Source organism: Betaproteobacteria bacterium (assembly GCA_016709965.1).
GTDB lineage: Bacteria > Pseudomonadota > Gammaproteobacteria > Burkholderiales > Rhodocyclaceae > Azonexus > Azonexus amarohabitans.
On the sequence record JADJLT010000001.1, the window covers coordinates 1 to 113,489 of the forward strand.

The 113,489-nt window shown below is 57.4% G+C and carries 107 protein-coding genes, 2 tRNA genes and 7 pseudogenes (1 of these 116 running past the window's edge); 61 read left to right on the forward strand and 55 right to left on the reverse strand.

All coding sequences use genetic code 11. The features are described from left to right. Together IPJ12_00005 and IPJ12_00010 are read left to right on the forward strand one after the other, a co-directional pair. Positions 1–121 (forward strand): IS1595 family transposase (locus IPJ12_00005; GenBank protein ID MBK7645602.1); only part of this gene is annotated, 121 nt, incomplete at its 5' end. Between the two features lie 557 nt (positions 122–678). Beyond that, positions 679–867, forward strand: coding sequence for a hypothetical protein (locus tag IPJ12_00010; protein ID MBK7645603.1), 189 nt, complete (start codon positions 679–681; stop codon positions 865–867). A gap of 942 nt (positions 868–1,809) precedes the next feature. Here the strand turns inward: IPJ12_00010 and IPJ12_00015 are convergent. Both IPJ12_00015 and IPJ12_00020 read right to left on the reverse strand, forming a co-directional pair. Next, positions 1,810–2,262 (reverse strand): annotated as a pseudogene (locus IPJ12_00015) (rhodanese-like domain-containing protein). Positions 2,263–2,289: 27 nt separating this feature from the next. After that, positions 2,290–2,816, reverse strand: a pseudogene (locus IPJ12_00020) (DUF3617 family protein). Between the two features lie 91 nt (positions 2,817–2,907). Between IPJ12_00020 and IPJ12_00025 the strand changes: the two are divergent. Next, positions 2,908–3,462: pseudogene (locus IPJ12_00025) on the forward strand (YaeQ family protein). 52 nt (positions 3,463–3,514) lie between these two features. Further along, a pseudogene (locus IPJ12_00030) lies at positions 3,515–3,987 on the forward strand (OmpA family protein). Between the two features lie 49 nt (positions 3,988–4,036). Here the strand turns inward: IPJ12_00030 and IPJ12_00035 are convergent. From IPJ12_00035 to IPJ12_00045, 3 genes and pseudogenes are all read right to left on the reverse strand, one after another. Beyond that, positions 4,037–4,716: pseudogene (locus IPJ12_00035) on the reverse strand (zf-TFIIB domain-containing protein). A 51-nt stretch (positions 4,717–4,767) separates the two neighbouring features. After that, positions 4,768–6,657, reverse strand: a pseudogene (locus IPJ12_00040) (U32 family peptidase). Between the two features lie 6 nt (positions 6,658–6,663). Then, positions 6,664–7,497 (reverse strand): SAM-dependent methyltransferase, encoded by an 834-nt coding sequence (locus tag IPJ12_00045; protein ID MBK7645604.1) that lies wholly within the window; start codon positions 7,495–7,497, stop codon positions 6,664–6,666. 112 nt (positions 7,498–7,609) lie between these two features. Between IPJ12_00045 and IPJ12_00050 the strand changes: the two genes are divergently transcribed. After that, positions 7,610–7,888: a hypothetical protein gene (locus IPJ12_00050; protein ID MBK7645605.1), complete on the forward strand. Its 279-nt coding sequence runs from the start codon at positions 7,610–7,612 to the stop codon at positions 7,886–7,888. Positions 7,889–8,067: 179 nt separating this feature from the next. On the opposite strand, the gene ettA is transcribed toward IPJ12_00050, so the two are convergent. The 3 genes from ettA to IPJ12_00065 form a co-directional block, all read right to left on the reverse strand. Then, positions 8,068–9,732 carry an energy-dependent translational throttle protein EttA gene (gene ettA / locus IPJ12_00055; GenBank protein MBK7645606.1) on the reverse strand — a complete coding sequence of 555 codons (1,665 nt, stop codon included), beginning with the start codon at positions 9,730–9,732 and terminating at the stop codon, positions 8,068–8,070. 113 nt (positions 9,733–9,845) lie between these two features. Beyond that, the gene (locus tag IPJ12_00060) at positions 9,846–10,433 is read right to left on the reverse strand and encodes an N-acetyltransferase (protein MBK7645607.1); all 588 of its coding nucleotides are present in this window, start codon (positions 10,431–10,433) and stop codon (positions 9,846–9,848) included. Positions 10,434–10,510: 77 nt separating this feature from the next. Then, positions 10,511–11,068, reverse strand: a complete 558-nt coding sequence (locus tag IPJ12_00065; GenBank protein ID MBK7645608.1) for a polymer-forming cytoskeletal protein — start codon at positions 11,066–11,068, stop codon at positions 10,511–10,513. Positions 11,069–11,424: 356 nt separating this feature from the next. Here IPJ12_00065 and IPJ12_00070 point away from each other — a divergent pair, with 356 nt between their 5' ends. The 4 genes from IPJ12_00070 (at position 11,425) to IPJ12_00085 (ending at position 15,309) form a co-directional block, all read left to right on the forward strand. Beyond that, the gene (locus IPJ12_00070) at positions 11,425–12,828 is read left to right on the forward strand and encodes a HAMP domain-containing protein (protein MBK7645609.1); all 1,404 of its coding nucleotides are present in this window, start codon (positions 11,425–11,427) and stop codon (positions 12,826–12,828) included. Positions 12,829–12,841: 13 nt separating this feature from the next. Continuing rightward, entirely contained in the window at positions 12,842–13,387 is a 546-nt protein-coding gene (locus IPJ12_00075; protein MBK7645610.1) for a permease, read from the forward strand. Beyond that, positions 13,384–14,799: a sigma 54-interacting transcriptional regulator gene (locus IPJ12_00080; protein ID MBK7645611.1), complete on the forward strand. Its 1,416-nt coding sequence runs from the start codon at positions 13,384–13,386 to the stop codon at positions 14,797–14,799. The genes IPJ12_00075 and IPJ12_00080 overlap by 4 nt, the downstream gene beginning before the upstream one ends. A gap of 168 nt (positions 14,800–14,967) precedes the next feature. Beyond that, complete coding sequence (locus IPJ12_00085) at positions 14,968–15,309, forward strand: BON domain-containing protein (protein ID MBK7645612.1); 342 nt, start codon at positions 14,968–14,970, stop codon at positions 15,307–15,309. A gap of 33 nt (positions 15,310–15,342) precedes the next feature. Here IPJ12_00085 and IPJ12_00090 read toward each other — a convergent pair whose 3' ends face one another. Continuing rightward, entirely contained in the window at positions 15,343–15,609 is a 267-nt protein-coding gene (locus IPJ12_00090; protein ID MBK7645613.1) for a biotin/lipoyl-binding protein, read from the reverse strand. A 65-nt stretch (positions 15,610–15,674) separates the two neighbouring features. Here IPJ12_00090 and IPJ12_00095 point away from each other — a divergent pair. The 3 genes from IPJ12_00095 (at position 15,675) to IPJ12_00105 (ending at position 18,619) form a co-directional block, all read left to right on the forward strand. After that, positions 15,675–15,751: transfer RNA gene (locus tag IPJ12_00095), tRNA-Arg, on the forward strand. Positions 15,752–15,812: 61 nt separating this feature from the next. Continuing rightward, positions 15,813–15,889 (forward strand) — tRNA-Arg (locus IPJ12_00100). 165 nt (positions 15,890–16,054) lie between these two features. Next, positions 16,055–18,619, forward strand: a complete 2,565-nt coding sequence (locus tag IPJ12_00105) for an ATP-binding protein (GenBank protein MBK7645614.1) — start codon at positions 16,055–16,057, stop codon at positions 18,617–18,619. 250 nt (positions 18,620–18,869) lie between these two features. Here the strand turns inward: IPJ12_00105 and IPJ12_00110 are convergent, their stop codons facing one another. From IPJ12_00110 to trmA, 3 genes are all read right to left on the reverse strand, one after another. Beyond that, complete coding sequence (locus IPJ12_00110; GenBank protein ID MBK7645615.1) at positions 18,870–20,222, reverse strand: DEAD/DEAH box helicase; 1,353 nt, start codon at positions 20,220–20,222, stop codon at positions 18,870–18,872. An 80-nt stretch (positions 20,223–20,302) separates the two neighbouring features. Further along, a complete protein-coding gene (locus tag IPJ12_00115) occupies positions 20,303–20,572 on the reverse strand; it encodes a hypothetical protein (protein ID MBK7645616.1) in 270 nt (89 codons plus the stop codon). Between the two features lie 183 nt (positions 20,573–20,755). Further along, positions 20,756–21,862, reverse strand: a complete 1,107-nt coding sequence (gene trmA, locus IPJ12_00120) for a tRNA (uridine(54)-C5)-methyltransferase TrmA (GenBank protein MBK7645617.1) — start codon at positions 21,860–21,862, stop codon at positions 20,756–20,758. A 236-nt stretch (positions 21,863–22,098) separates the two neighbouring features. Between trmA and IPJ12_00125 the strand changes: the two genes are divergently transcribed. The 4 genes from IPJ12_00125 to IPJ12_00140 all read left to right on the forward strand — a co-directional run bounded on the left by IPJ12_00125 (position 22,099) and on the right by IPJ12_00140 (position 24,312). Beyond that, positions 22,099–22,503 carry a flagellar basal body-associated FliL family protein gene (locus IPJ12_00125; protein ID MBK7645618.1) on the forward strand — a complete coding sequence of 135 codons (405 nt, stop codon included), beginning with the start codon at positions 22,099–22,101 and terminating at the stop codon, positions 22,501–22,503. A gap of 17 nt (positions 22,504–22,520) precedes the next feature. Then, on the forward strand, positions 22,521–23,318 hold the full coding sequence (locus tag IPJ12_00130; protein MBK7645619.1) for an NAD-dependent deacylase: 798 nt from the start codon (positions 22,521–22,523) through the stop codon (positions 23,316–23,318). A 148-nt stretch (positions 23,319–23,466) separates the two neighbouring features. Further along, the gene (locus IPJ12_00135; protein MBK7645620.1) at positions 23,467–24,021 is read left to right on the forward strand and encodes a phasin family protein; all 555 of its coding nucleotides are present in this window, start codon (positions 23,467–23,469) and stop codon (positions 24,019–24,021) included. 108 nt (positions 24,022–24,129) lie between these two features. Then, on the forward strand, positions 24,130–24,312 hold the full coding sequence (locus IPJ12_00140) for a hypothetical protein (GenBank protein MBK7645621.1): 183 nt from the start codon (positions 24,130–24,132) through the stop codon (positions 24,310–24,312). Between the two features lie 92 nt (positions 24,313–24,404). Here the strand turns inward: IPJ12_00140 and parC are convergent, their stop codons facing one another. Further along, complete coding sequence (parC, locus tag IPJ12_00145) at positions 24,405–26,807, reverse strand: DNA topoisomerase IV subunit A (GenBank protein MBK7645622.1); 2,403 nt, start codon at positions 26,805–26,807, stop codon at positions 24,405–24,407. 279 nt (positions 26,808–27,086) lie between these two features. Here parC and IPJ12_00150 point away from each other — a divergent pair, with 279 nt between their 5' ends. Next, positions 27,087–27,674: a sel1 repeat family protein gene (locus IPJ12_00150; GenBank protein MBK7645623.1), complete on the forward strand. Its 588-nt coding sequence runs from the start codon at positions 27,087–27,089 to the stop codon at positions 27,672–27,674. Positions 27,675–27,709: 35 nt separating this feature from the next. Next, on the forward strand, positions 27,710–28,528 hold the full coding sequence (locus IPJ12_00155; protein ID MBK7645624.1) for a hypothetical protein: 819 nt from the start codon (positions 27,710–27,712) through the stop codon (positions 28,526–28,528). A 201-nt stretch (positions 28,529–28,729) separates the two neighbouring features. On the opposite strand, the gene IPJ12_00160 is transcribed toward IPJ12_00155, so the two are convergent. Continuing rightward, the gene (locus IPJ12_00160; protein ID MBK7645625.1) at positions 28,730–29,647 is read right to left on the reverse strand and encodes a LysR family transcriptional regulator; all 918 of its coding nucleotides are present in this window, start codon (positions 29,645–29,647) and stop codon (positions 28,730–28,732) included. An 87-nt stretch (positions 29,648–29,734) separates the two neighbouring features. On the opposite strand from IPJ12_00160, the gene IPJ12_00165 reads away from it, so the two are divergent. From IPJ12_00165 to IPJ12_00175, 3 genes are all read left to right on the forward strand, one after another. Continuing rightward, on the forward strand, positions 29,735–30,148 hold the full coding sequence (locus tag IPJ12_00165) for a 4-oxalocrotonate tautomerase (GenBank protein MBK7645626.1): 414 nt from the start codon (positions 29,735–29,737) through the stop codon (positions 30,146–30,148). Continuing rightward, complete coding sequence (locus tag IPJ12_00170) at positions 30,145–30,768, forward strand: cysteine hydrolase (GenBank protein ID MBK7645627.1); 624 nt, start codon at positions 30,145–30,147, stop codon at positions 30,766–30,768. Before IPJ12_00165 ends, IPJ12_00170 begins: the two co-directional genes overlap by 4 nt. A gap of 188 nt (positions 30,769–30,956) precedes the next feature. Beyond that, positions 30,957–31,343 (forward strand): DUF3597 domain-containing protein, encoded by a 387-nt coding sequence (locus IPJ12_00175; GenBank protein MBK7645628.1) that lies wholly within the window; start codon positions 30,957–30,959, stop codon positions 31,341–31,343. Positions 31,344–31,410: 67 nt separating this feature from the next. Here IPJ12_00175 and IPJ12_00180 read toward each other — a convergent pair whose 3' ends face one another. Then, positions 31,411–31,785 (reverse strand): hypothetical protein, encoded by a 375-nt coding sequence (locus tag IPJ12_00180; GenBank protein MBK7645629.1) that lies wholly within the window; start codon positions 31,783–31,785, stop codon positions 31,411–31,413. A 69-nt stretch (positions 31,786–31,854) separates the two neighbouring features. Here IPJ12_00180 and IPJ12_00185 point away from each other — a divergent pair, with 69 nt between their 5' ends. Beyond that, positions 31,855–33,186 carry a serine/threonine-protein kinase gene (locus tag IPJ12_00185; protein ID MBK7645630.1) on the forward strand — a complete coding sequence of 444 codons (1,332 nt, stop codon included), beginning with the start codon at positions 31,855–31,857 and terminating at the stop codon, positions 33,184–33,186. A gap of 30 nt (positions 33,187–33,216) precedes the next feature. Here the strand turns inward: IPJ12_00185 and IPJ12_00190 are convergent, their stop codons facing one another. Further along, entirely contained in the window at positions 33,217–34,542 is a 1,326-nt protein-coding gene (locus IPJ12_00190; GenBank protein MBK7645631.1) for a sigma-54-dependent Fis family transcriptional regulator, read from the reverse strand. Between the two features lie 265 nt (positions 34,543–34,807). On the opposite strand from IPJ12_00190, the gene IPJ12_00195 reads away from it, so the two are divergent. The 7 genes from IPJ12_00195 (at position 34,808) to IPJ12_00225 (ending at position 39,955) form a co-directional block, all read left to right on the forward strand. Then, the gene (locus IPJ12_00195) at positions 34,808–35,002 is read left to right on the forward strand and encodes a hypothetical protein (GenBank protein ID MBK7645632.1); all 195 of its coding nucleotides are present in this window, start codon (positions 34,808–34,810) and stop codon (positions 35,000–35,002) included. Continuing rightward, positions 34,992–36,548, forward strand: coding sequence for a cytochrome ubiquinol oxidase subunit I (locus tag IPJ12_00200; protein MBK7645633.1), 1,557 nt, complete (start codon positions 34,992–34,994; stop codon positions 36,546–36,548). The genes IPJ12_00195 and IPJ12_00200 overlap by 11 nt, the downstream gene beginning before the upstream one ends. 9 nt (positions 36,549–36,557) lie before the next feature. Beyond that, on the forward strand, positions 36,558–37,700 hold the full coding sequence (gene cydB / locus IPJ12_00205) for a cytochrome d ubiquinol oxidase subunit II (GenBank protein ID MBK7645634.1): 1,143 nt from the start codon (positions 36,558–36,560) through the stop codon (positions 37,698–37,700). Positions 37,701–37,799: 99 nt separating this feature from the next. Next, on the forward strand, positions 37,800–37,922 hold the full coding sequence (gene cydX, locus IPJ12_00210; protein ID MBK7645635.1) for a cytochrome bd-I oxidase subunit CydX: 123 nt from the start codon (positions 37,800–37,802) through the stop codon (positions 37,920–37,922). Further along, positions 37,912–38,238, forward strand: a complete 327-nt coding sequence (locus IPJ12_00215; GenBank protein ID MBK7645636.1) for a hypothetical protein — start codon at positions 37,912–37,914, stop codon at positions 38,236–38,238. The genes cydX and IPJ12_00215 overlap by 11 nt, the downstream gene beginning before the upstream one ends. Positions 38,239–38,257: 19 nt before the next feature. After that, positions 38,258–38,620: a nitrogen fixation protein gene (locus tag IPJ12_00220; GenBank protein ID MBK7645637.1), complete on the forward strand. Its 363-nt coding sequence runs from the start codon at positions 38,258–38,260 to the stop codon at positions 38,618–38,620. A gap of 195 nt (positions 38,621–38,815) precedes the next feature. Next, on the forward strand, positions 38,816–39,955 hold the full coding sequence (locus tag IPJ12_00225; GenBank protein ID MBK7645638.1) for an FAD-dependent oxidoreductase: 1,140 nt from the start codon (positions 38,816–38,818) through the stop codon (positions 39,953–39,955). A gap of 87 nt (positions 39,956–40,042) precedes the next feature. On the opposite strand, the gene IPJ12_00230 is transcribed toward IPJ12_00225, so the two are convergent. From IPJ12_00230 to IPJ12_00260, 7 genes are all read right to left on the reverse strand, one after another. Then, positions 40,043–42,034, reverse strand: a complete 1,992-nt coding sequence (locus IPJ12_00230; protein MBK7645639.1) for a radical SAM protein — start codon at positions 42,032–42,034, stop codon at positions 40,043–40,045. Between the two features lie 85 nt (positions 42,035–42,119). After that, positions 42,120–42,962, reverse strand: coding sequence for a patatin-like phospholipase family protein (locus IPJ12_00235; GenBank protein ID MBK7645640.1), 843 nt, complete (start codon positions 42,960–42,962; stop codon positions 42,120–42,122). Between the two features lie 109 nt (positions 42,963–43,071). Then, entirely contained in the window at positions 43,072–43,908 is an 837-nt protein-coding gene (locus IPJ12_00240; protein MBK7645641.1) for a serine protein kinase RIO, read from the reverse strand. Between the two features lie 98 nt (positions 43,909–44,006). Further along, positions 44,007–44,513, reverse strand: a complete 507-nt coding sequence (locus IPJ12_00245) for a hypothetical protein (protein MBK7645642.1) — start codon at positions 44,511–44,513, stop codon at positions 44,007–44,009. Between the two features lie 35 nt (positions 44,514–44,548). Further along, the gene (locus tag IPJ12_00250) at positions 44,549–45,040 is read right to left on the reverse strand and encodes a LapA family protein (protein MBK7645643.1); all 492 of its coding nucleotides are present in this window, start codon (positions 45,038–45,040) and stop codon (positions 44,549–44,551) included. A 311-nt stretch (positions 45,041–45,351) separates the two neighbouring features. Continuing rightward, on the reverse strand, positions 45,352–47,301 hold the full coding sequence (gene parE, locus IPJ12_00255; GenBank protein ID MBK7645644.1) for a DNA topoisomerase IV subunit B: 1,950 nt from the start codon (positions 47,299–47,301) through the stop codon (positions 45,352–45,354). Positions 47,302–47,538: 237 nt separating this feature from the next. Then, the gene (locus IPJ12_00260; protein MBK7645645.1) at positions 47,539–48,945 is read right to left on the reverse strand and encodes a porin family protein; all 1,407 of its coding nucleotides are present in this window, start codon (positions 48,943–48,945) and stop codon (positions 47,539–47,541) included. Positions 48,946–49,256: 311 nt separating this feature from the next. Between IPJ12_00260 and IPJ12_00265 the strand changes: the two genes are divergently transcribed. From IPJ12_00265 to IPJ12_00275, 3 genes are read left to right on the forward strand one after another with little or no spacing between them, the layout of a single operon-like run. Then, on the forward strand, positions 49,257–49,472 hold the full coding sequence (locus tag IPJ12_00265; protein MBK7645646.1) for a hypothetical protein: 216 nt from the start codon (positions 49,257–49,259) through the stop codon (positions 49,470–49,472). Between the two features lies 1 nt (position 49,473). Continuing rightward, positions 49,474–50,397, forward strand: a complete 924-nt coding sequence (locus IPJ12_00270; GenBank protein ID MBK7645647.1) for a DUF808 domain-containing protein — start codon at positions 49,474–49,476, stop codon at positions 50,395–50,397. Beyond that, positions 50,394–51,437 carry a serine endopeptidase gene (locus IPJ12_00275; protein MBK7645648.1) on the forward strand — a complete coding sequence of 348 codons (1,044 nt, stop codon included), beginning with the start codon at positions 50,394–50,396 and terminating at the stop codon, positions 51,435–51,437. Before IPJ12_00270 ends, IPJ12_00275 begins: the two co-directional genes overlap by 4 nt. Before the next feature lie 15 nt (positions 51,438–51,452). On the opposite strand, the gene IPJ12_00280 is transcribed toward IPJ12_00275, so the two are convergent. The 5 genes from IPJ12_00280 to IPJ12_00300 form a co-directional block, all read right to left on the reverse strand. Then, positions 51,453–51,659: a hypothetical protein gene (locus tag IPJ12_00280; protein MBK7645649.1), complete on the reverse strand. Its 207-nt coding sequence runs from the start codon at positions 51,657–51,659 to the stop codon at positions 51,453–51,455. 64 nt (positions 51,660–51,723) lie between these two features. Then, the gene (locus tag IPJ12_00285; protein MBK7645650.1) at positions 51,724–52,110 is read right to left on the reverse strand and encodes a hypothetical protein; all 387 of its coding nucleotides are present in this window, start codon (positions 52,108–52,110) and stop codon (positions 51,724–51,726) included. A gap of 340 nt (positions 52,111–52,450) precedes the next feature. After that, entirely contained in the window at positions 52,451–52,864 is a 414-nt protein-coding gene (locus IPJ12_00290; GenBank protein ID MBK7645651.1) for a YjbQ family protein, read from the reverse strand. Positions 52,865–52,872: 8 nt separating this feature from the next. Next, positions 52,873–53,235: an HNH nuclease family protein gene (locus IPJ12_00295; GenBank protein ID MBK7645652.1), complete on the reverse strand. Its 363-nt coding sequence runs from the start codon at positions 53,233–53,235 to the stop codon at positions 52,873–52,875. A 63-nt stretch (positions 53,236–53,298) separates the two neighbouring features. Further along, on the reverse strand, positions 53,299–55,629 hold the full coding sequence (locus IPJ12_00300; protein MBK7645653.1) for a PBP1A family penicillin-binding protein: 2,331 nt from the start codon (positions 55,627–55,629) through the stop codon (positions 53,299–53,301). 176 nt (positions 55,630–55,805) lie between these two features. Between IPJ12_00300 and IPJ12_00305 the strand changes: the two genes are divergently transcribed. Both IPJ12_00305 and IPJ12_00310 read left to right on the forward strand, forming a co-directional pair. Further along, complete coding sequence (locus IPJ12_00305; GenBank protein ID MBK7645654.1) at positions 55,806–56,231, forward strand: acyl-CoA thioesterase; 426 nt, start codon at positions 55,806–55,808, stop codon at positions 56,229–56,231. A gap of 3 nt (positions 56,232–56,234) precedes the next feature. Then, on the forward strand, positions 56,235–57,125 hold the full coding sequence (locus IPJ12_00310) for a radical SAM protein (GenBank protein MBK7645655.1): 891 nt from the start codon (positions 56,235–56,237) through the stop codon (positions 57,123–57,125). 111 nt (positions 57,126–57,236) lie between these two features. Here the strand turns inward: IPJ12_00310 and IPJ12_00315 are convergent, their stop codons facing one another. After that, positions 57,237–58,445: an MFS transporter gene (locus IPJ12_00315; GenBank protein ID MBK7645656.1), complete on the reverse strand. Its 1,209-nt coding sequence runs from the start codon at positions 58,443–58,445 to the stop codon at positions 57,237–57,239. A gap of 86 nt (positions 58,446–58,531) precedes the next feature. On the opposite strand from IPJ12_00315, the gene IPJ12_00320 reads away from it, so the two are divergent. Continuing rightward, on the forward strand, positions 58,532–59,383 hold the full coding sequence (locus IPJ12_00320) for a helix-turn-helix transcriptional regulator (protein ID MBK7645657.1): 852 nt from the start codon (positions 58,532–58,534) through the stop codon (positions 59,381–59,383). Here IPJ12_00320 and msrB read toward each other — a convergent pair. Both msrB and IPJ12_00330 read right to left on the reverse strand, forming a co-directional pair. Next, a complete protein-coding gene (gene msrB / locus IPJ12_00325) occupies positions 59,338–59,733 on the reverse strand; it encodes a peptide-methionine (R)-S-oxide reductase MsrB (GenBank protein MBK7645658.1) in 396 nt (131 codons plus the stop codon). The two genes, IPJ12_00320 and msrB, sit on opposite strands and share 46 nt — an antisense overlap. 70 nt (positions 59,734–59,803) lie before the next feature. Beyond that, positions 59,804–60,757 (reverse strand): AraC family transcriptional regulator, encoded by a 954-nt coding sequence (locus IPJ12_00330; GenBank protein ID MBK7645659.1) that lies wholly within the window; start codon positions 60,755–60,757, stop codon positions 59,804–59,806. A gap of 179 nt (positions 60,758–60,936) precedes the next feature. On the opposite strand from IPJ12_00330, the gene IPJ12_00335 reads away from it, so the two are divergent. From IPJ12_00335 to IPJ12_00355, 5 genes are all read left to right on the forward strand, one after another. Then, positions 60,937–61,395 (forward strand): (2Fe-2S)-binding protein, encoded by a 459-nt coding sequence (locus IPJ12_00335; GenBank protein MBK7645660.1) that lies wholly within the window; start codon positions 60,937–60,939, stop codon positions 61,393–61,395. Between the two features lie 11 nt (positions 61,396–61,406). After that, the gene (locus IPJ12_00340) at positions 61,407–63,605 is read left to right on the forward strand and encodes a xanthine dehydrogenase family protein molybdopterin-binding subunit (GenBank protein MBK7645661.1); all 2,199 of its coding nucleotides are present in this window, start codon (positions 61,407–61,409) and stop codon (positions 63,603–63,605) included. 1 nt (position 63,606) lies between these two features. Continuing rightward, positions 63,607–64,602, forward strand: coding sequence for an XdhC family protein (locus tag IPJ12_00345; protein ID MBK7645662.1), 996 nt, complete (start codon positions 63,607–63,609; stop codon positions 64,600–64,602). Further along, positions 64,599–65,189, forward strand: a complete 591-nt coding sequence (locus tag IPJ12_00350) for a nucleotidyltransferase family protein (GenBank protein ID MBK7645663.1) — start codon at positions 64,599–64,601, stop codon at positions 65,187–65,189. The genes IPJ12_00345 and IPJ12_00350 overlap by 4 nt, the downstream gene beginning before the upstream one ends. An 81-nt stretch (positions 65,190–65,270) precedes the next feature. Further along, positions 65,271–65,966 carry a UPF0149 family protein gene (locus IPJ12_00355; protein MBK7645664.1) on the forward strand — a complete coding sequence of 232 codons (696 nt, stop codon included), beginning with the start codon at positions 65,271–65,273 and terminating at the stop codon, positions 65,964–65,966. A gap of 54 nt (positions 65,967–66,020) precedes the next feature. On the opposite strand, the gene IPJ12_00360 is transcribed toward IPJ12_00355, so the two are convergent. Both IPJ12_00360 and IPJ12_00365 read right to left on the reverse strand, forming a co-directional pair. Next, entirely contained in the window at positions 66,021–67,487 is a 1,467-nt protein-coding gene (locus tag IPJ12_00360) for a DegQ family serine endoprotease (GenBank protein ID MBK7645665.1), read from the reverse strand. 36 nt (positions 67,488–67,523) lie between these two features. Then, positions 67,524–67,841 (reverse strand): hypothetical protein, encoded by a 318-nt coding sequence (locus IPJ12_00365; GenBank protein MBK7645666.1) that lies wholly within the window; start codon positions 67,839–67,841, stop codon positions 67,524–67,526. 244 nt (positions 67,842–68,085) lie between these two features. Between IPJ12_00365 and IPJ12_00370 the strand changes: the two genes are divergently transcribed. Then, positions 68,086–69,327, forward strand: coding sequence for a BtaA family protein (locus IPJ12_00370; protein ID MBK7645667.1), 1,242 nt, complete (start codon positions 68,086–68,088; stop codon positions 69,325–69,327). After that, a complete protein-coding gene (locus IPJ12_00375; protein ID MBK7645668.1) occupies positions 69,314–70,114 on the forward strand; it encodes a methyltransferase domain-containing protein in 801 nt (266 codons plus the stop codon). Before IPJ12_00370 ends, IPJ12_00375 begins: the two co-directional genes overlap by 14 nt. Here IPJ12_00375 and IPJ12_00380 read toward each other — a convergent pair. The 4 genes from IPJ12_00380 to IPJ12_00395 are packed head-to-tail and all read right to left on the reverse strand — an operon-like array spanning position 70,111 to position 73,410. Then, complete coding sequence (locus tag IPJ12_00380; protein ID MBK7645669.1) at positions 70,111–70,476, reverse strand: cupin domain-containing protein; 366 nt, start codon at positions 70,474–70,476, stop codon at positions 70,111–70,113. The genes IPJ12_00375 and IPJ12_00380 overlap by 4 nt on opposite strands. A 5-nt stretch (positions 70,477–70,481) precedes the next feature. Next, positions 70,482–70,961 carry a CreA family protein gene (locus IPJ12_00385; GenBank protein ID MBK7645670.1) on the reverse strand — a complete coding sequence of 160 codons (480 nt, stop codon included), beginning with the start codon at positions 70,959–70,961 and terminating at the stop codon, positions 70,482–70,484. Next, positions 70,958–71,977 (reverse strand): patatin-like phospholipase family protein, encoded by a 1,020-nt coding sequence (locus IPJ12_00390; protein ID MBK7645671.1) that lies wholly within the window; start codon positions 71,975–71,977, stop codon positions 70,958–70,960. Before IPJ12_00390 ends, IPJ12_00385 begins: the two co-directional genes overlap by 4 nt. A 44-nt stretch (positions 71,978–72,021) precedes the next feature. Beyond that, positions 72,022–73,410 carry a 3'-5' exoribonuclease gene (locus tag IPJ12_00395; protein ID MBK7645672.1) on the reverse strand — a complete coding sequence of 463 codons (1,389 nt, stop codon included), beginning with the start codon at positions 73,408–73,410 and terminating at the stop codon, positions 72,022–72,024. 172 nt (positions 73,411–73,582) lie between these two features. Between IPJ12_00395 and IPJ12_00400 the strand changes: the two genes are divergently transcribed. Beyond that, the gene (locus IPJ12_00400; GenBank protein ID MBK7645673.1) at positions 73,583–73,918 is read left to right on the forward strand and encodes a hypothetical protein; all 336 of its coding nucleotides are present in this window, start codon (positions 73,583–73,585) and stop codon (positions 73,916–73,918) included. 16 nt (positions 73,919–73,934) lie between these two features. On the opposite strand, the gene IPJ12_00405 is transcribed toward IPJ12_00400, so the two are convergent. The 5 genes from IPJ12_00405 to IPJ12_00425 all read right to left on the reverse strand — a co-directional run bounded on the left by IPJ12_00405 (position 73,935) and on the right by IPJ12_00425 (position 78,695). Continuing rightward, a complete protein-coding gene (locus IPJ12_00405) occupies positions 73,935–76,454 on the reverse strand; it encodes a cation-translocating P-type ATPase (protein MBK7645674.1) in 2,520 nt (839 codons plus the stop codon). A gap of 10 nt (positions 76,455–76,464) precedes the next feature. Beyond that, positions 76,465–77,043 (reverse strand): cytochrome b, encoded by a 579-nt coding sequence (locus tag IPJ12_00410; protein MBK7645675.1) that lies wholly within the window; start codon positions 77,041–77,043, stop codon positions 76,465–76,467. Between the two features lie 208 nt (positions 77,044–77,251). After that, complete coding sequence (locus IPJ12_00415; GenBank protein ID MBK7645676.1) at positions 77,252–77,698, reverse strand: hypothetical protein; 447 nt, start codon at positions 77,696–77,698, stop codon at positions 77,252–77,254. A 269-nt stretch (positions 77,699–77,967) separates the two neighbouring features. Then, positions 77,968–78,123: a hypothetical protein gene (locus tag IPJ12_00420; GenBank protein ID MBK7645677.1), complete on the reverse strand. Its 156-nt coding sequence runs from the start codon at positions 78,121–78,123 to the stop codon at positions 77,968–77,970. A gap of 41 nt (positions 78,124–78,164) precedes the next feature. Continuing rightward, positions 78,165–78,695, reverse strand: coding sequence for a hypothetical protein (locus tag IPJ12_00425; protein MBK7645678.1), 531 nt, complete (start codon positions 78,693–78,695; stop codon positions 78,165–78,167). A 341-nt stretch (positions 78,696–79,036) separates the two neighbouring features. Here IPJ12_00425 and IPJ12_00430 point away from each other — a divergent pair, with 341 nt between their 5' ends. Genes IPJ12_00430 through IPJ12_00440 form a run of 3 tightly spaced genes read left to right on the forward strand, consistent with a single transcriptional unit; the run spans position 79,037 to position 80,369 of the window. Further along, positions 79,037–79,375, forward strand: coding sequence for a thiosulfate sulfurtransferase GlpE (locus tag IPJ12_00430; protein ID MBK7645679.1), 339 nt, complete (start codon positions 79,037–79,039; stop codon positions 79,373–79,375). Beyond that, positions 79,372–79,740, forward strand: coding sequence for a hypothetical protein (locus tag IPJ12_00435; GenBank protein ID MBK7645680.1), 369 nt, complete (start codon positions 79,372–79,374; stop codon positions 79,738–79,740). The genes IPJ12_00430 and IPJ12_00435 overlap by 4 nt, the downstream gene beginning before the upstream one ends. A gap of 2 nt (positions 79,741–79,742) precedes the next feature. Beyond that, on the forward strand, positions 79,743–80,369 hold the full coding sequence (locus IPJ12_00440) for a glutathione S-transferase N-terminal domain-containing protein (protein ID MBK7645681.1): 627 nt from the start codon (positions 79,743–79,745) through the stop codon (positions 80,367–80,369). Between the two features lie 57 nt (positions 80,370–80,426). Here IPJ12_00440 and IPJ12_00445 read toward each other — a convergent pair whose 3' ends face one another. The 3 genes from IPJ12_00445 to sbcD form a co-directional block, all read right to left on the reverse strand. Continuing rightward, the gene (locus IPJ12_00445) at positions 80,427–80,813 is read right to left on the reverse strand and encodes a rhodanese-like domain-containing protein (protein MBK7645682.1); all 387 of its coding nucleotides are present in this window, start codon (positions 80,811–80,813) and stop codon (positions 80,427–80,429) included. 102 nt (positions 80,814–80,915) lie between these two features. Next, on the reverse strand, positions 80,916–84,425 hold the full coding sequence (locus IPJ12_00450) for an AAA family ATPase (protein MBK7645683.1): 3,510 nt from the start codon (positions 84,423–84,425) through the stop codon (positions 80,916–80,918). Beyond that, positions 84,422–85,654, reverse strand: a complete 1,233-nt coding sequence (gene sbcD, locus IPJ12_00455; protein ID MBK7645684.1) for an exonuclease subunit SbcD — start codon at positions 85,652–85,654, stop codon at positions 84,422–84,424. Before sbcD ends, IPJ12_00450 begins: the two co-directional genes overlap by 4 nt. A gap of 245 nt (positions 85,655–85,899) precedes the next feature. On the opposite strand from sbcD, the gene IPJ12_00460 reads away from it, so the two are divergent. The 5 genes from IPJ12_00460 to IPJ12_00480 all read left to right on the forward strand — a co-directional run bounded on the left by IPJ12_00460 (position 85,900) and on the right by IPJ12_00480 (position 91,330). Then, positions 85,900–86,640: a 3-ketoacyl-ACP reductase gene (locus tag IPJ12_00460; protein ID MBK7645685.1), complete on the forward strand. Its 741-nt coding sequence runs from the start codon at positions 85,900–85,902 to the stop codon at positions 86,638–86,640. Between the two features lie 94 nt (positions 86,641–86,734). Continuing rightward, a complete protein-coding gene (locus tag IPJ12_00465) occupies positions 86,735–87,334 on the forward strand; it encodes a DUF4202 domain-containing protein (GenBank protein ID MBK7645686.1) in 600 nt (199 codons plus the stop codon). A 643-nt stretch (positions 87,335–87,977) separates the two neighbouring features. After that, on the forward strand, positions 87,978–88,760 hold the full coding sequence (locus IPJ12_00470) for a type 1 glutamine amidotransferase (GenBank protein MBK7645687.1): 783 nt from the start codon (positions 87,978–87,980) through the stop codon (positions 88,758–88,760). 234 nt (positions 88,761–88,994) lie between these two features. Beyond that, positions 88,995–90,182 carry a cation:proton antiporter gene (locus tag IPJ12_00475; GenBank protein ID MBK7645688.1) on the forward strand — a complete coding sequence of 396 codons (1,188 nt, stop codon included), beginning with the start codon at positions 88,995–88,997 and terminating at the stop codon, positions 90,180–90,182. Beyond that, the gene (locus tag IPJ12_00480) at positions 90,179–91,330 is read left to right on the forward strand and encodes a glutamate--cysteine ligase (GenBank protein MBK7645689.1); all 1,152 of its coding nucleotides are present in this window, start codon (positions 90,179–90,181) and stop codon (positions 91,328–91,330) included. The genes IPJ12_00475 and IPJ12_00480 overlap by 4 nt, the downstream gene beginning before the upstream one ends. A 5-nt stretch (positions 91,331–91,335) precedes the next feature. Here the strand turns inward: IPJ12_00480 and IPJ12_00485 are convergent, their stop codons facing one another. The 4 genes from IPJ12_00485 to IPJ12_00500 form a co-directional block, all read right to left on the reverse strand. Continuing rightward, the gene (locus IPJ12_00485) at positions 91,336–92,664 is read right to left on the reverse strand and encodes an APC family permease (protein MBK7645690.1); all 1,329 of its coding nucleotides are present in this window, start codon (positions 92,662–92,664) and stop codon (positions 91,336–91,338) included. A gap of 234 nt (positions 92,665–92,898) precedes the next feature. Continuing rightward, a complete protein-coding gene (locus IPJ12_00490; GenBank protein MBK7645691.1) occupies positions 92,899–94,467 on the reverse strand; it encodes a glycerol-3-phosphate dehydrogenase/oxidase in 1,569 nt (522 codons plus the stop codon). Further along, positions 94,464–95,972 carry a glycerol kinase GlpK gene (gene glpK / locus IPJ12_00495; protein ID MBK7645692.1) on the reverse strand — a complete coding sequence of 503 codons (1,509 nt, stop codon included), beginning with the start codon at positions 95,970–95,972 and terminating at the stop codon, positions 94,464–94,466. The genes IPJ12_00490 and glpK overlap by 4 nt, the downstream gene beginning before the upstream one ends. Before the next feature lie 131 nt (positions 95,973–96,103). After that, positions 96,104–96,397 carry a hypothetical protein gene (locus IPJ12_00500; protein MBK7645693.1) on the reverse strand — a complete coding sequence of 98 codons (294 nt, stop codon included), beginning with the start codon at positions 96,395–96,397 and terminating at the stop codon, positions 96,104–96,106. Between the two features lie 63 nt (positions 96,398–96,460). On the opposite strand from IPJ12_00500, the gene IPJ12_00505 reads away from it, so the two are divergent. Both IPJ12_00505 and IPJ12_00510 read left to right on the forward strand, forming a co-directional pair. Next, positions 96,461–96,733, forward strand: a complete 273-nt coding sequence (locus tag IPJ12_00505) for a DUF2164 domain-containing protein (GenBank protein MBK7645694.1) — start codon at positions 96,461–96,463, stop codon at positions 96,731–96,733. A gap of 188 nt (positions 96,734–96,921) precedes the next feature. Continuing rightward, a complete protein-coding gene (locus IPJ12_00510; protein MBK7645695.1) occupies positions 96,922–97,008 on the forward strand; it encodes a hypothetical protein in 87 nt (28 codons plus the stop codon). On the opposite strand, the gene IPJ12_00515 is transcribed toward IPJ12_00510, so the two are convergent. Then, complete coding sequence (locus tag IPJ12_00515) at positions 96,976–97,773, reverse strand: transcriptional regulator EpsA (protein MBK7645696.1); 798 nt, start codon at positions 97,771–97,773, stop codon at positions 96,976–96,978. The two genes, IPJ12_00510 and IPJ12_00515, sit on opposite strands and share 33 nt — an antisense overlap. Positions 97,774–98,160: 387 nt before the next feature. On the opposite strand from IPJ12_00515, the pseudogene purL reads away from it, so the two are divergent. Next, positions 98,161–102,091, forward strand: a pseudogene (purL, locus tag IPJ12_00520) (phosphoribosylformylglycinamidine synthase). A 146-nt stretch (positions 102,092–102,237) separates the two neighbouring features. Here purL and IPJ12_00525 read toward each other — a convergent pair. Continuing rightward, a complete protein-coding gene (locus IPJ12_00525; GenBank protein MBK7645697.1) occupies positions 102,238–102,582 on the reverse strand; it encodes a CZB domain-containing protein in 345 nt (114 codons plus the stop codon). 179 nt (positions 102,583–102,761) lie between these two features. Further along, positions 102,762–102,926: a hypothetical protein gene (locus IPJ12_00530; protein MBK7645698.1), complete on the reverse strand. Its 165-nt coding sequence runs from the start codon at positions 102,924–102,926 to the stop codon at positions 102,762–102,764. A gap of 154 nt (positions 102,927–103,080) precedes the next feature. Here IPJ12_00530 and IPJ12_00535 point away from each other — a divergent pair, with 154 nt between their 5' ends. Beyond that, positions 103,081–103,293, forward strand: coding sequence for a hypothetical protein (locus tag IPJ12_00535; GenBank protein MBK7645699.1), 213 nt, complete (start codon positions 103,081–103,083; stop codon positions 103,291–103,293). Here the strand turns inward: IPJ12_00535 and IPJ12_00540 are convergent. Then, positions 103,247–103,612 carry a DUF2917 domain-containing protein gene (locus IPJ12_00540; protein ID MBK7645700.1) on the reverse strand — a complete coding sequence of 122 codons (366 nt, stop codon included), beginning with the start codon at positions 103,610–103,612 and terminating at the stop codon, positions 103,247–103,249. The genes IPJ12_00535 and IPJ12_00540 overlap by 47 nt on opposite strands. 144 nt (positions 103,613–103,756) lie before the next feature. Here IPJ12_00540 and IPJ12_00545 point away from each other — a divergent pair, with 144 nt between their 5' ends. Next, the gene (locus tag IPJ12_00545; protein MBK7645701.1) at positions 103,757–105,178 is read left to right on the forward strand and encodes a PLP-dependent aminotransferase family protein; all 1,422 of its coding nucleotides are present in this window, start codon (positions 103,757–103,759) and stop codon (positions 105,176–105,178) included. 92 nt (positions 105,179–105,270) lie between these two features. Beyond that, positions 105,271–107,157: a SurA N-terminal domain-containing protein gene (locus IPJ12_00550; protein ID MBK7645702.1), complete on the forward strand. Its 1,887-nt coding sequence runs from the start codon at positions 105,271–105,273 to the stop codon at positions 107,155–107,157. Between the two features lie 218 nt (positions 107,158–107,375). On the opposite strand, the gene fabI is transcribed toward IPJ12_00550, so the two are convergent. Beyond that, on the reverse strand, positions 107,376–108,173 hold the full coding sequence (gene fabI, locus IPJ12_00555) for an enoyl-ACP reductase FabI (protein ID MBK7645703.1): 798 nt from the start codon (positions 108,171–108,173) through the stop codon (positions 107,376–107,378). A gap of 88 nt (positions 108,174–108,261) precedes the next feature. After that, positions 108,262–109,908, reverse strand: coding sequence for an electron transfer flavoprotein-ubiquinone oxidoreductase (locus tag IPJ12_00560; protein MBK7645704.1), 1,647 nt, complete (start codon positions 109,906–109,908; stop codon positions 108,262–108,264). A gap of 87 nt (positions 109,909–109,995) precedes the next feature. Between IPJ12_00560 and IPJ12_00565 the strand changes: the two genes are divergently transcribed. The 4 genes from IPJ12_00565 to lexA all read left to right on the forward strand — a co-directional run. Further along, entirely contained in the window at positions 109,996–110,406 is a 411-nt protein-coding gene (locus IPJ12_00565) for an acyl-CoA thioesterase (protein MBK7645705.1), read from the forward strand. 35 nt (positions 110,407–110,441) lie between these two features. Beyond that, positions 110,442–111,788 (forward strand): deoxyguanosinetriphosphate triphosphohydrolase, encoded by a 1,347-nt coding sequence (locus tag IPJ12_00570; protein ID MBK7645706.1) that lies wholly within the window; start codon positions 110,442–110,444, stop codon positions 111,786–111,788. Positions 111,789–112,000: 212 nt separating this feature from the next. Beyond that, positions 112,001–113,050: a CZB domain-containing protein gene (locus IPJ12_00575; GenBank protein MBK7645707.1), complete on the forward strand. Its 1,050-nt coding sequence runs from the start codon at positions 112,001–112,003 to the stop codon at positions 113,048–113,050. Positions 113,051–113,155: 105 nt separating this feature from the next. After that, a protein-coding gene (gene lexA, locus IPJ12_00580; protein ID MBK7645708.1) for a transcriptional repressor LexA crosses the window boundary here: on the forward strand, positions 113,156–113,489 show its 5' portion. 272 nt of this gene lie beyond the right edge of the window; the window shows 334 of its 606 coding nt (coding positions 1–334); its start codon is at positions 113,156–113,158; the stop codon falls past the right edge of the window.

A 113,489-nucleotide genomic window follows, 5' to 3' on the forward strand; every position in this document is an offset into this window, starting at 1 on the left:
CTTGGGTAACTATCTGGGCTGGCGACGATTGATTGAGCGACACGACCGCGATATTTCCTCTGACGATTTCCTCCGTGCCGCTTTGGGGATCGATGGGGTTCAACATACTATGGGTACATAGCCTTGAAAAAAGTGGAGACGGGAACAGCACTGGCTGGCAGGTTGGCTGCTGTCGGGCAGGTATTTTCAGGTTCTGGTTCCACGCTTTCGATGGCAAGCGGCTTTTTGGTCAGTCCGTGCCATGTGCTTACGGCTGGGCACGTGTTGGCGAAGGTAGGGGAGCACGTTCAAATTGCTGATCTGATGTTCGATTTGTCTTGTCCAACGCGTATGCACGTTTAAGCGCGCCGGTGACTGGGATGGTTGTCGCTGCCAGTCAGAATTTCACGATGCGCTAATCCGGAAGGGTTCGATCAGCAACGCATCCCCAACGATTGGGCCTTAATAGAACTTGTCCATACAATTTCTGACGTTGAGCCGATCAAGCCGTTTCTACCAAGGGGCCTCAAACTCGGCGGAGATTGTCTTCACGGTTGCCGGATACCCCATTGACAACGCCGACAGGGGATTTATGCCCAGGAACGTTGTGCCAAATGGTCTAGTCTGCATGGTGGCATTGATCTCAAGAATATTTTGATTGCAGATTGTGCTGTGCGCGCCGGGATGTCTGGCGGGCCAATGCTGCTTGATGATGGTAACCAACTGATCGCTGCAGGGGGATGCGTCGAACGTTTTACCATTGGGCAGAAGATCATGACGATCGGGGTGCCGGTATCCGCGTTTGCCGATCAAATTAGTGAGGTCATGCGGGATAGCGATGGATGTGCCGTTGGTTTCATTCGTTTGGCCTGCTACGTTACGCACTGATTGAGACGCATAAAGCGGCCAAATATATTTTGTTTTCTGGATTTTTGGCGGTGGAGCGCTTGGTCAAAGCGTCAATGCCATTTACGGCTGATCTGAAAAGCTACTATTCACGCCAGCATCGCTGATCAGGTAGGTTTTGGCGAATTTTTCAGACAGGAAAATTTGCCAGTCCGCCAGAGCCTCCTTCAGCAAGGTAGTGCTCCCTTCATCGCTGTCAGGATGTGCGAAGCGAATTCCTCGAGGAAGGAGCGCGATCCGTGGATTGCTGTACGGGCGATCTTTCGCCGGCTATTTTGTGTCCTTTGAGGGCGAAGTTTCCCGAAAGCGCTCAAATAATGCTGATCGCATTGTTGGCAGGCGTACAGCTTTGAACCCGGTATCGCCTGCATCCAGCTTTTCTCGGAATCCGGGACATAGCCTCGTTACAGTTGGGGCAAAGCGTTTTGGTATAGAAATACATCGCTAATTTTCTGCCTAAGCTTATTTTCCCTGGATAAAGACTCAGCGGTTAGACCAGCTTAGCGAAATTCGTGAATGGCCACTGTTGTTGCTTGGCGACAGCTTTGTATCAATTGCAAATGCAGCACCCATGTTGGGGCTGGGGATGAAATGGGGATGAGTATTGCCCTGATAGTCCGGCGATATCTCAGACAAGATTTCAATTTTGGGCGATATTTCCGGTTGACCGTGGAGTGCCACAAACGCGCAACCGGGAAACATGCGCGGTGGGATTTATGGGGTCGTCAGCGTTAATTCTGGCCAGATTCGCCAGTGCCCGCAGGCCGAGCGGGCGCGGCGTTCTGAATTGTCCCAGCCGCCGCCCAGGCAGAGGCCTTCCTGATGTTTCGGATTCGATAATGACGGTTCCCGGCTCGCTGCCGGGTTGGCGCCAACCACTCCAGTGCTCACAACTGGCGCACCGTTTGCGGTCGACGGTTTGGCTTAGCAAGTTTTGGTGGCCTTGCAGGAGGCGATGGTTGGCGTCGCCGGGACGACTGCGCCGCCGGCGCCGATCCAGCCCTTGATGCCGCTCTTGACGTTGTAAACCGTGGTGTAACCGCCCTGTTGCGAGGAACTGGCTGACGGCCTTGGTCCGGTTGCCGCTGCGGCAGATGACGATGACCGGTTCGTTCGGCTTGGCGATAGGTTTGACCTTTCCAGCCAACCGACAGGATCGACGCGGCCTTTTTCGTCGAAGAAGGTGAGCAGCTTGCTGCCACCGACGATGCCGGTTTCTTCCCATTCCGATTGCAGGCGGATGTCGATGACCGGCACGCCGCTTTTGCTCAGTTTGTCGAGCTGGGCGTTGTCGATGTCGATGACTTCGGCGTGGGCAAAGCCGGTGACGGCGAACAGGCAGGCTAGAAGCAGTTGGCGCATGGCAATCTCGTTCATCAGAAAACGCTGATTATATCGGGCAACTTACTGTTTCTGCTGGCGCTGCATCATTGCACGTACCTGCGGATCGTTCATCATTTCCTGCATGTTTAATTTCTGCTTTCCGGGCATGATCACGTCGCCCGGTTTCTGGCCAACCTTGCGGGGCCGAGCCAGCGGGCTTCCTGAACCATCTTCATTTCTTTCATGCCATGCTGTGGCGGATCGTAGCGGATCACCATGTCGTTACGGTAGGCAGAGTCGAAATCGCCGGTGATGACTGAATCGCTGGTGCTAGTCACGCCTTCATGCTTGCAGACCGCATGGATGGTCACCTTGCCGACGCCGCGACTGATATCCATGACCGGGCAATTGACCTTTTCCTTGGTGCGTTCCTGCATCACGTTATCGCTGGCCTGATCGACGCACATCTGCATGGCCCGCGGGGGAATGCCTGCCATCTGGGTTTTCATTTCCCACAGGCCGGATTTACGGCGAGGGGCGTCTGCGGCATCGGCCTGAGCGGCGAAGATGCTGGCGAGCAACAGGGGAAGGATACGCAGTGGGCTCATGACGGAATCTCCGGAAGATTGGCTAGTGATAATCGTAGTCTGCTTTGGAGAATGCGTCATGGGATAATCCGCGCTTTTTACGGGAACCGGCATGGCGCTCAAATCCACCATCTTCAAGGCCGAACTACAACTCGCCGACCTTGATCGATCGCATTTTGGCGACTACACGCTGACCATTGCCCGTCACCCCTCGGAAACCGACGAGCGAATGATGGTTCGCCTACTGGCTTTTGCGCTGAATGCGTCGGCAACCTTGACCTTCGGGCGCGAGCCTGTCGGCAACGGAGGATGAAGCCGACCTGCAGGAGCTCGATCCGACCGGCAGTATCGAGCGCTGGGTTGATGTCGGTCTGCCGGATGAAAAAGCCATTCGCCGGGCCTGTAACCGCTCGCGGCACGTGATGGTGCTGAGTTACGGTGGCCGGACCGCTGAAATGTGGTGGCAACAGACGCAGGGCAAGGTCTCGGGGCAAAGAATCTGCGCGTGCTTTCGGTGAGCGTGGAGGAGGGCAAGGCGCTAGCTTCGCTGGCGGCACGCGGCATGCGCCTGCAATGCACGATTCAGGATGGTGTGATCTGGTTGGGTGGCGAAGACGGCCATGTTGAACTGGCACCAAGAATTCTGTTTTATAGCGATTCGGCATAGAGAATCGCGAGATGTTTCCTGTTTTCGATTGAATTCTTACCAAGGGGTGACTATGGCTGCAAATGATGAAGACGAATCCACAGCGGTAATCGTGGGGGTATTGGCCGGTATCGTGCTGGCCGTCGTAGCAGTAGTTTATGGCGCGAGCGCCGGCAAGAACGTCAAGCCAGCCGCCACGCATGGTTGAGCAGGCCGAGATCGCGCCGGTGGGCGACGCCTTGGCCAAGATCTACTTTGCGGTTGGCGCAGCAACGCTGGATGAGGCTGACAAGGGCGTCGTCGCCAAGACAATGGAAGCGCTGGCCACCAACTCGAACGCTATCGTGCTGCTTTCCGGGTTTCACGATCAATCGGGCGATCCCGCCCATAATGCCGAATTGGCCAAGCAGCGCGCCCTGTCGGTACGCGATGCGCTGGTAGCCGGTGGTGTTGCGATGGAGCGCGTCAAGATGCGCAAGCCGGAATCAACGGTGGGTACGGGTAGTGCAGAAGAAGGGACGCCGCGTCGAGATTCGCGTTCAGTAATTCTTGAGTGGAGAAAAAGGCGAACCGCGGTTCGCCTTTTTATGCTTGATCAACGCCTGATCAGGTGCCAGACAAATTCTGCGCCGGCCGAAACGAGGTCGATGACGTCGATCAAGCCTGCATTTTCCGGTTCCTGCTTCATTCGCTTCAGGCGTGATTTCTCTCTCTCGCATGACGATGGCGTCGCCCAGCGCCTCAACATCGCGCGTCGTGCGGCGTTCTTCGGCATGGTGAAAACGGGAGAGCGCCTGTTCGATGGCTTGCGGGTCAAGAATGGTGATCGGCGCGCGGCAATGGCTGCAGGCGTGATCCTTACGGATGTCGACTGGCGCACCGCAACCCATGCAGCGAATGATGCCGACCTTGGCCGATAGTTCGTTGATTTCTGCCGGATGAAGCTGCCGCACGAAGCCCTTTTCGATCATGAATTGGGCAAAGGTGGTGAAGCGGCCGTGTTTTGCAGGCAACGGTGATAGTTGAACTGGCCGCCGTGCTTGGCGACATCCAGGCCATGCAGCAGGCGTTCGTTGCAGCGCGGGCACTGGAGCGGCTCGCGAAGCGGAATGCGCTGGTCGTCGCGGTGTTCGTGCAGCAGCTTGAATAACTCGACGATGCCACCCGGTGTGATCTGGACGCTTTCGAATTCGTCAAACCAGATGCCCTGGCAGGAAAACACAAATCAAGAACGACTTCACCATGGTGCAGGCGCTCAAAACGTTGCTTGACCATGGTTTGCCGGCAGGAGGGCAGGGGATCGGTTTCATCGTGCAAGCACCGCTTTCAGATGGGGCGGATGGTGCCGAGATTGAGTTTGACGCCTTTCTTCATCTTGCCGACGACGTGCATTTCGCAGGCCTTGCAGTCGAACTTGAGGATCAGCTTTTCGCTGCCATTGATCAGCGTCATCGGATCCGGCTTGAGGTGCTTCACTTCCTTTGGGCACAGGTTGAAGCTGTAGCGCAGGCAGTGGCGGGTGATCATCAGCGAGACCATGCCCTTTTCGTTGCCGGCCTCGTAGGCTTCCTCGATCAGCTTGACGCCGTGCTTCTCGTAGAACTGGCGGGCCTTGATGTTGAACACGTTGCCGAGGTAGGTCAGTTCTTCCTGCGGGTAGGGCACCGGGTTGGTGGCTGGCTGGGCGCGCGGCGGGCGCGGGTGGCTGGCTATGCGGGCGGCTTCGAGCTGTTCGGTCGCTTCGCGGCGCAGGGCGTTGATGGCGCTGACCGGCAGGAACCACGGCTGCGACAGCTTTAGCTCGACGGGTTCGGCGACGAACATCGTGTTGCCGAATTTGCCCAGGTTTTCCTTGAGCTTGGCCATGGCTTGCCTCGGGATTTTGGGCCAGTTGCCATTCCGATTTTGGCCCATTTTTCCGGTTGACCGTAGCAGCTACGCCATCTTCGTCAGTCAGCGTCAATGTGAAGCCATCTTCGGTTTCAGTCAGCACTGGTTTGACCGAAATGCGCCGATCTGCCGATTCTTTCTCCAGCGAGCGCTCGAATTCCTGATCACGGTTGCGGAAGAGGGTGGCGCCTTCAGTCAATTCCTCCGGCATCTCGGCCGGGAACAAGGTTTTACCATCGGCGCGATTGATCCGCATGCCGATCAAAATGCCTTCGCTGTTGTAGAAACACACGCCGTCGCCGTTGTGGAAGGGCTTTTCAGCATTGACGGTGAAAAAGCCATCGCCGATGTCGACGACTTCGCCGATCAACTCGCCGACAAAAGCCGGCGAATCGAAGGCGCCGATGTCGTCCTGGCGGCCACCGGCAAAATAGTCGGTGTAGCCACGGTTGAAGGTCTTGTCGGGCTGCGGCGTGAAGGTGATGGTGCTGCGGCCGCTGGAGGCGCGGGTAAATTCGGGATTGTTCGCGATGATTTCGTCGAGCAGGGCGCGGTAATGCGCCGTGATGTTTTTGACGTAGCTGAGGTCTTTCAGCCGCCCTTCAATCTTGAAGGAGCAGACGCCGGCGCGGGCCAGCTCCAGCATGTTGTCGGTCTGGTTGTTGTCCTTCATCGAGAGCAGATGCTGGTTCTCGGTGATCGTCTTGCCCTTGTCGTCGACCAGCGTGTAGGGCAGGCGGCAGGCTGCGAACATTCGCCGCGATTGGCACTGCGCCCGGTGTGGGCTTCGCTGATGTAGCACTGGCCGCTGAACGCAACGCACAGTGCGCCGTGAACAAAATACTCCAATGAAACATTGGTTTGTGAGGCAATGTTAATAATTTCGTTTAAGCTACATTCGCGCGCCAGAACGACCTGTGAGAACCCGGCATCTTCAAGAAACTTCACCTTGTCGGCATTGCGATTGTCGGTCTGCGTGCTGGCATGGAGCTGGATGGGCGGCAGGTCCATTTCCAGCAAACCCATGTCCTGAATGATCAGTGCGTCAGCGCCGGCTTCGTAGAGTTCCCAGGCCAATAGACGGCTACCGTCCAGTTCGTCGTCGTGCAGGATGGTATTGAGCGCGACAAAGACCTTGGCGCGATAGCGGTGGGCAAAATCGCACAGGCGTTTGATATCGGCGACATCGTTGCCGGCGCCGTAGCGGGCACCAAAAGCCGGGCCGCCGATATAGACAGCATCGGCGCCGTGCTTGATGGCTTCAATGCCGAAATCGGCGTTCTTGGCCGGCGCGAGGAGTTCGAGGGGGTGTTGAATGCGGGTCATGGCGCCTTAGTACGTGAAACGCGGGGCAAGTTCTTCGAGATTGAACTCGTGCAGGATGGCTTCGGCCCGTTCGCGGGCATTTTTCCGGGGATTGCCGCTGCCTTTTTCGCGTTTTGAGGCGATGATCAGTTCGTTCTTCATCGAATGTTCCCAGCCAACCAGTTCTGTGACGGTGACGTCGTAGCCGTGCGACTCCAGCAACAGGCAGCGCAGCACGTTGGTCAGGTGGCTGCCCAACTCTCGGGTGTGGATCGGGTGTCGCCAAAGTTCAGACAGCGGTTTTTGCGACAGCGATTCGTTCTTCCGGGCACGCATGGTGGCGGCGACTTCGGCCTGACAGCAAGGGACGAGGACGATATGGCGGGCGTTCTTGGTCAGCGCGAAACGGATGGCATCGTCGGTTGCGGTATTGCAGGCGTGTAGCGCTGTCACGACATCCACGCTGGCTGGCAACTCAGGCGCTGTTAGTGAATCCTCTACCGTGCAGGCAAGGAAGCGCATGCGCTCAAAGCCAAGCCTGGCGGCCAGTTCGCGGGATTTCTCAACCAGCTCCTGGCGCGTTTCTATGCCAATGATCTCGCCGCTGGCGCGATTCTTGATACAGAGATCGTAGAGGATGAATCCGAGATAGGACTTGCCGGCCCCATGGTCGACCAGTGTCTCGGCGCCATCCAGCAGCGGTTCGATGAATTGATAGAGGTGATAGACCTGTTTTAGCTTGCGCCGAGTGTCCTGATTCAGCTTTCCGTCACGGGTGAGGATGTGGAGTTCCTTGAGCAGTTCGATGGACTGCCCGGGGCGGATTTCAGGAATGTCGGCGGTGGTATTTGGCTTCTTCATGGGGCGACATTATCGCATTCAAACTTCTCTCACTTTCGTGTCAACCGAATCAAAGTCGAGTCGTTATTAGGCTCATGGTGACCAAACACCGCATATAAACGGAGAGACATAAATGGGCAGTCTGAGCAACGAATCCTTCGATCAATTCCTGGATTCACTGAAGAAAGCCGGTATTACGATTTCCAACGAAGCCGAACTGCGCGAGCGCCTGGCTGAAGCACAACGGTGGCGTTTTGCCTTCCAGACGCTGGCCGCCAATGGCAAGCTGATCGGCATCAACTTCGAAGATCATTCCGAAGGCCGCAACGAAGCCGAAATCGATCGTGCTTTTAATGAATTTCAGTTTTCCGAGAAGTCAAAGGCAGTTTTCTCTGCTAATCTGAAGCACTAAGAATTTCAGTTTCAGCCTTCCGCATTGGCGGGGGGAGGAAGAAAGAACGGGCGCCAAGCGGCGCCCGTTTTGCATTCTCTTTCCGGCGTTAGCGTGATTCCTACACCCCAAGGGTGCTTCCTTCGGGGCGCGGTCTACCGGAAAAAATGGCCAAAATCGAAATTTTGGCCATTGGTTTTTTAGCGGGTAATCGGCTTGTAACGAATCCGCTTCGGCTTGGCACCTTCTTCGCCAAGACGCTTCTTCTTGTCTTCTTCGTATTCCTGGAAGTTGCCTTCGAAGAAATTCCACTGCGAATCGCCTTCGGCTGCCAGGATGTGCGTACAGATGCGGTCGAGGAACCAGCGGTCGTGCGAGATGACCATCGCGCAGCCGGGGAATTCGAGCAGGGCGTCTTCCAGCGCACGCAGGGTTTCCACGTCAAGGTCGTTGGACGGTTCGTCGAGCAGCAGGACGTTACCGCCGGTCATCAGCGTCTTGGCCAGATGCAGACGACCGCGTTCACCACCGGACAGATTGCCAACCTGCTTACCCTGATCCGCACCCTTGAAGTTGAAGCGGCCGATGTAGGCGCGTGACGGCATTTCAAACTTGCCGATCTGCAGGATATCGCTGCCCTGCGCCAGCTCTTCGAAGACGGTCTTGCTGCCATCAAGGCAATCGCGCGACTGATCGACGTAGGCCATCTTGACAGTTGGGCCAATGTCGACCGTGCCGGAATCCGGCTGTTGCTGCCCGGTGATCATCTTGAACAGCGTCGATTTACCGGCGCCGTTCGGGCCGATGATGCCGACAATGGCGCCAGCCGGAATGGTGAAGCTGACGTTATCCATCAGCAACTTGTCGCCAAACGACTTGGTGACGCCGTTGAACTCAATAACCTTGCCACCCAGACGCTCGCCGACCGGAATGAAGATTTCCTGCGTCTCGTTGCGCTTTTGGTATTCCTGGCTCGACAACTCCTCGAAGCGTGACAGACGGGATTTGCTCTTGGCCTGACGAGCCTTGGGATTGGAGCGAACCCATTCCAGTTCCTGCTTCATCGCCTTCATGTGGGCGTCGATCTGCTTGTTTTCGGTCTCCAGGCGGGCTTCCTTCTGCTCAAGCCAGCTGGAATAGTTGCCCTTGTACGGAATGCCGTGACCACGGTCGAGTTCGAGAATCCACTCGGCGGCGTTGTCGAGGAAGTAGCGATCATGGGTGACGGCGACGACAGTGCCCGGGAAGCGGACGAGGAACTGTTCCAGCCATTCGACTGATTCGGCGTCCAGGTGGTTGGTTGGTTCGTCGAGCAGCAGCATGTCGGGCTTGGCGAGCAGTAGCTTGCACAGCGCGACGCGGCGCTTTTCTCCGCCGGAGAGCACACCGATTACGGCATCCCAAGGCGGCAGGCGCAGCGCATCGGCAGCCAGTTCCATCTGTGCCTCGGTATCCGAGCCGGCAGTGGAAATGATTGCCTCAAGGCGGGCCTGTTCCTCGGCCAGCTTGTCGAAATCGGCCTCCGGGTCGGCATAGGCGGCATAAACCTCATCCAGCTTGGCTTGGGCCTGCATTACTTCGCCCAAAGCCGACTCGACTTCCTCGCGTACCGTTTTGGCGGCATCGAGCTGTGGCTCCTGTGGCAGATAACCGATGGAAACGCCCGCAAGATGCTGGACCTCGCCGTCGTATTCCTTGTCCACCCCGGCCATGATCTTGAGCACGGTCGATTTGCCGGAACCATTCAGACCGAGCAGGCCGATTTTGGCACCGGGGAAGAAGGAGAGGGAAATATCCTTGATGATCTGCCGCTTGGGCGGGACGATCTTGCTGACGCGCAGCATGGACATAACGTATTGAGCCATTGAACCTACCTGTAGTCGTAAATATTAATGATGCGCGAGTCTACGGCCCTTCAAAGCAAATGGCCAGCCTCCCGGTGCTCGGGAGCTGGCCATTGCCGAAACAAGAAAGAAACCTAGAGTCGCCTATTGCCCATGGATCGATGCAGTAGAACCGCCGGCGCGTTGACCCGGGGGCAGGTGCGGAGGTCGCCGACCTGAGAAAATCCGAATTCCCGACGGTAGTACCCTGCATGCCGCGGGTTAACTTCAATGACAACATCTGTCACGCCAAAAACTGCCTTGGCATATTTGTAGGTGGAGCGGAACAGTGATTTCAGTAACGCCGGATCGTTGGCTTCACTGTCAACGGCCAGTCGGGTAACTTCGCAAATGACGCGGGCCGGTTTGCGCAGCTTGGCCATTTCGTCCGCGTAAAGTTTGTCGACGAGCAAACCGGCGCTTGAATCACGGGAAGTGGTCATCGTTGCAACAAGTTCGCCATCCAGCCAGCCACCAAGCGTCGCATGATTCGGATCGCCGATTAGCTGGCGGGGTGGGGAAAGCCGATACCCACGCCAGGAATACATTCGGCGAACCAATGCTGCGCAGGCGCGATGCTGTTGGTAGGTGACGGCAGGTGCAACAGTCAGTTCCTGCGAATCAAAATCGACATTTGCACCGAAAGAGTTACCGCTCCCCACAGATGACATTAGCGCGGACATGAATCCGGCTGATGGCGTGGAGCCTGAGGGTATGACGATTTGCATAGGCGACATTCTATGAGGAGCGACGTTAGGAATCAACCAGCCACAGCAGCGAGGGGTTTGACTGCCTCGTCACGAAGGTGGAACTGATTGGTTTTTTCGGCGGAAAGCGTGCTGATATCGCCGCACAGTTCGCCACCTTCATCAATGACCAGCTTGCCGTAGCGAATCTTGCCATGAACCTTGCCGGTCGCATGAATAATGAGTTGCGAACGTGCGGTCAGTTCGCCTTCAAAAGTACCGTGAATTTCCGCAATGTCGATACTGACCTTGCCGGAAAACGAGCCGTTTTCAGCGATGCGGATCACCCGGCTATCCATGGTTGCGTCAACGCGACCTTCGACCACGAGCGTGTCGCAATCAAGAATTTCGGCGCCCTTGAGCTTGACATCCGGGCCGACGATCAGTCGCGCGCCGATGACAGCTTCCGGTGCGCTGGCAGCTTCGGTCTTTTCAGGCTGAGTGACTGGGGTCGATGTCGTGCTGGTCGTTGTCGATGGGGGGTTGAGATTGCTGCCACTGCCAAGGATGTTATTGACCTCCTTGCGGGTGATGGCGTCATTGCGGTTGGTGAGACTGGGTTTGTTGAACATGTTGACTCCCGTATTGAGGTTTTCGACGATTGACTGTCCGGAAGCTCATTGCGAGAAGCATGCCATGTAAAATAATTGTCATTAAAACAATGGTTTGAAGATTAAATATAAAGTTAATATTAACTACTTACTCATCTTTAGTCGTGAAATGGCGACAGATTTTTTTGCTAATTTCCTAAAACGCTGCCAGTCTATACCTATAAGCTGTCGTGGTTTTGCGACAAATGTGTAACAAATTGAATATATTGAGTTAAATATCAACTGTTTTGGTGGTGATTATCCGGAATGATCCGGTTGGCCAATCTTTCAGCAAAGTAGTTGCGGTTTAAACTCCAGTTTTATTCCACAGAACCCGAATGAACAGAATTTCCTTCCGCCAAGGCATGTTGCTCGGCTTTGCATTGATCGTTTTGCTACTTGGCGGAGCGGCGGTACAAAGCTGGCTAGTGGTGGAGCATCTGGTCGACCAGAGCCGGCAGAGCAGCGATCGCGCCATCCAATTAATGGCTTCGGTTCAGGAGCTTGGCGAGCGTACCGTCGACATCGAACGCAGTGCCCGCCAGTATCTCGTATTGGATAACCCTGTTTTCCGGCAGCGTTTCGATGAGCATCTTACCCAGTCGCTGGCCGTCGTTGATCGGCTGGACGGTCTGGCCGCAGAACCGCTACTACCCCTGCTGGGCGGGTGGCGCATGGTTGCCTCGGCATTGCGCAGCGGTCTGGATCAAAATATTTCGCAAGCAGAAATCCTTCCCTTGCTGTCCCGGATGGCCGAGCTTGACGGTCTGCTCAAACAAGCCGGGCAACGGTGGATAGAAGCGGAGAGCCGGAAGTCGCTGGACGAACTGGAAGCCAATCGACTACGCCTGGGTGGGCGAATCGGGTTGGCTTTGGTGGGGGCGCTGCTTGTAGCATTGGCAATGGGATGGTGGCTTGTCCGGCCGGTTCGCCACCTTGAACAGGCAATCGTTCGTCTAGGCGCAAGCCGCTTCGACGAAGCGGTTACGGTGGGCGGGCCGGCTGACTTGCGCCAGCTTGGCAAAAGGGTTGACTGGCTGCGCCAGCGCCTGGCTGAACTGGAAGCAGATCGCGAGCGGGCGCTACGCCATGTTTCGCATGAACTGAAAACGCCGCTGACTGCATTAAAGGAGGGCGTTTCCCTGTTGCGTGAAGAAGTGCCCGGACCACTGGCAGCAGGGCAGCGTGAAGTTGTCGAGATACTCCAGCACAACGTGGGAAGTCTTCAGGAGCAAATTGAGAGTCTGCTGACGCTTAACGCGGCAGCCTTTGAAGCACGACGCCTGCAGATTGCGCCGGTCAAGCCGCGCAAGCTGCTGGCATCCGTGGTTCAACGCCGGGAGTTGCACAGCCAGTCGCGGCAATTGAATATCGTCGTCGAGGCGCCTGATGAAGCCGCCATGCTCGACGCCGAAAAGATGGCCATCGTGCTCGACAATCTACTGTCCAACGCCATCGATTTCAGTCCCGAACAAGGCGAGATCCGCTTGCTGGTCAGCCATGCAGATGGCCTCTGGCACTTCGACTGCATCGATCAGGGACCGGGAATTGCCGACGAAGATCGGCAACGGATTTTCGATCCCTTTGTTCAGGGACAACGTATGGCACCGGCACCGCGGCAGGGCAGCGGGGTCGGACTTTCTATCGTTCGCGAACTAGTGCGAGCTATGGGAGGCGCGGTTTTTCTCGTTCCGCAAGCAACGGGCGCCCATTTTTGTGTGGAAATACCTGATGCACAGTAACGACCATTGTTCTATTTGCATCCTGAAGAGTCTCGTCGCCGGACTGCTCTTCGCTCTGATTTTGTCTGGTTGTACCGGCGGTATGGCACCGCTGGTCAAGAAGGTCTCGAATGCTGACGAAATAACCCCGGAGGCCGCCTTGGTGTATTACCAGGGCCTCGCAAAAATGACACCGGCTGAACTTGGCCGGGAGCGCATGATATTGGTTGCCGTTCAGCAGATTCCCTACACGCAGATCAGAATGGCGATGCTGCTCGGCCATCCGCGGGTTCAGCAGGATTTGGGCAAGGGCTTGTCACTCCTTGATAGCATCCTCAAATCCAACGACCCTGCTGCCGTGCCGTTTCATCCGCTGGCCCGGCAGGTTGCCGACAACTATCTGGAGCGGATAAAACTCGAATATCAGCTCGAAAAGCAGGTGCAGCAGTTGAACTCGCAACTGAAGGAAAGCCAGCGCAAAGCGGCTGAACTTCAGGACAAGCTCGACAGCCTCGCCAATATCGAACGAACGCTGATTCCCCGACCGCGTGCGGTCAGGCCGGAAGGAGTAAAACGATGAGCACTGGCGCCCACGTACTCGTCGTTGACGACGATGAAGACATCCTGAAGCTGCTGACCATGCGCCTGAGGGCCAAGGGCTTCCGAATTACCGCAGTTGGCTCCGCCGAGCAGGCGCTGACGCAGATTGCCATCGACCCTCCGCGCGTGGTCGTCAGCGACATCCGTCTGCCCGGTCAGGACGGCCTGGCGCTGTTTGAAGAAATCCGCCGGACGCGGCCGACGCTGCCCGTCATCCTGCTCACGGCACACGGCAACATTCCGGATGCCGTTGATGCCACATCACGCGGCGTTTTCGGCTACCTGACCAAGCCTTTCGATAGCCAGATACTGCTCGAAAAAATCGACCGCGCCCTGCAACTCTCGGCGCCATCCTCGCCATCCGGTGACGATCTCGGTATCACTGGCAAGCGTGGCGACGATGCGTGGATGGTTGGCGTCATCTTTCGCAGTAGCCGCATGGCCGAACTGATGGCCGAAGCGCGTATGGTCGCTGCCTCTGACGCCAGCGTGTTGATACGCGGCGAAAGCGGCACCGGCAAGGAAGTCTTGGCCCGCGCCATCCATCGCGCCAGCCCGCGCGCCAATGGGCCATTCGTCGCCATCAACTGTGGCGCCATACCGGAACAACTGCTCGAATCCGAACTTTTCGGTCACGCCAAGGGCGCGTTTACCGGTGCCGGCGCCAGCCGCGTCGGTTTGTTCCAGACCGCCAATGGTGGCACGCTCTTTCTCGACGAAATCGGCGACATGCCGCTCGCCCTGCAGGTCAAGCTGTTGCGCGTGCTGCAGGAGCGCGTCGTGCGCCCGGTCGGCACTACCAAGGCCGAGCCGGTTGATGTCCGTCTGTTGTCGGCGACACACCGGGACCTCGACGCCGCCATGGCGCAAGGGCAGTTCCGCGAAGACCTCTACTACCGTCTTGACGTTGTCTCGCTCAACCTGCCGCGCCTCGATGAGCGGCGTGAAGACATTCCCTTGCTGGCCTCCCATTTTGTGCAACTGCTCGCCGGCAAATACGGCAAGCCGGTCAACGGATTTGCCCCTGAAGCCCTTGAAGCCCTTGCCACCGCCGCCTGGCCGGGCAATGTCCGACAGCTCTTCAATGTTGTGGAACAAAGCTGCGCGCTGACCTCAACGCCGCTCATCCCGCTCAGCCTAGTTCAGCGCGCGCTACGCGTACCGCCCATGGATGCCCTGAACTATGCCGAAGCCAAGCAGCGGTTCGAGCGCAATTACCTCGTCCAGTTGCTCAAACTCACTGACGGCAATGTCGCCGATGCCGCGCGTCTGGCTGAACGTAACCGGACAGAGTTCTACCGTCTGTTGCAAAAGCACGACCTGACGCCCGCCATGTTCCGCAGCGAAGGAGATTCGGTGTTTTCGAGCGGCGAACGTCCCGGTATCGCATGACACGACGCCGGATACAGACAAGCTCAAAAACACTTGTCGTTCCGCAACGACTGAATCCACAGCTTAAAAATCAGCAATTAAAACCAATTATTTGATTTATATGAATAATTTAAACATGGCACGAAGTTCGCAATGATGAATTGCAATCAACAAAAGAAGGGATTTGCCATGATCAAACGTCACCTGATGGTGGTTAGCCTTACCGCTGCCGCAACCTTTGCCGGCCTCGGCCTCTCTGCCTTTGCCACCGACGACCCCAAAGCCGTCGCAGCCCTGATCGCCAACAACGAAGTCCACGACGCAGCGCTCACCGAAAAAGTAGAAACCGTGTTGCGTACGGACGTAGGCCTTACCGGCTCGCAATTCCGCATCCTGTCCAGATCTGCCGTCGTCACAATAGCCGGCACGGTACCTGACGAACATGCGCTGCGCCGGGCGCTTGACCTGGCCAGCGGCGTGCGTGGCGTACGTGAAGTACGCAACGCCATGGAGGTCGACCTCCCAAAGTGACAAAAGAGGGCGATACCCCCTTGAGTCGGCTGCTTAGACGGTTTCCAGCGTTATCAGTAGCGCGCCTTCATCGACTGTATCGCCCTCTGTAACATGAACCTGAACGACCAAGCCCGCCTGCGGGCTGGGAATGTCCAGCGCCACCTTGCCGGTCTCCAGCGTCAGAATATTGTCCTCGCGGGCCACCAAGTCGCCTGTCTTGACCAAAACCTCAAGAATGAACACATCGCCGCTCGCGCACGAGCCACAACTCGACCAGCACTCAGGGTATTTCGGCATGCGAACAAAGGCGAAACTCATCGGCTAATTTCCTCGAAACCCTTGCATTCTACGCGGGCCTCCGTATAATGCGCCGCTCTGACAGTGCGCCCGTAGCTCAGCTGGATAGAGTACTTGGCTACGAACCAAGGGGTCGGGCGTTCGAATCGCTCCGGGCGCACCAGCAGAACAACCCGCCGAAGGTTGAAAAAATCGGCAGCAGCAGTAAAAAGCAGTTTAGGTGTGCGCCCGTAGCTCAGCTGGATAGAGTACTTGGCTACGAACCAAGGGGTCGGGCGTTCGAATCGCTCCGGGCGCACCAAAAATTCATGAAAAAGCCACCTTCGGGTGGCTTTTTTGTTTTCTGACTTTCGCTTGAGCTGGTCTTTTCCTTGAGCGCTTCATGCAAACCGCGTAATCTGCCGTTTTCCATGTATTCATAGCCCCCCGTGTTACTTGGACGGGGGGTATATGGCTAAGGACACCAATGGATTTCCCCCTGGTTATTCAACAATCGCAACTGTATTCAGTTATTGCCAGTGACGCAGAATTGCTGGCTAGCCTTTCATTGTTGCGGGCCAATGCAATTCGACTTGCTGCCACTATTGATAGAACAGTCCCTAGGTTTACTGATCATTCAATTCGTCACATGGATGCGTTATGGGGTGTCACAGGGCGAGTTCTTACTAATGATGAAATAAACACCCTTTCGCCAGCGGAGGGATTTATTTTGGCCTCGGGGTTTTATCTTCATGATATCGGTATGGCATACGCTGCTACAGATGAAGGTATAAAGAGTCTGAAAGAATCGAAGCCTTGGTTAGGGTATCTAGCGTCGATGCCAACTGAGCAGCAATTGTCGGAAGATGTTCAGGCAGCCGCTTTGAGCGTTGCAGTTCGTTCTATTCACGCGTCTGCGGCGATTGAATTAGCGACTGGCAGTATTCCAGGAACAGATATTTATTTAATTGAACCCAAGCAAATAAGGGATGCCTGGGGGATGGACTGCGGGCGAATTGCAGCAAGCCATCACTGGAGTTTAGAGAAGCTAGACCATGAGTTTGGTCGCCTGCAGTCTGTTTCGTTACCAGGGGGGCGGTCTGGTGACTTAGGTTTGATTGCATGTATTTTACGAATTGTCGACTACGCACACATTAATCGAGATCGAGCTCCCACGATAGATAGAGTATTGCGACAGTTGCCTTCCGATAGCTTGGTTCACTGGCTGGCTCAAGAGAACGTTGATGGTCCTGATAGAAACGGAAATAGCCTTGAATATCGCTCATCGAGGAAGGTTGCCGACGTAGATGCATGGTGGCTTTATTACGATCTTTTGCGAGGCCTAGACGCTGAAATTCGTGCGGTCAAGCGGTATTTGGATCGTCGGACATCAAGCTGTAATCGATTTTCACTCGAGGGGGTTCGTGGCGCTGAATCGCCAGAAGCAGCGGCGATCTCAATACCAACGTCGGGATTTCTTCCTATAGAAGTAAACGTTCGTGCTGGTTCGATTTCTAAGCTAGTACAACTGCTTGCGGGAGAGTCTTTATATGGCCCCGATCCTCTAGCTGCTGTCAGAGAGTTAATTCAGAATGCTAGAGATGCTGTTGGCTTAAAAGCTGCGATTACTACTTCTGAGTACGAAAAAGCCGCATTGAATTTGCCTATTGAAATATCGCTCAGGTCAGGTGAGCAGCCAGTTCTGGAGATTATTGATTACGGAGTTGGAATGTCGCAGAAAGTGATTTCAGATTTTCTGATCGCAATCGCATCTGACTATTGGTCATCCCAATTTTATATTGATTTCCCAAATGCTGCTGGATACAAGCCTGCGGGTAAATTTGGTATTGGATTTCTCTCTGTATTTATGCTTGGTGATACTGTTGTAGTTGAATCAAACCGCGCTGGCGAAGCTCGTCATTCCTTAACATTAAGTGGATTAGGACGCCGTGGTGAATTGCGGTCAATTGGAGTTGTCCCAGGTAGTGGAACGAAAGTTTCCATCAAACTTAAGCCAAGGGTTTTAGAGTCTCTGGGTAAATTGGGTGAAATGGTTAGGATATATGCCCCGGCTCTCAATCATCCAATAAAGGTTACCGTTGATGGGGAAACAACAAATATATCCCGTGGATGGTTTTCATCGGTTTCTCCAAATGAGTTCCACAATTGGGTAAATAATGCCTTAACCCGTCTTGGAGAAAATCGATCACCGATTTCAAAAATCGATGACATTCACGACCGCTACTTGCATTATCGACGCGGCCGAATCCGTTATGGAGGAGATGACTTCGCTCCGTCGTGGGATATTTGGCCTGAGTATAGAAATGACAATGTCAGGCTTTTGGCTAGTACAACCGGTGAGAGTCTGCTGTGCTTGAAAGGTTTAGCACTTCAGGCGATTCGTACCTATGGATTCTCAGGTGTGATTGACGTTGATAATGTGACGCCGGATGCAAGTCGTCGGCAAGCGTTAGATGCAGATGTCTCCATGATCATGGAGCAGGCGCGTGAGGCCATACGGCCGATGATTGTTGAACATCTAGACTCTTTGGGTAGAAATGAGTTTCTAATCACTCAGCTTGATCACCTCTGTTTTTGTGTTCGGGCATATGGTGCCCAATGTCTCAAAGAGTCTTCTGTTCCTTGGGTGAGTTTGCTTAAAGTCCCTGGGGATCTGAGACAAGTCAGTTGTCGCGAATTGCTTACAACGTTATCAGGCAAACAATCGGTATTCTTCGCATATAACACCGGCCCTTGGACAGCTATTAAAAAATGGTCAGCTTCGAAAGATCGAACTCAAGATGAGTTAATCATCGTATTGGACGGTGACCATGAGTCAGACCGTCCAGGCTATATTTCTGGAAATGAAGACAAAATTGGCAATTTGGCTGACCTTTGGCCTTCATGTGAGAAAACCGAGCTTTTCGGAACTATCCTAGCTGTGTTGGCGGAATCGTGGCAGATTCGAGTTGATCAGCTGACTGGACAAGATGGTTGGTTGCATAATGGAAATTCATTGGCTGGGCACTTGAAGCGTGAAATTGAAATATAGTGTGTTACACATTCATCACTTAGAAACTTCAATTTTCAAAAACTAGTGCCGATAATCAACTTCTCGGGTGCGCCCTACCGAATGAGGAACTCAATTTTCCAGTTCCCAGAACTGTCTGAGTTGGCGAGCCGATCAGGACTCGAACGACACAAGTAGCCGATAGGCTGGCAAATTGATTGGTGGTTCAGTCAACGAAATAATGGCACTTCCAATGAAGTGCCATTTTTCATTTCAGCCCCTGATTTCTCGTTCAGCGACCACCCGACCGATTTTGTTTTTGGCCATTTTTTCCGGTTGACCGTGGGACTCCGCCCGGACGGGCTGCCGGCCGGGCGCCGGGGCGTTTGGGGGCGTCGTCGAAGCCGACCCAGTTGTTTGGTGTGCCTTTGCCGCCTCGGCCGCCGGCGACCTTTGGTTTTTTGATCTTCTTTGCCGCGATTGCGGCGGCGCCGGTCAGCGGAATGCGGTGATCGGGTTCGAAGCCCGGTTCTTCTTCGCGGCTGAGGGTTTGCTTGAGCAGCGTTTCGATGGCGGCGAGCATCGGGGCTTCGTCGGCGCAGACGAGCGAGATGGCTTCGCCGGTGGCGCCGGCGCGGCCGGTGCGGCCGATGCGGTGGATGTAGTCTTCGGCGACGATGGGCAGGTCGAAATTGACGACTTGCGGCAGGTCGTCGATGTCCAGCCCGCGGGCGGCGACGTCGGTGGCGACGAGGATCTGCACTTCGCCGGTCTTGAAGCTTTCCAGGGCGCGCAGGCGGGCCGGTTGCGGTTTGTCGCCGTGGATGGCATCGGCCTTGATGCGCTTGGCCTGGAGGATGCCGACCAGGTCGTCGGCGCCGCGCTTGGTCTTGACGAAGACGAGCACCTGTCCCCATTTCCGGTCCTTGCGCATGAACAGGAAGAGCTCGGTCTTGCGCTTCTTGTCGACCGGCACCATCCACTGTTTGACGGCCTTGACGGTGCTGTTGGGCGGGCTGATTTCGATGGTCAGCGGGTTGCGCAGGCGGGCCTTGGCGAGGCTGCGGATGACTTCGGAGAAGGTGGCCGAGAAGAGCAGGGTCTGCCGCTTCTTGGGCAGGGCGGCGAAGACGGCGTCGAGTTCGGTTGAGAAGCCGAGGTCGAGCATGCGGTCGGCTTCGTCGAGGACGAGTACTTGCACCTTGTTGAGCTTGAGGGCGTTCTGGCTGTAGAGGTCGAGCAGGCGGCCGGGCGTCGCGACAAGGACATCGACGCCGCGGCGCAGGCGCATCATCTGCGGGTTGATGCTGACGCCGCCGTAGGCCGCGTAGGTGCTGACGCTGGTGTGTTCGCCGTACTGGCGGAAGCTGGCGTGGACCTGTTCGGCCAGTTCGCGCGTCGGCACGAGCACAAGGGCGCGCACGGAATTGCTGCCGACCTTGATGCCGTCGGTGGCCAGGCTGTGCAGGATGGGCAGCGCGAAGCCGGCGGTCTTGCCGGTGCCGGTCTGGGCTGCGGCCATCAAGTCGCGCCCTTCGAGGATGGCGGGGATGGCTTGCTCCTGAATCGGCGTCGGCGTCTTGTAGCCGAGCGTTTCGAGGGATTGGAGCAGCGTTTCGGCAAGGCCGAGCGTAGAAAATGTCATGGGCGGGGAGGGCAATTGCTAAATAGCGAAAAGGGAACAACCAAAGGGCGAGTTTAACCCGCCCATGCTGCGAACGTCAGTTAAACGCCAGCGGCAAGGCCTTTGCGCAGCAGCGTATCGACCACTTCATTGATGCCGCCTTCGCTGGCTTCGGCCAGGGTGCGGAGCTGTTCGGCGAGTTGTGCATCGAGCTTGACGGCGAAGGGGATGAGACCTTTGGCCTGGTCCAGCTTGCGTTGTTCCTTGCGATCAAGGACGGCGGCCTGGCCGAAGCGGTCCGGGCTTCCGGCTTGTTTCATGTCGCGGTCGATCTTGCTGGCGAGGTTTTTGTAGAGATCAGTTCTTTTCATGGGGAGGCTCGGGTGCGTGGCGGTGTTGGCCACCGCCACTGGGTCGCAGCCGGCCGGCGGCAGGCTGACAAGCTGGGGCCTCCGTATCCACGGCGTCGTTGCTCATCCTCGCAATAGGTAAGGCTATTGCTGCGGTTCGCGCCTAGCCGTGAACACAAATCCGACGCTTTCATTATGGCTCGCTTATTGCGAAGCAGACCACTGGCGCCGCGTCAGCAGCAGGCCGCACTCCAGATGGTGCGTGTAGGGAAACTGGTCGAATACCGCAGAGGCGCTGATAGCGTGGGTGTCCTGCAGGGCGGTGACGTTGTCGAGCAGGGTTTGCTGGTTGCAGGAAATGTACAGGATACGGTCGAAGCTACGGGCCAGTTCGAGCGTGATGGCATCCAGCCCACTGCGTGGCGGATCGACGAACAGCGTGGCATGGCGGAAGGGTTCGAGGTCGACCTCTTTCAGGCGCGTGAATTCTTCGCGGCCGGACAGGGCGTCGCTGAATTCCTCGCTCGACATGCGGGCGATGGCGACGTTCTCGATGTTATTGGCTTCGAGGTTGAACTGGGCGGCATGGACGGACGATTTGCTGACTTCGGTGGCGAGTACCTTGTCGAATAGCGGTGAGAGCGCGATGGTGAAATTGCCGTTCCCGCAGTACAGCTCGACCATATTGCCACCAATGCCGGCGGCCTGCTGGCAGGCCCAGCCGAGCATCTGGCGATTCACGCCGCCGTTGGGCTGGGTGAAGCTGCCCTCAACTTGCTTGTAGCGCAGCTGGCGGCCGTTGAGTTCGATTTCTTCGAGCACCCAGTCGCGGTCGAGTACCTTTTTTTGGCCACGGCTGCGGCCGATGAGGCGGATGCCGAGTTCGGCGGCCATTTCGCGGGCGGCGGTTTCCCAGGCATCATCGAGCGTACGGTGGTAGATCAGCGTCACCAGCATGTCGCCGCTCAACGTGGCAAGAAAGTCGGCCTGAAACAGGTTGCGGCGCAGCATGGGGCTGATGGCCAGACGGTCGCGCAGGCGCGGCATCAGCGCGCAGATGGATTCGGCGGCAGGCGGGAAGGTGTCGAGCGTGATCGGCACCCGCGGGTCTTCCGGATCGAACATGGCGTAGTCAAGGCGGTCGCCATCGTGCCAGATGCGGAATTCGGCGCGCAGACGGTAGTGCAGCGGCGTTGAGGCATGAGCAACGGTATTGGCGACGCCTAGCGCGGCGAAGGTCTGCTCGAAATGGGCGAGTTTACTGGCCAGCTGGGCCGGATAGAGGGCGGGGTCGAAACTGGGGAGGGGCATGATTTGCGTGATCTTGTGGGCAGTGCCGGGCCGAATCGTGGTCGAAGGCCCTGAGTGGAGGGCGAAATATACGCTGGTCTGCCGATGAGAGGGAGTGCGGACCGCCATTTGACCGGTTAATGGGCGCAGTATGCTCGGTGAAGGTCACCTGTCCGGCGCTCAAAGGTGGCTTTTTTCAATTTCAGGCGGTATAAAGTCCAAGTATCTTGAATCAAGAATAATCATTTAGGACTGTTATGAACGTTGCTCCCCGGATGTTCCACGCTTTGGTGGCACCTTTGCTGATGGTGCTGGCGCTGCTTATGCCGATGTCGGCGCAGGCCAACGATCACGGCGGCGGTGGTGGCGGCCCGGAGCCGATGATTTTCACCGTTAATCTGGGTGCTGAAAATTATTTGCAGTTCGGCCTGATTCTGGAAGCGGCCAATCCGGAAGCCGAACATGCACTGGCCTCATACAAACCGATGATTCAGCATGAAATCATCTTGCTGTTGTCCGGTAAAGACGCTGCAAAGTTGCGCACGCTGGAGGGCAAGAAGGCGCTGATCGAGGAAATCCTTGAGTTGGCCAACCATGTCATTCATGAAGATGAAAAAACCGGCGTCAAGGAAGTGCTGTTCACCAAGTTCCTGATCCAGTAAGGCTGTTTACCTCGTCGATGACGACCTATTCTGCTTCAATTGACGCTGCACTGGAGCAGATTGCTGAACATCTGCGCGATGCCCGGCGGGTACTTTTTATCACCGGGGCGGGCATTTCAGCGGACTCCGGCTTGCCAACCTACCGCGGCGTTGGCGGACTCTACGATAGTGATGAGACGGAAGAGGGAATGCGCATTGAAGATGCGCTTTCGGGCCAGATATTTGCCGTTCGGCCGGATATCACCTGGAAATATCTGATCCAGATCGAAAAGACTTGCCGTGGTGCCAAGCCGAATGCTGCCCATCTGGCGATTGCCTGCCTGGAAGAGCATCTCGATCGCGTTATGGTGTTTACCCAGAACGTCGATGGCCTGCACCGCCAAGCGGGTAGCCGGGAGATTATCGAAATTCACGGCAACCTGCAGGAATTGGTCTGTACGGCCTGCACTCACGAGGAAGCTGCCGCAGACCTAGCCGAACGCGAAATACCCCCGTTGTGTCCGGTTTGTGGCGTGGTATTACGGCCCAAGGTCGTGCTTTTTGGCGAAGCCCTGCCCGAAGGTGAGCTTGATCGCTTTATCGATGCCTTTCAGGAGGGTTTTGATATCGTTTTTACGATCGGCACCTCCAGCATTTTTCCGTACATCACGCAGCCGGTCGTACTGGCGGCCTGTAGCGGAATTCCGACCGTTGAAATCAATCCGGCACGCACCCAGCTCAGCGATATGGTGGACTATTATTTGCCGCTTGGCGCCGCCGAGGCAATGACTGAAATCCTCGACAGGCTGGGCCTGTACCCGGTTCTGACGGATTAGTTGGGAATTTGCCACAGCACCCCGAATGAAAAATGGTGCAGTGCAACAAAGTGGTTGACAAGCCATTTCCATTGGTTAGAATTGAGTCATGCTGCAGCGCAACATAAATGTGCTGACAACCGATTACTTAACCTCAGGAGATTCAACCATGTTCACCAAACCCGAAGATTTCGCGAAGTCCGGCATCAATACCGCCCTGTTTTTCGCCAACACCACCTTTGACGGCATCGAGCGTCTGGCCCTGTTGAACCTGGCCGCTGCCCGCTCTGTTTTCGAAGGCGCCATGTCCAACTTCACCGCTCTGCTCGGCGCCAAGGATGTCAATGCCTTCGTTTCCCTGCAGAAGGAAATGGCTTCGCCGTCCATCGAAAAGGGCATGGAATACTCACGTAACGTGATCGCCATCGCTTCCGAAACCAAGGAAAAGCTGGCCAAGGAAGTCGAAACCAAGGTTGCTGAAACCAACGCCAAGGTTTCCGGCATTGTTGAAAAGGCTCTGGCTTCCGCTCCGGCTGGTTCTGAAGTCGCTGTCGCTGCCGTCAAGAGCGCAATCAAGACCGCCAACGAAGCCTACGAAGGCCTGAACAAGGCTGCCAAACAGGCTGCTGAAGTTGCCGAAGCCAGCGTTGCTGCCGCTACCAGCGCCACGATGAAGGCCGCCAACGTTACTGCCCCGAAGGCTTCTGCCAAGAAGGCTGCCTAAGCGCAGACTGCTTGTCGCAGTGATATAGCCGGAGTCTGACTGCGGTTACGAGAAAAGCCCTTGCTTGCCGAGGGCTTTTTTCTTTGAAACACCGAAAGGAGTAACGCCATGCCACACACCCACGCTCATACCAAGGCCGAAGCCATCCACGATGCTTTGGAGGTTTTCGAAGAGGAGCATCACCATCACCCGGATGCCCATGAAAAAGCCCGCCTGGTGTCGGACACCATCAAGGAATGGGAGCATGAAGAGGTTGAGGTCATGCACCATGCGACGGACATCGCGAACTGAGTCCGTATCAGGGTCGGTCTGAATGCAGACGGGGCAAGCCAGGATAATGCCGGCTTGCCCCGTTTCTTTTGGCCAGCGTTTCAGCGCGCCAATTACTTGCGACTGGCTCTGACCAGCTTGCCCTTGCCACCGCGACTACCGCGACAGATTTCAAGGCGTTCGCCCTTGAGTTTGCCGGCAACGCCATCCACCACGGGAATAATGTCGTCCAGCCCGGCCTTGCCCGGCGTCGCATCAATCAGCTTCAGGCCGCGCCCCTTGGCCAGCATCCGGACTTCTGCTATGTCGAAAACCAGCGCACGGCCGTCCTTGGTGATGCAGGATATTTCGCCCTGGCCCGGTGCCGGCATGAAGACTGCAGGCACTTCATCTTCGCCCAGGCTCAGGAAGGCCTTGCCCGCCTTGCCGCGAGACAGGAAATCCTCTCCCTTGCAGCGGAAGCCATAGCCACCGTCGCCGGCAACCAGGTAAAGCTGTTCGTTTTTGACCGCCAAGGCCAGACAAGGCTTGCCACCATCCTGGAAGTCGGCCAGCGAAGTGGCCGGAATACCATCTCCCTTGCCGCCGGGAATATCAGACGCGGCGATGGAATAAGCGCGGCCATGGGTGTCGAGCAGGACCAGTTGATCGACCGTCCGGCAGGGCAGGCAGGCCAGCAGGCTGTCGCCGGAGCGGAAAGTGAGTTGGGTTGGATCAATGTTGTGGCCCTGGCGCGAGCGCAGCCAGCCGTGTTTGGAGACGATCAGGGTCGTCGATTCATCGACAATGGAAACCGTCTTGGCATCTGACATCGTGACCTTGGCATCGGCTTCGATGAAGGTGCGGCGGTCGTCGCCATATTTTTTCGCATCGGCTTCGATTTCGGCGGCAACGCAGGTGCGCATGGCCTCATCGGAGTCGAGCAGCTTGTTCAATCCGGCCGCTTCCTCGCGCAACTTGGCGAGTTCTTCGCCGATCTTGATGCCTTCCAGACGCGCCAACTGGCGCAGGCGGATTTCGAGGATGTCTTCGGCCTGAATCTCGGACAGCTTGAAGTGCGCCATCAGGTCGACCTTGGGGTCGTCCGACTCGCGGATGACTTTGATCACCTTGTCGATGTCGAGCAGGACGGCCAGGCGGCCTTCGAGGATGTGGATACGCTTTTCAGCGGCGGTCAGCCGGTGGCGGGTACGCCTTTCCACGGTCGACAGGCGAAAACGGCACCATTCGGCAATCATGCTGTACAGCGAAGCCTGGCGCGGCGTGCCATTGACGCCGAGCACCGTCAGGTTGATCGAGGCATTGGTTTCCAGGCTGGTGTGAGCGAGTAGCATGCGCACCAGATCGTCCTGCCCCTGACGGGAGCTGGCCGGCTCGATGACCAAGCGTACGGCGTGTTCCTTGCCGGATTCATCACGCACACCGCTTTCTGAAATCGACGACAGGAAGGCCGCTTTCAGGTTGAGCTGTTCCGGCGTGAATACTTTCTTGCCGGCCTTTTCCTTGGCTACCGGATTCGAGCAAGCTTCGATTTCCGACAGCACGGTGGCAGTCGAGACGCCTGGTGGCAGTTCGGTGATGACCAGCTTCCATTGCCCGCGGGCGAGGTTTTCGATTTTCCATTTGGCGCGCACGCGCAGGCTGCCGCGGCCGCTGCGGTAGGTGGCGGCGATTTCTTCCGGTGTTGAAATAATCTGCGCACCGCCGGGGTAATCCGGGCCGGGAATGATGGCCAGTACTTCGTCTTCACTGAAATCCGGATTCCGGATGAGTTCGACGGCGGCTTTTGCCACTTCGCGCAGGTTGTGTGCCGGGATTTCAGTGGCCATGCCGACAGCGATGCCTGAGGCGCCGTTGAGCAGGCAGAAGGGCAGGCGTGCTGGAAGCAGGGCGGGCTCGTCGTTGGCGCCGTCGTAGTTCGGCTTCCAGTTGACCGTGCCTTCATCCAGTTCGGCCAGCAATAGCTCGGCGATGGGCGTCAGGCGGGCTTCCGTGTAGCGCATGGCAGCGGCGTTGTCGCCGTCGCGCGAGCCGAAATTGCCCTGGCCATCGACTATGGGGTAGCGCAGGCTCCAGTCCTGCGCCATGCGGACCATGGCGTCATAGACCGAAGAATCGCCGTGCGGGTGGTATTTACCGATCACGTCACCGACGACGCGGGCCGATTTGACGTGGCGCGGGCTTTTGTACAGGCCCATGCGGTGCATCGCGTAGAGGATGCGGCGCTGCACCGGCTTCTGGCCGTCGGCAGCCGAGGGCAGGGCGCGGCCGGTGACGACGCTCATCGCGTATTCAAGATAGCGGCGGGCGGCGTAATCGGCGGGAGATGGAATGTCACCGGCCGCGCCGTTGGCAGCCGGGGGCAAATCCGGCGGTGTGGTGTCGCCTGCTTCGGCAACGTGCAGGTCGTCCGTCAGCGATGTGGGGGCTTCCGAATCGGTGCCGGCATTGGCTACCTGCTCCGGATCAGTCTTGAGTGGGGCGTTCGGGTCGAAAAGTTTCAGCTGGTCAGTCATGGCATTCTGTAGTTACTGCGCGGTCTGTACGGTGTGCGTGCCGGATGGTACCCGAAACCGGCCTCGATACAGCATCAGGTACGCCGGCAGCTTTTCGAAGATATTGGACGAATGCGGTACGGCTCTGTATTCCCGAGTCGTATTCCTTGCCCTTAGAGAATCTATTAGGGATAATTAAATCAAATCGATGCGGCAGATAAGTATCTGATGGTACAAATGATTCAGTGAGTTTGTTTGTTCAATTTCACGCGGTTTTCAAGCGTTTTCCGGACTGATCCCATGAAGCTGATCCCAGTATTGCTGCTGCTTTGTGTCACCTCTGTCGCACACGCAGAGGAAGAGCGGATGATCCGTATCTGCGACGATACCGGCTGCTCCGATCGTCCGCGTAGTACCACCACCTTCAACCCAGCTGCTGAAGTAAATACCGATGCCGAGCGTCGTCTGGCTGCCTTGAAGGCAAAGGCCGAAAAGGATCCACGCGCCGCGTACGATCTGGGCTTGCGCTATTTTCGCGGTGATGGCGTGCGCCAGGATAGTTATCAGGCCCTGCAGTGGATGCGCGATGCCGCCGAACGTGGCGATCGCAAAGCCCAGACGGCCGTTGGCAAGCTCTACCTGATGGGTCTGGAGGAAATGGGCTCCGACCCGGCCGAGGCCGAGAAATGGCTGTCGATTGCTGCCGGTCGAGGCGACAAGGAAGCGAAAAAGCTGCTCGGCCAGGCAAGCGCAGCCAAGAAGAATGAAGTTGCCTATCGCCGCTGGGTGGATACGCAGCGCGTGTATTTGCGCGAATACTGGCAAAGCCGTTATACCTACCGTTGGTATTGGGGCAATGGCGGCTGGTACTACCGTGATGATTATTGAACCGATTTAGTGACCCCAACAGAAAGTTGATCGACATGAACACCAAGAATCTTTCATTTTGTCTGAGTGCGGCGGCGGCCTTGATGCTGGCCGGCTGTGGTGGCGTCATCCAGTCCGGCAATGCACCAACGGCGGCGACGGGTGGGGCGGCGGGCGGCACCAGCGTGGGTGCCAATCCCACGCTGGAACGTTGTCCGGCACCGCTCGGTACGCTGGCCGTCGACGATGGTCGCGGCAAGGAGTGGTACGCCAGCTTCGGCCGGGCGACCAAAATTACCACCATCGAGCCTTTGATTCGCCTGGCAGTCCAGCAGTCGAACTGCTTCATCATCACCTCCATTGGCAATAATCGTCTGGAGAGCAAGTTGTCAGGAATAACTGACAAGCAACGCAATTCCGGTGAGTTCCGGGCCGGTTCTAAGCAGCAAAAGGGACAGCGTGTTGCGGCTGACTACTTTATGGATCCCTCCATCGTGATTGATGAGTCACCGACCGGTCGTCTGGCCGGTGCAGTTGGCGGTGCGTTGCTCGGCGGTCGTGGTGGCCAGCTGCTAGGGGCCGGCATGGAAAGCAGGGTTTCGGTTGTCACCCTGTCGCTTTTTGACATTCGCTCATCGGTGCAAATTGCTATTTCCGAAGGCAATTCGACGGCAACCAACTTCGGTGCGGCGCTGGGTGCGTTCGGTGGCGGAGCGGCTGGCGGCCTGAGCGGATTCTCGCAAACGCCGGAAGGCAAGGCGACCGTTGCAGCGTTCATGGATGCCTACAACAGCATGGTCATCTCGCTGCGCAATTACAAGGCGCAGGACGTCAAGGGCGGCTTGGGTCGTGGTGGTACGCTGAAGGTCAATTGATCGATATGGCTTCTGCGCGCCATATCACCTGATATCTGTGTGATGAAGGTCATTGAAAAAGCGCCGCTGGTCGGCGCTTTTTTCATGTCCGAAAATTTCAATTTTTGCAGAATTTTCCGGTTGACCGCGGGATAACCGAGCTGGGCCGTCAATCGGTTGGAATACCCCGTGCGAGCAATGGAAGTACTTTGTCCGGCGCGCTTAAGCAGGCGTTTCCTTCAAGCGCTCGGCGAGAAAATCGACAAACACACGAATTTTCGGTGGCAAATGCGTTTGCGGCAGCCAGATTGCCCAGGCTGTCTGGCCGAAGGGGCAGACCGGTGTCCAGTCCGGCAGCAACGAAATTAGCCGGCCATCTGCAATTTCCCGATCCACTGCGTAGTTCCAGACCAGCCCGATGCCCATATCGGCGAGCAGCAGGTCGCGCACGACTTCGCTGTTATTGACCACCACATTGCTCGTCACGCACACTCGCATCTCTTCACTGCCGCGCTGAAAACGCCATTCGTTGCCGAATTCGCGCAGCCCGTAGTGCAGACAGTTGTGGCCGGCGAGATCGGCGGGCGTTTCGACTTTTTGTCCTTTTTTCCCGTTGACCGTGGAACAGAGTCGATAACGGACTGGCATCAATGCCTTGGCCACCACCTGGTCAGGCGGGGAGCGCGTCAGGCGCAGAGCGACGTCGTAGCCTTCATCAACCAGATCGACGATGCGGTCGAGCAGGGTCAGTTGCAGATCGATCTCCGGGTAGCGGGCGAGGAATTCTGGAATCAACGGGGCCAGGCAGAGTTTGCCGAACGTGACCGAGGCAGTGACCCGCAGGGTGCCGCGCGGTGCATCAAGCAGGCCGGCAGCGAGGCGGGCGCTTTCATCGAGCAATGCAACGCCTTGCGACGCCCGTTCGTAAAGCACCCGGCCGGCTTCGGTCAGTGACATGGCGCGTGTCGTCCGCTGCAGCAGGCGCAGGCCGAGTTGCTTTTCAAGCCGGTTGATACGCTTGCTGACGGCCGATTTGGTCAGCCCCATGGCCCGCGCCGCCGATGAGAAGCCTTGCGTATCGACCACCCGGACAAAAGCAGCAAGGTCGGATAAATGATCGAGTGGATTGATTGTTTCCATTGGGCAACAAACTGTTATTAATTTACTGGATTGTATCGAATTAGCCGCAATGAAATGATGGCATCGTCACTTCAAACGGAGAAAACCATGCCCCTGATCCAGATTACCTTGAGCGGCCCGGCTGCCACGCCAGGCTCGATTCAGCATTTGCAGCAAGAAACTACCCGCCTGATGCAAACCATCCTGCACAAGGAGGCGGCGCTCACGGTGGTCAGCGTTGCGCAGTTACCGGCAGGGGCCAGCACGGCCAACGGGCAGGCGGTGGCCGTCAGCGCCGCCATGCAGGCGCTGATTACTGCCGGCACCAACAGCGCCGCCGAAAAAGCGGATTTCATTTTTGCTGCAAAATCCCTGTTGACCGCAGCAATCGGCCCTGTCGCAGCCCCCATCTACGTTGCGCTGCACGAACTGCCGGCCGACAGCTGGGGTTACGACGGCGAAACGCAGGCCGCGCGCAAAGTACGGCGCGAGTTGGCAGAAGCATCCGGCGGTGTCGCATGAACGCCCGTACCCTTCGCCAGATCGGCGGCGTACAGGCCAGTCTGCAGGCTGGCGCAACGCTGGTTGCTGCAAAGACGGCCGTCGTGCTCATCGACTACCAGAACGAATACCGCAGCGGGCCTCTGACGCTACCGGACGAGCCAGTAGCCAGCAACGCAGCCCGCCGACTGCGCGCCTGGGCTGACTGCGCCGGCGTTGCCGTCATTCATGTGCTGCATCTTGCCCCGGCCACGGCGCCCATTTTTGCGCCGGATTCCATTGGCACTGCGGCCATCACCGGGCTGGCACCTGGTGAAGGTGAGGCGATTATCCATAAACACTTGCCCTCGGCGTTTACCGGCACCGGCCTGAACGATGAATTGCAGGCACGCGCCGTGGAAACACTGATCATCGCCGGCTACATGACCCACAACTGCATCGATTCAACAGCCCGCGAGGCATTCCATCGTGGCTACCGGGTTGGCGTGGTGGCCGATGCCTGCGCGACCCGAGATCTACCGGGGCCGGATGGAGCCACGATTCCTGCCGCAACGCTTAACGCTGCGGTGCTGGCCGGATTGGGGGACCGCATCGCAGAAATTGTCGATGTGGCGACGCTGGCGGCGATGAAAATCGGCTGAATTTGCATGCTTGCGACAGCTGCCCGGAAGGCCGCGTTTTGTTAGCGATGCATCGAATTGCCGTGACTTTTATATAAAAATGTTAAGCCGCGTTCATATAAATTAACCAAACCGACACTCAATTTGATTAGTATTAACTTGCGTTCCGGATTCTCCGGGGGTTTTTCACTCGTATTTAAGGAGCTCAAATGGGAATCTTTAGCAATATTTTGGCCAAACTTGGTTTTGGTGATGAGAAGAAGGAAGTTGTTGCCGATGCAGCACCGGCCAGCGCGGACGCTGCCGCTGCAGCGCCTGCTGCACCGGTCGCGATCAGCGCAGTTGATGTCGTAGCGAAGCTGGAAGGGATGGCCGCGAGCCACGCCGAAAAGCTTAACTGGAAGACATCGATTGTCGATCTGATGAAGCTGCTCGGTCTCGACAGCAGCCTTGCCGTGCGCAAGGAACTGGCCACCGAACTCGGTTGCCCGGCTGACAAGATGGGCGATTCCGCCCAGATGAACATGTGGCTGCACAAAGCCGTGCTGCAGAAGCTGGCCGACAACGGCGGCAACATCCCGGCTGAACTGCTTTGATCGATCGCTGATAGCGTCGTATTGGCAACACCAAGGCCCGTCCAGCACGGGCCTTTTCTTTTGGTGCTTAGCTGGCGAGACCCTCGTCCAGCAGTCGCTCGCATTCCAGCATCAGCGACTCGGCGATTTCAGAGTGATGATTGGGATCGAGTGATTCCATCATTTCATGGGCGGTATACATGCCGGCTTCGCGTGACAGACTGCTCTGAATCTGGCGGGCGAGTTGATCGCTGAGGGCAGAGAGCAGCCGGCGTTCGTTGAGCGGCAGCTTGTTTTTTGAACGACTTAGCCAATCGGCCGCCAGACTGGCGCCCTGCGCTTCAGTCAGCCATTGCGAATGCTCGTAAAAAGCCGTCAGGCGCTCGGCGGCAAGGGCGAAAATCAGCGCGATGCGCATGCCGCGTTCGGTCATGGATGGGCTTGCAGCCTTCTCCCAAGTCATTTTTCACCATCTTTTGTTATCCTGCCGCACCTTATCACGCCCGCTGCGCCCATTGCCGGAATGCCCTGAATGTCACTGAACACCCTTGAAGATCTGCGCGCCGGCAAGCTGGCGGGAAGTCGCCGCCTGAAACTGGCTTGCGCCCTGAGCGAATTTCCACGCGAGATTTTCGATCTGGCAGATTCGCTGGAAATTCTGGACTTATCCGGGAATGCACTGTCAGCGCTGCCCGACGATCTGCCGCGCCTGCACAAGCTGCGTATCCTGTTCTGTTCGGACAATCCTTTTATCGAATTGCCAGCCATTGTCGGTCAATGTGCCGCCCTGGAAATGGTTGGCTTCAAGGCGAACCGGATTCGGACGGTGCCGGCGGCGGCCTTGTCGCCAAAGCTGCGCTGGCTTATTTTGACCGATAACCGGATCGCCGAACTACCGCCGGAAATCGGCCGGTGCACGCGCTTGCAGAAGCTGATGCTGGCCGGCAACCAGTTACGGTCGCTGCCGCCGGAGATGGCCAATTGTACCGGACTGGAGTTGCTGCGTATCGCGGCCAACCGATTGACGGAATTACCCGATTGGCTACTTTCCTTACCGAGGCTGTCGTGGCTGGCTTTTGCCGGTAATCCGTTCTGCCAGGATGGCCCGGAGCAGGCCGTGGCTTTACCGATCCATTGGGATGATTTGCAGATCAGCCATCAGTTGGGGGAGGGCGCTTCGGGCGTCATTCATCAGGCCGAATGGCGCTCTGCACAAGGTTCGCAGCCGGTGGCGCTGAAGCTTTTCAAGGGCGCAGTGACGAGCGATGGTTTGCCGCTGAATGAAATGAATGCCTGCTTGACCGCCGGCGAGCACCCGAATTTGATTGCGGTGCTTGGCAAGCTGGCGGCGCATCCCGAGGACGCGCATGGGCTGGTCATGGCCTTGATCGACCGCAGTTTTCGCAGCCTCGCCGGGCCACCCAGCCTGGATTCCTGCACGCGTGACGTCTATCCGCCCGAGACCCGCTTCGATGTGGACGATGCCATTCGTATCGCGCTGGGCATCGCTTCGGCCGCTCAACATCTGCATGCGAAAGGCATTCTGCACGGCGACCTCTATGGTCACAATATTTTGCACGCTGCCGATGGTCAGGCCTTGCTCGGCGACTTTGGTGCGGCATCCTTTGTGCCGCCCGATGATCCGGTCGTCGCCAAGGCTCTGGAGCGTATCGAGGTGCGGGCTTTTGGCTGTTTGCTAGAGGAATTGCTGGCGCGCTGCGTGTTTGGGGCCAATGCTGCGGTCAACCGGAAAAAAGCCGACAAAATGAAATGTTTGCAGGCCGATTGTTCGCAGGAAAATGTAGCGGCGCGACCGCAGTTTGCGAGTATTTCCAAGACGCTGGATGGCCTGAGGCAGCAATAATCGCGTTGTCACCCGCTTGGGCGAGGCGATTCAGCCTGTCGGCGGGCCCTCGGTCAGATGACTCATGCGTCGGTACAAGGTCCGTTCGGACATACCCAAATGCTGCGCCAAAGCTCGGCGGCTGCCATCAAAGCGACGGATTTCGTCGGCCAGCTCCCGGTCGTCGAGTTTAGGTTTACGGGCCTTGCGTGGCTTTTCGCCAGAGAGCAGTGCTAGCGAAAGCGGCATTTGGCCGCCTGACAAGTGGTTGAGTTGAATTTCATCCCCATCGCACAGCAGGCAGGCACGTTCGAGCATGTTGCGCAGTTCGCGAACATTACCGGGGAAGGCGTAACCCCTCAGCCAGTCAATAGCAGCTGCTGACAGGCGCAGAGTGCGACCGCCGGCAACTCGGTGCAGCAGGCTCTCGGCCAGCAGGATGACATCCTCGCCACGGTCGCGCAGCGCCGGTAACAGAATCGGGAAGACATTCAGGCGATAGAACAGATCCTGGCGGAAACTGCCTTTTTCGATCATCTCGGCCAGCGGACGATGTGTTGCCGAGATAATGCGAATCTCGGCCTGGCGAAGTTCCGGCGAGCCGACCCGGCGGAAGGTGCCGGTTTCCAGCAGGCGCAGCAGCTTGACCTGAATCGACAGCGGAATGTCGCCAACCTCGTCGAGAAACAGCGTGCCGCCCGATGCCGCTTCGATCAGTCCGGTCTTGCGCGCCGTGGCCCCAGTGAAGGCGCCGCGCTCGTGGCCGAACAGTTCACTTTCAAACAGTGTTTCGGCCAGCCCGGAGCAATCGACGGCAACAAAGGGCCGTTCGGCCCGGCGGCTGAATTGATGGATGGCATTGGCGGCCAGTTCCTTGCCGGTACCCGACTCACCCTGCAGCAGGACCGCAGCATCGGAAGGTGCGACGCGGCCGATCATCTCCATCATGTTCAGGAAGGGGGGGGAGCGTCCGATCAGGCTATAGGCATGATTGTCGCAACGGGTGACGGCAAATGGTTCGAGTTTCTCGATGTAGAAGACGATTTCCCCGTGCCCATCGCGGATGGGAGACAACTCGATGTTCTCGAAGTGCTCGCCAAGGCGGGTGTGATGGACGTGGGTGACGCGCTCGCGTTGTCCCGAAATCAGACTGCGCTGCAGGGGGCAGGACTCGCCGGCCTGGTCGCAGGGCACCGTGTAGCGGTGCGATACGTCGTAGCAGGTACGGCCGACCACGTCCTGGTCGCTGACCCACTTGGAGCGAAAGGCATCGTTTGCGGCCAGAATCCGATAGTGGCGATCGCACAGGATGTGTGGTTCGTCGAGATTTTCCAGAAAGGAAATCAACTCGCTCGGTGGATTCGGGGTGTCTGCCATATCTCTCCTTGTACTGCCAATATCTGCCACATCTACCGCCAAAACTGCCACGATATATTTTGGCAGAAAGTTTGGCAGATGCCTTAAATATTTTTCCCCGTCAAATCATTCGCTTATCAATCTGCTTCCATGCCGTGCCGGCTGGCACGAGTATTGATAAGTATTGTCTGATATTCAGTGGATTGTCTGGCGATCAGTCACCACTCCCCGCCTGAACCAACTGCCGGAGATTTCATGGCCACACCGATGTGGCCAGAATAAATCAATGAATCTTAAAGATCGAAAGCTGCGCAACGATATCGCTCTGGTCATCGTCATCAAATTGATGCTGATCATGGCCTTGTGGTGGCTTTTCTTCCGGGGAGCAGACGTCAGTGTCGACGATGCGGCTGCCGCCGCCCATCTGCTCAGCTCCCCAACACCTCATATTTCTATCAATGGAGAACCCCATGCTCAGTGAGCAACTTGTCGATCTGTCGCGTCTGCAGTTCGCGGTCACCGCCCTTTACCACTTCTTGTTCGTACCGCTGACTATCGGCATGACCTGGATACTGGTCATCATGGAGTCGGTGTACGTGATGACCGGCAAAGCCGTTTACAAGGACATGACCCGCTTCTGGGGCAAGTTGTTCGGCATCAATTTCGCGCTCGGCGTCACCACCGGCATCACCATGGAGTTCCAGTTCGGCACCAACTGGGCCTATTACTCGCATTACGTCGGTGACATTTTCGGTGCGCCGCTGGCCATCGAGGGGTTGATGGCCTTCTTCCTTGAATCAACCTTCATCGGCCTGTTCTTCTTTGGCTGGGATCGGGTGTCGCGCAAGCAGCATCTGCTGATTACCATCTTGATGGCTGTCGGTACCAATCTGTCGGCATTGTGGATTCTGATTGCCAACGGCTGGATGCAGAACCCGGTCGGCGCCGAATTCAGTTACGTGACGATGCGCATGGAAATGGTCGATTTCGCAGCCGTCCTGTTCAACCCGGACGCCCAGGCCAAATTCGTGCATACCGTGTCCGCCGGCTATGTCACGGGCGCGATGTTCGTGTTGTCGATCTCCGCCTTTTACCTGCTGCGCGGCCGGGATGTCGAGTTTGCCAAGAAGAGTTTCCGCATCGCCGCCGCCTTCGGATTTGCATCGATTTGTTCGGTCATCGTACTCGGTGACGAGTCCGGCTACACCGTTGGTGAAGCGCAGCAGACCAAGCTGGCGGCGATGGAAGCGATGTGGGAAACCGAACCGGCACCGGCCTCATTCAACCTGATCGCCATCCCCAACGAAGCTGAGATGAAGAACGATTTTGCCATCGAAATCCCTTGGGTCATGGGCTTGATCGGTACCCGCTCGCTGGACAAGCAGATCCCCGGTATCAAGGAAATCCGGATCAAGAATCGCGAACGGATCATTTCCGGCATGAGCGCCGTGACCGCCCTCGAAGCACTGCGCAAGAATCAGAGCGATGTCGCCATGCAAACTGCCTTCGAGGCGCACAAGGCGGATCTCGGCTTCGGGCTGCTGCTCAAGAAATACGTCAGCAATATGCGCGACGTGACGCCTGAAATCATCGACAAGGCCGTGGCCGATACCATTCCGCGCGTCACCCTGATGTTCTGGGGCTTTCGCCTGATGGTCGGCTTCGGTTTCCTGATGCTGGCACTGTTCTCGGCCGCTCTTTTCTACTCGATCAAGGGCTGTTTTGCCGAACGACGCTGGCTGTTGCGCAGCGCCCTGTGGCTGCTGCCGCTGCCCTGGCTGTCCTGCGAACTGGGCTGGTTTGTCGCCGAATACGGCCGCCAGCCGTGGACCATCTACGGCGTGCTGCCCACCCACCTGTCGGTATCGACGCTGTCGGTGAATAGTCTTTACGGTTCGCTGGCCGGCTTCATCGGCTTTTACACCGTGCTGCTGATCGTCGAGATGTACCTGATGATCAAGTTCGCCAAGCAGGGGCCGGGCAGTCTCGGCACCGGCCGTTACGACAACGAATATGCCCACGCCTGAGGAAAGATCATGATCTTCGATTACCCCACCCTGAAATTCATCTGGTGGCTGCTGGTCGGCGTGCTGCTGGTCGGTTTCGCCATCATGGACGGCCATGACATGGGCGTCGGCACCTTGCTGCCTTTCGTGGCCAAGGAGGACGTCGAGCGCCGCGTCGTCATCAACACCGTCGGCCCGCACTGGGACGGCAACCAGGTTTGGTTCATCACCGCTGGCGGGGCTATCTTTGCCGCCTGGCCGCTGGTCTATGCGACGGCATTTTCCGGATTCTACTGGGCGATGCTGGCGGTGCTCTGGGCCTTGTTCTTCCGGCCGGTCGGTTTCGACTACCGGAGCAAGATTGACAATACCACCTGGCGTACGGTCTGGGACTGGGGCCTGTTCATCGGCGGTGCCGTGCCGCCGCTGATCTTCGGCGTTGCGTTCGGCAACCTGTTTCAGGGTGTTCCCTTCAGTTTTGCCGACAACCTGATGTCGACCTACACCGGTAGTTTCTGGGGCTTGCTCAATCCATTCGCGCTGCTTTGTGGCGTGGTGTCGACCGCGATGATCACTTTTCATGGCGCCATCTATCTGATGCATCGCACCGAGGGCAGCATCCAGCAACGGGCGCAAACGGCCATGCTGATTTTTGGCAGTCTGCTGCTGGTGACATTTTCGGCTGCCGGTGTCTGGCTCTGGCAGGGGATAGAAGGATATGCCATTACCTCGGCGGTCGATCCGGCGGCGTTGCCCAATCCGCTGGCCAAGACAGTCGTTCGCGAAGCCGGCGCCTGGCTGGCCAATTACAGTAAATATCCCGCCACTCTGGCGCTGCCCGTACTCGCCTATCTCGGCACGCTCGCAGCGATGCGGCTTGCCGTCCATCGGCGGACGTTGTCGGCCTTTGTCGCCTCGTCTCTGGCCATCGTCGGTGTCATCGGCACAGCCGGTGCCTCGCTCTTTCCCTTCATCATGCCGTCATCCAGCGATATGCGCTCCAGCCTGACGGTCTGGGACAGCGTGTCCAGCCACCTGACGCTGAACATCATGCTGTGGGCGACGCTGATTTTCATGCCCATCATCATCATCTACACCAGCTGGGCCTACCAGGTCATGGCCGGCAAGGTAACGACTGCCTACATCCGCGAAAACGAACATGCGGCGTATTGATCAAACTTTTGCATGAATCGATGCGGCGCGTCAGGCGTGCCGCGCCAACTTTTAAGCGCCTGCGCATTCTGCAGGTCAGGTTCTGAAAGGAAAGACAAGATGTGGTATTTCACGTGGGTTCTCGGCATCGGCTTCGCTGTTTTGCTCGCCATCCTCAATGCCCTGTGGGGTGAGAACGAGGAGGCGCGCAAGGCTTCCCGTGGTCCCGGCAATGGACACTGAAACGTCGCAGCCAGTGATGGACGACGAGCAGAGCGGATTGCCCGGGATGGCGCTTCTGCCGTTCCTTGTTGCCCTGGTGCTACTTGGCCTGCTGACCGTCTGGCCGGCGATTGCCACCGATACAGATGGCCGCGCAGACCATCTGACCGCGCTCTTGCTGCTGTGGTCGATGAGCGCCGGCTTCGTTCGCGGTGTCGGCTTTGTTCCGCAACATTTGATTCCACGCTGGCTGCTATCTGGCGGCGCCTGTCTGGTCGCCCTGGCCCTGGCGATTGTCCGCCTCGCTTCCTGCGGTCGACTGGATTTTTTGACGTAAATTGAAAGGATTATTCCCCATGCAAATCGCTGTTACCAGCCAAAACCGCAAGACCGTGACCGAACATGCCGGCAAGTGCCGAAAGTTCTGGATTTATGATATCAAAGCCGGCCGCGTCGTCAGTCGTCAACTGGTCGAACTCGGCATCGAGCACAGTTTTCACGCCAGTCACGACGCCTTTCCGGTTCAGCTCGCCAATATCAATGCGCTGATTACCGGCAGCATGGGCAATGGCCTCTATCAACGTTTGATGCAGCAAGGCGTTAAGCCGGTGATCACTGTGGAAGAAGATCCCGATACCGCCGTGCAGGGTTATCTGAACAACACGCTCGACCTGTTCCCGGTGGGGCATCATGCGTGCGAGGGCCACGCCCATCATTGATCTGGCACCTGGGTCTTGTCCAAAAACGTTTGGCGCACCGCCAGCTGCGTGACCCAGGACACAGAGCTTTATTTTGATAAACATTAGAATTTACTGAAATACGGCATTCCAGCGATAGCGGAGATTGTTCTTCTGCCAGTGCTCAGCGATCGCCAAATTGTCCTCTATAAATTCTTTGTCACCGGAAAAATGGCCATGGCTGCCGAACAACCCCGAATCTTCATCCTTGGCGCCAGTTTCGCTGCGCTGACGGCGGCGCGTGAATTACGCCGTCGGGCGCCAAAAGCCGTGATCACCCTGGTCGCGCCAAAGGCGGAATTCGTCTATCTGCCGAGCATGATCTGGATACCGGCGGGCATTCGCAAAGGTAGCGACCTGATTGTTCCACTGGCCCATTTCCTGAAGAAATACGCGCTGGAATTTATTGCCACCAAGGTGACCGGGCTGCGTGACGGTGGTCGAACGGTCGTCACGGAACGCGGTGCATTTGCCAACGACGGCTTGGTGGTTGCCACCGGTGGCCGCTTTCTAAAGGGCATGCCGGGCATCGAGCACGCTTTGACGCTGTGCGAAGGCGTGTCGGCGGCTGAGAGCATTGCCCAACGTCTGCGCGACATGCCTGGCGGCCATGTTGCCTTCGGTTTTGGTGGCAATCCGAAAGAGCCGTCAGCCATGCGCGGTGGGCCGATGTTCGAATTGCTGTTTGGTGTCGATACCATGCTACGCCAGCAGGGGCGGCGCGATCGCTTCCATCTGAGTTTTTTCAATGCCGCCGCCGAGCCGGGCAAACGACTGGGCGCCAAGGCAGTGCAAAGCCTGCTGGCTGAAATGGGCCGTCGGAATATCGATACCCATCTGGGCGAGAAGATTCTTTCATTCACCGACAAGGCGGTAATACGTGAAGGCGGTGAATTGCCGGCTGACCTGATCCTGTTCATGCCAGGGCTGACCGGGCCGATCTGGGCTGCTGATGCGGGTGTCCCCTTGTCGGATGGCGGCTTTTTTCCGGCCGACGAATTCTGTGCAGTAAAGGGTATGGACAAAGTGTTTGTTGCCGGCGATGCAGGTAGTTACCCCGGCCCGGACTGGTTACCCAAACAGGCACACATGGCCGACCTGCAGGCCCGCGCCGCTGCCGAGAACCTCCTTCTGGCTATGGCTGGCAAGCCGGCCAAAGCCAAACCGAGGCCGGAACTGATCTGCATTGTTGATGCCGTCAACACCGGCATGCTGGTTTATCGTGACGCCAAACGCAGCATGATGCTGCCATCACTACGGATTTTTCACTGGGCCAAGCGCTATTTCGAAACGCACTATCTGCGCGAGTTTCGCTGAATGATTTTATTGCGCCGATTATCTAATATCCGGTCACCCCGCCAAGGTCAGCTTTTCAGCGGAGGCAGGGCGAACGTCAAGTTCGATTCAATAGCGGGCTGAAAGCGCCTTGGAGATTCGGTAGCGCGCCACCGTTGTCTTCGGCACCTTGCCGGAAAACCAGCTACGCACATCCTCATCCAGCCCGATGCCGTGCATGTAGTTGTAGAGCGCCTTGTTCAGCGCCTTGCCCAAGCTGTCGTGGTCGACCCCGGTCGGGTCGGTGAAGTCGACATCGTTGGAGGCGAAGCTGATCGGCGGCAGGGCCTTGAGCTTGATGCCGTATTCGGCCGGATTGAGGCCGACCGGTGAATGCACGGTGCACGCGAAGCGGTGGAAGAAACCGGACTGGATGCAACCTTCGGCGAACAACTGGCGGACGTATTCGAGCGCATCGACCGTGTCTTGCACCGTTTGCGTCGGGAAGCCGTACATCAGGTAGGCGTGCACCAGCACGCCGGCCTCGCTGAAGGCACGGGTAACGCGGGCGACCTGGTCGACTGACACGCCTTTTTTCATCAGTGTCAGCAGGCGGTCGGAGGCGACTTCCAGACCGCCGGAAACAGCGATGCAGCCGCTGTCGGCGAGCTGGTTGCATAGTTCGGGCGAGAACGACTTTTCGAAGCGGATATTGCCCCACCACGAGATGGCGCGATTGCGACGTTGCAGTTCGTCAGCCAGCGATTTCAGGGCTTTCGGCGGGGCCGCTTCGTCGACGAAATGAAAGCCGGTCTGGCCGGTTTCCTCGATGATGCTTTCGATGCGGTCGACCAACAATGAGGCCGGGGCGCCGTCGTAGCGGCCGATATAATCGAGTCCAACATCGCAGAAACTGCATTTTTTCCAGTAGCAGCCGTGGGCGACGGTCAGCTTGTTCCAGCGTCCGTCCGACCACAAGCGATGCATCGGATTGAGCATATCGAGCAGCGACAGGTAACGGTCGAGCGGCAGGCCGTCCCAGGTCGGCGTGCCGACTTCGGCGAAAGGGATGTCTGGTTCGCCGGTGTTGAAGTAGCGCACAGTGCCATCAATGCGGGCATAGGTGCGGACCAAACCATTTTCCGGCTTGGCGACCATGATCGGGATGACTCTGGCTGTCGGGTCATTCTGTGACGAATCGCAGGACGATTTGGCCGCCTGCTCATTTGGCAAGCTGTAGCCCAGATGTTCGAGCAACGCGAGAATCGGTCGCTCGCCATCATCGAGCGTGACGTAGTCGACATAATCGAAGACGCGCGGCTCTTTCAGTTCGCGCAACTCGGTATTCACCCAGCCGCCACCGAGCACCGTGACGATTTTCGGGTTGTGTGCCTTGATCGCCTTGGCCATGCGGAATGCGGCATAGACCGAGCCGGGGAAGGGCACGGAAAGCAGCACGATATCGGGATTGCTACGGTCAACGGCAAAAATTGTCAATTTTTCAAAAGTGCTGTCGACCAGCGTTGGCGCAGCCGACAAAGCTCTGGCCAGTGGCTCGAACGTCGGCTGGCTGCGGGCCAGCGATTCGGCGTAGCGGACGAATTCAAAGCGCGGATCGACTGCCTCGCGCAACACGTCTGCGAGATCGTTCAAATACAGCGTGGCCAGATGCCGCGCCCGGTCCTGCACGCCGAGCGACCCGAAAGCCCAGGCCAGCGGGTCGCCGCCGTCTTCGTCGATATAAACATCCAGTGGTTCGAAGCGCGGGCCTTCCGGCAGAAAATTTCGGCCGGCAATGCGAAATCCCATAGACGGATCACGTCCTTGCAGGAAGGCGATGGCTGGGGTCACAGTGGCCAGATAGCGGTCGAATTGCTCGCAAAAATTGTTGATGACAAGCGTGTGCTTGCGTGGCGGCAAGCCATCTACCCGCTGGCGAATGGCTTTCAGGCCGTCCGGCGAAAAGAGTTCGAGGACCAGTTTGAGCGCTATGTCCTCCTGCATCGCGTCGATCCCGCGTGAGCGCAGGAAGCCCGTCAAATAGGCCGTGGACGGGTAGGGCGTGTTGAGCTGGGTCATCGGTGGGATGACCGAAAGAATTCGGGGTTTGGCTAAGGGCATGATGGGGCGAATGATAGGCCAAGGTAAGGGCTTTTAGCGCAGTTTCCTTCAGCCGACGCATGCTGATTCGGCGCGTCTACGCGCGTCAGCGCCCCAGTTTTTGGCGAATTTTAGGTAGCGCGGCCAGTGCAGCGCGTTCGCCCTCGAGCATGGCATCGTTGCGGGCCGCGAAGTCCCAGGATTTTACATAAGGCAGCCGGGGTCGAATCACCACATCGGCGCCCTTCAGCTCATTGGCGCCAATCACGCCACCCATGATGGTCGTGGTCTGCCAGATAATGGCGGTCAGGCTGTCCACCGGTTGGCCTTCGGGACGAGCCGAAATATCAACGGCAATCACGAAATCGGCCCCCATGTCGCGCGCCGCCTGCACCGGGATCGGGCTGCTCAGTCCGCCATCGACGTAGGTTTTTCCGCCAAATTGCGTGGGCTGGAAAATGCCGGGCACGGCGGCAGAGGCTCGTACGGCCAGACCGCTGTCGCCCGTACGGAATACGACGCGCTCACCGGTATTCAGATCAGTGGCAACCACGGCGAAAGGCTTGTTCAGTTTTTCCAGTGGTCGCATGTTCAGGTGTTGGTTGATGAAATCCTGCAGGGCCTCACCCTTCAAGAAGCCACGTCCGCCCAGGGTCCAGTCGGCGAAAATTTTTTCATCGAGCTGCTGGGCGATTTTCTGCATTGCAAACGCATCATGGCCGGACGCATAGAGCGAACCCACTACAGCACCAGCGCTGGTGCCGACGATGTAATCCGGCACGATGCCTTGCGATTCCAGCATCTTGATGACGCCGATGTGGGCAAATCCGCGTGCTGCGCCACCACCAAGGGCCAAACCGATTTTCGGCTTGGTCGTGGCGGCCTGCGGCGTCTTCTGACCTGACGGCAACAGGGCGCACGCAGTCAACAGGAGCACGCTCAGCGCCATCAGGCAGACGCGAAGATAAGCCGGAGGGGTGTTTCCGGGTTTCGAACAGGTAAGGGTAGGGGGAACTTTCACGATGCTTTCGGGATTCTGCGAGGACAAGGGCGCCAGTTTACTGGCACATGCGACGAATTTCGTCTTCCTTGATCGCTTCGTCGATTTGTTGGAGCACGGCGTCGACGTCGGCAAGGCTTTCGTCGAGTTCGACGTGTCCGGTCAAAACCTGATCCGGCTGCAATAAGCCGCTCTCGTACAGCGCCCAGATTTCCTTGCCGTACTGGCTATCCTTGAGCGAAGGAGCAAAGGCGCTGAAATAGCTGCGCAGATTATTGACGTCACGCTCGAGCATTTCAGCGGCAGTACTGTTGGCAGCGGCGTCGATGGCCTGTGGCAGGTCGATGATGACCGGGCCGTTTTCATCGACGAGGATGTTGTATTCCGACAGATCGCCGTGAATGATACCGGCGCACAACATGCGCACCACTTGGTTGACCAGCATGGCGTGATAGTCCAGCGCCACATCTTCGCTCAAGGCAACATCGTTCAGCCGGGGCGCGGCGCCTCCGTCGGCATCAACCACCAGATCCATCAGCAGCACGCCATCAAAACAGATGTAGGGTTGCGGCACCCGAACCCCGGCATTTGCCAGCCGATACAATGCATCGACCTCTGCGTTCTGCCAGACCTCTTCCTGCATTTGGCGCCCGTAGCGACTGCCTTTTTCCATGGCGCGCGCCTGCCGGCTATTCTTGACCTTGCGGCCTTCCTGATAGGACGTCGCCTTGCGGAAGCTGCGCTGCTTGGCATCCTTGTAGACCTTGGCGCAACGGATATGCTCGCCGCAACGAACGATGTAAACGGTGGCCTCCTTGCCGCTCATCAATTGCCCGATTACCTCGTCTACAAGGCCTTCTTCAACGAGAGTGGTGAGTCTTTTCGGGGTTTTCATGGGCTACAGGGGCTTTTCTGGCAGGCGTGGCAAGGCTGAATTATTTCTTCAGGCCCGAATCAGACCACGAACTGAGCAAACAAGCCACGCCTGAACCATCAATAGCCTTTATTGAAGTGGACGCCATTGCATTTTGGGCAGGGCGGGACATGCCCGGTATGCTTGATATGCACTTTCTGGCCGCAGCCCTGACAGGTCAGCGTCCCGGCCGATGTCATCTCGCCGGTTTTGTAGGTGAGTGTGTCTTTGGCCTTGTCGCGCAATGAACGCAACGCATTGCCAGTCATGTCCAGTACGCTGACGAGTGACGCGAGTGCGCCAGCTGTCAAGCGCGCCGGATGGAGCTTTTCTTTGGTTTCCTCACCCAGTTGCTGAGCGTCGGCAATGGTTTGATCCAAATCGCGCGAGAGAAATTTTTTCAGTTCCTCACCTTGTTCAGCACTGAATTCACCGACGGCAGTTAATTGCTCCCGTGCTTTTTCCAGCGCCACGTTCATTGATTCGCGACTTCGCTCCTTGCCGGCCAGATAGAGTTCATTGAATTTGCTGGCAAACAGGTCGTATTGCCGACTCAGCCGGTCTTTTTCCTGGTCATTGTTGTCCATGATGATTCTCCGGTGAATGTTTATTTACAGAAGCACTAGCTACGTACAGTTGAAGCTCCTGTCTTTTCCAGGCGATCTTCAAGTTCGCCAATGTAGGCGGCAAGGGTGTTGCCCGAGTTTTCGATTGCGGCACGAAGGTCGCGTTCCTGTTGATCAATCCGGGCGATGACTGTTGTTCTGGACTCCGCCTGCAGATTGTTCTGTTTGGTCAACTCGGCCTCCAGAAATGTTCGCAACTCGGTGAAGCGAGATGCCTCGGCCTGATCGGCCAGCTCCTTGTTGGCCTTCAACTCGCGCGAAATCCGCCTGTTTTCCATCAAGGCGGTGCCCTGAAGGTAGACGACAAAAACCAGAAAGAGGGCTGTGAGAAAAACCAGCAAACCGAGCATGACCAAGCCCAGCGGCATCTGAACTTCTGTAATGCCAAGACTGAGTGCTGTTGGGGTTATGAACACGCCCCAGTTCAATGCTGAAAAAGCAGCAATAACCGCCAATACGATGAGCAATAACAGCGATTGAAGTTTCATCTCAAGTGTCCTCGTTTTTATGTGGTTGCGGCCTCTTGGCTCGGGCCATCAAGTTGGGTCCTTTTCCCCGCAGCCCTGTTGATGACGCCAATGTTTCTCTGGCTAAACCGGCTACGGGATTACTTTTGGGGCGCTATTTTGCGTTGCGTTCTTTAGAAGCACTAAAAGAAGCCAAGCTTCTTCTCTTCTAATGGTAGACCAAAAAATGGCTCTGAATTGTGTGCTTGCACACATACAAACGGGGCGGACATGCTTTTTTCCGATTCGGATGCGGCCGAATTGGCAGCTTGTCAGAGGCTGAGTATGCTCATTCAAACATCCGCTTCGACCAGACCTCCGTCCTTCTCCATCCACGCCCGACGGCCGGCCGCTTCGCCCTTGCCCATCAGCAGGGTAAATGTAGCGGTCATTTGCTTGATGGTTTCCCGGCTGGCCTGAAAGGGCACGAGGCGGCGCGTATCCGGGCAGAGCGTGGTTTCCCAAAGCTGGTCGGGATTCATCTCGCCGAGGCCCTTGAAGCGGGAGACGGTGATCTTGTTCTCGTTGACGCCTTCGTCACGCAGTTTGGTCAGCGTCTGTTCTTTCTCGGCTTCGTCCAGACAATAAACCTTGCGGGTGTGGCCACGGGCCTCAACATCAACGCGGAAGAGTGGCGGCTGGGCAACGTGAATGTGTCCACGTTCGATCAAGGCCGGGAAATGCTTGAGGAAGAGTGTGAATAACAATACCTGGATGTGCGAGCCGTCCACGTCGGCATCGGACATGACGATGATGCGACCGTAGCGCAGGCCGGAAACATCAATGCTGTCGATCTGGTCGATGCCATGCGGGTCGACGCCGATGGCGACCGAAATGTCATGGACTTCGTTGTTCTTGAACAACTGGTCGCGGTCGACTTCCCAAGTGTTCAGCACCTTGCCACGCAAAGGCAGTACCGCCTGGGTTTCCTTGTCGCGGCCTTGCTTGGCCGAGCCGCCAGCCGAGTCGCCCTCGACCAGGAAAACTTCATTGCGGCCAATGTCGTCAGACTCGCAATCGGTCAATTTGCCGGGGAGGGTAGCGATACCGGAGGACTTCTTCTTCTCGATCTTCTGGGTCGATTTCATCCGGTTCTGGGCGGCCTTGACGGCCAATTCGGCAATCTTCTTGCCAAAGTCCGCATGGCTGTTGAGCCACAGCTCGAACGGGTCACGCACCATCTGCGAAACCAGCTTGTAGGCATCACGGCTGGTCAGTTTCTCTTTGGTCTGACCCTGGAATTGCGGGTCGAGTACCTTGGCCGAGAGCAGGTAGGTCATGCGGCCACAGACGTCTTCCTGCGCCAGTTTTACCTTGGCCGGCAAAATGGCATGGTGTTCAGCGAAGCTCTTGATCGCCTCGAAGACGCCGGCTTTCAGGCCGGCTTCATGGGTACCACCGTCCAGCGTCGGGATCAGGTTGACGTAGCTTTCCGGCTTGCCGCCACCTTCTTCGAACCAGGCCAGCGCCCAGGTGGCGCCTTCGCCCACGGCAAAACCGTTGGCTGTCTCGACATGTTTTTCGCCGACGAAAATGGGCGCCACCGGCGTGCCGACCATCATTTCGTTGAGGTAGTCGGCCATGCCGTTCTGGTAGCACCAGACCTTCTTTTCCTGACCCTCGATGTCGAGCTCGACCATGACATTGGGCATCAGCACGGCCTTTGAGCGGAGCAGGTGTTCGAGTTGTGCCAGATTGACCTTGGGCGAGTCGAAATACTTCGGGTCAGGCTGTATACGCACGGTCGTGCCGGTATTGCGCTGACCGCAGTCGCCGATGCGGCTGAGCGGCTCGGTGACAAAGCCGGCGCCGAAGGCGATGTGATGAATACCGCCGCCGCGCTTGATCTCGACTTCCAGCCGGATCGACAGCGCATTGGTCACTGAAACACCAACGCCGTGCAGACCGCCGGAAAATCTGTAGGCGTTGCCGGAATCCTTCTTGTTGAACTTGCCGCCGGCGTGCAGCTTGCAGAACACCAGTTCAACCGCCGGTCGGCCTTCTTCCGGATGAATTTCGACCGGAATGCCGCGGCCATTGTCGGAGACCTCGATCACCCCGTCGGCACGGATGGCGACCGAGATTTTCTTGGCGTAACCGGCCAGCGCCTCGTCGGCGGAATTGTCGATCACTTCCTGAACTATATGCGTCGGGCAGGTCGTCCGCGTATACATACCCGGGCGTTCTTTGACAGGTTCGAGGTCCTTGAGGACGCGGATGGAGGAGGCTGAGTAGTCGGACATGCTTTATTGTTGAAAGTGACGAAGTGGCCGCAGCCAGAGATGCGGGGCAAATTCTAACCTGAGGCGACTGGCTGGTGATCGCCATGTAAGTTTCTTGGATCGGTATTACGTCCGACACTTGGTGGCAGGTGGCTGTTGTGACGGGCGGGAATTTTTCAAAAATTGGCATTTTGTCGCTGCCAAAAGCAATTGTGCCCGGCAATTGCCGGGCACAATAATCAGGTTCAGGTTTAGCTCTTAGAACTTGTAGGAAACGCGCGCTGCAATGGTAGAGAATGTTGGTTTGAGGTCATACTGGACGGGCCATGTGTTGTCAGGCACGGCTCGACCGCCATACGTTTTCCCCAAAAACTGGTAGTAGTTGCAGTCCAGACCCACAATCCATTTTCCGCCTGAATTGATTGGGAGTGCATATTCAATACCAACGCCGGCAGTCCAGCCTTCATGCAAATGCTTCTGTTGGAAACTGCTGCCATTGCTATTGGCAAGAGAGCTCTCGATTTCGGCAATTGCAAGACCTGCCTTGGCATAGGGAAGCCAATTGCCCAATGCATAGCCGACGCGCGGGGTCAGGGTCGAAAGGGAGTTGACGCCAGTCGTCACGCTACTGTTAATGCCGCTGAATGGTGCATTCTTGGTGGTGCTGATGTCCGTAAATGCAAACGACCCTTCCAGGCCGATGACGACGTTGCCAATCTGGCGGTTGTCGCCCAAATGCACTCCAAAGCCGGTGCCATGAAGCGAGTGTTCAACCGTACCCCCCGTCGCTTGCGGGCTGAACTGACTCAATGCTCCAGCATCGCTCGGGAAACTCAGCTTGCTGCTGCCGTTAAAAGCACCCAACCCGCTCAAGCCTGCATAGACACCATCCCAATTTCCCCCGGACGATAGAGTATTGCCAGACATGCCTCCGCCTGACCGGGCGCCAAAATTGTAAGATGCTCTTAGCATCAGCGTTGAGAATGTCGGCTTGAGGTCGAATTGAACGGGCCAGGTATTATCAGGTACGGCTCGACCGCCATACGTTTTTCCCAGAAACTGGTAGTAGTTATATTCCAGGCCAAGTATCCAGCCGCGCATGGAATCATGTGGCAGCGCGTACTCAACGCCAACGCCAGCTGTCCAGCCTTCATGCAAGTGCTTCTGATGGAAACTGCTGCCATTGCTATTGGCAAGAGAGCTCTCGATTTCGGCAATTGCAAGACCTGCCTTGGCATAGGGAAGCCAATTGCCCAATGCATAGCCGACGCGCGGAGTCAGTGTCGAAAGGGAGTTGACGCCAGTCGTCACGCTACTGTTAATGCCGCTGAATGGTGCATTCTTGGTGGTGCTGATGTCGGTAAATGCAAACGAACCTTCCAGGCCGATGATGACGTTGCCAATCTGGCGGTTCTCACCAAAATGTACACCAAAGCCGGTGCCATGAAGCGAGTGTTCAACCGTACCCCCCGTCGCTTGCGGGCTGAACTGATTTGAGGCCCCGGCATCACCCGGAAAACTCAGCTTGCTGTTGCCGTTAAATGCACCTGCCACATCAGCACCAAAGTAACTCCCTTCCCAAGGGGAGCTTGCGGCGTTAACAAGCCCTGCAGCCGACATAAGCGCAAGCAGTACTGTGCGTTTGTTGATAATTTTTTTGTGCATCCTAGCTTCCCCAGTGCAAGATTAAGATAGTTCTTAAAACAATGATTTCACACAAGCAATTGTATGTCCGCAACAGTAGAAATTTACCATTTATTTACATAGTTTAATCGACTAAAAGAGGCCTTATCAGGTTGCTTGCCACCTCTCGGCGCATTTCTGGTGCAGGCATTCATTTTTGGAATTTTGGCAAAATATCCGGTTGACCGCAGCAAGCACTGTCGCCGCGATTTTTTAGTGTTTTCCATAAAGCACGCGACCATAGCAGCGTGGCATAATCAGTATCCGAACCCATTTTCAGTGAGGAATTCCTCATGGTAGACACGACGCAAGGCGTTGCTGCTTCGTCGCCACAACGTACCCGTGGCGCTGACAGGCGTGGCAACAAGCTGGTTTCCTCGCCACCGTTTTACACTCGTGAGGGCAAGATCCTGACTGAGCGTCGTACGCCAATCGACCGACGTGCCAATTGGATACGCGAATTTTCCGTAGATACGATCGATAACGGTTCATCAAAGACGAATACCTGAGATGGCCGGGGCTAGCCTGCTCCTCCTCATTGATGATATTGCCGCCGTCCTCGATGACGTCGCGGTGCTGACCAAAATCGCCGCCCAAAAGACGGCCGGCGTTCTGGGAGACGATCTGGCGCTGAATGCGCAGCAGGTGGCCGGCGTGCGGGCTGAGCGCGAATTACCCGTCGTCTGGGCGGTGTGCATCGGTTCGCTCAAGAACAAGCTGATTCTGGTGCCGGCGGCATTGGCTATCAGTGCCTTCATTCCTTGGGCAGTAACGCCGCTGCTGATGCTCGGTGGAATCTATTTGTGTCTGGAAGGTGTCGAGAAACTGGCCCATCCCTTTTTGCACAGTGAGGCCGAGGACGCAGTTCATCATGCCGAGGAACTCGCCGCAGTCGGAGACGACAGCGTTGATCTGGCGGTTTTCGAGGCGGACAAGATCAAGGGTGCGATACGGACTGATTTCGTACTGTCTGCCGAAATCATCGTTATCGCACTCGGCACGGTGGCCGGGCAGTCATTGTCTACGCAGCTGACAGTACTGGCTGGCATCGGCTTGATCATGACCTTCGGCGTTTATGGGGTCGTCGCCGCTATCGTCAAGATGGATGATGTGGGTGCCTGGCTGCTCGTCAATGGGCGCGGGATCACGAAAACCATCGGCAAAGGCTTGTTGCTGGCGGCACCGAAGCTGATGAAGACACTGACGGTGGTCGGTACGGTCGCCATGTTTCTGGTCGGCGGCGGCATTCTGGCGCATGGCATGCCGCCAGTGCATCACGGGATCGAACAGATTGCAGAAATATCCGGCTTGATGGGCAGCGTGGTTTCCATGGGGCTCAATGCGCTGGTTGGAATGGTTTGCGGGGCGGTCGCCTTGCTGGGCATGCTGGCGTTGTCAGCCGTCCGAAAAATGATGATTGGGGTCAAGGCATGAGCAAGGCGCTTCGCCTGTCGGAAAAATGGTTTCGCTTCGGACTCTGGATAGTTGCCTTTGTATTCGCCAGTTTCTTGATCGGGCTGGGTGGTACGGTCGTCGAGAACCTGCCCAAGGTTGAGCACCGCGTCACGCTGGAGAATTTTATCGACAAGCCGGCGGCAGAACGGCTGCGGGCCGAGTTGAGAACCTTGCAGGAAAAACGTCAGATTGCGCAGGATGCCAACGATCAGCAACAACTGAAACTCAATGCTGCCCGAGCCAATTCGGCCGCCGCACGCGACACCTTCAGCAATTGGCTGGCCACCCGTCATGCGACCAAGCGTCCGGAGCAAGATGCTGAACTGATCGAGCGCACACAGGCGCTGGACGAACTAAAGATTATTGAGCGCAAGGCGCTGGCTGATGTCGAGCGTCAGCAACAGAATCTGCTCGATAGCCGTCAAGCCGAAGAAAGAGCTCAGCGCGACATGCGCGAACTTGAAAATGCGGCTTCCGGCAAGCTCGCCACCGAATCACGCAGCCAGGAGTTACGCGTTTTCCTCTATCGCCTGACGCTGACCCTGCCGTTGTTGGCCATCGCGGGCTGGCTCTTTGCAAAAAAGCGCCAGAGTACTTGGTGGCCTTTTGTCTGGGGCTTCATCTACTTCGCCCTGTTTGCCTTCTTTGTCGAACTTGTTCCCTATTTGCCCAGTTACGGCGGATACGTTCGCTATGCGGTGGGTATTGTCCTTACCGTGCTGGTCGGCCGCTATGCCATCGTGGCGCTCAATCGCTACCTGGAAAAACAGAAGCAGGCCGAGGCGATGCCGGATGTCGAACGGCGCAAGGAACTGAGCTACGACACTGCGCTGGCCCGTCTGGCCAAAAAGGTTTGCCCTGGCTGTGAGCGGCAGGTGGACCTGACCAACACTGCAATCGATTACTGCCCGCACTGCGGCATCTGCCTGTTCGATAATTGCGGCCAGTGCAAGGAGCGCAAAAGCGCATTTGCCAGGTTTTGCCATGCCTGTGGTGGGGCAGCGGGCGAGGGAAGCTGAGCGCTTCTTCAGTACTTACGCCTGAGCGTTTCGATCCTTGTCACGAAGTGACCAGAAGAGCGTGATATCGCCTGCTGAAATTTGCCCAGCCCTCAGCGCAGCATTGAGCACTTTTTCGGCATCCTGACGACGACCATAGATCGCATAGACTTCTGCTTCGAGCAGCGGATCAATATCTTCCTCATGGATGAGCAGTTCGGATGAGTCCGGTTTTGAAAACACCGATGACTCGAACTGCGCATAGGAAAATTTGTCGGTATCTGTTCTCGTTGAGGATATGTTTTTTTCAAACAACAGACCCGAAATGGCGTGGTTTATTGATCCGATGAAGCTGGATATTGGCGAGAAGTAAGTTGCTTTGTGTGTCATTGAAATGTGCCCTCAGGTTGGTATGTCGGCGCATCAAAAACGCAACCGGCGGTTGGCAAATCTCCCTCAGCCCGAGCCACCCACGCCACCAAGGCTTATCAACCATTTTTGCCAGAAAATTGCGGGACATCTGGCGACAGATCGTGTTGACCGTAGTGGAGGGCGAATGCTTGTCGGAGGGGGCATGCTGTTGACCAATGCAGAGAGCGTGCCAACGTGTAAGCAATTGAATTAAAATGACAATAATCCAATCAATCGCTGCGGAATGGATTTTGTGTCGTAGCGCGGCGACAGGCGCGAGCACCTCTTCTGATTATTCGCCGTCTTTCATGGGTTTCGGGTTGTCTCCAGATGGCGACAAGGGCCTGGAACAGGCCATTCAGGCGGAATATCGACGCTTCGAAGAGCCCGTGTCGGCGAAGAATTCACGCGTGCACTTACATGCTGTAACAAATCGGTGTCGGTTCTCTCGCCCGGCATTGCGTTGTTCACTTACTGACCCAAGTTCGGAGAGAGATGATGAAAAAAATAGTTCTAGGCGTACTTGTCGCTGTGACCCTCAGCGGCTGCTTCCCGGTTTTCATTCCGGTACCTGATCATCACCATGGCTATCACCGCGGATGGGGTGGGCGTTAAATACGTGCTCAGCCGATCAGGGTGACAACGATCTCGCGCCGATGTCCCTGGTTCCTATGTTCGAAGAGATAGATGCCTTGCCAGGTGCCGAGTAGCAGGTGCCCGGCAGCGAAAGGTACGGTGAGCGAAACGCCGGTAAGCAGTGAGCGGGCATGGGCCGCCATGTCGTCATCACCTTCAAGGTCATGGCGATAGGCTGGGTCGCCATCAGGCGCCCAGCGCTGCATCAGGGTTTCCAAATCATGGCGGACGCTGGCGTCGGCATTTTCGGTAATGGCCAGACCACAACTGGTGTGACGTACAAAAATATGGGCAATTCCCGCGTTGACCGCAGCATTACCGACCAGTGCTTGGATTTGGTCGGTAATCTCAATCGATCTGCGGCCAAGGGTAGAGATGGCCAGGCGATGCTGTTCGGCCATGGACTGGCTTAATCCTTCTTGAGCAGGCCTTGCAGCGCGGCAAACGGGTTGTGTGTGGCGCTACCGCCCCGTACGCTACTGTCGGTATAGCCCCGGTCAGCTTCGATCTGCTTCTGGTGCTCGTTGTCGTGGCAGTAAATGCAGAGTAGTTCCCAGTTGCTGCCATCGTTCGGATTGTTGTCGTGATTGTGGTCACGATGATGCACTGTCAGTTCGCGCAGATTGGCCGTGGTGAATTCACGCGCGCAACGGCCGCAAATCCACGGATAAATTTTCAGCGCGCGTTCGCGATAGCCCTCGGCGCGCTGGTCGGCGGCCTTGCGGGCATCAGCGACAATCTTGTCGAGGCGTTTATGGTCGATTGAACTCATGCTTGAAATCCTGATGGGTTGAGGCAAATTCTAACTCGCGTCGGCCGGCGGTGTGGTCGGATGTCAGCCACCCAAACCCTTGAAAAACTCGATCAGTGGACTCAGGACTGGTTCAATGTCCAGCTCCTTGACGCCGTTGTCGCCGTTGAATTCGTCGTAACTCCAGTCGCCGTCAACAAAGGAGACACCGGACGGCGCTGTTCTATCGCTGATCGGTTTGCCAGAGAGCGCCTGACGCATGTAATCAATCCAGATGGGCAGTGCCAGCGTCGCGCCGAATTCCCGGCTGCCCAGCGATTTCGGCTTATCGAAGCCCATCCAGGCGACGCCAACGACATCGCCTGCATAACCGGCAAACCATCCGTCGAAGGCATCGCTGGTTGTCCCTGTCTTGCCAGCCACATCAGGGCGGCCGAGGCGTTGTCCGGCCAGCGCACCGGTGCCGCTGTGTGCGACTTCGCGCAGCATGCTGTCCATGATGAAGGCGTTGCGCCCATCAATGACCCGTAGCTCATCTTGCCGAACAGGAGGTGGTGGCGTTTCCTGCAGCACGTTGCCACGGCTATCGGTGATCTTCTGGATCAGGTAAGGCGTGACCTTGTAGCCACCGTTGGCGAACACTGCATAGGCCCCGGCCAGTTGCAGCGGGGTGACCGATCCGCTGCCCAGGGTCAGGGTCAGGTTGGCCGGCTGCTTTGCCTTGTCGAAGCCGAAGCGCTCCAGATAGTCGCGCCCATACTGTGGTGTGATCGCCCGCAGAAGGCGCACGGCGACGATATTTTTCGAGCGGGCGAGGGCGCGACGCAGGGTGATCGGACCATCATAGCCATCGTCGTTCTGCGGTTCCCAAGCCTGCCCATTTTCACCGCCAGGCAATGAGAGCGGCGCGTCATTCACCAGCGTGGCCGGCGAATAGCCCTTTTCCAGAGCGGCCGAATAAATGAAGGGCTTGATGCTCGATCCTGGCTGGCGCCAGGCGCTGGTGACATGATTGAATTGCTTGCGCGAAAAATCGAAGCCACCCACCATGGCGCGATAGGCCCCATCCTCGGCATTCAGCGCGACAAAAGCAGCCTCGACGTCGGGCATCTGACCAATCACCCAGCGCCCCCGGGCGTCACGGCTGGCGCGGATGACCGAACCAACGCTGATTCTGGTGCCGCCCTTGGCGTTTGACTGCAGCGCACGAGCAGCAAAGCGCAGCCCATCGCCGCTGATTTCGATGGTGTCGCCAGTGGCGGGTTCGGCCTTGATTTTTTTGGCCGAGACTTCGGTGACCACCGCCGCAACCAGATTGTCACTATTCGGATGCTTGGTCAGGATGCGATCGATCGCATCATCGCGTTCGTCTTCGTCGTCCGGCAGTTCGATGAAATCTTCCGGCCCGCGATAGCCGTGGCGCTGGTCGTAGGCCAGCACGTTACTGCGCAGCGAGTTGTAGGCGGCGTTCTGCTCGGCGCTGATAAGCGTTGTGTAGACGTTGATACCCCGCGTATAGGTTTCACCCTGATATTGTGCATAAAGCTGCTGGCGAACCAGTTCGGCAGCGTAGTCGGCATGGACCGCAAATAGCTGCCGGTCGCTGATGTTGAGCGGCTCATTGAGGGCCTTCGTATATTGCGCCTCGGTAATCTTGCCGAGCTGCAACATGCGCTTGAGGACCAGCACTTGGCGAGCCTTGGCGCGTACCGGATTGACCGCCGGATTATGTTTGGCCGGATTCTGCGGGATACCGGCCAGCATCGCCGCTTCGGCCAGGCTCAGATCCTGCAATCGCTTGTTGAAATAGGTTCGGGCGGCACTGGCAAAGCCGTGGGTACGCTTGCCGAGGTAAATCTGGTTCATGTACAACTCAAGGATCTGATCTTTGTTCAGCGCGGACTCAATGCGATAAGCGAGCAGTGCTTCCGTGAGCTTGCGTTTCACGGTCTTTTCCTGCGACAGGAAAAAATTGCGCGCTACTTGCATGGTGATGGTCGAGGCGCCTTGGTGGAAACCGCCAGTCAGGTCGGCGACCAGCGCCCGCGTCACGCCCCGGTAATCAACACCACCGTGTTCGTAGAAGCGGGAATCCTCGATCGAGAGCAGTGCATCCTTCAAGACTTGGGGGATGTCCTGTATCGGTACGAAATCGCGGTGCTCCTCGCCGAATTCGCCGAGCAAGGCGCCATCTGCCGTGTAGATGCGCAAGGGAATCTTGGGCCGATAATCCGTCACAACATCGAGCGGGGGCAAACCGGGCAATACGGTCAGCACCTGAACGGTGAGCACCACGGAGAACAGCAGCGAGGCATTGATGCCCAGGGCGAGCAGGGTGCGTGGCAGCCGCTCGCGATAATTGGCCGTCGCCAAGGGGAGCGTCAGGAATTTGAAGATGGTCGAAAAAAAGCTCACATGCAGGCCCTGCCATGATTGCCCCGGCCGAACCTGTAGCGCAGAGGCGGTTGATGGCGCTGGCAGACCAGTCGCCGAGGCCGCTAGTTTAGCCCAATGATGATCCTGAGGAGGCTGGCAGTGCACCGATCCAGCCCTTAGAATCGGGATTCCTCCATTCGAGTCTCAATGCCACCATGCCCCGTATCAAGATCGATTTGCCCGAGCGCTTCAGCTTTTCGACTGAAATCCCCATCTACATCAGTCACATCAATTACGGCCATCATCTCGACAATGCGGCGCTGATCTCGCTGGTCGCCGAAGCGCGCGTGCGCTTCTTCAAGGCGCTGGGCTACACCGAACTCGATATCGAGGGCGTTGGTATCGTTGTCGCCGATGTTGCCGCGCAATACAAGTCCGAGGCCTTCCACGGTGAAACACTGGTGATCGAGATGGGCGCCAACGATTTCAACAAGTTCGGTTGCGATCTGGTTTGGCGCCTTGCCGACAAGGCCAGCGGGCGCGAGGTGGCACGCGGCAAGCACGGCATCGTCTTCTTCGACTACGCCGTGCGCAAGCCGACTGCCGCACCCGCAGCCTTTGTGGCCAAGGTCACACTGTAAACGATGATTCCAATTCGCTACCTCGAGCCCGTCTTTCGTCCGCCGAGCGAAGCGGCATCGTTGATCCTGCCGGTGACCGATGGCTGCTCGTGGAACAAATGCACCTTCTGCGAAATGTATACGGCACCGCAGAAAAAATTTCTGGCGCGCAGCGAGGATGAGGTGTTGGAGAGCATTCGCCTGACCGGCCAACGTTATGGTGGCGAGCTGCGCCGTGTCTTCCTTACCGACGGCGATGCACTGGTACTGCCGACGCGGCGACTGGTAACCATCCTTGAGGCCATCAAGACGCATCTGCCGGCGGTGCGGCGGGTATCCAGCTATTGCCTGCCTCGCAACTTGCGCAAGAAATCACAGGCCGAAATAGATGAGCTGGCGGCGGCCGGGTTGAAGATGGTCTATGTCGGGGCCGAATCCGGTGATGATCAGGTGCTGGCAGCGGTCGACAAGGGGGAAACCTATGCAACCACGTGCGAGTCGCTCGACAAGCTGGGTGCGGCCGGCATTACCCGTTCAGTGATGATTCTCAATGGTCTCGGCGGCAAGGCGCTGTCGATGCAGCATGCCGAAAATTCTGCGCGGCTGGCCAATGCGATGCAACCGGAATATTTGTCGACGCTGGTCGTCAGCTTTCCACAAGGTGAAGAACGCTTCCGCGCCGGGTTTCCGGGGTGGGAACCGCTCGACCAGCACGCGCTTTTTGTCGAGATGGAGCGCTTCCTGTCCTGCCTCGAACTGAAGCGCACCGTGTTTCGCAGCGATCATGCTTCAAATTGGCTGGTGCTCAAGGGCACGCTGGGCGCAGATAAAGAACGTCTGTTGGCTCAGGTTCGCCAGGCCATTGCTGCACCCGAAGCTGCGCATTTGCGGCCGGCATGGGCGCGGGGGTTGTAGGTTGATTGGCAAGGGGTTCCGCCTTGCTGGCGGAACCCCTTGCTTAATTAGCCCACCCCGCCAGCAAGCTTTCAATTTTTGCCAAAATTTCCGGTTGACCGTGAGATTTGCCTAAACCGCCTTCCCCACCCGTAACGCCGAAAAAATAGCCAGCGTTTGCAGGATGGCGATACCGATCAGCACTTCGCCAAATTGGCGGTGGTCCATCAGGCCGCCAAAAGCAACCGGCGCCATGGCCAAGCCAAGGTCCAGGCCGGAATAGACGAAACCATAAACCCGGCCATAGGCCGATTTGCCGAAGCGCGCCGTTGCAGCCCGGCGAACCAGCAGATCACGCGAAGGGCCTGCCGTGCCGGTACAAAAGCCGATGCCGCCCATCAGTGGCAGAATGGCCCAGGCCGGCAGCACGCCGCTGGCGAGCAGAACCGCCAGCAATGCGGCCACCCCGAGCGCCCCGGCGATCAGGTAATCGTGGGCATTTTTCTGGGCCAGGAATCCGCCCAAAATGATGCCGAACGCACCGCCAACCAAGTAGGTTGATAGCGCCAGTGCGGCTGTCGTGACCGACAATCCGTAAAGCGCCTGCAGGATAGGCGTGGCGAAATTCTGGATGGCCCCGAAGGCTGCGGTGATCAGCAGGAAAAAGAGGAAGCACAACCAAACGGCACGCGAATTCAGGAATGCGAAGGTTGGTACTTTGTCTTCGGCGGCTTTATCAGCGTGGTGATCGATGGCTTCGGTAATCGCATGGCGGCGCCAGAAGAGCATCGCCAGTGCGGCGACGGCAACAACACTGGCGCCCAGCGCAGCACTGCGCCATCCGGCTGCGGTGGCGATGCCGGTCATGAATACGGGCGCTGCCGCCCAGCCTAGATTGCCGGAGAGCCCATGGACGGAGAAGGCGTGGCCCAGTCTTTGTGCCGAAACGCGGTGGTTCAGCACCGTGAAGTCGGCCGGATGAAAGACGCTGTTGCCGAGGCCGCCCAGCGCAGCAACGACGATCAACATCGGGTAGCCAGTGGCAAAGTGCAACACAACACCGGCCAACACAAAACAGGTGATGCCGCCACCAAGTACACGGACAGCCCCGAAACGATCGACGAGAAAGCCTGCCATTGCCTGGCCAATGCCGGAAACGATGAAGAAGACAGTCATCGTGACGCCGATGCCGGTAAAACTGAGGCCGAAATCGTGCATCAACCACGGAAAAAGCGGCGGCAGTAGCAGATGGAAGAAATGCGAAACACCGTGCACAAAGCCGATCAACGAAATGACTTCGATGTCGCTGCGCTCGGGCGCGCGCAGGGTAGCGGTGGTCATGGAAAAGTCCGAGTAAATCGATAAGGTTTGCAGTCTAGCGTGGGGACTATTGACCGTGACGCGACATTCAGACAAAAATCATCGCAATGCAGACAGACCTCACTTTTGATCCGCTCCCTCGTCGAGCACCGACTGCGGAACTCCCGCTGACGGTTAACCTGCGTTGTCCGCCGCCCGATGTTTATGTACCGCCACATCAGCACGACTGGGCGCAACTGGCCTATCCGCTGCGCGGCGGTATCCGCATTTCGGCCGCCGGGATGACCTGGCTGGTGCCCGCGCTGCGCGCAGTCTGGATTCCGCCGCATATCGAGCACGATTTGCTGATGCTGGGCGAGGTCGAATTTCGTACGGTCTATATTGCGCCCGAAGTGGCTCCCTTGTCGCTGGATGCCTGTTCGGTGATCGAAGTCTCCGATTTGATGCGGGCGCTGTTCGAGGCACTGAGCGAAGCGGATCGCGAGAGTCCGGATGCATCCCTGCGACAGCGTCAGGTAACTGCGCTGTTGCTCACGGAAATCCGGCGAGCGCCGCCGTTATCGCTGGGGCTTCCCATGCCGCATGACCGGCGATTGCAGGCTTTGTGTCAGGCGCTGATTGATGACCCGGGGTCGCCGTTGGCGCTGGAGGACTGGGCGGATCGCGTCGGGGCCAGCGCACGCACGCTGGCCCGGCTGTTTCAGGATGAATTCAAGATGAGCTTTGGCGCCTGGCGCCAGCAATTGCGGCTGGCGCGGGCGCTTGACCTGATCGGCCGTGGTTGCCCGCTGGGCGATGTAGCAGAGCGTCTGGGCTATGCCAGTCCGGCGGCTTTTTCGGCCATGTTCAAGCGTGCCTTCGGCGTACCGCCCAGCCGTTTCATGAGCGCTCGACCAACGGTGGATGCGCCTGACTATTTATCCGGTTCGAGTGCCAGCGATGCCGAGTTGATGCAGTAGCGCAGGCCGGTGGGGGCCGGGCCATCCTCGAAAACGTGGCCGAGATGGGCACCACAGTCGTGACAGGTAACTTCAGTGCGGATCATCCCGACACTGCGGTCGACATGCTCATCGATCAGGCTAGCTTCATTCGGTGTGTGAAAACTGGGCCAGCCGCAGCCGGAGTCAAATTTCGTTTCCGAGCGAAAAAGCGGGGCGCCACAGCAGATACAGCGATACGTACCGTCTTCGTGGCAATCCCAATACTGGCCGGTAAAAGCGCGTTCAGTGCCTTTCTGGCGGGTGACGCGATATTGGGTTTCGTCAAGCTGGCTACGCCATTCGGCGTCGGTTTTTTCGATTTTTGGCATGTTGGCTTTCTTGAGGACTACGATTCTGACCGGCGTTGCAGAAAATGATTCCCGACAGGATGAGAACACATCAGCCGGCCTGATTGTGGCGCAATTGTGCGACGTCGCGGCCGGGCGGGATACCGAACAAGCGTCGATATTCGCGATTGAATTGAGATGGGCTTTCGTAGCCGACAAAATGGGCAGCCGAGGCGGCATCAGCGTTGGTCACCAGCATCAGGCGGCGTGCCTCATGCAATCGCATCTGTTTTTGGTATTGCAGCGGCGTCATCGCAGTCAGTGCCTTGAAATGGTGATGCAACGACGATTTGCTCATGTTGGACAGGCTGGCCAGCCTGTCGATACTGATCGGCTGATCAAGGTTGGCCTTCAGCCAGTCGATGGCACGGACAATCTGGTGACTGTGGCTGCCGCCGGCAGCGGCCTGGCGCAGGCGTGATCCGAGGGCGCCGGTGAGCAGACGGTATAGCAGTTCGCGCTCGATGATGGGCGCCAATACCGGAATGTCCGTCGGCGTATCGAGCAATCGGGCAAGGCGAAGCGCAGTATTTTGAATCTCAACGCTCATCGTGCCGACGCCAATACCGCGGTCAACCCCATCCAGCAACCTATTTTCAGGCATGGCAGCGGTCAGTTCGTTGATCTTCACGGGATCGATATTTAACGCCATACCAAGATAGGGTTCGGCGGCTGAAGCGCGGGTGACGCGCGAGAAAATCGGCAGATCAACCGACGAAATCAGATAGTGACGGGCGTCGTAATCCAGGGTGTCGTCGCCGATGGTCAATCGCTTGGCCCCTTGAGCCATCATGGCAAACACTGAAGCGATAATCGTGCAGGTCGGCGCGTCGGTGCTTGATCCGCGGAACAGCTTCAGCCCGGGAACGGCGGTCTCCACCGTGCCATCTGCCGCGCAGTGACGAAGAATGATGTCTCCAAGTTCATCGCCTTGACGCGTCAGTTCGACATCGCTCATGGCCGTGGAATTATTTTGCTGGGGTAAGGTCTGAGAGTCGATATACATAGCTCGGAGCGTAGCGGCTTTGGACCCGATAGACGAGAGGCAACTGGCGGATTTCGGAGGATCAGGCAATAAGTCTGCACGATTGGGTTATTAATTTGGCAACGATTTCGCCCACACTATTCGCATAAACGGCGGCATTCAGCATCGCCGTCATATTGTTTCCGCCAAGGAGCTTGCAGATGATCAAACTGACTATAAATGGCAAGGTGCATCAACTCGATGTAGCCCCCGATACGCCGCTATTGTGGGTGCTGCGCGACACGCTGCAGATGACGGGGACAAAATTCGGCTGCGGACAGGCCTTGTGCGGCGCCTGCACAGTCCATGTTGCCGGATCACCGGTCCGGTCCTGTTCGACCCCGGTGTCGTCGGTAGTGAGCCAAAAAATTACCACCATCGAGGCAATCGATGCCAACCGGGTCGGCAAGGTTGTTCAGGAAGCCTGGCGCAAGCTGGATGTCGTGCAATGTGGCTATTGTCAATCCGGCCAGATCATGAGTGCGGTGGCGCTACTCAGTCAGAACCACAAGCCGACGGATGCCGACATCGACAACGCGATGTCGGGCAACCTCTGCCGCTGCGCCACTTATGTGCGCATTCGCGCTGCCATTCACGAAGCCGCCAAGGCGCTGGCCTGAGGAGTTTGAACATGAGCGACATCATCATTGAAAATCTCAGCCGCCGTCGTTTCCTGCAAGGTAGTGCCGGCCTGACACTGGGCTTCTGCCTGCCCGTGGTTGCCGCTGCCGCTGCTGGAAAATCGGGTTTGGTCGATGCTTCTGCAGCCACTTTCGAACCCAATGCCTTTCTGCGTATCGGTGCAGACAATAGCGTGACGGTGCTCTCCAAGCATCTGGAAATGGGGCAGGGCACTTACACCGGGCTGGCAACCATTCTGGCCGATGAACTGGATGCTGACTGGAATCATGTTCGTGTTGAAGGCGCCCCGGCGGATGCCAAGCGCTACAACAACACCTTCTGGGGGCCGGCACAAGGCACGGGCGGCAGTACGGCCATGGCCAATTCGTGGGATCAGATGCGCAAGGCCGGGGCAACCGGTCGGGCCATGCTGGTTTCAGCGGCTGCAAAGCGCTGGAATGTCGGCGCAGCTGACATTGTGATTCGCGACGGCGTCGTCAGCCACGCTGCCAGTGGTCGCAAAGCCAGTTTCGGCGAACTGGCGCTTGATGCAGCCAAGGAAGCCGTGCCGACGGAAGTAAAACTCAAGGATCCGAAGGATTTTCGCCTGATCGGCAAGCAGGCCAAGCGCAAGGACAGCGCGGCCAAGACCAACGGCTCTGCAAAATTCACTCAGGACGTTTTCCTGCCCGGCATGCTGGTCGCCGTTGTGGCCCACCCGCCGCTGTTTGGCGCGACAGTGAAGTCTTTTGACGCGAGCAAGGCAAAGGCCATCAAAGGCGTCGTCGATGTCGTGCAGATTCCGCAGGGCGTTGCCGTGCTGGCCACCGACACCTGGAGCGCCAAGAAGGGCCGCGATGCGTTGTCAGTGATCTGGGATGAAACCCAGGCATTTAAGCTTGGCAGCGCTGAAATCCTTGCGCAGTACAAGGAAATGGCCAAGAAGCCCGGATTGATTGCCAAGCAGACCGGCGACACCACCAAGGCATTTGCCGGCGCATCCAAGGTGCTCAGCGCGAGCTTCGATTTTCCTTACCTTGCGCACGCAGCAATGGAGCCGATGAACTGTGTCATCCACCGCCATGCCGACGGTTGCGAAGTGTGGAACGGCGAGCAATTTCAGACCGTCGATCAAGCCAAGGTGGCGGCGCTTTTCGGTCTCAAGCCGGAGCAGGTCAAGCTGAACATGCTCTATGCGGGCGGCAGTTTCGGGCGTCGGGCATCCACGCAGTCGGATTACGTGCTGGAGGCAGCGCATATCGTCAAGGCCATCAACGGACGTGCCCCGGTCAAGTTGGTCTGGCTGCGCGAGGATGACATGCGCGGTGGGTTCTACCGGCCCATGTTCCATCACGCGATGGAAGCGGCGGTGGACGGGAATGGCAAGCTGGTCGGCTGGCGCCATCGGCTGGTCGGGCAGTCAATCATGCTCGGATCACCGTTCGAAAAAATGATGATCAAGGACGGTGTCGACCACGTGTCGGTGGAAGGAGCCTCCAATCTGCCTTACGCCATTCCCAATCTAACCGTTGACCTGCATACGCCGACTAATATTCCTGTTCCAGTGCTCTGGTGGCGTTCGGTCGGCTCGTCGCATACGGCTTATTCGACCGAGGTTTTCCTCGATCAGGTTGCTGTCGCGATGGGCAAGGACCCGGTCGCGCTGCGTCTTGAATTACTGAACGATCATCCTCGTCACGCTGGTGTGCTCAAGCTTGCCGCAGAAAAAGCCAATTGGGCTACACCACTCAAAGCGGCTGCCGGTGAGCGACGTGGCCGCGGTGTCGCGGTGCATGAATCCTTCAATTCTTTCGTGGCGCAAGTGGCTGAGGTGACGATCAGCAAGGACGGTTCGATCAAGGTGGATCGAGTTGTCTGCGCGGTTGATTGCGGTACGGCGATCAATCCGGACAACATTCGCTCGCAGGTTGAAGGCGCCGTTGGTTTCGCGCTTTCTGCCGCCTTGCATGGCGAAATCACCCTTAAGGAAGGTCGTGTCGAGCAGGGCAATTTCGACGGTTATGCGCCGATCCGTATCAGCGAAATGCCGGTGGTCGAGGTCCATATTGTTCCTTCGAGCGGTGCACCTACCGGCATTGGCGAGCCTGGCGTGCCGCCGCTCGCGCCGGCAGTAGCCAATGCCATCGCCGCGGCAACCGGCAAGTTCCTGCACAAAATGCCATTCAATACCGCCGAACTGGTGGCTTGAGATGGATAGCCTGGACTCGCAGGTTCTCGACGCCGCCCGAAAATGGGTGGCTGCCGGGCATCGTTTCGCGCTGATAACGGTGGCGCGGACCTGGGGTTCCGCACCGCGACCGCCGGGCGCCTGGATGGTGCTGCGCGACGATGGTCAGGTGCAGGGTTCAGTCTCGGGTGGATGTATTGAGGATGATCTGATTCGCCGGGCAGCGGCGGGTGAGTTTGTCGGCTCGATGCCGCGCGTGTTGCGCTACGGCGTGACGGCTGATGAAGCGCATCGCTTCGGGCTGCCGTGTGGTGGCACGCTGGAACTGGTGCTCGAACCGTCGCCGGATGTCGCTTTGCTCGAACAGTTGGCCCAACGGATCAGCGGTGGGCAACTGGTACGTCGACGGGTTGCGCTCGCCGATGGCGCTGTCGGCATCGAAGGCGGCAGCGCGGGCGATAACCTGCAATGGGATGGCGAAACGCTGGTCACGCTGCACGGCCCCGCATGGCGTCTGTTGATCATCGGTGCCGGACAGATTTCGCGTTATCTGGCGACGATGGCGTTGTCACTGGGCTATCGTGTCTATATCTGCGACCCGCGCAGCGAGTATGCCGATGGCTGGGATGTGCCGGGGACCGAGCGCATCGCCTTGATGCCGGACGACGCCGTGGCTGAACTAAGCCTGGACCCGCGCAGCGCTGTCGTGGCATTGACGCATGATCCAAAACTTGATGATCTTGCCTTGCTTGAGGCGCTCAAATCACCGGCCTTCTATGTCGGGGCGCTCGGTTCTCAGGCCAACAACAGCAAGCGCCGTGAACGGCTGCTGCAATATTTCGATCTGTCGCAGGCTGAAGTGGATCGGCTGCATGGTCCCGTCGGGCTTCCTATCGGCAGTCGGACGCCGCCGGAAATTGCTGTCTCCATTCTGGCCGAAATGACGGCTTTGAAAAACGGGCAAAATTTCCGGTTGACCGCAGCAGTCGCCGACCCCTACGCCTGCCGGATCGAATGAGGCAAATCGTCGGCATTTTGCTGGCGGCAGGTAGCAGTCGGCGCTTTGGTGCCGATAAAAGGTTGTATCCGCTGGCCGACGGCACGCCGATGGCACTGGCCTCGGCCCGCCATCTGGCGGCCATCTGCCCACGGACCATTGTGGTGATCCGGCCGGATGACTCGGTCCTCGCTGAGCTGCTGGCAGCGGAAGGGCTGGAAACAGTGGTTTGCGAGTCCGCAGCGCAGGGCATGGGCCACAGCCTGAGTTGTGGCGTTGCTGCCAGCCCCAATGCGGCGGGCTGGTTGGTTGCCCTGGCCGATATGCCCTTCATTCAGCCGGCGAGTTACCACGCAGTTCTTCGCGCACTTTACGATGGGGCCCTTATGGCCCGACCTGTGTTCGACAAAATGATGGGGCATCCGGTTGGCTTCGGTGCTGACTCCTATTCTCGGTTAATTTCGCTGACTGGCGATCAGGGTGGAAAAGTGATTTTGGCAGCCGATCCAACGCTACTTGTCACGTGTCCGGTGAATGATCCAGGCATCATTCACGACGTAGACCGGCCATCGCAAGTTGATGTTTCAAGCATGCCATCAAGCATCTGATCGAGCTGCTTTCCGCCACGACCAAGGCTGCGTCACGGGAAGAAGTGGGCTATCATTCTGCAATTGCAGAGGAATAACGCGATGAACCCCACCCCCCTGACCGATGCCGATCTAGATCGGCTTGAAGAGCTGCTTGAATCCGAAGTATTCCAGGGCGAGGCCATGCGTCTCGACGAAATCCAGGCCATGCTATGCGCCGTCGTCAGTGCCCCCGAGCCGGTTGCACCGGCCATCTGGCTCACCGAAGCGCTGGGCAAAGGGCTGGAAGCTGGTGGCAATCCAGAGGTTGAAGCAGCGCTTGAATTATTGATGCGCCTGAATAACGATCTGGCCGCGGCACTGTTGGCCGATGAAACCATTTCTCCGGTGCTTTATCCGCTTGATGAAAGCTGCCAGGAATACGACTACGAAACCTGGGCTGATTCTTACGTGTTCGGCGCTGGATTGGCCGGTGATTGGTACGAAATGGCCGGCAAGCACGCCGATGACCTGTCCGAGCTGCTGGAACCGCTGTTCCTGCTGAACGGGATGCTCAAGGAAGACGCTGAAAAAAGCGGCGAGCGTTGGTTCCCGCCTGCTGAAGAGGCACGTCTGGTTGCCGATATTCAGGAAAACCTGCCGGTCATCGTGCAGACGTTGTACAACTTCTGGCGCAACAAGCGTAAAGGCGGCACCGTCCAGCGCGAAGGCGACAAGGCCGCTCGCAATGATCCTTGCCCCTGTGGCAGCGGTAAAAAATTCAAACTGTGTTGCGGCAGCCCGGAAAAACTCAATTGAGCAAGGCTTTCGCTGGCGTTAAAAAGGCCGTTCAGATGAACGGCCTTTTTGTTTTTAGCCGAGGTCGACCGGCACAAAGAGCCGCGAATTGCCACGCTCGACCAGAATCGCCGCCTTTTTGCCCGACTTGGCAACGATCCCGCGCAATTGCTCGATATCGGAGACCGGCTGGCCGTTGACCGAGATGATGATATCTCCCGGACGAATGCCGGCCCGCGCTGCGGCGCCTCCCGATTGTTCAACCACTACGCCGCCTTTCGTGTCGGCCTGACGGCGCTCTTCAGAGGTCAGCGGCCTGACCGTAACACCGAGCCGGCTCTTGTCGGTGGGCTGAGGATCGATTGAAGCTACTTTTTCATCACCGAAACTGCCAACCTTGATATCGATGTTCCGGCTCGCACCTTTGCGCCAGATTTGCAGATGGGCGATCTCTCCGGGCACTTTGCCAGCAACCGCTGCCGGCAGCTGACCGGTCGTCTCGATTGTCTTGCCGTCGATACCGAGAATCACGTCACCCGGTTCGAGCCCGGCTTTTGCTGCCGGACTGCCTTTCTCGATGGAGGAAACCAGCGCACCCGTCGGCTTGGGCAGGCCGAAACTATCAGCCAATGCCTGGTTAACGTCCTGGATGGTTACGCCAAGCTTGCCGCGCTGAACCTTGCCGTTGGTGACGATCTGTCTTTCGACATTCATCGCCACCTCCATGGGAATGGCGAACGAAAGCCCTTGATAACCACCGCTACGCGAATAAATCTGCGAGTTGATGCCGATTACCTCGCCATTCATGTTGAACAGCGGGCCGCCGGAATTGCCGGGATTGACCGCCACATCGGTCTGAATGAACGGCACGTAGCTGCCATCCGGGAGGTTTCTGGATTTGGCTGAAACGATGCCGGCACTGGCACTGCTTTCAAAACCATACGGCGAGCCAATGGCCAGCACCCACTCGCCAACCTGGGTTTGCGCTGAACTGCCAATCTTCACGGTAGGCAGGTTCCTGGCATCGATCTTCAGTACTGCGACATCGCTTGTCTTGTCCAGACCCAATACCTTGGCCTTGAACTCACGCTTGTCGTTGAGCTTGACGGTGACTTCCTCGGCACCGTCCACCACGTGGGCGTTGGTCAGAATGGTGCCATCGGGGCTGACTATGAAACCGGAGCCAAGACCGCGTACAGGCTCGCTGCCTTCAGGTATCTGTCCCCGGAAATTACGGAAGAACTGGAAGAACGGGTCGTTGGGGTCGAGTTGCGGCATGCCGGGAATGGCTGCCGCTGTTTTGCGCGAACCGGTAACGCTGATATTGACTACCGCCGGGGCATTGGTAGCGACGATGCTGCGCATGTCGGGCAGGCCTGCCGGTGTGACAACAGGCGTGCTCGGGGCAACCGTGGCGGCCACAGGTTGTGCGGCGGCCTCCGCGTTGCTGAAAGGAACGTTTTGGCCGAGTGAATAGGCACCGCCGACAGCCGCGGCGACTGCGACGGCGGCAACGGTCATTTTCAGTGGTTTGGTATTCATCTTGTCCTCTTGCTGGGTGGTTTTGTCAGAAAGTGATTAACGGGATTTGCCGTTCAGGGAAGGCAAATGCGAAAGGTTTGGCTGATTGCCTGTCACGGTGCGCAAGCTATGGGCGCCCTGATTTCGTTCGGCTGGTTCAGGCTCACGGCTTGCCGAACTGGCAAAAGCAGGGTTACCGAAGAGCGCGCCGAGCGATCCGGCGACGATCAATGAATGTAATACCTGTCGCATGTTCCCCGCGATGCGCCTTGGAGGCATTTCGGTTACCTGTATCTGCATCAGACCAAGGTGAATCCGCGACAAATGCAGAAACTGGGCGATGATCCCATCTTGCGATTGGAGGTTGGACTGCATTGGAGACTCCTGTTCGAAAGATCATGGGTCTAGTGTTGGGCCAAAAGTAATTTTTTCCAGTAGTGTTTTTGCGACGATTTGTATCAATACTTGTCTGAGCGGCGATATTGAGCCTGGACGGCTGGCTTTTTTTGATTTTTGGGCACCGATAAATTGAAAACAGGTTTCAATTTTCTGGCGTTTGTCATGGTTTGGTAACGCGGCGCGCCTAATTTCGGGAAATCACTTCTCGATCCGCCGCTAAATGAACGCACCCGCCCCATTGAACCTGGCTATTCCGGCCACCAATCTGACCCTCAAGGACCGCATCGACCAAAAGATATTCGATGCCTTGTATTCGCGTTCGCTGGTTTACAACACTTGTTGGGAGGATCCGGCCGTTGATCGTCAGGCGCTTCATATCGGCCCTGAGGATACCGTGATGGTGATTACCAGTGCCGGATGCAATGCGCTCGATTACGCCCTGGGAAATCCGGCCAGGGTCTATGCTATCGATGCCAACCCCCGCCAGAATGCGCTGCTAGAACTGAAAATTGCGGGTATTCGGAAACTGGATTTCGACGACTTTTTCGCCATTTTTGGCAGTGGCTTCCACGCCAATATTCGCAACATCTATCGCCATCAGTTGCGTCATGAACTATCCGATTTCGCGAAGACCTATTGGGATCGTCGCTTCAACTGGTTCGCCAGCAGGCACGGCAGCTTCTATTTTCATGGTCTGGCCGGCTTTGTTGCCCGTGGCTTTCGCACATATTTCCGCATACGTCCGCCTTTGGCACAGCGTGTCGCTGAATTGTTCGCGTCAAACAGTTTGGACGAGCAGCGCCGGATTTACGACGAAAAAATTGCCGGTGAATTATGGACGCCCGTGATCAACTGGGTACTCAACCGCCAACTGACTATGAGCCTGCTTGGCGTTCCACACCCGCAGCGCCGGCTGGTTCAGGGGCAGCATCCCGACGGCGTTTCCGGATTCATTCGTGATGCCATCGAATATGTTTTCCGCAATCTGCCAGTCAGTGAAAACTACTTCTGGCGGGTTTATCTGACTGGCAGCTACACCCGCGACTGCTGTCCATCCTATTTGAAAGAAGAAAATTTCAATGCCCTTAAGGGTGGCCTGGTCGATTGTATCGAGCCCCACACCTGCACCGTCACTGAATTCCTGCAGAACGGCAGCAAGCCGATTACCCGTTTTGTGCTACTTGATCACATGGATTGGATGAGCTGCTATTACCCGGCAGCGTTGATTGAAGAGTGGAACGCTATCTTTAATCGGGCAGCCCCCTCGGCGCGCCTGTTGTTGCGCAGTGCCCACGCCAACCCGCCATTTCTGGACTGGGTGACTGTCGGAGCGCAGCATAAGCCGCTCAAGGCCATGCTGAACTACGAGACCGAACTTGCTGCGCGCCTGCAACTGGACGATCGCGTGCATACCTATGCCGGCTTCGCCATCGCCCAAGTAGCTACCCATGCCGGCGGCTGATTTCGCAGCAGACGCCCGTGTCCTGTGGCGTCTGCTGCGCGGACAGCCGACCGAGGGCAATCACGCCGAGCGTTTGCAGGCCTTCTACGCGCCGCAAGCGGATCGCTACGATGCCTTTCGCGCTCGCCTGCTGCATGGCCGCCAGGAGTTGGTTGATCGGCTGAATCTACAGCCTGGCTCACGCGTGGTCGAACTGGGTTGCGGCACAGGCAGCAGCTTGCTGCGCATTGGGGATAGGGCAGGGGAGTTCTCCAGTTTTGACATGGTGGACCTCTGCCCCGCGCTCCTTGAGGTTGCGCAGCAGCGGGTAGCCCGATTTGAAAACATCCGGGTGATCGAGGCTGATGCGACAACGTGGCAACCTGATCAGCCGGTCGATTGCGTCTTCATGTCGTATGCACTGACCATGATTCCTGACTGGTGGCGGGTGATTGCCAATGTTGATGCGATACTGGCACCCGGTGGCCGCATCGGCGTTGTCGATTTCTACCTGCCGCAGTCTGGCAATCGTTTGGGCAATGCATTGTGGCGCAAGTGGTTCGGGCATGACGGCGTACATTTGTCGGACGAACATCTGCCATTGCTCAAGCGGCTCTTTACCGAGCAGTCATGTCTTGAGGCGCGGGCGCCGGTACCATATCTGCCGGGACTTCAGGCGCCGTATTATATTTTTGTCGGCGAGCGGCAGAGTGCACCGGTGACATTGGAGGAAGCTGGCCAAGTCTCCGGCTCGCCACCTGACTGGTTGAAAAAATTGCCAGACGCCGGGATTCCCGGGATGGCTTAAAGACGATCTTCCAGCAAGACCGTATCGTCATGCGAATATGCCGGTGCGCAACAGCAGAGAATGACCAGCGCCTTATCGCCGGTGTTCTCCACACAATGTGGGGTACCAGGTGAAATCGGGATGCTGTCACCCACTTCAATCCGGAATTTTTCTTCACCCAGGGTCATGATGCCGTTACCGCTGGTGACGTGATAAATCTCTTCGGTGCGTAGATGCAGGTGCAGGATCGTTGTGCATCCTGCCGGAATCAATGCTTCGGCAAGGCTCTGATTGCGAACACCATGCTGGCTTGGATGCAGCAACTCCCGGATTTCCGAATCATCCTTGGTGACGTAAGGAAGGACTTCGCGTCGGCGGGCTATTTTTGTCACTTGCCAGGCCAGGGCTGGATGGGGACTGTCGAAATCGAGTTGGCCGGCGCACCCTCGATAATCTTGCGACTGATCGCCATATACACCAGTACGTTTCGCTTTTTATCCAGAAAACGATGAATGTTGGTTTCCTTGAAAAAGATCGAGGTATCTTCGCTGAATACCACTTCATCATCCGGCAATTTGGCCGGCAGGGTGATCGGACCGATCTGACGACAGGCGATGGAAAATTGCGACGGATCTTCGGCCAGCCCGAGGCTGCCCTTGACGCCCCCGGTTCGCGCCTGGCTGACGTGACAGGTGACGCCGGGGATCTTGGGGTCGTCGTAGGCATAGACGCAAACCCGGTGATTGGCGCCAATCAGTTTCCAGGTTGTGGTTGCGCAACCTACTTCTTCAGCGAAAACAGGCCGTGATAGCAGCAGGGCTGACAGGGCCAGAAAAATGGAGCGTTTCAGGATACGGCGCTGTGTCATGGTTTGGCTTTCGGAAGTTTGCCGAGAAATTCACTCCCTTTGCGTCGGCCTTCAGTCAGCAGCGAGTTAATGAACTCCGGTCTGCGGTCCAGTTTGGATGGATAGTCGAGCTCCATTTCCAGCGCGATATGGCGTATCTCAACATGTTTGAGGTGGTCGGCTGTCAGCCATTTCTTGTGTAGCCAATCGTTGGTCTGCCGAACGAAAAACAGTTCCTGATTGAGCGAAAGGTTGCCGGCGAGTTCATTGCGCCTATCGTCAATGTCATTGGCCGATTTCGGTTCGCTCGACCGTGTTTCCGGATTGATCTGGATCACCCAGATTTCGTCTGGTTTCGCATCTCTGCTGCCGTGTCCGGAAAGGAAGCCGCGAATCGGCGGATTTTGCGAGAAGAGGCCATCCCAATAGAGCCCTTTGCCGATGCGCACGGCCCGGAACAGTTCGGGCACAGCGGCAGAGGCAAGCAGGGCGTCGACGGAGATGCCAAATTCCGGGTGCGAAGCTTTTGAATTGAAGATTGCAAAATCGCCCGACAGCACATTTACGGCACCGACCATCAAAGTTGGTGAATTGCCTTTAACAAGTTCAGACAACTTATTGAATTCGATGTATTTCTTGAGCGTTTTCGCGAGAACATCCTGCCCGGTATTCGGCAACAGGTAGGGGCTTAACTCCGGCGTGGCAAAAAAGTTTCGACTACGCTGGAGTCCGACCAGGAACTGGTTGCTCATCAAGTCGTGAAGTTCCGTGGCGCTCATGTCTTGCCAGAATGATTCCAGCAGTTTCGCCCCTTGCAGCCCATCATTCAGCAACAACCCGTACCAGGCAATGGCGGCACACAGCGCACCGCCGGAGGTACCTGACAGACCATGAATGCGATAACGGGTGGTGTCCAGCTCATTCAATAACACTTGCAGGACGCCGGCCGTGAAGGCCGTATGACTGCCACCGCCCTGACAGGCGATGGCCACTGATTTTGGTTTGCTGGTGCTGGAAGAAACGGCTTTCTGGTTCATAAGGCGAGTCCGAATAATTCAAAACGATCAGTGTGCCATGTTTTTCAATGCGACTCGATGACGATGGCACGATTTGGCAGGGGCGTCATTCTGGCGATATTTTTGGCCAGAATCTTGTAGGTGTCGCGATCAAACGGTGGGCGCTGGCCATCAAGCAGGGCGTCCATGTCTTCCTCAGATTTCGCCGTGCCGAGATAGCGCCATCCGTCGATCACATGCGCATCTTCACCTTCACGGATCATTGCTGGACCGGTGAACGGCCAGGAAACCAGTTTCAGTCCGACCAGCGCCGATATCAGGCGAACGGTGTGTTTGGCATAAGGCTCGTTGCCAACGCAGGCGCCCTTGCAGCGGCGCAACTGATGACCAAAACACGGTTTGCCCGGTTTGACTTTCTCGAGACCGAGCAGCACGTCGCATAGGTTGTGCGAATCGGCCAGTGCGCGCAGCACGTTGTTGGCCTCCTTGCCGTTCTTGAACAGTCCGTAGCAGGCGATAGTGATGCCGGTGGCGATGTCGGTCAGATTGACCAGTTGCGGACGCAACCAGCCTTCGCCTTCATCAATCAGCGTCCAGGTGCAGGCCTCATCATTTTTGCGCAGTTGCCGGTTGTGACTTGGTTGCAGCGACTTGACCAGTATCGATTCCTTGAGCAGGGCACCGATTTCGCCAGCGGTCTCGATCCAGTCAATGCGCCGCACCTGTTGCGCCAGCTCCATCTCCTTGGCGGCACTATGGTCGCCGGCAAAATGCGAGAGCACGCGCTGGCGGATATCCTTGGCTTTGCCAACGTAGAGCGGCAGGTTGTTTTCGCCATAAAAAAGATAGACGCCGGGTACTTCAGGCAACTCATCGAGGATACTGACATCGAGATGAGGCGGCAGGCTGGGATGGGCGTTTTGTGCCTTGAGCGCAGACTCAATGTCATCACTGCTACGGTCAACGTGAATTTTTTGCCAAAATTGAAATATCAACTGGGCATCGGCCAGCGCCCGGTGGCGGGCCGCAGCCTGCAGGTCGTGGCGCTCAATCAGGCTGTCCAGATTGTGCCGCTTGTGTTCCGGAAAAAGCGTGCGTGACAGTTTGACCGTGCACAACACGGAGGCGCGAAAAGTGATACCCAGGCGCTTGAACTCATTTTTCAGGAAACCATAGTCGAAGCGAGCGTTGTGGGCAATGAACAGCCTGCCTTCCAGCCGCTTCATGGTCTCGGCCGCAACGGTTTCAAACGGCGGCGCATCAGCCACCATGTCATTGCTGATGCCCGTCAGTTGCTCGATGAAAGGGGGAATCCGCATGCCGGGATTGACCAGTTGCTGCCATTCGCGCACCGTGCCGTCCGCATCGACTTCGACAATGCCGATTTCGGTGATGCGGTCGTGGGTGGCGGTGGCACCGGTGGTTTCAAGGTCGACGAAGGCGAGGGGGCGCATGGACGAATTTTCTCATGGAGCGTTGGTCGCCGTATCTGTCGTGACAAAAAAGACGGTCATTCACCTACGTGCCAGAAATTTCGCGCGCCTCGATTTTTGATTTTCAGATATTTGCAGAATGGCAGTTCTACAATAGCGCGAACACTTTCCCCGAACTCCCACGCACACGATCATGAAAAAGCCCACCCTTTACCAAAGCATCAAAGCCAAGCGGCGGACGCAGTCGCTGGTTATCGGCGTCACCTGGTACACCGCGGAAACCTGGGCGCAGGTCAAGGCCACGGCGGTTGATCCGGAGTGTTTTGAGGAGTCGTTCGAAAAATGGAAGGCGATGGCCGTTACCGCCCGCCGCAACTTTCAGCGCTCCGGTGTTCTGGCACTCGAATATCAGATTGTTCCCGAAGAGTTCTTCGCCTGGTGTGCACAAAACGGCCAGGATAATAATTCAGCGGCACGTGGCGAGTACGTTTCCGAGCGCTTGAGCGCGGTCCATAACAGCGACACGTAATCGACTAAAAGATCGATTATTTCCCGCTTGAGCCTCGCCTCGGCTGCGAAATATTCAGCGCTTCCTTCGTGATCTCGAAAAGAATCACCATTCCCACACCGGCACCCAAAGCCACCAGGCTTTGCTGAATTGTTGGCGTCTGAAAAGCAAAGGCTGCAGCAATAGCCGGGACGCAGATAATGAGCAAGAGTCCCATCAGCGTGCCACCCAGCACCCACGGCACCACGGGCGTCAGCCCAGCAAGCATCTGGCGCCACCCTGACTCCGGAGAACGACTCGGGAAAATCAACACAGCATTTGCCACAATCAGAACAATGAAAGCCAATGCCCGAGCCCCGTCCGTTGCAATGCCGGTCGACAAACACCAGAAATAGAAACCAGAAGCGGCCAGCGTAACCAAGCACCCCTGTACCAGGCTAAGGACAAGTTGCCGTGAGGAAACAAGATGTTCACTGACTGATCGAGGAGGCTGTTCCATCAGGTCCGGGTTCCCTGGCTCGGCTTCAAAGACGATGGAGCATGCCGGGTCGATGATCAGTTCAAGGAAGGCAATGTGAATCGGCGCCAGAATCAGCGGCATGCCGAACATCACCGGCAGAACCGACAAGCCGATGATCGGGATATGGACTGCCAGGGTATAAACCATTGCCTGTCGGAGATTGGCAAAGATACGTCGCCCCAATCGAATGGCCGCGACGATGGCGCCAAAGTCGTCTTCAAGCAATACCAGCGAGGCTGCCTCGCGAGCGACATCCGTTCCTCGCTTGCCCATGGCTATACCAATATGCGCGGCCTTCAGGGCCGGGGCGTCATTGACCCCATCGCCCGTCATGGCCACGACTTCGCCATTCGCCTTGAGCGCCTCGACAATGGCGAGTTTTTGCTGCGGTGTGACGCGGGCGAAGATGCTGACAGAGGCGATACGTGCGGAAAGTGCCTTCACGTCCATCGACTCAAGTTCTGTTCCGGTGATGACCTCGCGACTGTCAATACCAGCGCTGGCTGCGATGGCGCGAGCAGTGCGTGGATGATCACCGGTAATCATCACCACCCGAATACCAGCTGTCAGGCACTCGGCGACTGCAGCAGGTACTTCTGGGCGGAGCGGGTCGGCCAGTCCGATCAGCCCAATGAACTCGAAATCGAAATCATGCTGGATCTCCGGAAAGCCATCCTGAACGGCATGTCTGGCCTTGGCCACGCCCAAAATGCGCAAACCTCGATCGGCCATTATCTCTGCCTGCTGTGTCAGGCTTTTCCTGTCGGCTTCCGGCAGGTGACAGAGTTCGGCAATAGCTTCCGGTGCTCCTTTCGTGGCGACAATGTTTTGCTTGCTGGTCTCGTCTTTCCATAGATGTGACATGGCAAGAAGTTCAGGGGAAAGCTCGTACTCTTTTGCCAAAGACCAATTCGGGTGCAAGTGATCGGTATCAGCCAGTAAATCGCCAGCAAAACGGTGAAATGCTTGCTCCATCGGGTCATGCGGATCGATTTCACTGGCCAGAACGGCGTATTCAAGCAACTCGTGATAGGGCTCGGGAAGCACCGCTCCAGCAATATCCTTGATCTCCAGGAGGTTTCCATCCACCGACAGCGCGGCAACGGCCATGCGGTTCTGGGTCAGCGTTCCTGTTTTATCGACACAAAGAACCGTGGTTTCGCCCAGGGTTTCAATCGCATTGAGACGTCGCGTCAGCACTTTCTGGTTAGCAATTCGACGTGCCCCCATGGCCAGGAAAATGATCATGATGACCGGAAATTCCTGGGGCAGAATCCCCATCGCCAGCGTAATGCCGGCTAGCAAGGCATCGAGCCAGCTTCCTCGCAAAGTCCAGTAGAGAAGTGCCAGCGCCAAGCACAGGCCGATGCCGATCACCGCCAGTCGGCGCGTCAAGCGACCCATTTCCTCGCGAAGCGGTGACGATTCAACGGCAATATCCTGTAGCGATTTCCCGATGCGTCCGAGTTCAGTTGTGCTACCAGTTGCACTGACCTTGATCATTCCTTGACCACGGACGACCAGCGTGCCCGCGAAAGCCACGCCACCGTCGGCAAACTTCACGACCGCTTCGGACTCGCCCGTCAGCATCGATTCGTCGACTGCCAGTTCATGTGCTTGCAGGACTGCGCCGTCGGCGGGAATACGGTCGCCTTCCGACAGGATCAAAAGGTCTTCGCGAACGACTTCGCGACCGGGAATCCTCGTTTGTACCCCGTCCCGAATTGCCAAGGCCCGTGGACTGGACAGATCGCGGAGGGCTTCCAGGGCATTTTCAGTGCGACGTTCCTGCAGAATGGTGATCACCATGATGATGACCACAAAGCCCAGCAAGATCAGCGCTTCGTGGGGATCGCCCATAGCGAAATAGATTGCCCCGGCACCCAGCAACAACAGGAACATCGGTTCTCGGGTAACTTCTCCGGCGATGGCTAATATCGAGCGTCGTTGGTTGGCGCCCAGTTCATTGGGGCCATCGGCCGCCAGCCGGGCGGTTGCCTCGTCGCGGGTTAGCCCTCGGAGAAGTTCGGGCGGCATGATGAATCAATCATTCTGTTTTCTCATGCCCCTGCCAAGGGCGGCGCTTGCCCGGCAGCAACCGAATCAGTGTATTGTCCCGCACGATGTAGTGGTGAAACAATGCAGCAGCGGCATGCAAACCGATGATGAAATATCCGATATTCCCGACTGTTTCGTGGACTTCCTTGATCAACTCGGCCGTGGCCTTGTTTTGGCTGATTAGCGCCGGCAAATGAAGTCCGAAATAGGGAATCGGCTTTCCTTCCGCGCTGAGTAAAAGCCAGCCTGCCAATGGCATGGCGATCATGAACAGGTAGAGGAGGATATGCATCGATTGGGCCAGCAGGCTCTGCCATTTTGGCGGAACAGGCTGAATATCAGGGGAAGGTCCGATCACATGGATCACCGCGCGTATCGATACCAGCGTGAGAACTGAAAGCCCGAGCATAAAATGCCAAAGCTTCATCAACTCGCGCGGATCGCTGCCTTTCGGGAAAAACGTCCGCATTTCAATGCTGGCATAGACTGCGACCAGGATAAGCAGCATTAACCAGTGGAGACCGATGGCGGCTGATCCGTAGTGGTCCCTTGTGTTTCGCCAATGCATAAATGACTCCTGATCTGCCCGTCACTCGTAAAGAAATTCAAGCACCATCGGGGCAAGAACTGGTGCCGTAAATGATTTCATTCGGGAGTTGCCACGAGATAAACAACTCCAAAAAACCACTCTGATTACCGGCTATCGGCCTGAACCATCAGACGTTTTCATGATGATGGGAAGCCGATAGTTCGACCCTGATATTTTCTCCGTTATTTCATGAGTTATGTGGAACAAAGATGCCCGCGGGAGACTTGTTGAAGTCAAGTTGCTGGATTGCCTTATCTTGAGTGCCAGTCCGTTTGACATAGTTCACATGAACCACGACAACTTGGGCAAACGGCGCTTTTCCGGAAACGGCACGCGCAAAAGTAGAAACCATCGTCGATGCCTCAGCCTCCCGATCCGTATCTTTCGCATCATTCAATTTGCTGTTGATGACGGTTATCGTGACCTTGTGGGGCGTGGTGGCTATCTCGATCATCTTTGCGTCGTTGCCGGTGGCTTTTGCGACATCTCGCTGTATGCTAGGTACGGCCATCGTTTGTTGCTTGACCTGTTCAATCTCTAACGCGGTGTCTGCACTCCATGCCGGTGCTGACGATGCGAGCATGGCCACGGTGACCCAAAGGGACGCGACAAGGCATTTTGTTTTTCTATTCATGATTTTCTCCAATCGGCATTGCTCATTCGGGAAGACGGGGAAATTTGATGTCCTCGCATTGATCATCTTGAGCAGAATGCTTGGGCGGCTCTGTACGCTAGACCACATTGTCTGTCATTGAGTACCCAGGGCAGCTTGGATAACGAGTCTTGGGGCAGTTTTCTGATTGGTTTCCAGCCATTTTCGCCAGCAGAATTTAGCCATTCGGAATCACCGCATCTGACCAAGCTTTGCACGATGGCCTATACAGTGACCGCCTGCGCAGGTGTTCAGGTCAGATCCATCAATACCATCGGGCATTCATTGCCATCTTCATACAGGTCGGCTTCGATCCTGAGCGTCGAAGCGGGGCGAAGGGCGTCAGGACTAATGGCGATGGCCAAGCGCAGCAGCGGGAAGACGGGCTTCCCGATAATATCGGACAAACCCGGAGAATGCCGGGTTTGCCGAACAAACGATGTTGCGATTAACGGCGGCGGTTACGCACGCAACCCTGGCCGCTCAACTGGAAGGTGTTCAGATTCTTCGTCGGGCAGAAGCTGATGCTTCCCTGGGCAACCACATCGATGGTGGCGCCATTGAAAATGCCGGTACCCCATTTGAACTTTGTCATGCGTTCGACGACCGAAAACGCGCAAGGAGCACCGTCCGGGCCGGTTTCAAGCACGCCGGTGATCTGAGCCACGTCCTGATACGTCTGGAAGGAGTCGATCAGTTCAAAAACGGCGGTATGGTTGAGCGTGCTGGCCCCGGTGGTCAGGTCCTGCGATGTCACTTTGCCCAGCAGTGCGCCACAGTCGTCAAACACTTCGCTGCCATCGGCAGCTGTCATGGTCAGACAAACTTGACCAACCTGTTTGGTGGAGGAAACGTTCAGGGTAGTCACCCGGCCGGTCACGGTGGTTGGCGTAAATCCGGCCGCGCATTGCTGGGCATGACTTACTGCCGGCAGGCAGAGGAGTGCTGCAAGAACAGACAGGGACAGTCTTGTGTGCATTTTTATTCCTTGTTTTTGGGATAGGTCGAAGTCGCGCCTTCCGAGGCAGACGCTGAGTATGAGTATATCCGGCAGTGCTATGCGTTGTGGATTGATACCCCTGTATTTGTCGGGATTTTTATGTTTTCGGCTTTTTTTGGATCCTCTCAAAGGGCGTGACCGATTTGAGTAGTCAGTGAATTCATTCGCGACAAGTTGAATGCGTTTTTCTGTCGCAAACCCGACAAGTCATGATGCCGCTTTGCCCGCATGACCAGCAATCAGCGGCTTTCAAAGATTTGACTGTCTGGCATCGGTTTTGCGTTGGTGGGTTGATCTCGAAACCGTTCTCGCCAATCGCCATGACGCCTGTTGAAAAACCTGCATTTCGCTGCCTGCTGGCCACCGATGCCGCCACCCTCATTCGTGCCGAACCCAAAGCCATTATTTTCGACGTTCGCGATATGGCCAGCTACCAGCGTGCTCACATTGATGGCGCGGCCCATCTTTCCGAAGATCGCCTGGTGGCCTGGATGCGGCGACTACCGAAGGATGCCCTGATCATGATCTATTGCTTTCAGGGCAATGCAAGCCGGACATTCGCCCAGATGTTCGTAGATTTTCGCTATTCGAGGGTTTTCAGTGTCGACGGTGGCTATGAGCCACTGGCCGCAGCAATGGCCTGCACAGTCACCGTATGACCAACGCACACGTCAGCCATTGGTTAGATCAGCACGCGCTGTCACCCAGCGATGTTGATTGCGCTGTCACCGTGATGCTCAAGATTCTCGATGGAAAATGCAAGATGAAACGCGTGGAGAAGCTGGTCATGACCGGCCTCTACGACGCAGTTAAAAACCGCCCAGGGCTGCTTCTTGGTGCCGATGACCACCTTCTTGTCAGCAAGGCACGCGACGATGCCAGCGAAGCCATGAGGAACTTGATCTACGAAAAGCGCGTACTGGCCGAAACGACGATTTCTCGTCCGATAATGAAAGCCTTCAAGGCCATGATTCGCCAACAGGGGTTGTTTGAGGGTATTGCAGAAGAGGCTGACAGCGAATGACCATGAAGTTCTATATGACTCCTGGCTCCTGCTCGACCGGCATTCATATCCTGCTGGAAGAATGTGGCCTGATCTTCGAGGTAACCATTGTTAACCTGCTGGCGGGCGATCAGTACAAGGCAGAATACGCTGCCATCAACCCCAAAGGCAGTATCCCGGCACTGGTTCTCGATGACGGCACGGTGCTTACCGAGTTTTCTGCCATTGCCTGGTGGCTGGCGCGTAGCTACCCGAAACGCAAGCTGCTGCCAGAAAACCTGATAGACGAAGTACAGACACTCAGTGTCATGAACCATGTTGTACATACGCTGCACACGCAGGGATTTGCCCGCATCTTTACTACTGAACGCTTCGCGCCGAGCAGTTCTGACCACGAATCAGTCAAGGCCCAGGGCCGTCAGATCATCGACAAGGCATTTACCATCGTTGATCGTGAACTGGTCGGGCGACAATACGTCGTCAGTCATTTCACCATTGCTGATGCAGCGCTGTTTTACGTGGAGTTCTGGGCTGACCGCATCGGCATTCCGCTCCCGGCGAATTGTCAGGCGCACTATCGGCGCATGCTGACACGGCCGGCGGTCAGGCAGGTACTGGCGGAAGAGGGGTACGCGTCGGTGCTGCGCTAGCCTTCACCGACCTGCCCGGGCCCGACACGCCGGTCGGACCCGATCGTTGGCGCGTATTTATTCGAATGAAACCAGATTGGGCTGGACGACCGGATGACCTTCAGCAACCCAGGCATCAAATCCTCCGGCCAGCGAGGTGATGCTCTGGAAGCCCATGGACTGCATGGCAACGACGGAAAGCGCAGCACGGCCACTGGTCTTGCAGTAAACAATGATGGGACGCGTCAGGTTCTGCAGTGCAGGTTCGTTGGAAATCTTGAACTCCAGCAAGCCTCGCGGAATATTGACCGAGCCGGCGATGTGTCCCTGGCGGTATTCATCAGGCTCGCGAACGTCAATCAGCAGCGCATCCGGCACCGACATGTTGTTATGGACGGCGGCCGGGGCACATTCCTTGACGGATTTCTTGGCTTCTTGAACGAGTTCGTGGGCAGGTTTGAACATTTGAATCTCCAAAGGCTGAATTAGGCGCGCGACCAGCGCAGCCAGTTTAAATATAAGCGTATTCTAATTTAATTTACTCAATCAGGTTTCTGGTTTTGCCTATCAGACGACCAGACGTGAATGGCCGACGCCACCCCCTTTTTCAACCCGGATCTGCGCTGCGATGCGTTCTTTCATGCCTTCGACGTGGCTGATAACGCCGATCATCTTGCCGCTGGCGTTGAGCGAATCGAGGGCATTGAGGGCGACTTCCAGAGTGTCGCCATCCAGCGTGCCAAAGCCTTCATCGAGGAAAAGCGAATCGATGGAGGTCTTGTGGCTGACCAGATCGGAGAGCGCAAGGGCCAGCGCCAGGCTGACCAGAAAGCTCTCGCCACCGGACAGCGTGCGCGTGTCGCGGGCGACTTCGCCTTGCCAGCCGTCGACGATGTCGAGTTCCAGTTCGCCGGTCGATTTGCGGCGCAGCAAGTAGCGGCCGTGCAGCTTGGCCAGATGACGATTGGCGAGCAGGAGCAGGTGGTCGAGCGTCAGGCCTTGGGCGAACTTGCGGAACTTGTCACCCTTGGCCGAACCGATCAGGCTGTCGAGGCGCTGCCATATCTCGGCTTCAGTCGCTTGCGTGGCGATCTCGGCGAAAAGCGCTTGCTGGTTTTGACGTCGTTGTTCGTCACTGGCGAGCAGTGCACGCTGGGCGCCGAGTTGTTCGCTCAGGCTGCGACGTTGGCTGTCCAGCGTGGCTAGTTTGTCTTCAAGTGTCAGAAATGGCGGGATGGTGGCCGGCGTGCCGGTTGACTGCGCTTCGCTGCTGGCTGGTGGCGCTGCCTGCAGACGTCGCAGCTTTTCGCTGGCCGCCTTGAGGACGGCTTCGGCCTGTTGCCTGGCAAGTAGCCGGACTTCCTTTAATTGCACAAGTCGTTGGCGTTCTTCAGCCGGCAGCAGGGCGGCAATGAAGGCGGCGAGATCGGCGAAGGGGCTCGCGGCAAGGGCGTTTTGCCAGTTCGATTCAGCTTCCGTCAGTGCTTTTTGTTGCTGGGCGAGCATGCTGGCCAATTGCGCCAGCCGGCCTTCATGCGCCGCCAGGGTTTGCATCAGGCGACTTGTTTCGTCAGCACAGCGGACGAGTGCACCGGCCAGATCGGTGTCGGCTGACCGGGCCTGGTCAACGCATTCCAGCGCTTCAGGAATATTTGGATTTTGGTCATTTTTTCCGGTTGACCGTAGAAGCGCCCAACGCTCCTTCCACAGCGCTGATTGCGCGTTGGCCGTCTCAGATTGGCCTTGCTGCTTGCTCAGCGTTTCGCCCAGTTCCTGCCGGCGGCGCTGGGTATGTAACCAGTGCTGCCATTCTGCATCGCGCGCCTTTAACCACGCTGCCGGTTCATGTGGCATTTCAAAACCAGCTTCGGTCAGCGTTGCGCTCAGGCTGCTATCGAGTTCAACCAGTTCCTGCTGGCGCGTCTGCATTGCCAGCTTCATCTCGGCCTGGCGAACCTCGCCGGCTTGCATGGCCTGTTGCAGCAGGGCGAGCTGATTGGTCGTTTCTTGCAGGGCCTGGGCGCTATCGGCGGCGGATTTGCGCGCCTGGGTCAGCGCCTGTTCGCCGAGGTCGGCTGCTTTCAACCGCTCGCCGAGTTGGGCGAGCGCTTGTTCGGCAGTAACGCGGCCAAGTTGCAACACTTCGGCGTTCTGCCAGTCTTCGGCAGCAAGCGGGCGTGCTGCGCGAATTTGTCCGATCAGTTCAGTCCATTCGGTCTGGCTGCGGGTGATCTCCTGCGCTGTTTTGTCGTGCTGGATTTGCCATTCCTTTTGAGTAGCCTGGCTGGATGCCTGATCAGCCCGGGCTTGCTGGCCTTTCTGGATCAGGGCTTCGAGCGCCGCCTGTTTCTCTTTCAAGGCCGCTTCGGTGGCCGAAACGTCAAGCGCCTGATAGGTGCCGATGGCCGGATGGTCGGTCGAACCGCAGAGCGGGCAGGCTTCATTCGGCTGCAGCTTTTGGCGATGGGCCTCCAGGCTCTGGATGCGCTGTTCCTGCTCCAAGAGTTTCTGCTTGTCGGCCACTTGCGATTTGAGCTCGCTATGCTGCTCGCGGAGGGCGACCAAGGCTTTTTCGCGGGCATCGATCTGGCGTTGGCCTTGCTGCAATTGCGCGGTCTGCGCCGCTTGCTGGGTGGCCAGTTCGCGCCGACGGCGGGCAAGGGTATCGAGTTGCTGCCAACGGTTCGTAGTGGCTTGTTCGGCTTGCCAGTGCTGACGCAGTTCGGCCAGCGTTTGACCGGCGAGGCGTTGCTGTTGCTCGGCGTCGGCAGTCTGCAACCCAGCCTCGGTTTTCGCTTTTGCCTCTTTTTTGGCGTTGACCGCGGCGGTCTGCGCAGGGAGCTTGCGAGCGAGTTCAAGCTGCGCCTGCTCAAGCTTTTGCGCCACCACGTGTTGCGCGGCGATGTCTTGCTGGAGTTTGTGGCGCTGCTCAAACTGCTGACGCCAGATGCCGAGTCGCTCGCCGAGCGTGGCACGTTGCGGATGGGCGAGGCAGAACGCGTCGATCTGCTGGCGTTCGCGCTGGGTGAGTTGCAACTGCTGGTCGGCCTGCTCGGCGATGCGGGCGGCGAGGGCGCTTGCGTAGTGATGTTGCTGGCGCTGTTCGAGTTGCTGCCTGGTCCGTTCACCGTGAATTTCAGCGATCTGGCGTTCGGTTTGCTGGCGGGCTGCTTCGGCCTGCTGCAGTGCTTGGTGCAGCGGCTTCAGGATTTCGGCGGGTTCGCTGGCTGCAAGGCGTTGGAGCTCCGGGGCGGCAGCCTCGAGCGCGGCATGGGCTTGGGCCAACTGCGTTTCAGCAGTGTTTGCTTCCTGCTCGCACTGGCCGAGGTCGACCCGCCACTGGCGTTGTATCTGCACGAGATTGTGCAGATGCTGAACTTCCGTCAGCTGCCTGTCGAGGTCGCCGGCCTTCAGTTGCATCTCGGCGCGCGCTTCACTGGTTAGCAACGCCATGCCGTCGGCGCGGGCCTTGAGCTGGTCAAGCTGGCTTTTGGCATCGCGGGCCTGCTCGAAGACCTTGCGCGAGATATCACCGTAGATTTCGGTGCCGGTCAATTCTTCCAGCAGGTCGGCGCGCTCGTTGGCGCTGGCGTTCAGAAAGGCAGCAAAACCGCCTTGTGCCAGCAGCATGGACTTGGTGAAACGCTGAAAGTTAAGGCCGGTAATCCTTGCGATCTGGCTTAGCTTGTCGTTGGTCTGCGTGCTGAGAATGGTGCCGTCGCCGCTGGCCAGTTCAACCTTGGGCGCCTGGAGCGCGCCATCAATCTTGTCGCGGGCGCGGCGCTGGCTCCAGAAGGCGCGATACACGGCGCCCTTCACCTCGAATTCCACCTCGGCCAGACAGTCGGCAGTGTGACGCGTCATGATGTCGTTGGCCGAAGCCGAAATGCTCTTCAGGCGCGGCGTCTCGTGGTAAAGCGCCAGACAGATGGCGTCGAGCAATGTCGATTTGCCAGCGCCGGTCGGCCCGGTGATGGCGAACAGGCAGTTATCGGTAAATGGCGGCTGGGTGAAGTCGATGCGCCATTCACCCTTGAGCGAATTGAGGTTCTTCAGGCGCAGGCTGAGGATTTTCATTGTGCATCGTCCTGCAAGGCCATGACGATGTTGTGAAAGCGTTCACTCAAGGCGAGTTGCAGGTCGTCGGCCAGTTCTTCCTGTTGCAGGCGGCGGGCAAAAACATCGTGCGGGCTGAGTTCGTCCAGCGTTTCGCTGGCTTCAGCCGCCAGTCGGGCCCCCGTATTGCCGCGCTGGCGGCGGATACGCAGCACCTCGACCGGCCAGCCTTCGGTTAGCGCCTCGATGGGGCCGGCCAGATCGCTCAGGTAATCGTCTTCGGCTACGGTTACTTCCAGCCAGGCCGGTCGTTCGCGCGTGCCTTCTGCCGCCGCAGCACCGATGGCACCGACCAGCGTAGCCAGATTGCCGCTGACTGCGACCAGCCCCTGAAAGCGCGGGACGGGCCGGGCGGTTACTGCCTTCAGACCATTGGCGTCGAGATCAACCAGCAGCACTTCCTTTTGCTGTTTTGCTTCGTCGAAACTGAGTGGAATCGGCGAGCCGCAATAGCGGATGTGCGCCTGGCCGCCGACCAGTTGCGGCCGGTGAATGTGGCCGAGCGCGATGTAGTCGGCTGGTGGAAAGGCGTTGGTCGGGAAGGCTTCCAGCGCACCGACGTAGATTTCACGCACCGATTCACTGGTGCTGGCGCCGACGGTGGTCAGGTGGCCGGTAGCAATCAGCGGCAGTTTGCGGCCAAGCTCGGCTTCCAATGCTTTTTGGCGAGTGCTGGCAGCTTCGTAAACGGCCAGGTAATGACCCTGAATTGCAGCTTGCAAGGAACACAGCTTTTCTTCCGCACTTTGCCCGCCGGCGCTTTGCAGGACGTCGCGCGGACGAATGAAAGGAATGGCACACACGATGCAGCCCGGCTCGCCATTGCGCTGCGGCAGGAGCAGAACCTGCGCTGCTACGTCTTCAGACACCATTGGCACCACGGTCGCCGTCAGGCAGGCCAACAGTTCGCGGCTTTCGTTCAGCGTCGCGACGGAGTCATGATTGCCGCCGAGCAGCAACAAACTCACCCCGGCAGCATGCAGGCGAACGACCAACTGGCTGTACAACTCGCGGGCATAGCTCGGCGGGGTGCCGGTATCGAAAATGTCGCCCGCCACCAATACGGCATCCACCGCCTGCTCATCCACTTGAACCAGCAACCAGTCGATCAGGGCCTGATGCTCGGCTTGTCGGCTTTTGCCCATGAAGTGCTGACCAAGATGCCAATCGGAGGTGTGGAGGAGGCGCATGAAATACGAAAAGACCGTGGTTAAGGCAAAAGCTGGATTCTAAGTCGGCAGCACTGCAACTGGCTGATAAAACGACATTCGGGGCGATTGGTGATGAAGTATTTGAGCAAGCAGTGGCGAGCATTGGCTTGCCAGTTTTCAGCGTCAATTTTGTCAATAGCGTATCGGTAAATCTATTGCATATCGTGTAATTTTGGCTATAGTTACACTCCGTAATTCATAATCACAGCCAAGGAGATACCTGAATGAGTAAAAAAGTTGCATACGTAACCGGTGGCATGGGCGGCATCGGAACCTCTATTTGCCAGCGTCTTGCTCAGGATGGCTATACCGTCGTGGCGGGCTGCGGCCCCAATTCACCGCGCAAGGATCGCTGGCTGGCCGAGCAAAAAACACTCGGCTTCGACTTCATCGCCTCCGAAGGCAATGTCTCCGACTGGGACAGCACCAAGGCCGCCTTTGACAAGGTCAAGGCTGAAGTCGGCGAAATCGATGTGCTGGTCAACAACGCCGGCATCACCAAGGATGGCCAGTTCCGGAGAATGACTGCCGATGACTGGAAGGCCGTTATCGATACCAATCTGAATTCGCTTTTCTTCGTCACCAAACAGGTGGTCGATGGCATGCTGGATCGCGGCTGGGGCCGGATCGTCAATATTTCATCGATGAACGGCCAGCGCGGCCAGTTCGGTCAGACCAACTACTCCACCGCCAAGGCCGGCATGCACGGTTTCACCATGGCTCTGGCTCAGGAAGTCGCCGCCAAGGGTGTGACCGTCAACACCGTTTCGCCGGGCTACATCGGTACCGATATGGTTCGCGCCATTCGCGATGACGTGCTGGAAAAGATCGTGGCCACCATTCCGGTCAAGCGTCTGGGCGAGCCGGAAGAAATCGCTTCCATCGTTTCCTGGCTGGCTTCTGACCAATCTGGCTTCACCACGGGCGCCAACTTTGCCTGTAATGGCGGCAACCACATGGGCTAATGCCCACGCTGGATCGTGTCGGAAACAGAAAGCCCTGCTACAGTTGCAGGGCTTTTTTTATACCCCTGACCAACATGCCGCCACGAGAGATTCAATGATCGCCAATCCGGAACACTTCAATAAAGCCATTGCGCTGTTCGATGCTGCCAATGCGCAAGATCCCAATCTCGACGATGGTCAGCCGAAAGAACTGCTCTACGCCCAACGCATGACTGACATGATCGGTCGTTTCGCCCCAGAGGCCAGCGAAGTCGCCCAGCTCGCCGTGCGCGCCCAGCACATTCAGCGCTGGACAGTGCCGCGTAGCAATTACCCGCTCGGCAAACCAGGTTACTTTGCCTGGCGCACCGGTCTCTATCAAATCCACGCTCAAATCGCCGGTGAATTGATGGCGCAGGCCGGTTACGGGGATTCGATGATCGAGCAGGTCAAAACTGCCGTCAGCAAGCAGGGCATCAAGACCAACCCCGACACCCAGATGCTGGAAGACGTCACCAGCCTGGTTTTCATCGAACACTACATGCTCGGCTTCGCCGGCCAGCACGCCGAATACACGGAAGAAAAATGGCTTGGCATCATCCGCAAGACATGGAAAAAAATGTCAGGCACTGCGCACGCTTTCGCCACCAGCGGTGGCATCAAATTACCCGAAGCACTGGTGCCATTAATACTGAAGGCGGTTTCCGAGGGATGACTTCAGGGCGGTGACGCAGTTTTGTTACACCCAGCCAGGTGGCTGCGACCATGCAGCAGCGGCGGGCGCCACGGTCGACCGGAAAAACAGGGCAAATTTGAAATCGCGTCTCTGAGCATCACGCATCCATGGGTTTCTCTCTGGCGCTGCAGAGTCCATATATTTGAATTGGTATTCAATACTTCACCATTTGCGTTCAACTCGCTACATGAATGCCGCGAACTCCCCATATTCGGCGTTGTTTAGGCCAATCGCTCGATTATTTTACGCTGAATTTGGATGTCTCCACCTCATCGCTCAATCACTCAATTTGTCGCCGAATACGAGCAGTTGTTCAAATTTTGAACTAGAATTGAATTGTTAATTCATGGTGTTTTTTGCGTGTTCTAACAATCCTTTCGACAAGGGTTTTTTAAGGGGGCCTTGTCCCCCTTTTTTTTGTTTCTATTCGACTCAATGGGTCGGCCTGATGTAGTCAGATCGCCAAATACCGATTAGGTCGTGTCACGTTGGATTGATACCGCTTTTCGATGCAATTTTCTGGTCTCTTGGCCTACCAATGCGGACCAGGCATTTCTGGTCATGTCAGTCGAACAAGTGCGGTCGGTAGCACCGCACAGCAGCACAGACAAGGAGGCAAATGATGACTCGTCGCCCTTTGCGTATCGGCCTATCAGCCCGGATCTACCATCCTCAGCCCGGAGCAACCGGCCTGCAATCCAAGTCTCTGCAATACCTTGAGCAATCGGTGGCGCACTGGGTCATGTCACGGGACGTGATGGTTTTGATGATCCCCTCGGTGAGCGGTGACGGGATGGTGCATCGAAGCAGCATTCGTCTTTCAGACTATCCGCAATATCTGGACGGGCTAGTTCTGCAAGGCGGAGCCGACATGAGTCCGCAATCGTACGGTGAAGAACCCCTGCGACCCGAATGGGAGGGTGATCGGTTGCGCGATGCCTACGAAATGGAGTTGCTGCATGAGTTCATGGAGGCGGGCAGACCCGTGCTCGGCATTTGCCGGGGAGCCCAACTGATCAATGTGGCGATGGGCGGGACCTTGTATCAGGATATTGCCACCCAGTATCACCTGCCGGATATTCATGTTCACGATGATTATGACCGACATGCCCACGCCATTGTGTGGGAGGAGGGCGGCGGTCTGAGCAAGCTCTATCCGGAATCTGCTGGCGGGAAGGTTATTTCCATTCACCACCAGGCTATCAAGGCCTTGGGCAAGGGGTTGCGCATCGAGGCGAAAAGTACCGAAGATGGCCTGATTGAAGCCATACGCCTGGAAGGCAAACCCTATGTACTGGGTTTGCAATGGCACCCCGAGTTTCATCCGCCAGGCAGCCCTGACTTGCTGAATTGTGATCCCATACTCGACGAATTCCTGACTGCTGCGCGGGCGCGGCGATGGTAAGGCGAAAGATAGCGATGACTACAGGTAGAAGCGTCTGCGCGGCGCTCAACAAAACGGGGAGTGTTGATCTTCAAGCTTGTTGAGTTTCGGTGTGGGCAATTAACGACTCGAAATGGCCAGAAATGTGGACTGAACGACGGGACTCGACATGCTGAACGATATGGTTACGCCGATGCGTACTGCGTGGGGGAGCCTGCAGGAGCGACTGTCATTTTGCCGCCGTTCCCGGAGCACATGGACTCACTGGCGCTGTTCAGCCTGTTGCTGGTGGTCGGGTTATTGATTGGCGAATGGCTGCACAAACAATTTGGCTGGCCGAAACTGATCGGTTATGTGCTGGCTGGCAGTCTCTTTGGCCCTTCGTTGCTGGGCTTGATCACTATCGAAAGTCTGACCCAGGCCCGACCAATCGCCGATGCAGCGCTCGGACTACTGATGCTCGAAGTCGGTCGGCGTCTCGATTTAAACTGGCTTCGCAGAAACCCCGAATTACTGCGCAGTACTTCGGCTGACATCATCTTGTCGTTCGCCGTCATCTTCATTTTCGCCTTCTGGGTTGTCGGCCTGACGCCCGCATGGGCTGCGGCAACCGCCGCTGTGACCATGGCATCAGCGCCGGCCGTTGTTCTGCTGACCATTGAAGAAGCCAAGGCGCAAGGACAGGTCACCGAACGCATCATTCTCCATACGTCCATCGGTTCAGCCGCATCGTTTTTCGCCTTTGCCGTGGTACTTGGTGTTGTCCACGCCGAATCAAGTGATAGCTGGCTGAATGCGATAGTTCATCCGCTGTGGGTGGTTACAGGTGGCTTGGCGGTGGGTTGTGTGGGCGCCTGGCTAGCCCTGGCGATTGCGCGAGCGGTACCAAAGCGCTCACCGGCCCAGGTTTTTGTGCTGCTTGCCTGCGCCCTGCTGGCCGTTGGGATTGCCCGCATGCTGGCGACACCGGTCTTTTTAACCTTGTTTTCGATGGGACTGTTTCTGGCTTCCCGTGATCACCGGCAAACACTGCGCTATACGGGATTGCCGGAAGGTCACTGGTTGCTCGCCATCATTCTTTTTGTGATTGTCGGTGCCTCATTGCCCTGGCAGGAATTTACCTGGCTTTCCGGATGCCAGGCGCTCGGACTGCTGATGGTTCGGGCCGCGGCAAAAATGGGGGCGTTGGGCTGGTCAGGTGGCAGCTTGCCGCTATTCAAACGTCTGATGGTTGGCGTTGGTATCCAGCCATTGTCGGCAATCGCCGTATTCATGGCCTACGAAATTGCCGCACTGTATCCGGAAGTAGGGCGATCGGCGCTGACCTTATCCTTGTTTGCAGCGGCACTGATGGAACTTGTCGGTCCGGTATTGTGCCGACTAGCCCTGCAACGCTCCGGCGAGTGTGAAAGTCGCATCATCGACCGCGGAGGTATCGCATGAACCTGACGGAACCTCGCACCTTCAAGGAGAGCGCAGCGCTGTCACTGGGCGTCGAACTGGAATTGCAGCTGGTATCACACCGCGATTTTGACCTGACACGCGGAGCCAGCGACCTGATCTGCAGCCTGGATTACGATGGCCGATTTGGCGAGATCAAGCTGGAGATCACCGAAAGCATGATCGAAATCAGCACACTCGCCAGAATGACGGTCGACGGGATTGCCGCTGATCTGGGTGGTTTGCGGGACACGTTGCACCACCATTGCGAGCGCAACAACATCGGGGTCTGCGGTGGCGGGACGCATCCGTTTCACCATTGGCCGGAACGCCGCATTTGTCCGGGTGATCGCTTCGATAACCTGTATCAGCGCTACGGCTATCTCGCCAAGCAATTCACGGTATTTGGCCAGCACATCCATGTCGGCTGCAGCTCGGCGGACGACGCCATCTGGCTCACCCAGGCGCTTGGCGTCTACGTGCCTGCCTTCATCGCCCTGTCTGCATCGTCACCCTTTGTTGACGGGGTCGAAAGTTTTTACCAATCGGCGCGACTGAATGCAGTCTCAGCCTTTCCCTTGAGCGGCCAATGTCCGCCATTGGCCAACTGGCAGGAATTCGCCGCACACTTCAAGTTCCTGCAGGCATGCGGCATTGCCCAGAGCATCAAGGATCTATATTGGGATGTTCGCCCCAAACCCGAATTCGGCACGGTTGAAATTCGGGTCTGCGATACGCCACTCAGTATCGAGCAGGCGACTTCACTTGCCGCGCTGGCCCAGGCGCTATCGCGCTGGCTACTGCGCACCCGTCCGGCGCTACACACCGCCAAACAATCGCATGTCGCCCGTTACAACAAATTTCAGGCTTGTCGATACGGCATGAAAGCGATGATTTCCGACCCCGTGGCCGAATGCCAGGTTCCGCTGAAACAAAGCCTGATGGATTTGTTCGACGATATCGCCGGAGATGCCCGCGAACTGGCATGCGAACACTGGCTAAGCCCGCTCAAATTGGCGATTGTCGATCATGTCAGCGATGCCGCCTGGCTACGGGCAAGGTACCAACTGCACGGGAATTTGAACGACGTGGTGCGTGATGCCAGCAATCGCCTGATGGACAAAGGCCGGCAAAGTGGGGCGGTGGTCTGATCAGACTACAAGGGAGCGTAGTGGCGACTCCGTCGCCAAGCCCCCAGGAGCAGTGGTGCGAACCCAATCAATAGTCCGCCGACGCCCATCACATTGGTGATGAGGTCAAAGGTCGGAATACTGTAGAGGGCAATGAAAACCATGAAGCAGGCAGCCAGCAGCGGCCAAAGTACATAAGAAACAGCATCATTCAAGCCCTGCTTCAACTTGCTTCGGTAATGCCAGGCGCAAGCGAAGCCGGCTAGGCTCATGTAGAAACAGATCTGGAAGCCGATGGCGAGTATCGAGCTGTCAAGAATGGCCTTCACCGAGCTCATGTACGATGACGAAAATAGCAACAGGATGCCAAGGAACCAGATCACGACGGTGGCCAGCCACGGTGTCTTCCATTCCGGATGGATCGTGGCGTAGCGCGGATGCAGCATTTCATCACGTGCCATTGCGAACATGCTGCGGCTGAATTGCAGAATCTGCGTTTCGATGGTCCCTACCGTACTCAGGATCGTGGACAGGACAGCCAGATAATTCCATGGCGTCGGAAACAGCTTGTTGGCAATGGCGTAGAGCACGTTGGTATTGGCTTCGGCGATCTCGCTGTCGCTAAGCACGATCAGAACGACAATCATCATGATGATGAAGAAAAGGATCAGATTGACCATCGCCCAGAAGGCACCTTTGCCAGCCGGGGAGACCTGTTCACCTTCGCCGGTTCGGGTTTCTTCGCTCAGATTCATCGTCACGTCCCACCCCCAATAAAAGAAGATGGCGGTGAGGGCGCCGGTAGCGAAGAGCTGCGGGGTAAACGAGAATGGCGAGAACCAGATGATCGACGGTGCGTGAGCCGGATTTCCGCCGTACTGAACGAAGGCGCCGATGATCAGGGCCAGAACGACAAAGGTTTCAATGGCGGTCAGAATGATCTGTGCGTAGCTGGCGTGCTTGATCCCCTTGGTCACGACAATCGTCACCAGCGTCAGCCAGATGGCGGCGGTGGCCGTCACCCAGTTAGTGTTCTCTACCTTGTCCGCTGCCAACAACACCAGTGTCGATGTAGCGGCCGGAATAGTGGCTGAGACCATGAAAAAGATCGAGGCGACGAGTAATCCCCATCCGGCAAAAAATCCCCAGGTTTTGCCGAAGACATGGCCCACCCACGCGTATGAAGCACCGGCGTGCGGCGCCAGTTTGCTCAGGTGAATGAATGCCAGCATGATCCCGAACATGATCAGGCCACAGTAAAGAATGCTGCCGACCGACAGTACGCCGACCGAAGCGACAATGGCCGCTGTCGTTACGGCTACGCTAAAAGCAGGCGCCGTGCCGGCGATCCCCATGACCGCGGATTCGAACGTGCCCAGTGCCCCCTTGGCTAAATGTCCTTCTGCCACCTGCTCCCCCAATTGCTGATCTCTGTATGCCTACGGCACAGGGCGCCGTTCCCGAAAAATCGATAGCAATTTTAGAGCAAGATTTTGTGCCGAGAGTTACCTGTTTTGTCGAGAAATACACGTTACCCATTGAATGATCCGTGGCGTTTGAAAATTGCCAGCGAGCAAGAGGGGAGGCGCTCAGGCTAACGAAGTCAGCCTGAAGCGACTGGTGCGCTCACGAGCCCGATCAGCCATCGCCTTCAGTTGCTCCGTATTCGGCTTCAGCTCTTCGTCGAATATCCCGGCGATGCGTTCGATGCACGCTTCGGCAGCGGCAGCATCGTGAAACAGGGCACGCGTTCGCCGTGCCAGGACATCCTCGATCGTCCGCGCCGCTTCGTGGCGGATGGCGTAGCGGACCATGCCTTCGGTGCAGGACAGGTTGGGATGCAAACGCTGGTCATGGCCGGGCAAGGTGGCGAGTTCTGGTGCATCCGTGCCGTAGAGATCGGTGGACTGACCTCGCTGCCAGCCGTGTAGTTTCAGCGTTCGGGTTGGACATGGCGCGGCGGTCAGGCCCGCGACTTCGATGGCGCGGTCGATAACATGTTCGGCCATCAGCCGGTAGGTCGTCCATTTGCCACCGGCGATGGTGATCAGGCCGCCAGGGCTGACCAGAATGGCGTGTTCGCGCGACAGGGCGGCGGTATTTTTCTTGTCATTGTGGTCGGGGTGGATGAGCGGGCGCAAGCCGGCGAAGGCGCTACGGATGTCGGCGCGGGTCGGTGGCCGGGTCAGCACGCTGGCGGCGGTGCGCAACAGGAAGTCGATTTCCTCGGCCAGCGGCTGCGGGTCGTCGAGTTGCTGCAGATCAGGGCGCGGGGTGTCGGTGGTGCCGAGCAGTACCTTGCCTTGCCACGGGATGGCAAACATGACGCGGCCGTCTTCGGTTTTTGGAATCATCAGCGCCTGCTGGCCGGGCAGAAAATCGGCATCGACGACGAGGTGGATGCCCTGACTGGGCGTGAGCAGCGGCGGTGCATCAGGTTCGTCGAGGCGGCGCAGGCTGTCGGCATGGACGCCGGTGGCGTTGATGACGGCGCGGGCGCTGATCTCAAACTCTTCGCCACTCTCGGCGTCACGCAAGATGGCGCCGGTGATTCGATCAGCGGTCTTCAGCAGGCAGGTAACCGGCAGGTAATTGAGGCAGGTGGCACCGAGATCAGTGGCGGTCCGCATCAGCGTGATGGCGAGCCGGGCGTCGTCGAACTGGCCGTCCCAGTAGCGGATACCACCACTCAATCCGGCGGTGCACAGGCCGGGCAGGGCGGCGATGACTTCTTGCCGATTGAGGCTGCGCGAGGCTTCCAGCGCATGCCCGCCGGATAGCAGATCGTAAAGCTTGAGGCCGACCGCGTAGATGATGCGGTCGAAGTTGCTCCAGGCCGGAATGATGAAGGCCAGCGGGTGGACCAGATGCGGGGCGTTATTGAGCAGGCAAGTACGTTCGTGCAGGGCGTTGCGGACCATGGCGAAGTCGCCCTGGCGCAGATAGCGGACGCCACCGTGGATCAGCTTGGTACTGCACGACGAGGTGCCTGAGGCGAAATCTCGGGCTTCGACGAGCAAGGTGCGGTAGCCCCGGGCTGCGGCGTCGACTGCGGCACCGAGGCCGCTGGCACCACCGCCGATAATCAGCACGTCCCACGAGCGGGCTTCGCGCAGACTGGCAAAGCGGTCAGCGCGGCTGGCCGGGGCGTTGCTCATGGCTCTTTTGTCCAGCCGAGCGTTCGTTCGATGGCTCGGCGCCAATGAGCGAACAGCGTAGCGCGCTCGTCTTCGGCCATGTTCGGCTCAAAACGACGTTCGGTTTGCCAGAGTGCCGTCAATTCGGCTACGTCCTGCCAGAAGCCGACTGCCAGCCCGGCCAGATAGGCGGCGCCGAGCGCGGTGGTTTCGGTGACTTGCGGGCGCACAACGGGCACCCCAAGCAGGTCGGCCTGAAATTGCATCAGCAGGTCGTTGTTGGCGGCTCCACCGTCTACGCGCAATTCCCTAAGGCCGTGGCCGGCATCCTTTTCCATGGCTTGCAGCACATCGGCACTCTGGAAGGCGATGGCTTCGAGCGCGGCGCGGGCGATGTGGGCGCGGGTGGTTCCGCGCGTCAGGCCGAACAGCGCGCCACGGGCAAACGGATCCCAGTAGGGCGCGCCCAAGCCAGTGTGGGCGGGTACGAAATAGACGCCACCGTTATCCGGCACGCTGGCGGCCAGAGGTTCGATATCATGCGTGCTGGAAATAAGGCCGAGCCCGTCGCGCAACCATTGTACGGTGGCCCCGCCCATGAAGACGCTGCCTTCGAGCAGATAGGTGGTTTGGCCATGGCGCTGCCAGCCAATGGTGGTAAGCAGACGGTGGCTGGAAGCCATGGGTTGCGGGCCGGTATTCATCAGCAGAAAACAGCCGGTGCCGTAAGTGTTTTTGGCCATGCCGTGTTCAAGACAGGCTTGCCCGAAGGTGGCTGCCTGCTGGTCGCCGGCCATGCCGCTGAGCGGGATGGGGGCACCCAGCCATTCGGCGTCGATGGTCGCGATTTCGCCGCTGTTGTCGACCAGGTGCGGCAGTAGGGCCGGGGGGATGTCGAGCAGCGCCAGCAGGTCCTCATCCCAGCACCGGCGGTGAATATCGAAGAGCAGGGTGCGTGAGGCATTCGACGGATCGGTGACATGTACGCGACCGCCGGAAAGCTTCCAGGCCAGCCAGCTGTCGATGGTGCCGAAAGCGAGTTCGCCACGCTCGGCCCGGGCGCGGCTACCGGGAATATGGTCAAGCAGCCATTTGAGCTTGGTGCCGGAAAAATAGGCATCGAGCACGAGGCCGGTGCGCTGGCGGAACAGTTCGGCATGGCCGGCCGCCGTCAATGTTTCGCAAATATCGGCAGTGCGCCTGTCTTGCCAGACGATGGCGCGATGCAGCGGTTCACCAGTCGATTTGTCCCACAGCACGGTGGTTTCGCGCTGGTTGGTGATGCCGACGGCGGCGACCTGGGTGGCCAAAACGCCGTTTTCGTGCAAAACGCTGCGTGCCACGGCCAGCTGCGCCTGCCATATTTCATGGGCGTCGTGCTCGACCCAGCCGGGCTGCGGATAGTATTGGGTGATTTCCTGTTGGGCGATGCCATGGATATCACCCAGACGACCAAAGAGGATGGCGCGGGCGCTGGTCGTGCCTTGATCGAGGGCCAGGACGAACTGATCGGATTGAGCGTTCATGCAGATCTCCAGCGGTCAGTGTCCGATCAGTATACTGGCTATGACGAAGGAAATCCGGCTGCCGTGGCGCGACCGTTGGGCTTTTCGGCCTTAATTGCCGTTGCCGGCACACTGATGCACGATGCTTGCGGTCAACCGGAAATATTGCCCAAAAACAAAAAATCCGCTGCGCGTGCCTTGCCTTCGCGCGGTAGGGCGAAGCTTTCCTGCCTGTAGTCGATGCAGGCGCGAACTTTTGGCAGACGGTGTCGATGCTGTAGCGTCGCTGCGTAGATGGGGATGCACTCATCGTCGGTGTAGTCGGCGAGCACCTGTTGCAAGCGTCCTTGACGGACGAGCGGCGAGACCAGCAATTCGTTGAGTCTGGCGATACCAACGCCTTCGAGCGCCAACGCCGCGACGATGGCGGTGCTGGCGGCCCGCAACCCGTTTGTCGCGAACGGGTCACTTGCATCTACACTGACAGCTTGCCGTCACTAACCCCCACCATGACCATCGAAATCTCTCCCGAATCCAGCAAGGCTGCCATTGCTTCGATCCAGCGCTATTTTTCCGAGAACCTGGATGAGGAAATTGGCAGTCTGGATGCCGGCGCACTGCTCGGTTTTTTCCTCAAGGAAATCGGGCCTGTCGTATACAACAAGGCCGTGGCCGACGCCCAGGCGCGTTTGCAGGCCAGGGTCATGGAACTGGATGTCGATATCTACGAGGACGAGTTTCAGTACTGGGTGAAAAAGGGGCAGGGTAAGCGCCATGGATGAACTGGACACGCTCTCCGGCCTCGGCTTCGCTATGCCAACGCCGGCTTATCTGATCGGCGCCATTGTCTTCGGCCTGATTGGCTTTGCTGCCTATCGCCATGGCAAGCGAATGGCGCGCGCCAAGATCAAGTGGATGGGGATTGCGCTGATGTTCTATCCCTACGCGATATCGGGAACAGCAATGCTGTATGTCATCGGCGTCGCACTGTGTCTGGCGATCTATTTCTGGCGGGACTAGGCGACTAGGCGACAAGTTGCAGGGTGTCGATCCTTGACTCAATCTCCTCAAGCTTGCCGACGGCTTGGGCGCGATTGCTGACGTTGATTTTCCGGAAGATCCGCTGCAAATGGTTTTTTACCGTGTTGGCGCTGATGTGGAGAATCATCCCGATTTCGATATTGGTCTTGCCATTGCGAACCCATTCGAGAATCTCGATTTCACGTTCGCTCAAGCCGGATTTGATTAGTGATGTCAGCAAACCGGGCGCCGCAATGTGTTCCGGCTCAATAACCGGCAAGCCATCGATTTTTCGCATGGCGGCATCGATGTGCGGAAGCAGCAGCTCGAAGCACTTTCTTTCCCGATCGTTAAAACTCCCCGTGCGGCGCAACAGGATATAAAGGTGGTCAACATTGAAACGCGCGTCTGGAATTGCATGGAATAAAACTTGTTGCATGCAACGTAATTCTGCAAAAAGAGCTGATGCATCCATACCGCTACCGCAACCATCGGGCATGGTGGCTGAAGTGACTCTTTCGCCGCCGCTCTTCCAGTGCTGATAAAACCCATTTCTGAATTCGCTGATGCTGGCGTGCGGGATTTTAGCCGTTCGTAATCCCGGGGTCGCCGACACGATGTCATAGTGATATAGGTCGCTACCCACCGTGCCGCTGAATGAGATCAAAATATCATGCGGAATCGCTTCCTGGAACGTACCTTGCAGCCATAGCAATAGCTGAAAGTGAGTCTGGACGGCCAAAGAGCTTTGCATGATCCTGATGGCGGTCTCTGGATTCAGGGCGGTTTCGGTGGGTGCCATTTGGCTGGGATGTCCATTTGTTTATGCAGACTAAATGGTATCGACGGCGCTCATCCGCCGAGTATCAAATATTTCACAGGTAATTCTATAAGTAGTGACGACGCATCCTAAATTCAGGTTTTTGGCCGATTTTTCCGGTTGACCGTGAAATTGCCACAAAAATGCGCATTCGTGCAATTTGCGCAGATATTGCGGATGCTGGCTAGCTGGCGATGTTGTTTTAATGCAATTGCAGAGATCGACAATGAGTGGAGAGCAGCGAGGCTGCTTTCGAGCCTTGATCACCGGGGCACGATTTCCCGATAGCAAGTTCTTCCCCGCACCCCGGCGCCATACCGGGCTCAGGTATAATGCCGGCCTCTCCGCCTAACCTGAAATCACTCTCCAATGGCCGACATTCTTTGCCTCAAGGGCGACGCCGCCTTTTCCGCCTTCCGTCTGCAACGCCTGCAAGCCCGCCTGGTTGCGGCCGTGTCGGATATCGAATCATTGGCGGCCGATTACTGGCATGTCGTGGCGCAAAAGCGCGCCCTGAATGCCGATGAGCGTGCCAAGCTGGCAACACTGCTGGAAGAAAAACCAGCCGACACCGAAGCCGGCGAATTGTTTCTCGTGGCGCCACGCATCGGCACCATTTCGCCATGGTCGTCTAAGGCCACCGATATCGCCTGGAATTGCGATCTGGATGCCATCGAACGTATAGAGCGCGTCATCGCCTTCCATGTTGTCGTCAAAGGTGGCCGCGCCCTGACGGCCGAAGAAAAGAAGACCGTCGCCAGCCTGCTGCATGACCGGATGACCGAATCCGTGCTACCCGGCTTTGATACAGCGAGCGAACTGTTCCGCCATTTCGAGCCGAAGCCGCTCAATACTGTCGATGTACTGGCTGGCGGCAAGGCAGCCTTGGTCGATGCCAACAGCTCGCTCGGCTTGGCCCTGTCCGACGACGAAATCGATTATCTGCTCGATGTCTTCACCAAGGCCGGCCGCAATCCGACCGACGTCGAACTGATGATGTTCGCCCAGGCCAATTCCGAACACTGCCGCCACAAGATTTTCAACGCCTCGTGGGTGATCGACGGGCAGGCCAGGGACAAAACCCTGTTCGGCATGATCCGCGAAACCCACGCCGCCGCGCCGCAAGGCACGATCATGGCCTACGCCGACAACGCCTCGATCATCGAAGGCGCGACCATCCAGCGCTTCTACCCGGATGCCGACCGCGGCTATTCCTACAAGGAAGAGCTGACCCACATTCTGACCAAGGTCGAGACGCACAACCACCCGACCGCCATTTCGCCGTTTCCCCGGTGCTTCCACAGGTTCCGGCGGCGAAATTCGCGATGAAGGCGCCACCGGCAAGGGTTCCAAGCCGAAAGCCGGTCTTTGCGGCTTCTCGGTTTCCAACCTGAATCTGCCCGATGCGCCGCAGCCGTGGGAACACGCCTACGGCCGCCCATCGCGTATCGCCTCGGCGCTCGACATCATGCTCGAAGGCCCGATTGGTGCCGCCGCCTTCAATAACGAATTCGGCCGCCCGAACCTGACCGGCTATTTCCGCACTTACGAGCAGGATGTCGCCGGCACGGTGCGCGGCTACCACAAGCCGATCATGATCGCCGGCGGTCTGGGCAGCATTCAGGCCGAGCAGTCGTTCAAGGACGAAACCTTCCCGGTCGGCACCAAGTTCGTGCAACTGGGCGGCCCCGGCATGCTGATCGGCCTGGGTGGCGGTGCCGCCTCGTCGATGACGGCCGGTTCCAATGCCGAAGACCTCGACTTCGCCTCCGTTCAGCGCGGCAACCCGGAAATCCAGCGCCGCGCCCAAGAGGTGATTGACCGCTGCTGGCAGATGGGCAAGAACAATCCGATCCTGTCGGTGCACGACGTCGGTGCCGGTGGTGTCTCCAATGCCCTGCCGGAGCTGGCCCATTCAGGTGGCGTCGGCGCCATTTTTGATCTGCGCAAGGTGCCGACCGAAGAGCCGGGCATGTCGCCGGCTGAAATCTGGTCCAACGAATCGCAGGAGCGTTACGTACTGGCCATTCCGCCGAACCGCATCGCCGAATTCCAGGCCATGTGCGAGCGCGAGCGCTGCCCGTTTGCCGTGGTCGGCGAAGCGACCGGCGATGGCCATCTGACCGTCACCGATGCGCATTTCGGCGTCAATCCGGTCGACATGGAAATGGAAGCGCTGCTTGGCAAACCGCCGCGCATGACGCGCGACGTGACGCACCAGCCGGAAACCTTCGTCTCCTTCGACGCCACCGCCATCGAACTGAAGGACGCCGCCTATCGCCTGATGCGTCTGCCGACCATCGCCGACAAGACCTTCCTGATCTCCATTGGCGACCGTTCGGTCGGCGGCATGACCGCCCGCGACCAGATGGTCGGCCCGTGGCAGGTGCCGGTGGCTGACGTCGCCGTCACCACGATGGGGTATCAAGGATATCTCGGTGAAGCCTTCGCCATGGGCGAGCGCACCCCGCTCGCCGTGTTCGACGCGCCGGCGTCCGGCCGCATGGCGATTGGCGAGGCGCTGACCAATTTGGCCGCCGCCGATGTCGGGGATCTTGGCAAGGTCAAACTCTCGGCCAACTGGATGGCGCCGTGCGGCGTGCCGGGCGAGGATGCCCGCCTGTTTGATACCGTCGAAGCAGTTTCAGACCTGTGCAAGGCGATTGGCGTGTCGATCCCGGTCGGCAAGGATTCGCTGTCGATGCGCACCGCCTGGGAAGATGGTGGTGAGAAGAAGCAAGTCGTGTCGCCGCTGTCGCTGGTCGTGACCTCATTTGCGGCAGTTGACGACGTGCGCAAGACCAAAACGCCGCAAATGGCCGTCGATCAAGGCGATACCGAACTACTACTGCTCGACCTCGGCAAGAGCCGCCTCGGTGGCTCGGCCCTGGCGCAGGTTTACAACGCGACCGGCAACGATGCACCGGACGTCGATGAACCGGCCAAGCTCAAGGGCCTGTTCGATGCCGTACAAAAACTGAATCGCGACGACCTGTTGCTCGCTTACCACGACCGTTCGGATGGCGGCCTGTTCGTGGCCGCTTGCGAAATGGCCTTCGCTACCCGTCGCGGGGTGTCGCTCGATCTGGACGGTATCTGCTATGACGCTGGCGCCGGCGATGTCGACGGTTCCGAAAAGCTGACCAATCTGCTGGCTGGCCGTGATTTCGAGCATATCGTCCGCGCGCTCTTCAACGAGGAACTCGGTGCCCTGATCCAGATCCGCCGTTCTGAGCGCGAAAAAGTCACGCCGATTCTACGTGCCTGCGGAGTGCCGTACCACTTCGTTGGTCACATGAACCAGTGGGATGAAATCCGTGTGACGCGCAACGCCAAGCGCGTGCTGCGCGAAAAGCGTGTCGATCTGCAACGCGCCTGGTCCGAGACCAGCTACCAGATGCAGGCGATGCGCGACAACCCGGATTGCGCCAAACAGGAATTCGACCGCATCCTCGATGTCACCGATCCGGGTCTGACGCCAAAGGTCACGTTTGATACGCAGGATGATTTCACGCAGGTCTATACGCAAGTCAGCGGCCGTCCGCGTGTTGCCATCCTGCGCGAGCAGGGCGTCAACAGCCATTACGAAATGGCCGCTGCCTTCGACAAGGCCGGCTTTGCTGCGGTCGACGTGCATATGAGCGACATTCTCGCCGGCCGCGTCAGCCTGAAGGATTTCAAGGGATTGGTCGCCTGCGGTGGTTTCTCCTACGGCGACGTACTTGGCGCTGGTCTCGGCTGGGCGCGGACCATCCTGATGCACGACGGCTGCCGTGACGAATTCGCCGCCTTCTTCAACCGTAAAGACACCTTCGCACTGGGCGTCTGTAACGGCTGCCAGATGATGAGCGCGCTCAAGTCCATCATCCCGGGGGCAGAGAACTGGCCAGCTTTCCGCCGCAACCAGGTCGAGCAGTTTGAAGCCCGCTTCGTGATGGCCGAAATTCTTGACTCACCGTCGATCTTCTTCGCCGGAATGGAAGGTTCGCAAGTGCCGATCGTTGTTTCGCACGGCGAGGGCAGGGCGGTCTTCGACAACGTCGGCGACCAGAGCAAGGTACTGTCCGCCGTGCGCTACGTCGACAACAAGGGCGAGCCGACCGAGGCTTACCCGTACAACCCGAATGGTTCGCCGAATGGCCTGACGGCGGTGACTACGGCTGATGGTCGCTTCACAATCATGATGCCCCACCCGGAGCGCGTCTTCCGTACGGTGCAAATGTCCTGGCACCCGGAAAAATGGGGCGAGGATTCGCCGTGGATGCGCATGTTCCGCAACGCGCGGCGTTGGGTGGGTTGATCCGGCTTGTTGCCTTGGTAAAAAGGGACTCCGCGGAGTCCCTTTTATTTGCTTTCAATCTGCAGAAATTTGAATTTTCGGCTTTTTTTCCGGTTGACCGCAGTACTCATCAGCGCCGTAGGCAATCGCTGATTTGTTGTGAATTATCAGGCTTGGACGAGCCGCAGCTTGTCGAGTTGGCCAACCAGTTGATGCGAAGCTTCGTTAAGCTCAGGAAGCAGCAGGTCTGCACAATCGGCAAGGCCATTATTGCTGAGCTCGAGAATCTCGTTGGCCATTGCATGAAAACGGTCATGGATAACGACAAGCTGACAAAAATCAGCTGACTGGCGATCGATGCCCTCGGCTTCATTCAGCAGCTTGGCCAGCATGCAGCCCCGATGCTCAGAGAGCGGCATGTCGGCGTAGTTGCCGCCGGCAAAGGCGTTCAGGAATTGGCGGCGCCATTGCGTGTGCAAGCGTATGGCGCTATCGATGTCAATACGCTTCATGGGCAGTTCTCCGGAGATCTGATGGCTGACGGCTTGATGCCGCTCTTGCCGAAGACTGAATTATGCCGCAGGCGCGCTTATGGACAAGGGGGTGCAGAGTGCTTTTGGGGGCAGTTTTAGATTAATTCTGCGGTCAACCGGAAAAACAGCCCAAAATCAGAAATTTTCCTGACGCTATTTCAGGTGCGACCAACACGGGCATGACGTCGCCAGCAGGCTGGGGTCTGCAGCGCTTCAACGTCGGTGCTGCTTGTGCAGAAGATGGCACGTGCACGTTCAAGGCGGGCCTGTTCGTCATGGGAAATGCCGGCGATCAGATCGAACCACTGTTGCAAACGTTTCATGATGTCGACTCCTTCGAGTGATTGGTAACTGTTTAGATATACAGTATCTGGCGTTCGAGTGCAGATTATACGAAAGCTGTATGGATGTACAGTATTCGTGAAATATTTTTTACAAGGTAGGCTTGGCGCATTGGTGATCTACAAGAGGCTCACAATGTCGCGCGCAAAATCAGCCTGGTTTCCGCCTGCCGGCATGCTGGTGACCTATCGAGGCCGCACTCGCCAGTCGATACGCAACGTTCGCGTAGTGGCCGAGGCATCGGCCGGGCGGATGGTGGTCGAAGCCATCGGCAAGCAGGGCGTGCCGGTACGCCTGACCGTCAAGCGCGATAATCTTTTGCCGATGGAACCGGACCTGTTCGATTGATTCGATCGACAAATACGAATTGCCCCAGAGCCTTGAAGCGTCGACGGCAGCAGGAAGCCCAGACAAGCAGCAGCGTGACCCGCCCGGGTGCGGGTAGCAGTTGAAGACTACCGGCACTCATGGCCTCAACCAGTGTAAGACGGTTGCTGACAAGCCTGTACTGCTGCCCGGGGCGTAGAAAGATATCGCCCGACTCTCCGGAAATCGTGATCCAAAGCGTTCCGGACACACAGCTGATCACAACGCCATGCCCGCTTTCAAGCCGTAAAGGGTGGCCGGATAAGAGTTGAATTTCCCGCTGGAACAGGTCGCTTTGCATGGCACGTTCCTTCTCTGGATGCAAAGCAGTTTAGAGCGCCGAATTTTATTGGTACAGTTGCAATATATTTAAATTGTGACCAATACAGTTCTACGGAAATCAATCTGTGCTGGTCGCACTTCAGTCCAACTGTATGGGTGATTCATGTCAGAAGAATTGTTGCGCTATGAGCGACTGGCGGCCGATCTGGCGGGAATGATCGGCAATGGTGTCCTGTCACACGGCGACCGCTTGCCCTCCGTGCGTCGCCTGTCGCAGGAAAAGCGGGTATCGGTGTCCACGGTCGTTCAGGCGCTACGCCAACTGGAGGACCGCGGCCTGGTCGAGGTCCGCCCACAGTCAGGCTATTTCGTGAAGCGGCCCATCCCGTTAAGGGCTGAACCGGTGGCCCGCTCGACCCCGGAGGCGCCCATGCCGGTGGATATTTCGCAGCGGCTGGTGCGCATCCTGCAGGCGGGCAGCCGGCCGGGCGTTGCGCCGCTGGCGGCCGCACTACCTGCCCCTTCATTGTTGCCAGTAGCGGCGCTGCAGCGTTTGTATGCCGGCGTGGCCCGGCGCCATCCTCGACTGCTCGAAGGCGGCAGCCATATCAATACGGATGAGCCGGCGCTGGTTCGCCAGCTGGTACGGCGCTCGCTGGCCTGGGGCGGGCCGCTGGCGGCAGACGAATTTGTCATCACCAATTCCTGCACCGAATCCCTCGGGCTATGCCTGCGTGCCGTCACCCAACCGGGCGATACCGTAGCGGTGGAGTCGCCAGCCTATTATTTGATGCTGCAATTACTGGAAACGCTGGGCCTGAAAGCGCTGGAAATCCCTACCGATCCGCGTACCGGCATGTCGGTCGAAGCGCTCGATCTAGCGACGCGGAACGGCGGCATTGCCGCCTGCCTGATCGTGTCGAATGGCAGCAATCCGCTCGGCTGCGTGATGCCGGATTCCAGAAAACGTGAATTTTCCCGGTTGACCGCAGCACGTCGCGTCGCGGTCATCGAGGACGATATTTACGGCGACCTTCATCTTGGCGGCGACCGCCCGTGGCCGATCAAGGCGTTCGACACCACCGGCAACGTAATGCTTTGTTCGTCGTTCTCAAAAAGCCTGTCACCCTCAATGCGCATCGGCTTTGTCGCGGCGGGGCGCCATCGCCAGACGATTGCTCTGCAAAAAACCATCACCAGCGGCGGCACCAATCCAATTACCCAACTGGTACTGGCCGAATATCTCGAATCCGGCGCCTATGAACGCCATTTGCGCACCTTGCGCCGCAGTTACGAACGGCAGGTCGAGGCCATGCGGCTGGCCGTCAGCCGCTATTTTCCAATGGCCACCCGCATCGCCCAGCCGCAAGGCGGGTATGTTCTGTGGATCGAACTGCCGGAAGGCATCGACATCACCAGCCTCCATGAGCGAGCCATTGCTGAAAATCTAGCCTACGTCCCGGGCGAACTGTTTTCAGCCAGCGGCATGTACCGGAATTGCCTGCGCCTCAACTGCGGCAACCCGCACACACCCGAAATCGAGGACGCCGTCCGTCGTCTGGGTATCATCTTTTCCAACCCTTAAGCCAAGGGGCGAGCCAAAAATTACGGTATTATTCGGCCTTTTGGGCAAGCAGTAATTGCCTTTTTGAACGCACTGGAAGGATTTTTCTCCTCATGTTCGACGCAGTCCGCAATAACAAACGAATCGTCCAGGTTTTTCTGGCGTTGATCACCTTGCCGTTTGCCTTCTTTGGCGTTGACTCTTACATGCGTAACGCAGGTTCGGGCGGTGACGTCGCCAGCATTGGCGATATCAAGATCACCCAGCAGCAGTTCCAGCAGACCCTGCGCGAACAGCAGGATCGCCTGCGTACCCAACTGGGCGATAAATTCGATCCGAAGATGCTGGAGAATCCGGAAGCACGCAAGGCCATCCTTGATGACCTGATCAGCCAGCGCCTGCTACTCATTGACGCCAACAAGAAGCACATAGTGGCCAGCAACGAAGCCATCCGCCAGGCAATCGGCGGCATTGACGCATTCAAGGTCGACGGCAAATTCTCCAGCGAGCGCTACGAAGCCGCCTTGCGTGCCCAAGGCATGTCGCCAGCAGGGTTTGAAGCGCAGCTGCGTCAGGATCTGACCCTGCAACAATTGGCCGGCGCCATCGGACAATCCAGCCTGCTTGCCCGCTCTGTGGCTGATCGCCTGCTTGATCTGCAGACGGAAAAACGTGAAGTGACGGAATATCGCCTCGCCCTGGATAGCTACGTCGGCAAGGTCAAGCTGGCCGACGACGCCAGCAAGAAATTCTATGACGAGAACGCCAGCCAATTTGAGACACCGGAGCAGGCCAAGGCCGACTATGTCGTGCTCTCGATGGACGCCATTGCCAGCCAACTGGCTGTCACCGATGCCGAAATCAAGGATTGGTACGACGGACACAAGGATCGCTACGTGCAGCCCGAAGAGCGCCGCGCCAGTCACATCCTGATCGGCAGCGAAAAACTGGGCAAGGACAAGGCAAAAGCCAAGGCCGAAGAACTGCTCGCGGAAATCCGTAAAAACCCGGCAGCCTTCGCCGATCTGGCCAAGAAGAACTCCGACGATCCGGGTTCTGCCTCCAAGGGTGGAGATCTCGGTTACTTCGGGCGCGGCACAATGGTTAAATCCTTTGAGGACGCCACCCAGCGCCTCAAGGAAGGCGAAATCTCCGGGGTGGTCGAATCCGACTTCGGCTTCCACATCATCAAGCTGACCGGCATTCACGCCGCCAAGGAAAAGCCGCTGGCCGACGTCCGTGCCGAAATTGAGTCCGAATTGAAGAAATCGGCTGGCTCGCGCAAATTTGCCGAAGCAGCCGAAGCCTTCAGCAATATGGTTTATGAGCAATCAGACAGCCTGAAGCCGGTCGCCGACAAGTACAAGCTGACCATCCAGCACTCCGACTGGCTTGGCCGCAAGGCCAATCCGGCCAACGGTACGCTGGGCAACGAAAAGATCATCGACGCCTTGTTCTCCGATGAAGCCGTAAAGAACAAGCGCAATACCGAGGCCGTCGAAATCGCCGCCAACACACTGGTTGCTGCACGCATTGCCGATTACAAGCCCAAGGCATTGCAGCCCTTTGACAGCGTCAAGGCCAGCATCGAAAACCTGCTCAAGCAAAAAGAGGCTCAAGTGCTGGCCGCCAAGGATGGAGAAGCGCGACTTGCAGCCTTGAAGAAAGGTGACGACAAGCTGACCTGGGGCACTTCCCGGACGGTATCGCGCCTGGATGCCCGTCAATTGCCAGCACCTGCCGCCCAGTCCGTGTTCCGCATGGATACCGGCAAGCTGCCTTCCTATACCGGCGTCGAACTGCCTGGCGCCGGTTACGCGCTGTACAAGCTGATCAAAGTTGAAGCTGGTGAAAAGCTCGACGACACAAGCAAGCAGGGCATGCTGAAACAACTTGGCAATCTGGTTGCTCAGGAAGAAGTTCAGCTTTACCTGGCTGCCTTGCGCAGTCGTTACAAGGTGGAAATCAATCAGGCCGCACTGGACGCCAAAGAGAAGTAAATTTTCTTCTCATGCCAAAAAGCGGGCTATGGCCCGCTTTTTTATTGCCTGGTTTTTTATTGAGAAACGGTTGGAGAAGTCCAGACAAGTCCAAATAAAAACGCCGACTGGATTAAACCAGATCGGCGTTTTGGCCATTTTTTCGGGTTGACCGCGGGACAGTGATTCAGCCCCTGTTTTCCTGGCCGCCGAAAGCTGTTTCGGTGGCTGTCACTGCATCAAGCCGGTAGCGGGTCGGCGTTGCCCAGCGCCGTCGTGTTCATGCCGCCATCGACGTACATGATTTCGCCGGTAATGCCGCTGGCCAGATCGGACAACATGAAAGCGGCAGCATTGCCGACTTCATCAATCGTCACGTTACGACGAAGCGGAGCATTGTGCGAGTTGTAGGCGAGCAGCTTGCCGAAGTTGCCGATGCCGGAAGCTGCCAGCGTCTTGATCGGACCGGCTGAAATGGCGTTGGCACGGATACCTTCAGGGCCAAGGCAGAAAGCCAGGTAGCGGGTCGCCGCTTCCAGGCTGGCCTTGGCCAGACCCATGGTGTTGTAGTTCGGCATGGTGCGCTCGGCGCCGAGGTAGGAGAGGGCAAGCGCAGAACTCTTGCGCCCCTGCATCATCGGGCGGGCGGCCTTGACCAGCGCCGGGTAGCTGTACGAGGAAATTTCGTGTGCAATCCGGAATGAGTCACGGGTGATGCCGTTCAGGAAATCGCCTTCGATGGCTTCAGTGGGCGCGTAGGCAATGGAGTGAACCAGGCCATCGAGTCCGTCCCAGTGTTTAGCCAGTTCAACGAACAGGTTATCAATTTGTTCGTCGCTGCTGACATCAACCTGAACCGTGATGTCGCTGCCGAATTCGGTCGCAAATTTCTTGATTCGGTCTTCGAAGCGTTCAGTCTGGTAGGTAAAAGCGAGTTGTGCACCTTCACGGTGGCACGCCTTGGCAATGCCGTAGGCAATGGAATGCTTGGAAAGCAGACCGGTGATCAGAATTTTCTTGTCGGCGAGAAAGCCCATTTGATGTTCTCCCTAAGGGGTTTAGCCGCGAGATTATAAACCGGGAAACACTGATTCGCGGCATGCGAACATCGTTTCGGATTCAGGCTTACATATTCGGGTAAGTCGGGCCTTCGCCGCCTTGTGGAACAACCCAGTTGATGTTTTGGGTCGGATCCTTGATATCGCAGGTTTTGCAATGCACGCAATTCTGCGCATTGATCTGCAGGCGCGGGTTCCCACCACTTTCATCACGCAGGATTTCATAGACGCCGGCCGGGCAGAAGCGCTGCTCGGGGGCATCGTATTGCGCCAGATTGACGCTGATTGGCACACTGTCATCCTTCAATTGAAGGTGGCAGGGCTGATCTTCCTCATGATTGGTGCTGGACAGGAAGACGGACGAAAGACGATCAAAGGTAATGATGCCATCCGGTTTCGGATAGGCGATCGGTTCACACTGTGCGGCCAGCTTCAGTTTGGCGTGATCAGGTTTGCGGTTATGCAAGGTCCACGGCGCCTTTCCGCGGAGCACGACCTGATCGATACCGAACATGATGGAACCGAGCATCAGCCCCTTGTTCATCCATGGCTTAAAGTTACGTGTTTTATGAAGTTCATCGTATAACCAGCTGTTTTTAAACAACTCTGGATAGGCGATCAATTCATCGCGCTGACGTTCGCCGGCCAGCGCCTCGAAGCATGCCTCTGCGGCCAGCGAACCGGTCTTGATGGCGCAGTGCGAACCCTTGATGCGGGCTGCATTGAGAAAACCAGCATCGTCACCGATCAATACGCCACCAGGAAAAGTCAGCTTGGGCAAGGATTGCAGGCCGCCAGCGGTCAGGGCACGAGCACCGTAGGCGATACGCTTGCCACCTTCAAGGAATTTGCGGATTTCCGGATGCGTCTTGAAGCGCTGGAATTCTTCGTAGGGCGACAGGTGCGGGTTGCTGTAACCGAGGCCGACGACGAAACCGACGGCGATCTGGTTGTTTTCCAGATGGTAAAGGAAGCCGCCACCATAGGTATCGGGCTGCATCGGCCAACCACCACTGTGAATCACCAAGCCGAGCTGATGCATATCCGGATGGATTTCCCACAGTTCCTTGAGGCCGATGCCGTAAGTTTGCGGATCAACGCCGTCGCGCAGGTTGAATTTGACTTCGAGTTGCTTACCAAGGTGGCCGCGGCAACCTTCGGCAAAGAAGGTGTATTTGCCATGCAGTTCCATGCCTAGCTGGAAATTCGGGCCTTCCGAGCCGTCATGCAGGCGGCCCATATCGCCGGTGGCGACGCCTTTGACGGCACCGTTTTCATCGAACAGCACTTCGGATCCGGCAAAACCAGGGTATATCTCCACACCCAGCGCCTCGGCCTGCTCGCCGAGCCAGCGACAGACATTGCCCAGCGAAACCACCTGATTGCCCTCATTGTGAAAGCAGCTGGGCAACAGGCTGTTCGGTACCTTGGTGGCACCGGTTTCGGAGAGGATGAAGAACCGGTCTTCGGACACCGGCGCATTGAGCGGGGCACCGTCTTCCTTCCAGTTTGGTAACAATTCGTTCAGGGCGCGAGGATCCATGACCGCGCCAGACAGAATATGGGCGCCGATTTCAGCGCCTTTTTCGATCAAACAGACACCGAGGTCCGTACCTTTTTCTACTGCCAGCTGTTTCAGACGTATTGCTGCCGCCAAGCCCGCCGGGCCGCCACCAACGATGACGACGTCGAATTCCATGGATTCACGTTCCATGATGTCTCCTGATTTTATTGTTAGCGTGTTTTCAATACGGTACAGTATGGAAATATATTGATCAACCCCACTCTAGTATTCAGGATTATGGAACACAAGAAAAAGCTGATTCACGTCACCAAAATGCCCATCCGCTGGGGCGACATGGATGCCTACGGGCACGTTAACAATACGGTTTATTTCCGCTACATGGAGCAGGCGCGGGTCGAGTGGATCGAGGCTATGCAGGTGCCCGTGCGTCCGGGCGGCGCCGGGCCGGTCATTATCAACGCCAGCTGCACCTTCCTGATTCCGATGAATTATCCGGGCATGGTCGAAGTGCGTACCTTTGTTGGCGCGATTGGCCGCTCCAGTTGCCAGACCTATGTCGAAATGCGCATCGAAGGCGATGGCCGAATCTTTGCCGAAGGGGCAGCAAAGGTCGTCTGGATGGATACGCAAACCGGAAAATCGGTACCGCTTCCTGATCACGTGCGGGCTGTGCTCGAAGCAGAGTAAACTCGCAGCCCATTGCAGCATCGAAACTGAAGAGCATGGGCAAACGAAAAATCTGGGAAAAACTGCTGTCGAGCGAACGGCTGGGTGCCGGCAAGGCGCCCGGTACAGCGGAACGTACAGCCTTTCAGCAGGATTACGACCGCATCGTCTTCACCTCCGCCTTCCGGCGCATGAAGGACAAGACACAGGTTTTCCCGCTCTCCAAGAGCGACTATGTCCGCACCCGCCTGACACACAGCCTTGAAGTCAGTTGTGTCGGGCGTTCGCTGGGCGCCGTGGTGGGTCGTGAAATCATTGCCCGGCATGGCTTGCAGCACGTCGAGTCTGGTGATTTCGGGGCTATCGTTGCCGCCGCCTGCCTGGCTCACGACATCGGCAATCCACCTTTCGGCCATGCCGGCGAAGATGCCATTCGCGAATGGTTTCGCCATTCCGGCCTGCTTGAACGGCATGATTTCACGCCGGTCCAAAAAGCCGACTTCGAGCGCTACGAAGGCAATGCGCAGGGATTTCGCATTGTCAGCCGGCTGCAAAGCCCGGCCAATCCCGGCGGTCTGCAACTCAGTAGCGCCGTTCTCGCCACCTTTACCAAATATCCGCGCCCATCGCACCTCGATACTGAGCTGGATGGCATCAGTGGCAAGAAATTCGGCTTCTTTCAGCAGGATGCCGATAATTTTCGGCAAGTGGCACGGTCAACCGGATTAATCGAGCGAATTCCAAATATTGCCTGGCATCGCCATCCGCTGGCCTTTCTGGTCGAAGTAGCCGATGACACCTGCTACCTGATCGTCGATCTGGAAGACGCTGCCCGACTGGGTTTCGTGCCCTACAAGGACGCCGAATGCCTGCTCGCCGATCTGGCCGGCAACACGATTAATGGCGGGCGTCTGGATCGTCTGCACGACCCCAAGGAGCGCCTTGAATACCTGCGCGCCAAGGCCATCGGCTGCCTGCTGGACAGCACCGCTGCCGTCTTTCTGGAAAACGAGGACGCCATCCTGAGTGGCAAATTCGACGATGAACTGCTCAAGAGCTCGCCCATCGCCCATCCCTTGCAGGCGATTCTCAAACTGGCCAAGGAGACAATCTACAACGCCCGGCCGGCGCTGGAGATAGAGACGGCGGGTTTCGAAGTACTCGGCGCCTTGCTGGGCCTGTTTACCAACGCGGTCGAGGCGAAGGCAGGGCATGCCCGCTTCACGACCCGCGAGCGCATGCTGCTCAACTTGCTACCGACACAATTCCTTGGCCACGAAGGAGAGCCGGATGCCGACCCGTACATTCGTCTGCTGCAAGTCGCCGATTTCGTAGCCGGGATGACGGACTCTTACGCCGTTGATATGTACCGCAAGCTCAAGGGTTTCGATCTACCTACCTAGAAATCCTCAGCATTCGCCTGGCTAACACCAAGTGGCACCCGCCCTAAATTTGAGTTAAATTGTCATTAATGCTAATTTTACAAAAATAATGCCTTTGGCGTGGCATAAGGTGCTGAAAACCAATAACAACGAAGGGAAATAACGTGTTTTTTTCAGGCGGCAAACAACTTGCGGTACTAAAACAGGATCTTCAGGCCGCACAAGCCAGAGAGATGGCTCTTGAAAGCGAACTCCAGGCATTGCGCCACGAATTTTCCCAGCAACAAGAGGCTGCCCGCCTGAAAGAACGGGAGCTTGATGCCCTCAAGGGTGTTCTCGGCAATCTGGCCTTGTTTAGCGAATCCCTTGGTGGCTCCCAGACCAGCTTGGGTCAAATGGCTGCGACACTCAAGGAAGAGAAAAATCAGGCTATTCAGGCAACCGAGGTTTCAATCGCCAGTGGTCAGACGACGACCGAAATTGCCTCCAACCTGCATCGTCTCGCCCAGGATTCTGCGGTGACAGCCAAGGAGGTCGAAGGGCTGGCGCTTCTGGCCAGCGAGATTCGAAAAATCGTCCAGTTAATTCACGAAATCGCCGACCAAACCAATCTGCTGGCGCTCAATGCAGCGATCGAGGCAGCCCGTGCAGGAGAATCCGGACGTGGATTCGCCGTGGTCGCCGACGAAGTCAGAAAGTTGGCGGAACGCACCTCAAAGGCAACGACGGATATCGAAGGCCTGGTTTCAGGAATCGCCAAAAACTCCGCTTCAGCCAAGGATTCGATGGAAATCCTCTCGCGCACTGCCGACGATTTCAGCCAGCGCGGCAGCCGTGCCACCGAAGACATGCAGCGCTTGATGACGCTGTCGAGAAAGATGGAAGAAGTGATCGCAGGCAGCGCATTGCAAAGCTTTGTCGAACTGGCCAAGGTGGATCACCTCGTTTTCAAATTCAGGGTTTACATGGGCCTGTTCGGCTTGATCGACCTACAGACCAGCCAAGTCGCTTCACATACCGCATGCCGACTCGGCAAGTGGTACTACGAAGGTGAAGGCAGGGATTGCTTCAGCCGCCTCGCCGGTTACCGTGAAATTGAGGCACCGCACATTGAAGTGCACAAGATGGGTATCGCTGCGCTTGAGGAAAAACAGTCAGGTAATTCCGAAGCGATGTTAAGACACATTGAACTCATGGAACGTGCCAGTTTTGCAGTTATCGACAATCTGCAGCGCATGTCGGATTCGGCAATGAACAATCCGGCGCTGCTCTGCCATAGCTAGCCTGCCTCGATCCTGGCAAAGAGTTTTGTCTGGATTGATTTTCTGCTTGCCAAAAACCAATGACTGTACAAAAATACAGTCATTGGTTTTTAGCGGAGGCCGGCCATGAAACTCACGCCACGGCAGCAGGAAATTCTTGATTTCATCAAAAGCACGCTGGAAGTCCTGGGCGCGCCACCGACGCGCATGGAAATCTCCAGCGCCTTCGGTTTTGCTTCGCCCAATGCGGCTGAAGATCACCTCAAGGCGCTGGCCAAGAAGGGCGCCATCGTCCTTGAACCGGGCTCGGCGCGCGGCATTCGGCTGGTCGAACAGCTTGGTTTGCCGCTGATCGGCAGCGTCGCCGCCGGCTCGCCCATTCTTGCCGTTGAAAACGTGCAGGGGCGCTACGCCTTCGATGCCAACATGTTCTCGCCCAAGGCCGATTTTCTGCTCAAGG

Coding starts and splice junctions, on each gene's coding strand:
- IPJ12_00010 (MBK7645603.1), top strand. CDS start 679: ATGCTGCTTGATGATGGTAACCAACTGATCGCTGCAGGGGGATGCGTC.
- IPJ12_00045 (MBK7645604.1), bottom strand. CDS start 7,497: ATGAAGAAGCCAAATACCACCGCCGACATTCCTGAAATCCGCCCCGGG.
- IPJ12_00050 (MBK7645605.1), top strand. CDS start 7,610: ATGGGCAGTCTGAGCAACGAATCCTTCGATCAATTCCTGGATTCACTG.
- ettA (MBK7645606.1), bottom strand. CDS start 9,732: ATGGCTCAATACGTTATGTCCATGCTGCGCGTCAGCAAGATCGTCCCG.
- IPJ12_00060 (MBK7645607.1), bottom strand. CDS start 10,433: ATGTCCGCGCTAATGTCATCTGTGGGGAGCGGTAACTCTTTCGGTGCA.
- IPJ12_00065 (MBK7645608.1), bottom strand. CDS start 11,068: ATGTTCAACAAACCCAGTCTCACCAACCGCAATGACGCCATCACCCGC.
- IPJ12_00070 (MBK7645609.1), top strand. CDS start 11,425: ATGAACAGAATTTCCTTCCGCCAAGGCATGTTGCTCGGCTTTGCATTG.
- IPJ12_00080 (MBK7645611.1), top strand. CDS start 13,384: ATGAGCACTGGCGCCCACGTACTCGTCGTTGACGACGATGAAGACATC.
- IPJ12_00085 (MBK7645612.1), top strand. CDS start 14,968: ATGATCAAACGTCACCTGATGGTGGTTAGCCTTACCGCTGCCGCAACC.
- IPJ12_00090 (MBK7645613.1), bottom strand. CDS start 15,609: ATGAGTTTCGCCTTTGTTCGCATGCCGAAATACCCTGAGTGCTGGTCG.
- IPJ12_00105 (MBK7645614.1), top strand. CDS start 16,055: ATGGATTTCCCCCTGGTTATTCAACAATCGCAACTGTATTCAGTTATT.
- IPJ12_00110 (MBK7645615.1), bottom strand. CDS start 20,222: ATGACATTTTCTACGCTCGGCCTTGCCGAAACGCTGCTCCAATCCCTC.
- IPJ12_00115 (MBK7645616.1), bottom strand. CDS start 20,572: ATGAAAAGAACTGATCTCTACAAAAACCTCGCCAGCAAGATCGACCGC.
- trmA (MBK7645617.1), bottom strand. CDS start 21,862: ATGCCCCTCCCCAGTTTCGACCCCGCCCTCTATCCGGCCCAGCTGGCC.
- IPJ12_00125 (MBK7645618.1), top strand. CDS start 22,099: ATGAACGTTGCTCCCCGGATGTTCCACGCTTTGGTGGCACCTTTGCTG.
- IPJ12_00130 (MBK7645619.1), top strand. CDS start 22,521: ATGACGACCTATTCTGCTTCAATTGACGCTGCACTGGAGCAGATTGCT.
- IPJ12_00135 (MBK7645620.1), top strand. CDS start 23,467: ATGTTCACCAAACCCGAAGATTTCGCGAAGTCCGGCATCAATACCGCC.
- IPJ12_00140 (MBK7645621.1), top strand. CDS start 24,130: ATGCCACACACCCACGCTCATACCAAGGCCGAAGCCATCCACGATGCT.
- parC (MBK7645622.1), bottom strand. CDS start 26,807: ATGACTGACCAGCTGAAACTTTTCGACCCGAACGCCCCACTCAAGACT.
- IPJ12_00150 (MBK7645623.1), top strand. CDS start 27,087: ATGAAGCTGATCCCAGTATTGCTGCTGCTTTGTGTCACCTCTGTCGCA.
- IPJ12_00155 (MBK7645624.1), top strand. CDS start 27,710: ATGAACACCAAGAATCTTTCATTTTGTCTGAGTGCGGCGGCGGCCTTG.
- IPJ12_00160 (MBK7645625.1), bottom strand. CDS start 29,647: ATGGAAACAATCAATCCACTCGATCATTTATCCGACCTTGCTGCTTTT.
- IPJ12_00165 (MBK7645626.1), top strand. CDS start 29,735: ATGCCCCTGATCCAGATTACCTTGAGCGGCCCGGCTGCCACGCCAGGC.
- IPJ12_00170 (MBK7645627.1), top strand. CDS start 30,145: ATGAACGCCCGTACCCTTCGCCAGATCGGCGGCGTACAGGCCAGTCTG.
- IPJ12_00175 (MBK7645628.1), top strand. CDS start 30,957: ATGGGAATCTTTAGCAATATTTTGGCCAAACTTGGTTTTGGTGATGAG.
- IPJ12_00180 (MBK7645629.1), bottom strand. CDS start 31,785: ATGACTTGGGAGAAGGCTGCAAGCCCATCCATGACCGAACGCGGCATG.
- IPJ12_00185 (MBK7645630.1), top strand. CDS start 31,855: ATGTCACTGAACACCCTTGAAGATCTGCGCGCCGGCAAGCTGGCGGGA.
- IPJ12_00190 (MBK7645631.1), bottom strand. CDS start 34,542: ATGGCAGACACCCCGAATCCACCGAGCGAGTTGATTTCCTTTCTGGAA.
- IPJ12_00195 (MBK7645632.1), top strand. CDS start 34,808: ATGAATCTTAAAGATCGAAAGCTGCGCAACGATATCGCTCTGGTCATC.
- IPJ12_00200 (MBK7645633.1), top strand. CDS start 34,992: ATGCTCAGTGAGCAACTTGTCGATCTGTCGCGTCTGCAGTTCGCGGTC.
- cydB (MBK7645634.1), top strand. CDS start 36,558: ATGATCTTCGATTACCCCACCCTGAAATTCATCTGGTGGCTGCTGGTC.
- cydX (MBK7645635.1), top strand. CDS start 37,800: ATGTGGTATTTCACGTGGGTTCTCGGCATCGGCTTCGCTGTTTTGCTC.
- IPJ12_00215 (MBK7645636.1), top strand. CDS start 37,912: ATGGACACTGAAACGTCGCAGCCAGTGATGGACGACGAGCAGAGCGGA.
- IPJ12_00220 (MBK7645637.1), top strand. CDS start 38,258: ATGCAAATCGCTGTTACCAGCCAAAACCGCAAGACCGTGACCGAACAT.
- IPJ12_00225 (MBK7645638.1), top strand. CDS start 38,816: ATGGCTGCCGAACAACCCCGAATCTTCATCCTTGGCGCCAGTTTCGCT.
- IPJ12_00230 (MBK7645639.1), bottom strand. CDS start 42,034: ATGCCCTTAGCCAAACCCCGAATTCTTTCGGTCATCCCACCGATGACC.
- IPJ12_00235 (MBK7645640.1), bottom strand. CDS start 42,962: ATGGCGCTGAGCGTGCTCCTGTTGACTGCGTGCGCCCTGTTGCCGTCA.
- IPJ12_00240 (MBK7645641.1), bottom strand. CDS start 43,908: ATGAAAACCCCGAAAAGACTCACCACTCTCGTTGAAGAAGGCCTTGTA.
- IPJ12_00245 (MBK7645642.1), bottom strand. CDS start 44,513: ATGGACAACAATGACCAGGAAAAAGACCGGCTGAGTCGGCAATACGAC.
- IPJ12_00250 (MBK7645643.1), bottom strand. CDS start 45,040: ATGAAACTTCAATCGCTGTTATTGCTCATCGTATTGGCGGTTATTGCT.
- parE (MBK7645644.1), bottom strand. CDS start 47,301: ATGTCCGACTACTCAGCCTCCTCCATCCGCGTCCTCAAGGACCTCGAA.
- IPJ12_00260 (MBK7645645.1), bottom strand. CDS start 48,945: ATGCACAAAAAAATTATCAACAAACGCACAGTACTGCTTGCGCTTATG.
- IPJ12_00265 (MBK7645646.1), top strand. CDS start 49,257: ATGGTAGACACGACGCAAGGCGTTGCTGCTTCGTCGCCACAACGTACC.
- IPJ12_00270 (MBK7645647.1), top strand. CDS start 49,474: ATGGCCGGGGCTAGCCTGCTCCTCCTCATTGATGATATTGCCGCCGTC.
- IPJ12_00275 (MBK7645648.1), top strand. CDS start 50,394: ATGAGCAAGGCGCTTCGCCTGTCGGAAAAATGGTTTCGCTTCGGACTC.
- IPJ12_00290 (MBK7645651.1), bottom strand. CDS start 52,864: ATGGCCGAACAGCATCGCCTGGCCATCTCTACCCTTGGCCGCAGATCG.
- IPJ12_00295 (MBK7645652.1), bottom strand. CDS start 53,235: ATGAGTTCAATCGACCATAAACGCCTCGACAAGATTGTCGCTGATGCC.
- IPJ12_00305 (MBK7645654.1), top strand. CDS start 55,806: ATGCCCCGTATCAAGATCGATTTGCCCGAGCGCTTCAGCTTTTCGACT.
- IPJ12_00310 (MBK7645655.1), top strand. CDS start 56,235: ATGATTCCAATTCGCTACCTCGAGCCCGTCTTTCGTCCGCCGAGCGAA.
- IPJ12_00315 (MBK7645656.1), bottom strand. CDS start 58,445: ATGACCACCGCTACCCTGCGCGCGCCCGAGCGCAGCGACATCGAAGTC.
- IPJ12_00320 (MBK7645657.1), top strand. CDS start 58,532: ATGCAGACAGACCTCACTTTTGATCCGCTCCCTCGTCGAGCACCGACT.
- msrB (MBK7645658.1), bottom strand. CDS start 59,733: ATGCCAAAAATCGAAAAAACCGACGCCGAATGGCGTAGCCAGCTTGAC.
- IPJ12_00330 (MBK7645659.1), bottom strand. CDS start 60,757: ATGTATATCGACTCTCAGACCTTACCCCAGCAAAATAATTCCACGGCC.
- IPJ12_00335 (MBK7645660.1), top strand. CDS start 60,937: ATGATCAAACTGACTATAAATGGCAAGGTGCATCAACTCGATGTAGCC.
- IPJ12_00340 (MBK7645661.1), top strand. CDS start 61,407: ATGAGCGACATCATCATTGAAAATCTCAGCCGCCGTCGTTTCCTGCAA.
- IPJ12_00345 (MBK7645662.1), top strand. CDS start 63,607: ATGGATAGCCTGGACTCGCAGGTTCTCGACGCCGCCCGAAAATGGGTG.
- IPJ12_00350 (MBK7645663.1), top strand. CDS start 64,599: ATGAGGCAAATCGTCGGCATTTTGCTGGCGGCAGGTAGCAGTCGGCGC.
- IPJ12_00355 (MBK7645664.1), top strand. CDS start 65,271: ATGAACCCCACCCCCCTGACCGATGCCGATCTAGATCGGCTTGAAGAG.
- IPJ12_00360 (MBK7645665.1), bottom strand. CDS start 67,487: ATGAATACCAAACCACTGAAAATGACCGTTGCCGCCGTCGCAGTCGCC.
- IPJ12_00365 (MBK7645666.1), bottom strand. CDS start 67,841: ATGCAGTCCAACCTCCAATCGCAAGATGGGATCATCGCCCAGTTTCTG.
- IPJ12_00370 (MBK7645667.1), top strand. CDS start 68,086: ATGAACGCACCCGCCCCATTGAACCTGGCTATTCCGGCCACCAATCTG.
- IPJ12_00375 (MBK7645668.1), top strand. CDS start 69,314: ATGCCGGCGGCTGATTTCGCAGCAGACGCCCGTGTCCTGTGGCGTCTG.
- IPJ12_00385 (MBK7645670.1), bottom strand. CDS start 70,961: ATGACACAGCGCCGTATCCTGAAACGCTCCATTTTTCTGGCCCTGTCA.
- IPJ12_00390 (MBK7645671.1), bottom strand. CDS start 71,977: ATGAACCAGAAAGCCGTTTCTTCCAGCACCAGCAAACCAAAATCAGTG.
- IPJ12_00395 (MBK7645672.1), bottom strand. CDS start 73,410: ATGCGCCCCCTCGCCTTCGTCGACCTTGAAACCACCGGTGCCACCGCC.
- IPJ12_00400 (MBK7645673.1), top strand. CDS start 73,583: ATGAAAAAGCCCACCCTTTACCAAAGCATCAAAGCCAAGCGGCGGACG.
- IPJ12_00405 (MBK7645674.1), bottom strand. CDS start 76,454: ATGCCGCCCGAACTTCTCCGAGGGCTAACCCGCGACGAGGCAACCGCC.
- IPJ12_00410 (MBK7645675.1), bottom strand. CDS start 77,043: ATGCATTGGCGAAACACAAGGGACCACTACGGATCAGCCGCCATCGGT.
- IPJ12_00415 (MBK7645676.1), bottom strand. CDS start 77,698: ATGAATAGAAAAACAAAATGCCTTGTCGCGTCCCTTTGGGTCACCGTG.
- IPJ12_00425 (MBK7645678.1), bottom strand. CDS start 78,695: ATGCACACAAGACTGTCCCTGTCTGTTCTTGCAGCACTCCTCTGCCTG.
- IPJ12_00430 (MBK7645679.1), top strand. CDS start 79,037: ATGACGCCTGTTGAAAAACCTGCATTTCGCTGCCTGCTGGCCACCGAT.
- IPJ12_00435 (MBK7645680.1), top strand. CDS start 79,372: ATGACCAACGCACACGTCAGCCATTGGTTAGATCAGCACGCGCTGTCA.
- IPJ12_00440 (MBK7645681.1), top strand. CDS start 79,743: ATGAAGTTCTATATGACTCCTGGCTCCTGCTCGACCGGCATTCATATC.
- IPJ12_00445 (MBK7645682.1), bottom strand. CDS start 80,813: ATGTTCAAACCTGCCCACGAACTCGTTCAAGAAGCCAAGAAATCCGTC.
- IPJ12_00450 (MBK7645683.1), bottom strand. CDS start 84,425: ATGAAAATCCTCAGCCTGCGCCTGAAGAACCTCAATTCGCTCAAGGGT.
- sbcD (MBK7645684.1), bottom strand. CDS start 85,654: ATGCGCCTCCTCCACACCTCCGATTGGCATCTTGGTCAGCACTTCATG.
- IPJ12_00460 (MBK7645685.1), top strand. CDS start 85,900: ATGAGTAAAAAAGTTGCATACGTAACCGGTGGCATGGGCGGCATCGGA.
- IPJ12_00465 (MBK7645686.1), top strand. CDS start 86,735: ATGATCGCCAATCCGGAACACTTCAATAAAGCCATTGCGCTGTTCGAT.
- IPJ12_00470 (MBK7645687.1), top strand. CDS start 87,978: ATGACTCGTCGCCCTTTGCGTATCGGCCTATCAGCCCGGATCTACCAT.
- IPJ12_00475 (MBK7645688.1), top strand. CDS start 88,995: ATGGACTCACTGGCGCTGTTCAGCCTGTTGCTGGTGGTCGGGTTATTG.
- IPJ12_00480 (MBK7645689.1), top strand. CDS start 90,179: ATGAACCTGACGGAACCTCGCACCTTCAAGGAGAGCGCAGCGCTGTCA.
- IPJ12_00485 (MBK7645690.1), bottom strand. CDS start 92,664: ATGGGGATCGCCGGCACGGCGCCTGCTTTTAGCGTAGCCGTAACGACA.
- IPJ12_00490 (MBK7645691.1), bottom strand. CDS start 94,467: ATGAGCAACGCCCCGGCCAGCCGCGCTGACCGCTTTGCCAGTCTGCGC.
- glpK (MBK7645692.1), bottom strand. CDS start 95,972: ATGAACGCTCAATCCGATCAGTTCGTCCTGGCCCTCGATCAAGGCACG.
- IPJ12_00505 (MBK7645694.1), top strand. CDS start 96,461: ATGACCATCGAAATCTCTCCCGAATCCAGCAAGGCTGCCATTGCTTCG.
- IPJ12_00510 (MBK7645695.1), top strand. CDS start 96,922: ATGTCATCGGCGTCGCACTGTGTCTGGCGATCTATTTCTGGCGGGACT.
- IPJ12_00515 (MBK7645696.1), bottom strand. CDS start 97,773: ATGGCACCCACCGAAACCGCCCTGAATCCAGAGACCGCCATCAGGATC.
- IPJ12_00525 (MBK7645697.1), bottom strand. CDS start 102,582: ATGAAGCGTATTGACATCGATAGCGCCATACGCTTGCACACGCAATGG.
- IPJ12_00530 (MBK7645698.1), bottom strand. CDS start 102,926: ATGAAACGTTTGCAACAGTGGTTCGATCTGATCGCCGGCATTTCCCAT.
- IPJ12_00535 (MBK7645699.1), top strand. CDS start 103,081: ATGTCGCGCGCAAAATCAGCCTGGTTTCCGCCTGCCGGCATGCTGGTG.
- IPJ12_00540 (MBK7645700.1), bottom strand. CDS start 103,612: ATGCAAAGCGACCTGTTCCAGCGGGAAATTCAACTCTTATCCGGCCAC.
- IPJ12_00545 (MBK7645701.1), top strand. CDS start 103,757: ATGTCAGAAGAATTGTTGCGCTATGAGCGACTGGCGGCCGATCTGGCG.
- IPJ12_00550 (MBK7645702.1), top strand. CDS start 105,271: ATGTTCGACGCAGTCCGCAATAACAAACGAATCGTCCAGGTTTTTCTG.
- fabI (MBK7645703.1), bottom strand. CDS start 108,173: ATGGGCTTTCTCGCCGACAAGAAAATTCTGATCACCGGTCTGCTTTCC.
- IPJ12_00560 (MBK7645704.1), bottom strand. CDS start 109,908: ATGGAACGTGAATCCATGGAATTCGACGTCGTCATCGTTGGTGGCGGC.
- IPJ12_00565 (MBK7645705.1), top strand. CDS start 109,996: ATGGAACACAAGAAAAAGCTGATTCACGTCACCAAAATGCCCATCCGC.
- IPJ12_00570 (MBK7645706.1), top strand. CDS start 110,442: ATGGGCAAACGAAAAATCTGGGAAAAACTGCTGTCGAGCGAACGGCTG.
- IPJ12_00575 (MBK7645707.1), top strand. CDS start 112,001: ATGGCTCTTGAAAGCGAACTCCAGGCATTGCGCCACGAATTTTCCCAG.